At 59.4% G+C, this 113,287-nt stretch carries 108 protein-coding genes and 1 pseudogene (1 of these 109 only partly in view); 76 read left to right on the top strand and 33 right to left on the bottom strand.

Going from position 1 to position 113,287, the window contains the following annotated elements:
• Nucleotides 1-706, top strand: the 3' portion of a protein-coding gene (gene fpr / locus BUE09_RS10110; protein ID WP_073300861.1) for a ferredoxin-NADP reductase. Its footprint begins 71 nt before the window's first position; only the last 706 of its 777 coding nucleotides appear in the window; its start codon lies off the left edge, out of view; it ends in the stop codon at nt 704-706.
• 64 nt (nt 707-770) lie between these two features.
• Here the strand turns inward: fpr and BUE09_RS10105 are convergent, their stop codons facing one another.
• A complete protein-coding gene (locus BUE09_RS10105; RefSeq protein WP_073300860.1) occupies nt 771-1,256 on the bottom strand; it encodes a YchJ family protein in 486 nt (161 codons plus the stop codon).
• Between the two features lie 6 nt (nt 1,257-1,262).
• Nucleotides 1,263-1,760, bottom strand: coding sequence for a DUF6231 family protein (locus tag BUE09_RS10100; RefSeq protein ID WP_073300859.1), 498 nt, complete (start codon nt 1,758-1,760; stop codon nt 1,263-1,265).
• 174 nt (nt 1,761-1,934) lie between these two features.
• On the opposite strand from BUE09_RS10100, the gene BUE09_RS20765 reads away from it, so the two are divergent.
• The gene (locus BUE09_RS20765) at nt 1,935-2,573 is read left to right on the top strand and encodes an OmpA family protein (protein ID WP_073300858.1); all 639 of its coding nucleotides are present in this window, start codon (nt 1,935-1,937) and stop codon (nt 2,571-2,573) included.
• 148 nt (nt 2,574-2,721) lie between these two features.
• Here the strand turns inward: BUE09_RS20765 and BUE09_RS10090 are convergent, their stop codons facing one another.
• On the bottom strand, nt 2,722-3,186 hold the full coding sequence (locus BUE09_RS10090) for a CopD family protein (RefSeq protein ID WP_073300857.1): 465 nt from the start codon (nt 3,184-3,186) through the stop codon (nt 2,722-2,724).
• Between the two features lie 86 nt (nt 3,187-3,272).
• Here BUE09_RS10090 and dinG point away from each other — a divergent pair, with 86 nt between their 5' ends.
• The 4 genes from dinG (at nt 3,273) to pdxH (ending at nt 8,239) form a co-directional block, all read left to right on the top strand.
• Nucleotides 3,273-5,417, top strand: a complete 2,145-nt coding sequence (gene dinG, locus BUE09_RS10085; RefSeq protein ID WP_073300856.1) for an ATP-dependent DNA helicase DinG — start codon at nt 3,273-3,275, stop codon at nt 5,415-5,417.
• Between the two features lie 141 nt (nt 5,418-5,558).
• Nucleotides 5,559-6,707, top strand: coding sequence for a serine hydrolase domain-containing protein (locus tag BUE09_RS10080; protein WP_073300855.1), 1,149 nt, complete (start codon nt 5,559-5,561; stop codon nt 6,705-6,707).
• A 136-nt stretch (nt 6,708-6,843) separates the two neighbouring features.
• Entirely contained in the window at nt 6,844-7,473 is a 630-nt protein-coding gene (locus tag BUE09_RS10075; RefSeq protein WP_073300854.1) for an OmpA family protein, read from the top strand.
• 118 nt (nt 7,474-7,591) lie between these two features.
• The gene (gene pdxH, locus BUE09_RS10070) at nt 7,592-8,239 is read left to right on the top strand and encodes a pyridoxamine 5'-phosphate oxidase (protein WP_073300853.1); all 648 of its coding nucleotides are present in this window, start codon (nt 7,592-7,594) and stop codon (nt 8,237-8,239) included.
• Between the two features lie 43 nt (nt 8,240-8,282).
• Here the strand turns inward: pdxH and BUE09_RS10065 are convergent, their stop codons facing one another.
• Nucleotides 8,283-8,519, bottom strand: coding sequence for a hypothetical protein (locus BUE09_RS10065; protein WP_073300852.1), 237 nt, complete (start codon nt 8,517-8,519; stop codon nt 8,283-8,285).
• Nucleotides 8,520-8,698: 179 nt separating this feature from the next.
• Here BUE09_RS10065 and BUE09_RS10060 point away from each other — a divergent pair, with 179 nt between their 5' ends.
• From BUE09_RS10060 to BUE09_RS10030, 7 genes are all read left to right on the top strand, one after another.
• Nucleotides 8,699-9,160 carry an outer membrane lipoprotein gene (locus tag BUE09_RS10060; RefSeq protein WP_073300851.1) on the top strand — a complete coding sequence of 154 codons (462 nt, stop codon included), beginning with the start codon at nt 8,699-8,701 and terminating at the stop codon, nt 9,158-9,160.
• Nucleotides 9,161-9,474: 314 nt separating this feature from the next.
• Nucleotides 9,475-12,267, top strand: a complete 2,793-nt coding sequence (locus tag BUE09_RS10055; RefSeq protein ID WP_073300850.1) for a monovalent cation/H+ antiporter subunit A — start codon at nt 9,475-9,477, stop codon at nt 12,265-12,267.
• Nucleotides 12,267-12,596 (top strand): Na+/H+ antiporter subunit C, encoded by a 330-nt coding sequence (locus tag BUE09_RS10050; protein ID WP_073300849.1) that lies wholly within the window; start codon nt 12,267-12,269, stop codon nt 12,594-12,596. Before BUE09_RS10055 ends, BUE09_RS10050 begins: the two co-directional genes overlap by 1 nt.
• Entirely contained in the window at nt 12,593-14,095 is a 1,503-nt protein-coding gene (locus BUE09_RS10045) for a monovalent cation/H+ antiporter subunit D (protein WP_073300848.1), read from the top strand. Before BUE09_RS10050 ends, BUE09_RS10045 begins: the two co-directional genes overlap by 4 nt.
• Complete coding sequence (locus BUE09_RS10040) at nt 14,092-14,592, top strand: Na+/H+ antiporter subunit E (RefSeq protein ID WP_073300847.1); 501 nt, start codon at nt 14,092-14,094, stop codon at nt 14,590-14,592. The genes BUE09_RS10045 and BUE09_RS10040 overlap by 4 nt, the downstream gene beginning before the upstream one ends.
• Nucleotides 14,577-14,846: a K+/H+ antiporter subunit F gene (locus BUE09_RS10035; RefSeq protein WP_073300846.1), complete on the top strand. Its 270-nt coding sequence runs from the start codon at nt 14,577-14,579 to the stop codon at nt 14,844-14,846. Before BUE09_RS10040 ends, BUE09_RS10035 begins: the two co-directional genes overlap by 16 nt.
• Nucleotides 14,847-14,855: 9 nt before the next feature.
• Nucleotides 14,856-15,185: a Na+/H+ antiporter subunit G gene (locus BUE09_RS10030; protein WP_073300845.1), complete on the top strand. Its 330-nt coding sequence runs from the start codon at nt 14,856-14,858 to the stop codon at nt 15,183-15,185.
• Nucleotides 15,186-15,243: 58 nt separating this feature from the next.
• On the opposite strand, the gene BUE09_RS10025 is transcribed toward BUE09_RS10030, so the two are convergent.
• The gene (locus BUE09_RS10025) at nt 15,244-17,946 is read right to left on the bottom strand and encodes a [protein-PII] uridylyltransferase (RefSeq protein ID WP_073300844.1); all 2,703 of its coding nucleotides are present in this window, start codon (nt 17,944-17,946) and stop codon (nt 15,244-15,246) included.
• A gap of 31 nt (nt 17,947-17,977) precedes the next feature.
• Nucleotides 17,978-18,760, bottom strand: a complete 783-nt coding sequence (gene map, locus BUE09_RS10020) for a type I methionyl aminopeptidase (RefSeq protein ID WP_073300843.1) — start codon at nt 18,758-18,760, stop codon at nt 17,978-17,980.
• Between the two features lie 303 nt (nt 18,761-19,063).
• Between map and rpsB the strand changes: the two genes are divergently transcribed.
• The 23 genes from rpsB (at nt 19,064) to ispD (ending at nt 45,176) form a co-directional block, all read left to right on the top strand.
• On the top strand, nt 19,064-19,804 hold the full coding sequence (gene rpsB, locus BUE09_RS10015) for a 30S ribosomal protein S2 (RefSeq protein ID WP_073300842.1): 741 nt from the start codon (nt 19,064-19,066) through the stop codon (nt 19,802-19,804).
• A gap of 125 nt (nt 19,805-19,929) precedes the next feature.
• The gene (gene tsf, locus BUE09_RS10010) at nt 19,930-20,799 is read left to right on the top strand and encodes a translation elongation factor Ts (RefSeq protein WP_073300841.1); all 870 of its coding nucleotides are present in this window, start codon (nt 19,930-19,932) and stop codon (nt 20,797-20,799) included.
• A 196-nt stretch (nt 20,800-20,995) separates the two neighbouring features.
• Complete coding sequence (gene pyrH, locus BUE09_RS10005) at nt 20,996-21,739, top strand: UMP kinase (RefSeq protein ID WP_019342381.1); 744 nt, start codon at nt 20,996-20,998, stop codon at nt 21,737-21,739.
• Nucleotides 21,736-22,293, top strand: coding sequence for a ribosome recycling factor (gene frr / locus BUE09_RS10000; protein ID WP_073300840.1), 558 nt, complete (start codon nt 21,736-21,738; stop codon nt 22,291-22,293). Before pyrH ends, frr begins: the two co-directional genes overlap by 4 nt.
• A gap of 158 nt (nt 22,294-22,451) precedes the next feature.
• On the top strand, nt 22,452-23,213 hold the full coding sequence (gene uppS / locus BUE09_RS09995) for a polyprenyl diphosphate synthase (protein ID WP_073300839.1): 762 nt from the start codon (nt 22,452-22,454) through the stop codon (nt 23,211-23,213).
• Complete coding sequence (locus BUE09_RS09990; RefSeq protein WP_073300838.1) at nt 23,207-24,022, top strand: phosphatidate cytidylyltransferase; 816 nt, start codon at nt 23,207-23,209, stop codon at nt 24,020-24,022. The genes uppS and BUE09_RS09990 overlap by 7 nt, the downstream gene beginning before the upstream one ends.
• A complete protein-coding gene (gene ispC, locus BUE09_RS09985; RefSeq protein WP_073300837.1) occupies nt 24,016-25,209 on the top strand; it encodes a 1-deoxy-D-xylulose-5-phosphate reductoisomerase in 1,194 nt (397 codons plus the stop codon). The genes BUE09_RS09990 and ispC overlap by 7 nt, the downstream gene beginning before the upstream one ends.
• An 85-nt stretch (nt 25,210-25,294) precedes the next feature.
• On the top strand, nt 25,295-26,647 hold the full coding sequence (gene rseP / locus BUE09_RS09980) for an RIP metalloprotease RseP (protein WP_073300836.1): 1,353 nt from the start codon (nt 25,295-25,297) through the stop codon (nt 26,645-26,647).
• A 69-nt stretch (nt 26,648-26,716) separates the two neighbouring features.
• Nucleotides 26,717-29,080: an outer membrane protein assembly factor BamA gene (gene bamA, locus BUE09_RS09975; protein ID WP_073300835.1), complete on the top strand. Its 2,364-nt coding sequence runs from the start codon at nt 26,717-26,719 to the stop codon at nt 29,078-29,080.
• Nucleotides 29,081-29,127: 47 nt separating this feature from the next.
• Nucleotides 29,128-29,631, top strand: coding sequence for an OmpH/Skp family outer membrane protein (locus BUE09_RS09970; RefSeq protein ID WP_031310707.1), 504 nt, complete (start codon nt 29,128-29,130; stop codon nt 29,629-29,631).
• The gene (gene lpxD, locus BUE09_RS09965) at nt 29,631-30,689 is read left to right on the top strand and encodes a UDP-3-O-(3-hydroxymyristoyl)glucosamine N-acyltransferase (protein WP_073300834.1); all 1,059 of its coding nucleotides are present in this window, start codon (nt 29,631-29,633) and stop codon (nt 30,687-30,689) included. Before BUE09_RS09970 ends, lpxD begins: the two co-directional genes overlap by 1 nt.
• A gap of 100 nt (nt 30,690-30,789) precedes the next feature.
• Complete coding sequence (fabZ, locus tag BUE09_RS09960; RefSeq protein ID WP_073300833.1) at nt 30,790-31,230, top strand: 3-hydroxyacyl-ACP dehydratase FabZ; 441 nt, start codon at nt 30,790-30,792, stop codon at nt 31,228-31,230.
• Nucleotides 31,227-32,003 carry an acyl-ACP--UDP-N-acetylglucosamine O-acyltransferase gene (gene lpxA / locus BUE09_RS09955; RefSeq protein WP_073300832.1) on the top strand — a complete coding sequence of 259 codons (777 nt, stop codon included), beginning with the start codon at nt 31,227-31,229 and terminating at the stop codon, nt 32,001-32,003. The genes fabZ and lpxA overlap by 4 nt, the downstream gene beginning before the upstream one ends.
• 1 nt (nt 32,004) lies before the next feature.
• Nucleotides 32,005-33,138 carry a lipid-A-disaccharide synthase gene (gene lpxB / locus BUE09_RS09950; RefSeq protein WP_073300831.1) on the top strand — a complete coding sequence of 378 codons (1,134 nt, stop codon included), beginning with the start codon at nt 32,005-32,007 and terminating at the stop codon, nt 33,136-33,138.
• Nucleotides 33,138-33,785 carry a ribonuclease HII gene (rnhB, locus tag BUE09_RS09945; protein ID WP_073300830.1) on the top strand — a complete coding sequence of 216 codons (648 nt, stop codon included), beginning with the start codon at nt 33,138-33,140 and terminating at the stop codon, nt 33,783-33,785. Before lpxB ends, rnhB begins: the two co-directional genes overlap by 1 nt.
• Nucleotides 33,786-33,920: 135 nt before the next feature.
• On the top strand, nt 33,921-37,442 hold the full coding sequence (dnaE, locus tag BUE09_RS09940) for a DNA polymerase III subunit alpha (protein ID WP_073300829.1): 3,522 nt from the start codon (nt 33,921-33,923) through the stop codon (nt 37,440-37,442).
• 186 nt (nt 37,443-37,628) lie between these two features.
• Nucleotides 37,629-38,579, top strand: coding sequence for an acetyl-CoA carboxylase carboxyltransferase subunit alpha (locus BUE09_RS09935; protein ID WP_073300828.1), 951 nt, complete (start codon nt 37,629-37,631; stop codon nt 38,577-38,579).
• Nucleotides 38,580-38,745: 166 nt separating this feature from the next.
• Nucleotides 38,746-40,065 (top strand): tRNA lysidine(34) synthetase TilS, encoded by a 1,320-nt coding sequence (tilS, locus tag BUE09_RS09930; protein ID WP_073300827.1) that lies wholly within the window; start codon nt 38,746-38,748, stop codon nt 40,063-40,065.
• A 140-nt stretch (nt 40,066-40,205) separates the two neighbouring features.
• On the top strand, nt 40,206-41,837 hold the full coding sequence (locus BUE09_RS09925) for a CTP synthase (protein WP_073300826.1): 1,632 nt from the start codon (nt 40,206-40,208) through the stop codon (nt 41,835-41,837).
• The gene (gene kdsA / locus BUE09_RS09920) at nt 41,834-42,679 is read left to right on the top strand and encodes a 3-deoxy-8-phosphooctulonate synthase (protein WP_073300825.1); all 846 of its coding nucleotides are present in this window, start codon (nt 41,834-41,836) and stop codon (nt 42,677-42,679) included. The genes BUE09_RS09925 and kdsA overlap by 4 nt, the downstream gene beginning before the upstream one ends.
• Before the next feature lie 33 nt (nt 42,680-42,712).
• Nucleotides 42,713-44,002: a phosphopyruvate hydratase gene (eno, locus tag BUE09_RS09915; RefSeq protein WP_073300824.1), complete on the top strand. Its 1,290-nt coding sequence runs from the start codon at nt 42,713-42,715 to the stop codon at nt 44,000-44,002.
• Between the two features lie 194 nt (nt 44,003-44,196).
• Nucleotides 44,197-44,475 (top strand): cell division protein FtsB, encoded by a 279-nt coding sequence (ftsB, locus tag BUE09_RS09910; protein ID WP_073301032.1) that lies wholly within the window; start codon nt 44,197-44,199, stop codon nt 44,473-44,475.
• Nucleotides 44,472-45,176 (top strand): 2-C-methyl-D-erythritol 4-phosphate cytidylyltransferase, encoded by a 705-nt coding sequence (gene ispD, locus BUE09_RS09905; RefSeq protein ID WP_073300823.1) that lies wholly within the window; start codon nt 44,472-44,474, stop codon nt 45,174-45,176. The genes ftsB and ispD overlap by 4 nt, the downstream gene beginning before the upstream one ends.
• A 67-nt stretch (nt 45,177-45,243) precedes the next feature.
• Here the strand turns inward: ispD and BUE09_RS09900 are convergent, their stop codons facing one another.
• The 3 genes and pseudogenes from BUE09_RS09900 to BUE09_RS09890 form a co-directional block, all read right to left on the bottom strand.
• Entirely contained in the window at nt 45,244-46,410 is a 1,167-nt protein-coding gene (locus tag BUE09_RS09900; protein ID WP_073300822.1) for a baeRF3 domain-containing protein, read from the bottom strand.
• A 100-nt stretch (nt 46,411-46,510) separates the two neighbouring features.
• Nucleotides 46,511-46,810, bottom strand: a pseudogene (gene hpf / locus BUE09_RS09895) (ribosome hibernation-promoting factor, HPF/YfiA family); the annotation flags it as partial.
• A 131-nt stretch (nt 46,811-46,941) separates the two neighbouring features.
• A complete protein-coding gene (locus BUE09_RS09890) occupies nt 46,942-47,841 on the bottom strand; it encodes a LysR family transcriptional regulator (protein WP_073300820.1) in 900 nt (299 codons plus the stop codon).
• Between the two features lie 129 nt (nt 47,842-47,970).
• Between BUE09_RS09890 and BUE09_RS09885 the strand changes: the two genes are divergently transcribed.
• Nucleotides 47,971-49,086: an S-(hydroxymethyl)glutathione dehydrogenase/class III alcohol dehydrogenase gene (locus BUE09_RS09885; RefSeq protein WP_073300819.1), complete on the top strand. Its 1,116-nt coding sequence runs from the start codon at nt 47,971-47,973 to the stop codon at nt 49,084-49,086.
• Nucleotides 49,087-49,155: 69 nt separating this feature from the next.
• Nucleotides 49,156-50,001 (top strand): S-formylglutathione hydrolase, encoded by an 846-nt coding sequence (gene fghA, locus BUE09_RS09880; RefSeq protein ID WP_073300818.1) that lies wholly within the window; start codon nt 49,156-49,158, stop codon nt 49,999-50,001.
• Nucleotides 50,002-50,303: 302 nt separating this feature from the next.
• On the opposite strand, the gene BUE09_RS09875 is transcribed toward fghA, so the two are convergent.
• Nucleotides 50,304-51,353 (bottom strand): alkene reductase, encoded by a 1,050-nt coding sequence (locus BUE09_RS09875; protein WP_073300817.1) that lies wholly within the window; start codon nt 51,351-51,353, stop codon nt 50,304-50,306.
• A gap of 37 nt (nt 51,354-51,390) precedes the next feature.
• A complete protein-coding gene (locus tag BUE09_RS09870; RefSeq protein ID WP_073300816.1) occupies nt 51,391-51,693 on the bottom strand; it encodes an ArsR/SmtB family transcription factor in 303 nt (100 codons plus the stop codon).
• A 182-nt stretch (nt 51,694-51,875) separates the two neighbouring features.
• On the opposite strand from BUE09_RS09870, the gene ispF reads away from it, so the two are divergent.
• From ispF to BUE09_RS20380, 8 genes are all read left to right on the top strand, one after another.
• A complete protein-coding gene (gene ispF, locus BUE09_RS09865) occupies nt 51,876-52,349 on the top strand; it encodes a 2-C-methyl-D-erythritol 2,4-cyclodiphosphate synthase (RefSeq protein ID WP_073300815.1) in 474 nt (157 codons plus the stop codon).
• Entirely contained in the window at nt 52,346-53,386 is a 1,041-nt protein-coding gene (gene truD, locus BUE09_RS09860; protein WP_073300814.1) for a tRNA pseudouridine(13) synthase TruD, read from the top strand. Before ispF ends, truD begins: the two co-directional genes overlap by 4 nt.
• Nucleotides 53,386-54,135, top strand: coding sequence for a 5'/3'-nucleotidase SurE (gene surE / locus BUE09_RS09855; RefSeq protein ID WP_073300813.1), 750 nt, complete (start codon nt 53,386-53,388; stop codon nt 54,133-54,135). Before truD ends, surE begins: the two co-directional genes overlap by 1 nt.
• A gap of 38 nt (nt 54,136-54,173) precedes the next feature.
• Nucleotides 54,174-54,809: a protein-L-isoaspartate(D-aspartate) O-methyltransferase gene (locus tag BUE09_RS09850; RefSeq protein WP_029404859.1), complete on the top strand. Its 636-nt coding sequence runs from the start codon at nt 54,174-54,176 to the stop codon at nt 54,807-54,809.
• 17 nt (nt 54,810-54,826) lie between these two features.
• Entirely contained in the window at nt 54,827-55,762 is a 936-nt protein-coding gene (locus tag BUE09_RS09845) for a polyprenyl-phosphate transporter (RefSeq protein WP_073300812.1), read from the top strand.
• 29 nt (nt 55,763-55,791) lie between these two features.
• Nucleotides 55,792-56,628: a peptidoglycan DD-metalloendopeptidase family protein gene (locus BUE09_RS09840; RefSeq protein ID WP_303622743.1), complete on the top strand. Its 837-nt coding sequence runs from the start codon at nt 55,792-55,794 to the stop codon at nt 56,626-56,628.
• Between the two features lie 99 nt (nt 56,629-56,727).
• Nucleotides 56,728-57,726 carry an RNA polymerase sigma factor RpoS gene (gene rpoS, locus BUE09_RS09835; protein ID WP_019342417.1) on the top strand — a complete coding sequence of 333 codons (999 nt, stop codon included), beginning with the start codon at nt 56,728-56,730 and terminating at the stop codon, nt 57,724-57,726.
• A 550-nt stretch (nt 57,727-58,276) separates the two neighbouring features.
• A complete protein-coding gene (locus BUE09_RS20380) occupies nt 58,277-58,423 on the top strand; it encodes a hypothetical protein (RefSeq protein ID WP_167369780.1) in 147 nt (48 codons plus the stop codon).
• Nucleotides 58,424-58,444: 21 nt separating this feature from the next.
• Here the strand turns inward: BUE09_RS20380 and BUE09_RS20375 are convergent, their stop codons facing one another.
• Together BUE09_RS20375 and BUE09_RS20370 are read right to left on the bottom strand one after the other, a co-directional pair.
• Nucleotides 58,445-58,858, bottom strand: a complete 414-nt coding sequence (locus tag BUE09_RS20375; protein WP_073300811.1) for an NUDIX hydrolase — start codon at nt 58,856-58,858, stop codon at nt 58,445-58,447.
• Nucleotides 58,858-59,277, bottom strand: coding sequence for a GNAT family N-acetyltransferase (locus BUE09_RS20370; protein WP_073300810.1), 420 nt, complete (start codon nt 59,275-59,277; stop codon nt 58,858-58,860). Before BUE09_RS20370 ends, BUE09_RS20375 begins: the two co-directional genes overlap by 1 nt.
• Before the next feature lie 166 nt (nt 59,278-59,443).
• Here BUE09_RS20370 and BUE09_RS09820 point away from each other — a divergent pair, with 166 nt between their 5' ends.
• Together BUE09_RS09820 and BUE09_RS09815 are read left to right on the top strand one after the other, a co-directional pair.
• Entirely contained in the window at nt 59,444-61,384 is a 1,941-nt protein-coding gene (locus tag BUE09_RS09820; RefSeq protein ID WP_073300809.1) for a sodium:solute symporter family protein, read from the top strand.
• A 228-nt stretch (nt 61,385-61,612) separates the two neighbouring features.
• On the top strand, nt 61,613-62,128 hold the full coding sequence (locus BUE09_RS09815; RefSeq protein WP_073300808.1) for a hypothetical protein: 516 nt from the start codon (nt 61,613-61,615) through the stop codon (nt 62,126-62,128).
• A gap of 80 nt (nt 62,129-62,208) precedes the next feature.
• On the opposite strand, the gene BUE09_RS09810 is transcribed toward BUE09_RS09815, so the two are convergent.
• The 3 genes from BUE09_RS09810 to BUE09_RS09800 all read right to left on the bottom strand — a co-directional run bounded on the left by BUE09_RS09810 (nt 62,209) and on the right by BUE09_RS09800 (nt 64,091).
• Complete coding sequence (locus tag BUE09_RS09810; RefSeq protein WP_073301030.1) at nt 62,209-63,003, bottom strand: SIR2 family protein; 795 nt, start codon at nt 63,001-63,003, stop codon at nt 62,209-62,211.
• 4 nt (nt 63,004-63,007) lie between these two features.
• Nucleotides 63,008-63,556 (bottom strand): non-canonical purine NTP pyrophosphatase, encoded by a 549-nt coding sequence (locus tag BUE09_RS09805; protein WP_019342422.1) that lies wholly within the window; start codon nt 63,554-63,556, stop codon nt 63,008-63,010.
• 91 nt (nt 63,557-63,647) lie between these two features.
• On the bottom strand, nt 63,648-64,091 hold the full coding sequence (locus BUE09_RS09800; RefSeq protein WP_073300807.1) for a group II truncated hemoglobin: 444 nt from the start codon (nt 64,089-64,091) through the stop codon (nt 63,648-63,650).
• Nucleotides 64,092-64,210: 119 nt separating this feature from the next.
• Between BUE09_RS09800 and BUE09_RS09795 the strand changes: the two genes are divergently transcribed.
• On the top strand, nt 64,211-64,642 hold the full coding sequence (locus tag BUE09_RS09795) for a universal stress protein (protein WP_073300806.1): 432 nt from the start codon (nt 64,211-64,213) through the stop codon (nt 64,640-64,642).
• A 22-nt stretch (nt 64,643-64,664) separates the two neighbouring features.
• Here the strand turns inward: BUE09_RS09795 and BUE09_RS09790 are convergent, their stop codons facing one another.
• Both BUE09_RS09790 and BUE09_RS09785 read right to left on the bottom strand, forming a co-directional pair.
• Nucleotides 64,665-65,009 carry a YajD family HNH nuclease gene (locus BUE09_RS09790; RefSeq protein WP_019342425.1) on the bottom strand — a complete coding sequence of 115 codons (345 nt, stop codon included), beginning with the start codon at nt 65,007-65,009 and terminating at the stop codon, nt 64,665-64,667.
• A 34-nt stretch (nt 65,010-65,043) separates the two neighbouring features.
• Entirely contained in the window at nt 65,044-65,748 is a 705-nt protein-coding gene (locus BUE09_RS09785) for a YebC/PmpR family DNA-binding transcriptional regulator (protein ID WP_073300805.1), read from the bottom strand.
• 214 nt (nt 65,749-65,962) lie between these two features.
• Here BUE09_RS09785 and BUE09_RS09780 point away from each other — a divergent pair, with 214 nt between their 5' ends.
• Nucleotides 65,963-66,859: an EamA family transporter gene (locus tag BUE09_RS09780; protein WP_073300804.1), complete on the top strand. Its 897-nt coding sequence runs from the start codon at nt 65,963-65,965 to the stop codon at nt 66,857-66,859.
• Between the two features lie 54 nt (nt 66,860-66,913).
• On the opposite strand, the gene BUE09_RS20760 is transcribed toward BUE09_RS09780, so the two are convergent.
• The 4 genes from BUE09_RS20760 to BUE09_RS09765 form a co-directional block, all read right to left on the bottom strand.
• A complete protein-coding gene (locus tag BUE09_RS20760) occupies nt 66,914-67,045 on the bottom strand; it encodes a hypothetical protein (protein WP_254980187.1) in 132 nt (43 codons plus the stop codon).
• Nucleotides 67,046-67,222: 177 nt separating this feature from the next.
• A complete protein-coding gene (locus tag BUE09_RS09775) occupies nt 67,223-69,145 on the bottom strand; it encodes a HAMP domain-containing methyl-accepting chemotaxis protein (RefSeq protein ID WP_073300803.1) in 1,923 nt (640 codons plus the stop codon).
• 205 nt (nt 69,146-69,350) lie between these two features.
• Nucleotides 69,351-70,028, bottom strand: a complete 678-nt coding sequence (locus tag BUE09_RS09770; protein WP_073300802.1) for an MOSC domain-containing protein — start codon at nt 70,026-70,028, stop codon at nt 69,351-69,353.
• Between the two features lie 39 nt (nt 70,029-70,067).
• Nucleotides 70,068-70,256, bottom strand: coding sequence for a hypothetical protein (locus BUE09_RS09765; protein WP_073300801.1), 189 nt, complete (start codon nt 70,254-70,256; stop codon nt 70,068-70,070).
• A gap of 119 nt (nt 70,257-70,375) precedes the next feature.
• Here BUE09_RS09765 and dgt point away from each other — a divergent pair, with 119 nt between their 5' ends.
• Nucleotides 70,376-71,872, top strand: coding sequence for a dGTPase (gene dgt / locus BUE09_RS09760; protein WP_073300800.1), 1,497 nt, complete (start codon nt 70,376-70,378; stop codon nt 71,870-71,872).
• Nucleotides 71,873-72,091: 219 nt separating this feature from the next.
• On the opposite strand, the gene BUE09_RS09755 is transcribed toward dgt, so the two are convergent.
• Nucleotides 72,092-72,745, bottom strand: a complete 654-nt coding sequence (locus BUE09_RS09755) for a TetR/AcrR family transcriptional regulator (RefSeq protein WP_073300799.1) — start codon at nt 72,743-72,745, stop codon at nt 72,092-72,094.
• A gap of 94 nt (nt 72,746-72,839) precedes the next feature.
• On the opposite strand from BUE09_RS09755, the gene BUE09_RS09750 reads away from it, so the two are divergent.
• Nucleotides 72,840-73,937: an efflux RND transporter periplasmic adaptor subunit gene (locus tag BUE09_RS09750; protein ID WP_073300798.1), complete on the top strand. Its 1,098-nt coding sequence runs from the start codon at nt 72,840-72,842 to the stop codon at nt 73,935-73,937.
• 5 nt (nt 73,938-73,942) lie between these two features.
• On the top strand, nt 73,943-77,017 hold the full coding sequence (locus BUE09_RS09745) for an efflux RND transporter permease subunit (protein ID WP_073300797.1): 3,075 nt from the start codon (nt 73,943-73,945) through the stop codon (nt 77,015-77,017).
• A gap of 20 nt (nt 77,018-77,037) precedes the next feature.
• Here the strand turns inward: BUE09_RS09745 and BUE09_RS09740 are convergent, their stop codons facing one another.
• On the bottom strand, nt 77,038-77,598 hold the full coding sequence (locus BUE09_RS09740; RefSeq protein ID WP_073300796.1) for a TetR/AcrR family transcriptional regulator: 561 nt from the start codon (nt 77,596-77,598) through the stop codon (nt 77,038-77,040).
• A 152-nt stretch (nt 77,599-77,750) separates the two neighbouring features.
• Here BUE09_RS09740 and BUE09_RS09735 point away from each other — a divergent pair, with 152 nt between their 5' ends.
• From BUE09_RS09735 to BUE09_RS09715, 5 genes are all read left to right on the top strand, one after another.
• A complete protein-coding gene (locus tag BUE09_RS09735) occupies nt 77,751-78,350 on the top strand; it encodes a glutathione S-transferase family protein (protein WP_073300795.1) in 600 nt (199 codons plus the stop codon).
• 11 nt (nt 78,351-78,361) lie between these two features.
• On the top strand, nt 78,362-79,291 hold the full coding sequence (locus tag BUE09_RS09730) for a pyridoxamine 5'-phosphate oxidase family protein (protein ID WP_073300794.1): 930 nt from the start codon (nt 78,362-78,364) through the stop codon (nt 79,289-79,291).
• Nucleotides 79,292-79,294: 3 nt separating this feature from the next.
• Nucleotides 79,295-80,044, top strand: coding sequence for an MBL fold metallo-hydrolase (locus BUE09_RS09725; protein ID WP_073300793.1), 750 nt, complete (start codon nt 79,295-79,297; stop codon nt 80,042-80,044).
• Between the two features lie 142 nt (nt 80,045-80,186).
• Nucleotides 80,187-83,312: a transglycosylase domain-containing protein gene (locus BUE09_RS09720; protein WP_083380692.1), complete on the top strand. Its 3,126-nt coding sequence runs from the start codon at nt 80,187-80,189 to the stop codon at nt 83,310-83,312.
• 154 nt (nt 83,313-83,466) lie between these two features.
• Nucleotides 83,467-84,246, top strand: coding sequence for a PhzF family phenazine biosynthesis protein (locus tag BUE09_RS09715; RefSeq protein WP_083380811.1), 780 nt, complete (start codon nt 83,467-83,469; stop codon nt 84,244-84,246).
• 57 nt (nt 84,247-84,303) lie between these two features.
• Here BUE09_RS09715 and mapR read toward each other — a convergent pair whose 3' ends face one another.
• Both mapR and BUE09_RS20620 read right to left on the bottom strand, forming a co-directional pair.
• The gene (mapR, locus tag BUE09_RS09710) at nt 84,304-85,713 is read right to left on the bottom strand and encodes a GntR family transcriptional regulator MpaR (protein WP_073301027.1); all 1,410 of its coding nucleotides are present in this window, start codon (nt 85,711-85,713) and stop codon (nt 84,304-84,306) included.
• A gap of 69 nt (nt 85,714-85,782) precedes the next feature.
• A complete protein-coding gene (locus BUE09_RS20620) occupies nt 85,783-85,917 on the bottom strand; it encodes a hypothetical protein (protein WP_231975575.1) in 135 nt (44 codons plus the stop codon).
• A 229-nt stretch (nt 85,918-86,146) separates the two neighbouring features.
• Here BUE09_RS20620 and BUE09_RS09700 point away from each other — a divergent pair, with 229 nt between their 5' ends.
• The 5 genes from BUE09_RS09700 (at nt 86,147) to wrbA (ending at nt 89,680) form a co-directional block, all read left to right on the top strand.
• Complete coding sequence (locus BUE09_RS09700; RefSeq protein ID WP_073300792.1) at nt 86,147-86,512, top strand: CidA/LrgA family protein; 366 nt, start codon at nt 86,147-86,149, stop codon at nt 86,510-86,512.
• Nucleotides 86,509-87,219, top strand: coding sequence for an LrgB family protein (locus BUE09_RS09695; protein WP_073300791.1), 711 nt, complete (start codon nt 86,509-86,511; stop codon nt 87,217-87,219). Before BUE09_RS09700 ends, BUE09_RS09695 begins: the two co-directional genes overlap by 4 nt.
• Nucleotides 87,220-87,298: 79 nt before the next feature.
• Nucleotides 87,299-88,174, top strand: a complete 876-nt coding sequence (locus tag BUE09_RS09690; RefSeq protein WP_073300790.1) for an alpha/beta fold hydrolase — start codon at nt 87,299-87,301, stop codon at nt 88,172-88,174.
• A 151-nt stretch (nt 88,175-88,325) separates the two neighbouring features.
• Nucleotides 88,326-89,024: a pirin family protein gene (locus BUE09_RS09685; RefSeq protein ID WP_073300789.1), complete on the top strand. Its 699-nt coding sequence runs from the start codon at nt 88,326-88,328 to the stop codon at nt 89,022-89,024.
• Nucleotides 89,025-89,080: 56 nt separating this feature from the next.
• Nucleotides 89,081-89,680, top strand: coding sequence for an NAD(P)H:quinone oxidoreductase (wrbA, locus tag BUE09_RS09680; RefSeq protein WP_073300788.1), 600 nt, complete (start codon nt 89,081-89,083; stop codon nt 89,678-89,680).
• 58 nt (nt 89,681-89,738) lie between these two features.
• Here wrbA and BUE09_RS09675 read toward each other — a convergent pair whose 3' ends face one another.
• From BUE09_RS09675 to mfd, 3 genes are read right to left on the bottom strand one after another with little or no spacing between them, the layout of a single operon-like run.
• Complete coding sequence (locus BUE09_RS09675) at nt 89,739-90,224, bottom strand: GNAT family N-acetyltransferase (protein ID WP_073300787.1); 486 nt, start codon at nt 90,222-90,224, stop codon at nt 89,739-89,741.
• Nucleotides 90,225-90,234: 10 nt separating this feature from the next.
• The gene (locus BUE09_RS09670; RefSeq protein WP_231975576.1) at nt 90,235-93,519 is read right to left on the bottom strand and encodes a DEAD/DEAH box helicase; all 3,285 of its coding nucleotides are present in this window, start codon (nt 93,517-93,519) and stop codon (nt 90,235-90,237) included.
• Between the two features lie 39 nt (nt 93,520-93,558).
• Nucleotides 93,559-97,005, bottom strand: coding sequence for a transcription-repair coupling factor (gene mfd / locus BUE09_RS09665; protein WP_073300786.1), 3,447 nt, complete (start codon nt 97,003-97,005; stop codon nt 93,559-93,561).
• A 159-nt stretch (nt 97,006-97,164) separates the two neighbouring features.
• On the opposite strand from mfd, the gene BUE09_RS09660 reads away from it, so the two are divergent.
• From BUE09_RS09660 to sthA, 10 genes are all read left to right on the top strand, one after another.
• The gene (locus tag BUE09_RS09660) at nt 97,165-98,616 is read left to right on the top strand and encodes a glyceraldehyde-3-phosphate dehydrogenase (RefSeq protein WP_073300785.1); all 1,452 of its coding nucleotides are present in this window, start codon (nt 97,165-97,167) and stop codon (nt 98,614-98,616) included.
• Nucleotides 98,617-98,937: 321 nt separating this feature from the next.
• Nucleotides 98,938-100,275, top strand: a complete 1,338-nt coding sequence (locus BUE09_RS09655) for a Na(+)-translocating NADH-quinone reductase subunit A (RefSeq protein ID WP_073300784.1) — start codon at nt 98,938-98,940, stop codon at nt 100,273-100,275.
• 3 nt (nt 100,276-100,278) lie between these two features.
• Nucleotides 100,279-101,490, top strand: a complete 1,212-nt coding sequence (locus BUE09_RS09650; RefSeq protein ID WP_073300783.1) for an NADH:ubiquinone reductase (Na(+)-transporting) subunit B — start codon at nt 100,279-100,281, stop codon at nt 101,488-101,490.
• Entirely contained in the window at nt 101,483-102,271 is a 789-nt protein-coding gene (locus BUE09_RS09645; RefSeq protein ID WP_073300782.1) for a Na(+)-translocating NADH-quinone reductase subunit C, read from the top strand. Before BUE09_RS09650 ends, BUE09_RS09645 begins: the two co-directional genes overlap by 8 nt.
• Complete coding sequence (locus tag BUE09_RS09640; protein ID WP_172830720.1) at nt 102,268-102,942, top strand: NADH:ubiquinone reductase (Na(+)-transporting) subunit D; 675 nt, start codon at nt 102,268-102,270, stop codon at nt 102,940-102,942. Before BUE09_RS09645 ends, BUE09_RS09640 begins: the two co-directional genes overlap by 4 nt.
• Nucleotides 102,942-103,550 (top strand): NADH:ubiquinone reductase (Na(+)-transporting) subunit E, encoded by a 609-nt coding sequence (nqrE, locus tag BUE09_RS09635; RefSeq protein WP_073300781.1) that lies wholly within the window; start codon nt 102,942-102,944, stop codon nt 103,548-103,550. Before BUE09_RS09640 ends, nqrE begins: the two co-directional genes overlap by 1 nt.
• Nucleotides 103,551-103,562: 12 nt before the next feature.
• Complete coding sequence (nqrF, locus tag BUE09_RS09630; RefSeq protein ID WP_172830741.1) at nt 103,563-104,789, top strand: NADH:ubiquinone reductase (Na(+)-transporting) subunit F; 1,227 nt, start codon at nt 103,563-103,565, stop codon at nt 104,787-104,789.
• Nucleotide 104,790: 1 nt separating this feature from the next.
• Complete coding sequence (locus BUE09_RS09625) at nt 104,791-105,816, top strand: FAD:protein FMN transferase (RefSeq protein ID WP_073300779.1); 1,026 nt, start codon at nt 104,791-104,793, stop codon at nt 105,814-105,816.
• A complete protein-coding gene (nqrM, locus tag BUE09_RS09620) occupies nt 105,813-106,043 on the top strand; it encodes a (Na+)-NQR maturation NqrM (protein ID WP_073300778.1) in 231 nt (76 codons plus the stop codon). Before BUE09_RS09625 ends, nqrM begins: the two co-directional genes overlap by 4 nt.
• Nucleotides 106,044-106,232: 189 nt before the next feature.
• Nucleotides 106,233-107,627, top strand: a complete 1,395-nt coding sequence (gene sthA / locus BUE09_RS09615; RefSeq protein ID WP_073300777.1) for a Si-specific NAD(P)(+) transhydrogenase — start codon at nt 106,233-106,235, stop codon at nt 107,625-107,627.
• 115 nt (nt 107,628-107,742) lie between these two features.
• Here the strand turns inward: sthA and BUE09_RS09610 are convergent, their stop codons facing one another.
• From BUE09_RS09610 to BUE09_RS09600, 3 genes are read right to left on the bottom strand one after another with little or no spacing between them, the layout of a single operon-like run.
• A complete protein-coding gene (locus tag BUE09_RS09610) occupies nt 107,743-108,465 on the bottom strand; it encodes a glycerophosphodiester phosphodiesterase (RefSeq protein ID WP_073300776.1) in 723 nt (240 codons plus the stop codon).
• Nucleotides 108,462-108,767 carry a phosphodiesterase gene (locus BUE09_RS09605; protein ID WP_073300775.1) on the bottom strand — a complete coding sequence of 102 codons (306 nt, stop codon included), beginning with the start codon at nt 108,765-108,767 and terminating at the stop codon, nt 108,462-108,464. The genes BUE09_RS09610 and BUE09_RS09605 overlap by 4 nt, the downstream gene beginning before the upstream one ends.
• A complete protein-coding gene (locus BUE09_RS09600) occupies nt 108,767-109,342 on the bottom strand; it encodes a PilZ domain-containing protein (RefSeq protein ID WP_073300774.1) in 576 nt (191 codons plus the stop codon). The genes BUE09_RS09605 and BUE09_RS09600 overlap by 1 nt, the downstream gene beginning before the upstream one ends.
• A gap of 100 nt (nt 109,343-109,442) precedes the next feature.
• Here BUE09_RS09600 and BUE09_RS09595 point away from each other — a divergent pair, with 100 nt between their 5' ends.
• Genes BUE09_RS09595 through BUE09_RS09585 form a run of 3 tightly spaced genes read left to right on the top strand, consistent with a single transcriptional unit; the run spans nt 109,443 to nt 112,643 of the window.
• On the top strand, nt 109,443-110,690 hold the full coding sequence (locus tag BUE09_RS09595) for a lipoprotein-releasing ABC transporter permease subunit (protein WP_073300773.1): 1,248 nt from the start codon (nt 109,443-109,445) through the stop codon (nt 110,688-110,690).
• Nucleotides 110,683-111,396, top strand: coding sequence for a lipoprotein-releasing ABC transporter ATP-binding protein LolD (lolD, locus tag BUE09_RS09590; RefSeq protein WP_417775796.1), 714 nt, complete (start codon nt 110,683-110,685; stop codon nt 111,394-111,396). Before BUE09_RS09595 ends, lolD begins: the two co-directional genes overlap by 8 nt.
• Entirely contained in the window at nt 111,396-112,643 is a 1,248-nt protein-coding gene (locus BUE09_RS09585) for a lipoprotein-releasing ABC transporter permease subunit (RefSeq protein ID WP_073300772.1), read from the top strand. Before lolD ends, BUE09_RS09585 begins: the two co-directional genes overlap by 1 nt.
• 9 nt (nt 112,644-112,652) lie before the next feature.
• Here the strand turns inward: BUE09_RS09585 and BUE09_RS09580 are convergent, their stop codons facing one another.
• Complete coding sequence (locus BUE09_RS09580; RefSeq protein ID WP_073300771.1) at nt 112,653-113,168, bottom strand: DUF2062 domain-containing protein; 516 nt, start codon at nt 113,166-113,168, stop codon at nt 112,653-112,655.
• Between the last annotated feature and the right edge of the window lie 119 nt (nt 113,169-113,287).

Genomic DNA, 113,287 nt, shown 5'->3' with positions numbered 1-113,287 from the left:
CACCCGCAATCCGGGGCTGCGCTTTGAAAATGGCCAGTTCGTGATGATCGGACTCGAGGTGGAAGGGCGACCCCTGATGCGTGCCTACAGCATCGCAAGCCCGAATTATGAAGAGCACTTGGAGTTCTTCAGCATCAAGGTTCCGGATGGTCCGCTGACGTCTCGCCTGCAGCACCTCAGGGAAGGTGATTCGTTGATGGTCAGTCGCAAGCCGACTGGCACGCTGGTGCTGGACGACTTGTTACCCGCCAAGCATCTGTACCTTTTGAGCACGGGAACCGGTCTGGCGCCTTTCATGAGCGTGATCCAGGATCCCGAGACCTACGAGCGCTTCGAGAAAGTCATCCTGGTACACGGGGTTCGTTACGTGAATGAAGTTGCCTACCGTGAATTCATCACTGAGCACCTGCCGCAGAACGAGTTCTTCGGCGAAGCCTTGAAAGAGAAGCTGATCTACTACCCCACCGTTACGCGCGAACCTTTCGAAAATCAGGGTCGTTTGACTGATCTGATGCGCAGCGGCAGGTTGTTTGCTGATATCGGCCTGCCACCGATCAACCCGGAAGACGACCGCGCGATGATCTGTGGCAGCCCGAGTATGCTGGCTGAAACCAGCGAAGTCCTCGACAGCTTTGGTCTCAAGGCATCGCCGCGGATGGGCGACCCAGGCCACTACCTGATCGAGCGAGCATTCGTAGAGAAATGATTGGTTGTTGACACCCATTGAGCCGGCTGCGCATCGCGTCAGCCGGTTTTTTTTTGCTCGCTGTTTAGAGGTAGATGGCGCAGCACTTCTTGTACTTTTGGCCGCTGCCGCACGGACAGGGGTCGTTGCGACCGGCCTTCAGCGGGACAGTGGGATCGATGAAGTACCAGCGTTCGTCGTGCTGAACGAACGCTGAGCGTTCATGTTGAGCGTGCGCTCCAGCCCCGTCATGCCAGCGGGCGGTGAAGCTGACCAGCGCATGTTCCGGCCGTCCGCCAAGCACCTGGCTTTCCTCGACCTCCAGACCCAACCATGTGCTGTTCGCGCTCCACTCCCTCATGGACTGCAGGTCCAGAGCGTGCTGCTGGGCCGGCAGAGTAGTTGCTTGTAGGTAATCGATGGCCCCGACGACGTAGGCACTGTATCGCGAACGCATCAGCCGTTCCGCGCTGGGTGCGGATAACCCTTGATGATACCGGCCGCAACATTCGGCGTAGGAATTGCCACTGCCACAGGGGCAATTGGCGTCCGTCTTCTGATCGTCAGTCATCTCCGATTACCACCAGTATTTGCCGAACATTTGTGGATTGGCCCAGTACTTGGCGTTGAGCCAGTCTGGAACCTGCTTGTAATCAAGCAGGTCGTAGGTGAAGAGGGTTACCGTTTGGCTGTCTCGTTCGAAACGTGCGCCGACCTGTAATGCCAGGGCGTAGAAGTCAGTTGCCTGCCAGTCTGAAGCATTCAGGTCGACCAAAACCGCCAAGCGGCTGGTATTGAGATTGCGAATGCCGCCGAGTAACTGCAGGCCGTCAGGCTTCGAAAGATGCTCCAGACAGTCTGCGATCACGGCCATATCGTAGCGGCGGGCGGCGAGCGCTGCAGGCAGTGTGCCGGCTGGTGCGCGATCAATCTGGCAGTGCTCATGGCTGCGGCTGAATGCGTCGATTGCCGGCAGTTCGCTCCGGCCGACATGCAGCAATCGGGCTGGACGGTGTTGTTCTAACAGCGCGGCCAGAGCTTGCTGCGGCGTCTGCGATGAACGGGATGCGGTCAAGCCGGGATTCCTCGATATCAGGCGTAGCGGAATGCGGACATTGCAACCCGCAGGGTCTGTAAAAGTATAAAGACTAGCGCGCTGGCGTCTGCCGTCCTAGTCTCGATATAACTGGAGCCGCTTATGCTATAGCGCATAACGCTCTGGCCGATCCCACATTAGGAGGCTTTAACGATGACTAGCTTACGGACAGCAGTACCCGTGATTGTGATGACCACCTTTCTGGCCGGCTGTGCAGGGGTGCAGAAGCAGGATTGGCCCAGTTGTGCGGCCGTCGGCGGCGTAACCGGTGCCGCGCTGGGCGCGATAGAAAGCAGCACCTATACAGGCTACGGCGCATTGATCGGCGGCGGCATGGCCGCAGCCTACTGCTGGGCCAATGGGACCGAGCAGGAGACGGTTGCCGTTGTTGAAACGGTTGAACCTGCGCCGATGGCAGAACCGGAGCCCGAGCCAGTGCTGGAAGCGGTACGGGTTGAGCTGGACGTAAAATTCGACTTTGACAAAGCTACCGTCCGTGAGGACGCCTACGATGATATCGAAGTGCTTGCTGACTTCATGAAGCAGTACGACCAGACCTCGACGACTGTAGAGGGCCACACCGACTCTATTGGTACCGATGCCTATAACCAGCGTCTGTCTACGCAACGTGCCCAGGCCGTTCGCGATGCCTTGGTTAACCGCTACGGTGTCGAAGCCGACCGTCTAGAGGCGGTGGGTTACGGTGAGTCACGTCCGGTCGCTGATAACTCGACTGATCAGGGTCGAGCCATCAACCGTCGTGTTGAGGCTTCGGTCGAAGCGCGTCCGTAACGAAAGCTATGCAAAAGCCGGGTGCGCCTAGGCTGAGCGAACATATCGCGATGAAAAGGTCGGGCTGCGTCGATGCAGCCTGGCCGGCGGTCGTTATGTTCATCCGCCGTTTGATACCCGGTTTTTGTGTGCTCCAACTGAATTGAAATCAGAACAGTGGGCGTGCACTCGCCAGCGCCACCACAGCCAGGCCCAAGAGTAAGTTGATGCCGACCAGCCGGCGGATTCTTCCCAGTACCGCGCCACCTTCCTGCCATTTCTCATCAGCGATTGCGCGCTTGAGCTCTGGTAGCTGCAGCAGCTGGATGCGTAGGAACAGGGCGAGCATGACCAGAAACACACCACTCATGATGTGCACGTAGCGGGGCGCAGCCTCCAGCCCATCGAAGCGCATGTGCCACATCCCGATACCGCTGATCGGCAACACCACTATCGTGACCCAGACCCAGTTGAAGAACTGGCGAAAAACTTCTGCCCAGAGTTTCAGCCGCTCTGGTGCCTGCAGCTGGGAAACAGCGGCAGGGCGCAGCACCATCCAGGCGAAGAACATGCCTCCCACCCAGATCACTGCGGCCAATACATGAAGTGAATAGAGCGCGGCGAATGCGGTCATGGGAAATCTCCGGTGGCGGTTGAGGAAACGCGCGTTATCATAGCCACCCTGCAGAAATACTGAAAATATATACAGCATCCGCGCCCATGCTCAGCACTGAACTCAAGTCCCAGATCCAGGGCGCCTACTCCCAGTTTCTAGAAGCCAAAGCCCTCAAACCCCGTTATGGCCAGCGTTTGATGATTGCCGAAGTGGCGAAAGTACTCGGTGCGATAAAAGCCGACGACGAGGGGCGCAGAGATGGAGAGCCTGCTATCGTCGCGGTCGAGGCCGGCACCGGCACCGGCAAGACGGTCGCCTATAGCCTGGCTGCCATTCCGACGGCCAAAGCGGCGGGCAAGCGCCTGGTAATCGCAACGGCGACGGTCGCGTTGCAGGAGCAGATCGTGCACAAGGATCTGCCGGATCTGATGCGCAACAGCGGGCTGAGCTTTTCCTTTGCCCTGGCCAAGGGGCGCGGTCGTTATTTATGCCTGTCCAAACTCGACGCGCTGCTGCAGGAAGGCCATGCGCAGAGCGCAACCGCCCAGCTGTTTGAAGAAGAGGGCTTTCACATCGATGTGGACGAGCGTAGCGAGAAGCTCTTCGGAAGCATGATCGAGAAGCTGGCAGGCAACCGCTGGGATGGTGATCGTGACACTTGGCCTGAAGAGCTGGCCGACCCCGACTGGGCGCGCCTGACCACCGATCACAGTCAGTGCACCGGCCGTCATTGCCCCAACTTCCAGCAGTGCGCCTTCTACAAAGCGCGCGAAGGCATGACGAAGGTCGACGTCATCGTCACCAACCATGACATGGTGCTTGCTGATCTTGCCCTGGGTGGTGGGGCGGTGCTACCCGACCCACGCGATACGCTTTATGTCTTTGACGAAGGCCATCATCTGCCGGACAAGGCGATCGGACACTTCGCTCATTTTACCCGTCTGCGTTCCACTGCCGAGTGGCTTGCCCAAGTCGAAAAAAACCTGACCAAATTGCTCGCCCAGCATCCGTTGCCGGGCGATCTCGGTCGGTTGATCGAGGCGGTCCCTGAGATTGCACGGGACCTGCGCAGCCAGCAGCAGTTCATGTTCAGCGCTTGTGAGCAGTTGGCTGATTTCCGAGCTGGCGAAGACATGGAGGGCCGCGAACGGCCTCGCCATCGTTTCGTCGGTGGCCTGGTGCCGGAGCATCTGATCGAGCTGGGTATTGAGCTGAAAAAGGGCTTCGCCAAGCTAAATGATCTGTTCACGCGGCTGACCGAGTTGCTCAAAGAAGCGATGGACGGCGAAGCGGGTGTCGGCATCGCCAGCCATCAGGCCGAAGAGTGGTATCCGCTATTCGGCAGTCTGTTGACGCGTGCGCAGGGCAACTGGGAACTGTGGACGGCTTTCACCGCTGATGATCCAGAGGACAGTCCGCCCATGGCGCGCTGGCTGACATTAGCCGAAGGCGGCGCGCTGTTCGATATCGAGGTCAACGCCAGCCCGATACTGGCTGCCGAGACGTTGCGCCGTAATCTGTGGAACGTCTGCTACGGCGCGCTGGTGACTTCGGCTACGCTCACGGCGCTGAACAGTTTTGATCGCTATCGCATGCGCGCCGGGTTGCCGCGTTGTGCTGTTACCGCAGTGGTGCCGAGCCCGTTCCATCACGCGGATGCCGGTGTGCTAAGGGTGCCCGATCTCAAGGCCGATCCGCGTGATGCAGCTGGGCATACAGCCGCGATAGTGCGGGATCTACCAGCGTTGGTGGAGGCTTCGCGCGGCACGCTGGTGCTTTTTTCATCACGCAAGCAGATGCAGGATGTGTTCGACGGGCTGGCGCGTGACTGGCGCCGGCGAGTGCTCATCCAGGGCAATCTGTCCAAGCAGGAAACGCTCAACAAGCACAAGGCACGCGTGGATGATGGTGAAAAGAGCGTGCTCTTCGGGCTTGCCAGTTTTGCGGAAGGTGTCGATCTTCCTGGCGCCTATTGTGAACACGTGGTGATTGCCAAGATTCCGTTTGCAGTGCCCGATGACCCGGTCGAGGCGGCATTGGCCGAGTGGATCGAGGCGCGCGGCGGCAATCCGTTCATGGAAATCGCCGTCCCTGATGCTTCGTTGCGCCTCGTCCAGGCCTGCGGCAGGCTGCTGCGTACCGAGGAGGACCGAGGCACTATCACGCTGCTTGATCGCCGGGTCGTCACGCAGCGCTATGGAAAAGCCATTCTTAATGCGTTGCCGCCGTTCCGTCGTGAGATCGGTTAGCGACATGTCGGCCGTCTCGTGGTCAGCATGAACCGTTATTCAAGTAACTGATTGCCGCTCTGCTGAACTCGAATCTGTTTGCTTGATTCGATGTGACTGGAACAATGCGCTGAACCCATAAGCCTGATAAGGAGCGCAAAGGTGCAGATTCAGGGGTATTTCGATCTTCGTTTCGAGGCTGTCCGGGAAGCATTCAGCGATCTATTCGCGCAAACCCAACAGCGTGGCGCAGCTGTCTGCGTGAAGGTTGGTGGCGAAACTGTCGTCGATCTCTGGGCCGGTGTCGCGGATAACGCCGGTGAGCAGGCCTGGCAAAGCGACACGCTGGTCAATCTATTTTCCTGCACTAAAACGTTCACAGCGGTAGCTGCCTTGCAGCTAGTCGCAGAGGGCAAACTGCAGTTGGATGATCCGGTCGCCCGGGTTTGGCCGGAATTTGGCGCCAACAGCAAACAGGGCATTACGCTACGCCAGCTACTCAGTCATCAAGCTGGGCTGCCGGCTGTTCGCCAGCCACTGCCGCCGGAGGCTTTGTACGATTGGGACACGATGACTGCAGCGCTCGCAGCCGAAACACCTTGGTGGACGCCCGGTGATGGTCATGGTTATGCGGCGATTACCTATGGCTGGCTGCTTGGTGAGTTGATCCGTCGCGCCGATGGGCGTGAGCCGGGCGAAGCGATAGTCGCGCGCACTGCTCGACCCTTGAATCTGGATTTTCATATCGGTTTGGCCGACAGCGAGTTCGACCGGGTCGGCTATCTGACGCGGCAAAAAAACAACTTAGGCGACGCGGCCGCCCAACGGGTCTTAAAAGCCTTGATGAGCGAGCCGCAGTCACTCACCGCTCGTGCCTTCACCAATCCACCGTCGATCATGAACAGTGCGAATAAGCCGGAGTGGCGTCGAATGACCCAGCCCGCCGCCAACGGGCATGGCAATGCACGGTCTCTGGCAGGGTTCTATGATGGCTTGTTGCGAGGGGAACTACTCGATCACGCGCTGCTGGACGAGATGACGCGCGAGCACTGCATCGGTGAAGATCGCACGCTGCTGACCCGCACTCGTTTCGGGCTGGGCTGCTGGCTGGACCAGCCGGATGTGAAGAACGCCACCTTCGGAATGGGGCCGGGGGCCTTCGGCCACCCGGGGGCCGGTGGCTGCATCGGTTTTGCCGATCCCCAGCGCGATGTTGCCTTCGGCTATGTCACCAATACATTAGGCCCATATGTTCTGATGGACCCACGCGCGCAAGCGCTGGCACGTGTCGTCAAGGCATGTGTGGGTTGAACCACTCGTCTGTTTGGCCGGACGAGACTTTGCAGAACAAGGACCTGCGTCCACAATTTGAGACAAATCCTTGCTTAAGCTGCGTACTTCATCCACGCGGTTTATTTTCGCAACCCTCATCCACGGAAATTGGCTCATGAACCTGCTGAAAAGCGCCTCCCTTGTATTGTGTCTGGTCATCGCCGGCTGCAGCTCCAACGACGACAAGCCGGTAGAGGTGGTTGCTGCGCCGAGTCCCGTGATTGATGCTGCCTGGTTGGACGGGTACGAACCGCGCCTCCGCGATGCGTTGAAGGACAGTCATTTCGAGCTTGAGCGACGCGAGGGCGTGTTGGTGGTCACTGCACCAGTCGATGGCTCCTTCAACCCCGATCGCCCGGGCATGCTGTTGCCTGTGACGCTTGGCCCTCTCAGCCGGGTGGCGAAACTGGTGGAAGGCGACGAGAAGACCGCTGTGGTCGTGGTAGGCCATGCTGACAGCACGGGACCGACCGATCTCAATCGCGACATCAGTCGCCAGCGCGCCGGTGCCATTGCGGCGATTTTCCGGCTTAGTGGCTTAAAGCACGACCGGCTGCGCATTCGCGGGCTGGGTTCGGACATGCCGCGCGCCTCAAACGAGAATGAAGAAGGCCGTGCGCTGAACCGGCGCGTCGAGATGGTCCTGGCTCCCCAGCCGACCCTGCTGGCGCTGATTACCCAGTACAGCGAGGCCCCTGCCAAGCCGACGCAGGTCGCTGCGGCAGAAGTAAGCAAAGCCAAATAAGACAGGTGCTCTCGCCATTGGCCGATGAGGTGTTCGGTCAACTTTTGCCTTGAATCAAGCGGGGCAAAGCGCAGAACCGTTAAGCTTTGGCTTCAACTGTTTTCCAGGAAACACAGCGATGACCCAATCCTTGGCCGATATGCGCCGCGATTACACGCGTGACGGACTCAGTGAAGCTAACGCGCCGGCAGAGCCGTTCGAGCTCTTTCGTCAGTGGTTTCAGGATGCGGTGCAGACGGAGCAGCCACCGGTCGAGCCGAATGCCATGACCCTGGCCACAGTAGACGCCGAGGGTCGCCCGCATTGCCGAGTGCTGTTGCTCAAGGCACTGGATGACCGTGGCTTCACCTTTTTCAGCAACTATGACAGCGCCAAAGCCGAGCAGCTGGAGGCATGCCCGTTCGCTGCGATGACGTTCTTCTGGCCAAGCCTGGAGCGCCAGGTACGGATTGAAGGAAGGGTCGAGAAGGTCAGTGTCGCCGAGTCGGATGCCTACTACCAGGTTCGTCCGCTGGGCAGCCGCCTCGGCGCCTGGGCTTCACCGCAAAGCCATGTGATTCGCGATCGCGCCGAGCTGGAACGGCTTCTTGCCGAAACAGAACAGCGCTTTCTGGACCAGGCCCCGCATTGCCCTCCTCATTGGGGCGGGTACCGTTTGCTGCCGGAACGAATGGAATTCTGGCAGGGTCGTCCCAGCCGCCTGCATGACCGGCTGAACTATCGGCGCCTCGCCAGTGACTGGCAGCGCGAACGTCTGGCGCCCTGACTAGCGGGCCCAGAGTGATAAGAGGCCGCCTGCGGCCTCTTTGTTAGATCTGGTTATAGCGCGCCAACTCGCTTTCCAGCCAAGCTTGCAAGTCCTTCCGTTTGACTCGCGCATCTTTCGCCGCTGAAAGGCGCTGCAACACCCACTCTCGCTTCTGCGGATCATCTCCTGCCAACGAAAGCGCCAGATCCCGGTCGGCCCAGCGTCTGAAGCGGATGAACAGCCAGGCATGGAAAACCAGCCCGGCCAGCGTGACGATGGTGATGATGAAGTAGTCCATGGGTAGTCTCTGGCAGCAGCTTGAGCGAGCGCTCTACATGCGGGGCGGGATCGCCTCGGGTAAAGTACGGTCCTAGTTGAATGAATGCTGAGTCAGGTCGAGGCGGTTGCCAAGTGCTTCATCGCCGCATACGACTGACCATGCGGTCGGGACCAATCTCGTTTCCCAGGAGAGTACCAATGCGCAACTCCATTTTTGTTGCATCGTTCACGGTCGTGGCGCTTGCCGTCGGCGGTTGTACTTCCAACCTTACCGGGGATAGCTATTCCCGGGACGAGGCGCGAACCGTCCAGACGGTACGTTATGGGACGATCGAGTCATTGCGCCCGGTCAAGCTCGAAGGCACCAAAACCCCAATCGGTACGGGTGCAGGCGCAGTCGTGGGTGGTATTGCCGGCAGCGGGGTGGGCGGAGGCCGGGGCAGTGCCGTTGCGGCAGTAATCGGTGCGCTGGCCGGCGGGATGCTTGGTTCGGCGGCAGAAGAGGGCATCACGCGTGCCCAAGGCGTTGAGATCACGGTACGCGAGGACGATGGCAACATGCGCGCCTATGTCCAGGAAGTCGAACCCAATCAGGTTTTTCGCGTCGGTCAGCGTGTACGCATCATGACGGTTAATGGCACCAGCCGTATCGCGCCCTGATACCGCTGGATTTGGAAGGATGACAGTGCGGTCTATCCAGAGGCTGTCTATCCAGAGGTTGTCGCGCGACCGGTGAGACGCGTAGGCCGCTACAGGCGTATTTGCCGCGCTGCGTCGGAGACATGGCGCAGCCTGAAATGCCGGCTGGTACGGTGTTCGGGCTGCGCCTTTTGTTTTTCGAAATACTTGAATCCATGACGTTGCTGCGGTCCGTATGGATAATTGGCGCACACCGCCATGCCTCTTCGGGCTGAAAAATGGCCGACCAAGGGATATAACTGCCGTACGCATGCACGGCTCAAGGGGTTTTACACATGGCGCTTGCGCTGATCATCGCGTTGCCATTCCTGGGGATCTGCCTGCCGTTGCTGTTTGAACGGTTCGGCCGGTCTGCCTGTGCATTCGGTGCCGGACTGGCCCCGTTGCTAGCGTTGGCGTTGCTGTTGTCCAAGCGTTCTGCCGTGTTTGGCGGAGAGACGGAAGTCCAGACCTTGTCCTGGCTTCCAGAGTTGGGGTTGAACCTCAGCCTGAGGCTGGATGGTCTGGGCTTTCTCTTCGCATTGCTGATTCTCGGAATCGGCCTGCTCGTTATCCTGTATGCGCGTTATTACCTGTCGAAAAACGAGCCGATGGGGCGCTTTTTCAGCTTTTTTCTGCTGTTTATGGGCGCCATGCTCGGTGTGGTGCTGGCCGAAAACCTCCTGTTGATGCTGATGTTCTGGGAGCTCACTAGCCTTTCGTCATTTCTGCTGATCGGCTTTTGGAATCACCGCTCCGATGCTCGGCAGGGCGCGCGCATGGCGCTTGCCGTCACCGGAGGCGGCGGGTTGGCGCTGCTGGCAGGTATCTTGCTGATTGGGCATATCGTTGGTAGTTACGAGCTAAGCACTGTTCTGGCGTCGGGCGATCTGATTCGTGCCAGTGCTTTGTACCCGCTGACCTTGATTCTGGTTCTGCTGGGTGTGTTTACCAAGTCCGCGCAGTTTCCGTTTCACTTCTGGTTGCCACAGGCGATGGCGGCGCCCACCCCGGTGTCGGCTTTTTTGCACTCCGCGACGATGGTCAAGGCTGGTGTTTTTCTGCTGGCTCGGATGTACCCAGCCCTTTCGGATTCGGAATGGTGGTTCTACATGGTCAGCCTGACGGGACTGGCCACCTTGCTGATCGGCGCGGTAATGGCGCTGTTCCAACATGACCTCAAAGGCCTGTTGGCCTATTCGACCATCAGCCATCTGGGCCTGATCACGCTGCTGTTTGGCCTTGATTCGCGTCTTGGACCGGTCGCGGCAATCTTCCATATCATCAATCACGCAACGTTCAAGGCTTCGTTGTTCATGGCCGCAGGGATCATTGATCACGAGACCGGAACGCGTGATATGCGGCGCATCAACGGCATGCTGAAATTCATGCCGCACACGGCGGCTCTGGCTATGGTGGCGTCGTTGGCGATGGCCGGAGTGCCGCTGCTCAATGGTTTTCTCAGCAAGGAGATGTTCTTTGCCGAGACCCTCGATCAGCACTTGTTGGGCAGTTTCTACTGGACGATACCGGCCCTGGCGACACTGGCGAGTGCCTTTTCGGTCGCCTACTCGCTGCGCTTCGTGCATGACGTGTTTTTCAACGGCGAGCCGATCGACCTGCCCAAATACCCGCCGCATGAGCCGGCACGGTACATGAAGATCCCCGTCGAAATCCTGGTGTTGCTCTGTCTGCTGGTGGGTACGGTGCCTGCCTACACTGTCGCGCCGTTGCTGGCTGCGGCCGTCGCCGGCAGCCTGGGTGGTGACGTCCCTGAATACAGCCTGGCGATATGGCACGGCTTCAATCTGCCCTTGGCGATGAGTTTCGTTGCGCTGGGCGGAGGCCTCCTGATCTACTCGATGCGTAAATGGGCGTTTCGCTGGTATGAAGGGCTGCCGCGTGTTGACTCGCTGCAGGTATTCGCCCAGGTGGTCAGCGGCATTGCTGCAACGGCACTCTGGGTAACCGAGCGCATGGAGAACGGATCGCTGCAACGCTATCTGGCGCTGATGCTGGTCAGCTCGCTGCTGGTAGTTGTCTATGCGTTGACCCCATTACAAGCGCTGCGCGGCGCTGTCCCACTGACGCCGCTGGATGGCATCACCGTCGGCGGGATGCTGCTCCTTGGGCTGGCGTCGGTAATGACGGTGATCTTCCACCGCAGACGTCTCGTGGCGCTGATGGTGCTCAGCGTAGTTGGGTTGTTGGTAGCGCTGGTGTTCGCCCGCTATTCAGCGCCGGATCTTGCCTTGACTCAGATATCGGTCGAGGTGGTGACCATCATTCTGCTGATCCTGGCATTGTTTTTCATGCCTGACCGAACGCCGGTTGAGTCGAGCAGCCTGCGCAGTTTCCGCGATCTGATCATTGCTTCCGCCTTTGGCACCATGGTGGCGTTGCTCGCCTATGCAGTACTGACTCGGCCATATGACAGCATTGCCTCGTTCTTTCTCGAGAACAGTGTGTCCGGCGGCGGCGGAACCAACGTGGTCAACGTGATTCTGGTCGATTTCCGTGGCTTCGACACTCTGGGTGAGATCGCTGTGCTGGCAATCGCAGCGGTCGGGATCTACGGTCTGCTCCATGGGTTGCATCTGCCACACCCGGTCCGGGATTACGGCGGCCGGCTTTGGTCGACCGACAGACACCCGATGGTCCTCGATACGCTGTCGCGCGTGCTGTTGCCGATGGCATTGTTGATATCGGTGTTCATCTTCCTGCGGGGGCATAACCTGCCTGGCGGTGGCTTCATCGCTGGATTGATTACCGCGGTCGCTTTGATTTTGCAGTACGTCTCCCATGGTGTGGTCTGGGCGCAGCAGCGCCAGCCGTTCAGCTATCACGGCGTGGCCGGGCTCGGTGTGCTGATTGCGGGTCTGACCGGCCTCGGCAGCTGGCTGTTCGGTCGGCCTTTCCTGACCTCGGCTTTCGGCCATTTTCACCTTCCGTTGATTGGCGATTTCGAATTGGCAACCGCGATGCTGTTCGACCTAGGTGTTTATCTGGCCGTGGTAGGGGCGACCCTGCTGATTCTTTCCAACCTCGGTCATGTCAGTCAGGACGAGTCGTGCAAGGAGGTGCTTTGATGGAGATCGTGTTCGCGGTCACGCTGGGCGTAATGATGACGAGTGGCGTGTATCTGCTGCTACGCGCACGGATATTTCCGGTGGTCATGGGGCTGACGCTGATTTCATATGCTGTGAATCTGTTCATTTTTGCCATGGGGCGCCTTTCCACCGGAGTACCGGCAATCGTCGGAGCGAGCGCCGAGTACGGCGATCCGCTGCCACAGGCCTTGGTGCTGACTGCGATTGTCATAGGCTTCGCCATGACGGCCTTCGTCGTGGTGCTGGCGCTTCGCGGGCTGGGCGAGTTGCGCACCGATCATGTTGATGGTCGGGAGCAGGGCAAATGAATCATGCGTTGATCATGCCGATCCTGCTGCCGTTGCTGATCGGATGCAGTTTGCTGTTGATTCATCGCCGGGGTGCAACGCTTAAACGCTTACTATCAGTGACCGCCACTTGGTTGCTGGTGCCGCTGGCCTTATGGCTGGTGTGGCAGGCGGATGCTGGCGAGCTGTCCGTGTATCGTCTCGGCGACTGGCAACCGCCGTTCGGCATCATGCTGCTGCTTGATCGATTAAGCGCCTTGATGCTGCTGGTGACCGCGGTGCTTGCGGGTTTCTCCGTGCTTTACGCTGCGCGTGGAGATGACGAGCGCGGGCCTAATTTTCATGCGCTATTTCAGTTCCAGCTGGCGGGCATCAACGGTGCCTTTCTGACCGGCGATCTGTTCAACCTGTTCGTTTTCTTCGAGATCCTCTTGATCTCGTCCTATGCGCTCTTGCTTCATGGCCACGGCGCGAAACGAGTGCAGTCAGGCATTCATTATGTCGTGCTGAACCTGCTGGGTTCGTCGCTGTTCCTGATCGGCGTCAGCATGCTTTATGGCCTGACCGGAACCTTGAACATGGCCGACCTGGCGGGGCGGGTCAGTGCGGCCGATCCGGCCGACGCGCCGCTTCTTGCTGCGGCGGGCTATTTGTTGTTGGTGGTTTTTGCGCTCAAAGGCGCGATCCTGCCGCTGTACTTCTGGCTGCCACGAGCGTACTCCGCGGCGACTGCGCCTGTGGCGGCGCTGTTCGCAATCATGACCAAACTTGGGCTCTACGCCATCGTCCGGGTGTTCACGCTGATTTTCGGCAGCGAAGCGGGAGTATTGAGCAACATGGTGCTCGATTGGTTGTGGCCGCTCTCCATGCTCACTCTGATCGGTGGTGTCTTGGGCGCACTGGCTGCACGCAATCTGCAAGTATTGCTGTCCTATCTGGTGGTGGTTTCGGTGGGTACTTTGCTGGCCGGTATCGCACTGGGCTCCGAGGTGGGCCTCAGCGCTGCCCTTTATTACCTGGTGCACAGCACTCTGGTGTCCGGGGGCTTGTTCCTGCTCGCTGACCTCATTGCTCGCCAGCGTGGCGATATGGCTTCCGAGCTGCTTTCGGCACCTGCGCTCAAGCAGCCATTGATGCTGGGGGCATTGTTTTTTGCCGGTGCGATTTCGATCGCCGGGCTCCCGCCTTTTTCAGGATTCATCGGCAAGGTGATGCTGCTGCAGGCTGTACCTGCTGGAGTCGACGCCCTGCTGCTGTGGCCTGTGGTGCTGGTGGGCGGGTTAGGGATGGTCATCGCGCTAAGCCGAGCCGGCAGTATGGTGTTCTGGCGGCCAAGTGAAGCGGTCAGCGTGGGGCGACCTGCTGATCGAGTGCGCGTGGTGGCCAGCTTTGGATTGCTGTTGGGCAGCGTGTTGTTGGTCGTGGTGGCGCAGCCGATTCAGGCCTATATGCAAGCGACGGCAGCGCAGCTCTTCGATCTGGAGCCTTATATGCAAATCATTCAGGGAGGTGAGGCATGAAGTCCCGCCTGCTTCCCAACCCCGCGCTCACCGTGCTGCTTGCGTTGCTCTGGTTGCTTCTCAGTAACGCACTAAGCGTGGGGCACCTGGTGCTTGGTCTGTTTCTTGGCTGGGCAATTCCCTTGCTGGTGCAGGGGTTCCTGCTCGATCTGCCGAAGGTTCGCCGCCCGCTGAAACTTTGTCTGTTCCTGCTTAAGGTCTTCTACGACATCGTCGTGGCCAACGTCCATGTGGCCAAGCTGGTGCTTGGATCCAGGGACCAATTGCGGCCTGCGTTCGTCGAAGTGCCGATGGCAATCGAACATCCGTTCGTCCTCGCCGTGCTGACCAGCATCATCTCGTTAACCCCGGGAACGGTATCGGCGGCTCTGCGGCCTGGACACAAAACGCTGCTGATTCACGCATTGGATGCGCCTGACGCAGACGCGCTGGTGGCTGAGGTGAAGAGCCGGTACGAAACGCCGCTGTTGGAGATTTTCGAATGCTCACTTACGTAATCCCGCTGTGCATGGCGGTCATTGGAATCGCAGCGATCCTGAATGTGGTGCGGCTGGTTCAGGGGCCGGACATGCCTGATCGGGTGTTGGCGCTCGATACCCTGTACATCAATGCGTTGGCCTTGATTGTCTTGTTTGGCATCTGGCTCGCGTCCGACTTGTTCTTCGAGGCTGCTCTGCTCATCGCGGTGATGGGCTTCGTCAGTACCGTGGCGGTGAGCAAACACCTGTTGCACGGCGAGATCATCGACTGAGGAGGCTGCATGCCATTCTGGATAGAGCTGCTGGTAAGCGCATTTCTGATCGTGGGAAGCGTGTTTGCCCTGGTGGGAGCGATCGGTTTGTATCGCCTTCCTGATTTCTTTACGCGTTTGCATGGGCCAACCAAGGCGACCACGCTTGGAGTCGGTGGGATCGTCATCGCTTCGATGATCTTCTTCAGTAATCAGGGCAATGGCCTCAGCGTCCATGAAGTGCTGATCACCCTGTTTCTGTTTTTGACTGCGCCGGTCAGCGCCCATGTGCTGGCGAAGGCAGCCATGCAGCAGAGGCTGCCCTATACCGCCAAAACCCGCGGCAAACCCTGGGATTGAAGCGGACCTGGGCGGCGTTTGTTGCCGCCTCGTGTCGAAGCGACCATGCAGTTGCCGTTCAGATGATGACGCTACTAGGGGAGGGCTGGTGCTCGTTGTCCTGAGTCAGCTGCTTGATCATCGCCTGCTGCAGCCGCATGCACAGCTGCGGATCGGACAATGGCTGGTTGTCGGCGTTGGTGACGAAGAATACGTCTTCGACGCGCTCACCGAGCGTGGCGATCTTGGCGTTTTGCACTGACAGATCGAAATCCAGGAATAGCTGGCCGATGCGCGCCAGTAGTCCGGGACGGTCGGGGGCGACGACTTCGATGATCGTCTGCGGGCGCTGCATGTCGTTGTGAATGGTCACCTGAGGCGGAAACGCAAAGTGCTTGAGCTGCCGGGGTACACGTTTCTGAATGATCGTCAGGTAGTCGTCCGGGTTGCGCAGTGCATCGATTAGGCCCTGGCGGATTTCTTCTGTACGCTCGGGATCGTTGCCGATGGGGGTGCCATCGGCATCCAGCACGATGTAAGTGTCCAGGGTGAACTGACTGCTCGACGTAATGATACGGGCGTCGTGAATGTTCAGGTTTAGCTGGTCCATGGCTGCCACAGTCACGGCGAAGAAGTCGTGCTGATCCGGCGCGTAGATGAAAATCTGAGTGCCACCTTCAAAGTCGCGTTGGGTGGTTTCCTTGATCAGGACCAGCGGGCCGCCGTCGCTCGGGTGCTCGATGATGGCTTCGGTGTGCCAGGCCACATCGGCCGAACTGTGGCGCATGAAGTAGTCATCACCGAGCTGCGACCATAGCTGCTCAGCGTCGTCCGGATCGGTGCCGTTGCGCACCAGATTGTCGAGCGCGGCGCGCTGGGTCTGACGAATCTGCTCTTCGCGTCCTAGCGGGTTTTCCAAGCCACGTTTGAGTGCTCGTGTGGTTTCGGTGTGCAACTGACGCAGCAGGCTGGCCCGCCAGGAATTCCAGAGGGTCGGGTTGGTGGCGTTGATATCCGCCACTGTTAGCACATAGAGATAATCGAGATGCGTTTCGTCACCGACCAAATGGGCGAAGTCGTTGATCACCTGCGGGTCGGACAGGTCTTTGCGCTGCGCGGTAGTGGACATCACCAGATGATTCTCCACCAGCCAGACCACCAGTCGGGTATCCCACGCGGGTAGCTTGTGGCGGGCGCAGAAGGCCTGCGCATCCACCGCGCCAAGCTCCGAATGATCGCCGCCGCGACCCTTGGCAATATCGTGGTAGAGCCCTGCGATGTAGATCAGCTCCGGCTTGGGGAGCTGTTCCACCAGTTTGCTGGCCAGAGGATATTTCTCCGCAACGCCAGGTTTGCTCAGTTTGCGCAGATACTTGATGACATTGAGCGTATGGGCGTCGACCGTGTAGATATGAAAGAGGTCATGCTGCATCTGTCCGACGATATGGCCGAACTCGGGCAAATACCGCCCAAGAATGCCGTAACGATTCATGCGCCGCAGGTTGCGGTGGATGCCCTCCTTGCACTTGAACAATTCGATGAACAGGCTGGTGTTGCGGATGTCGCTGCGGAACTCGTCGTCGATCAGATGCCGGTGGTCCCTGAGCAGGCGAATGGTCTCCGCTCGTACACCCTGGATGTCGGGGTGTTGTGCCAGCAGTACGAAGATTTCGAGTATCGCGAAGGGCCTGCGCTTGAACACCGAATCATCGGCCACTTCCAGATAGCCGTCGCGCACCAGAAAACGGCTGTTGAGCGGCACCGCATCCCCGCTGTCGCCTTCCCAGAGGATAACCTCGGCAAAGTGCTGTCCGACCAGATCGCTTAGCTCTGAAATGCTCATCACGACGCGGTAGTACTTCTGCATGAAGCGCTCGATCGCCAGCTTGGCGTCGCTGTCTTTATAGCCGAGGAGGGCGGCGAGACTGCGCTGGTGATCGAACAGCAGGCGATCCTCCGCGCGCCCGGCGAGCATGTGCAGTCCGTAACGGACACGCCAAATAAACTCTTGCCCGGCCACCAGCAGTGAGTATTCGCCTTCGGTCAGGAATCCCTGATCGAGGATAGCGCTCAGATTCAGACTGCCGAACTGGCGCCGCGCTATCCACAGGATGGTCTGTATGTCACGCAGCCCGCCAGGCGAGCCTTTAACGTTTGGCTCCAGGTTGTACTCGGTGTTGTTGTATTTGGAATGGCGCGCGGCCTGCTCGTTACGCTTGGCGAGAAAGAACTCCTTGCTCGGCCACATTTCCGAGGAGCTGGTGACCTTCAGCATGTTCTGACGCAGGCGTTCGGGACCGGCGATCGTGCGGCTTTCCATGAGGTTGGTAATCACGGTCAGGTCCGCACGTGCCTCTTCTGCGCACTCCTGCACCGAGCGCACGCTCTGGCCAACTTCGAGCCCGATGTCCCACAGCAGCGTCAGGAATCGCTCGATGGCGTCGCGGAATATTTCTTGATCGTTGTTATCGAGCAGGATTAGCAGGTCGATGTCGGAATAGGGGTGCAGTTCGCCGCGGCCATAGCCGCCCACGGCGACTAGCGCAATCGCTGCCTCGTTGTCCCAGTCGAAGCGGGCCCAGGCGGCGCGCAGGATCTGATCAACGAACCAGGCGCGGCCTTCGATCAGGCTACGGATATCCTGGCCGGCGAGGAAGCGTGCATCGAGCACCTCCCGTGCCTTGCGAATGACTTTCTTGAAGGCGGCGATGGGGCTGGCCTTGAGTGCCAGCTCGGCCTGGAACTGGCTGCGGTCGAACAATTCGGAATCAACCTGAGGCATACCGTCGCCCTCCATCAGAACGTCAAGAAAATCAGGGCGATGTTCGGGCTATCGTGTCATCGCTGCGCAGGGTAAAGATTTCGTAGCCATCTGCAGTGACCACTAGGGTGTGTTCCCACTGGGCAGAAAGCTTGCGGTCCTTGGTGATCGCCGTCCAGCCGTCACCAAGCAGGCGGGTTTCCGACCGGCCCTGGTTGATCATGGGCTCAATGGTGAAGGTCATGCCTTCCTTTAGCTCCAGTCCGGTCCCGGCTCGGCCGTAGTGCAGCACTTGGGGCTCCTCGTGGAAAACCTTGCCGATGCCATGCCCGCAATACTCGCGGACGACGGAGAAGCCGTTCTTCTCGGCATGCTTCTGAATTACTTCCCCAATGTCGCCGAGGCGCGCTCCCGGGCGGACCACCTCGATACCTTTATAAAGGCATTCTTGAGTCACCTTGCAGAGCCGCTCGGCCCACTCTGGTGCTTTGCCGACGGTAAACATACGGCTGGTATCGCCGTGGTAGCCATCCTTGATTACGGTGATGTCGATATTGAGGATGTCGCCGTCTTTGAGGGGTTTGTCGTTGGGGATGCCATGGCAGACGACGTGATTGATCGATGTGCAAATCGATTTTGGGAAGCCCTTGTAGTTGAGGGGGGCGGGTATGGCCTGTTGCACATTGACGATGTGTTCGTGGCAGATGCGGTCCAGTTCTTCGGTAGTGACGCCCGGCTTGATGTGCTCAGCGATCATTTCGAGCACTTCAGCAGCGAGGCGGCCAGCAATGCGCATTTTTTCGATGTCTTCAGGCGTCTTGATGGAAACAGTCATGCAATCCTCTTGGCGCCAAGAGGCGCAGGCAATATAGGTATAAAACGCAAATGATAAACCAAAGAGGGCTCGGCCTGCAGACGGCCCTGGCGTCCAGGTCAGGCAGTGGTAACTGCCGGTACCACAATCAATATCAGCTCCGCGCTAGCCTCTGATGCGTGCGTGTGCTATAAAACGCGCCGCTCCGCGGGACTACCTGCCGAGCCTGACCCCACACACGTGTCGACACGGTATCCTGGGTGCTCGCAAGAGTTGGATATCGGGACGCGTGGAGGCCTAACCCGACTTATCTGAGGAACTCTCATGTCTCAAGTCACTATGCGCGATATGCTGAAGGCCGGTGTGCACTTCGGCCACCAGACCCGTTATTGGAACCCGAAGATGAATAAGTACATCTTTGGCGCGCGTAACAAGATTCATATCATCAACCTTGAGAAAACCCTGCCGATGTTCAACGACGCGCTGCGTTTTGTTGAGAAGTTGGCTGCAGGCAAAAACAAGATTCTGTTCGTTGGCACCAAGCGTTCTGCTGGCAAGATCGTTCGCGAAGAGGCTGCTCGTTGTGGCTCGCCGTACGTCGATCATCGCTGGTTGGGCGGCATGCTGACCAACTACAAGACCATTCGTGCTTCGATCAAGCGTCTGCGTGAGCTGGAAACCCAGGCTCAGGACGGTACCTTCGAGAAGCTGACCAAGAAAGAAGCGCTGATGCGCACCCGTGATCTGGAAAAGCTGGATCGTAGCTTGGGCGGTATCAAGGAGATGGGCGGTCTGCCGGACGCCATGTTCGTTGTTGATGTCGACCACGAGCGCATTGCTATCTCCGAAGCCAACAAGCTGGGTATCCCGGTTATCGGCATCGTTGATACCAACAGCAGCCCGGAAGGCGTCGACTACATTATCCCTGGTAACGATGACGCCATCCGTGCCGTGCAACTCTACCTGGGTTCCATGGCGGATGCTGTACTGCGCGGTCGCCAGAATGGCGCCGGTGGTGCTGATGAGTTCGTCGAAGAAGCCGCCCCTGAGGCAGCTCAAGGCTGAGCGCGACTGTCGCCTAGCTGATACCCGTTGAACAGAAAGGGGGCTATGCCCCCTTTTTGCCAATTCCGAATTGATCGCCCGAGTTGAGGGCATGATCGACAATCGAATCGAGAGGATTTGCGAACATGGCAGAGATCACTGCAGCCCTGGTCAAAGAACTGCGCGAGCGCACTGGCCAAGGCATGATGGATTGCAAAAAGGCGCTCACCGCTGCTGGTGGCGACATCGAGAAAGCCATTGATGATATGCGTGCTGCGGGTGCCATCAAGGCAGCCAAGAAAGCAGGCAACATTGCTGCTGAAGGTGCTATTGCGGTCAAGGTCGCCGATGACAACAAGCGTGCCGTGATTATCGAAGTCAACTCGCAGACCGACTTCCTGGCCCTGCAGGACGACTTCAAGAATTTCGTCAATAGCAGCGTCGAGAAGGCCTTCGCCGAGAAGATGACCGATGCCGCCCCGCTGATCGCCGCTCAGGAATCCAATCGTGAAGCGCTGGTTGCCAAGTGTGGTGAGAACGTCAACATCCGCCGTCTGACCACTGTCGAAGCTGATCTGGTCGGTTCCTATCTGCATGGTCACCGGATCGGTGTCCTGGTTGCACTGAAGGGTGGTAGCGTTGAGCTGGCGAAGGAAATCGCCATGCACGTCGCCGCTAGCAACCCTCAGTTCCTGGATCCATCGCAGGTTTCCGAGGAAGCTGTTGCGAAGGAAAAGGAAATCTTCCTGGCGTTGAACGAAGAAAAGATTAAAGGCAAGCCGGCCGAAATCGTCGAAAAGATGGTTGCAGGCCGTATCAGCAAGTTTCTTGCTGAAGCCAGCCTGGTTGAGCAGGCCTTCGTCAAAGATCCTGACGTCAAGGTTGGTGAGCTGGCGAAGAAGGCTGGTGCCGAAATCGTTTCCTTCGTTCGTTACGAAGTAGGTGAAGGTATCGAGCGCGCCGAGGTCGACTTTGCAGCTGAAGTTGCCGCTCAGGTAGCTGCTACCAAGCAATAAGACGCTTCTGCCGTCCCTCGAAGAGGCTGCCCGCTCACGCGCGCGGCCTCTTTGTCGGATTGGAGGGTCGGAATGTTTTTCGCCGATGCGACGGTCATCGCTTGGCACCAATGTGATACTGCGCTGTCATAGCGCAGACATTTTTTTCGGCTGCAGGCCAGCCTAGTCATACAATGCCGCAGGAGAGACAACGCCAATGGCTCAGCAGATGAGTGCACGCAATCCTCGCTATAAACGCATTCTGCTCAAATTAAGCGGCGAAGCCCTGATGGGTTCGGAGGACTTTGGCATCGATCCCAAGGTGCTCGATCGTATGGCCTTGGAAGTTGGGCAGCTGGTGGGCATAGGCGTAGAGGTTGGTCTCGTCATCGGCGGCGGCAATCTCTTCCGTGGTGCGGCTCTGTCTGCCGCGGGCATGGACCGTGTAACGGGCGACCATATGGGTATGCTCGCTACCGTCATGAATTCCTTGGCCATGCGGGACGCCTTGGAGCGCTCGAATATCCCAGCATTGGTCATGTCGGCGATTTCGATGGTTGGGGTCACTGATCATTACGACCGTCGCAAGGCGATGCGTCACCTGAAGAGTGGCGAAGTGGTGATCTTTTCTGCCGGCACTGGCAATCCGTTCTTTACCACCGACTCTGCTGCCTGCCTGCGCGCCATCGAGATTCACGCCGATGTCGTGCTCAAGGCCACTAAGGTTGACGGTGTCTATACGGCCGATCCGTTCAAGGACCCGAATGCCGAAAAGTTCGAACAGCTCACTTATGACGATGTGCTTGATCGCAAGCTGGGCGTCATGGATTTGACCGCTATCTGCCTGTGTCGCGACCACAACATGCCGCTGCGGGTGTTCAACATGAACAAGCCCGGTGCCCTGCTCAATATCGTGCTTGGCGGCGCTGAAGGAACTCTGATCGAGGAACAGAACCAATGATCAACGAGATCAAGCAAGACGCTCAAGAGCGCATGAAGAAGACCCTGGATTCCCTCGGGCACGCGTTCGCCAAAATTCGTACCGGTCGTGCTCATCCGAGTATTCTCGACAGTGTGATGGTGTCGTACTACGGCAGCGACACTCCGCTGCGCCAGATTGCCAACGTGGTCGCCGAGGACTCGCGCACCCTGGCCCTGACGGTGTTCGACAGAGGCATGATTCAGGCTGTGGAAAAAGCCATCATGACGTCCGATCTGGGATTGAACCCGGCCACCGCGGGAACCACCATCCGTGTGCCGATGCCAGCGCTGACCGAGGAAACCCGCAAGGGGTATACCAAGCAGGCTCGTGCCGAGGCTGAAAACGCGCGGGTTGCTGTGCGTAACATTCGCCGTGATGCGATTGCGCAACTCAAGGATCTGGTCAAAGAGAAGGAAATCAGCGAAGACGAGGAACGACGCGGTCAAGACGACGTTCAAAAGCTGACCGACAAGTACGTTGCGGAAATCGACAAGGCGCTTGAAGGTAAGGAAAACGACCTGATGGCGGTTTGATGTCGCTGTACCGGACTTCGTCCGTACTGCACACGTCGGAGTGCGTCGAGCCTGAGAGGTTCGTGGCGCGAGGGGCTAACCAGTCGTATCCCCGGAAATTGCCGTCGGCGGTTTCTCCCATTGTTCGCAGCGTGATTGAGCGCAGGTAGAGTCGTTTCATGGATAAGGTCAGGCAGATTGCCGGACGGAATGTACCCCGTCATGTCGCAGTCATCATGGATGGTAACAATCGCTGGGCAAAGCGGCGTCTCCTGCCGGGCGTGGCGGGACACAAGGCGGGTGTCGATGCGGTGCGCGCTGTTATTGAGGTGTGCGCCGAAGCGGGCGTCGAGGTGCTGACGCTGTTTGCCTTTTCCAGTGAAAATTGGCAACGGCCGGCCGAGGAGGTCGGAGCTCTAATGGAGCTCTTCCTGACTGCTCTGCGCCGAGAAGCGCGCAAGCTCAATGAAAACGGCATCAGCTTGCGAATCATTGGTGATCGTTCGCGCTTTCATCCGGAGTTGCAGGCTGCGATGCTCGACGCCGAGGAGATGACTGCGGGGTCCGGCCGTTTCGTTCTTCAGGTCGCGGCCAACTATGGTGGTCAGTGGGATATCGTCCAGGCCGCGCAGCGGTTGGCACGCGAAGCGCAGCAGGGCCGTCTCAATCCAGACGAGGTGACTCCCGCGCTCTTTCAGCGCTATCTGGCAACCGGCGACATGCCTCTGCCGGACCTCTGTATCCGCACCGGAGGCGAGCGACGCATCAGCAATTTCCTGCTGTGGCAGTTGGCCTATGCCGAGCTGTATTTCTCCGACCTGTTCTGGCCCGATTTCAAACATGACGCAATGCGTACAGCGTTGGCCGATTTCGCCAAACGCCAACGACGTTTCGGCAAGACCGGTGATCAAGTGGCAATAGAGGTTCGAGCTGAATGCTGAAGCTTCGCATCATCACGGCAGCCATTCTTCTTCCGATCGCACTGATTGGCTTTTTTCTTCTCGACGGTCTCGCTTTCGCCTTATTCATAGGCGTCGTCGTCGTGCTTGGTGGCTGGGAGTGGGCGCGCCTGGCAGGCTTTGCGGCTCAACCAGTCCGGGTGCTTTACGCGATGGCTGTTGGCCTGCTGCTTGCCGGGCTCTATATGTCGCCCTCCCTGGCGCCCTGGTTACTTGCGCTCAGCGTCGTCTGGTGGTTGGCTGCGACGGCTCTGGTGCTGAGTTATCCGCGCAGTCAGCGACATTGGCGGGGGCGTATTGGCAGTCTGCTTATTGGTTTATTGATTCTATTGCCCGCTTGGCAGGGCCTAGTTTTGCTCAAACAGTGGCCGCAGGGTAATTGGTTGATCGTTGCGGTGATGGTCCTGGTCTGGGGGGCTGATATCGGCGCTTATGCGGCCGGCAAGACCTTTGGTCGTCGCAAGCTCGCTCCGCAAGTCAGTCCGGGCAAGAGCTGGGAGGGAATGATCGGCGGCTTGGTTACCAGCCTGCTAATCGCATTGTTTGTTGGGCTTTACCAGTCATGGTCTGCGCGTGAGCTGGTGCTCGCTCTGTTGGGGGCAGCTCTGGTGGTGGTCATTTCTGTCGTAGGTGATCTGACCGAAAGCATGTTCAAGCGCAGCTCGGGTATCAAGGACAGCAGCCAGTTGCTTCCTGGGCACGGTGGCGTGATGGATCGTATCGACAGCTTGACCGCTGCGGTACCCGTGTTCACGGTCCTGTTGTGGCTTGCCGGTTGGGGTGCATGGTGAGCGGCCCCTTGCAGGTAACCATTCTCGGAGCCACCGGCTCCATCGGTCTGAGCACGCTGGATGTCATCGCACGTCATCCCGAGCGTTACCAAGCCTTTGCGCTCACTGCATTCAGCCGCCTTGTCGAATTGCGCGAGCTGTGCCGACTGCACCGGCCCCGCTATGCGGTTGTGGCCGACAGTGCTAGGGCTCGCGTGCTGCAAGATCAACTCGACAGCGACGGCGTCAAGACGCGCGTGCTGATCGGTGAGGGTGGTCTCAGCGAAGTTGCAGCGCATCCCGAGGTCGACGTGGTCATGGCGGCAATTGTGGGAGCGGCCGGCTTGCGCCCGACGCTCTCAGCGGTCCAGGCCGGCAAGCGGGTGCTTTTGGCGAACAAGGAAGCTCTGGTCATGTCCGGCGCGCTGTTCATGCAGGCGCTACATGACAGCGAGGCGGTGCTGCTGCCCATCGATAGCGAGCACAACGCCATATTCCAATGTCTACCGGGCAATTATGCTGAGGGTCTGCGCCGCGTAGGCGTAAGGCGGATTCTGCTTACCGCGTCTGGAGGGCCGTTCCGCCAACTACCTCTCGATCGGCTCGCTGCCGTGACAGCAGAGCAGGCCTGTGCTCATCCCAACTGGTCCATGGGCCGCAAGATTTCGGTCGATTCGGCGAGCATGATGAACAAGGGGCTCGAACTCATCGAAGCGTGCTGGCTGTTTGATGCACGACCGGAGCAGATCGAGGTCGTGATTCACCCGCAAAGCGTCATTCACTCGATGGTCGACTACGTCGACGGCTCGGTCCTGGCGCAACTGGGTAACCCCGACATGCGCACACCGATTGCCCATGCACTGGCCTGGCCGGAACGAATCGACTCCGGTGTATCGGCCCTCGATCTGCTGAAGGTAGCCCGTCTGGATTTCGAGGCTCCCGATCAGCACAGATTTCCGTGTCTTCGGATCGCTCGCCAGGCCGCCCAAGACGGCGGAACAGCGCCTGCGATGCTCAATGCCGCAAATGAGGTGGCTGTGGATGCTTTCCTTAACGGTCGCATTCGCTTCACTGAAATCGCGAGTATTATCGAGGACGTTCTCGATCAGGAAGCTTCGGTTCCGGCTCGTTGCCTTGCAGATGTGCTTGCCGCCGATACGCAGGCCCGCAGGCTTGCTTCGAGCTGGTTGCAAACGCGAGATCGATAGTGATCAAAAGTCCCAACTTGGCTGTGGCGCTCCGGCATCGACCGGATTGACAGGCTTCTAAAAGACCTTTCGAGGCAGAGGAAATATGGGCGCGCTGTACATGATCATCGGCACCCTCGTGGCGCTGGGTGTACTGGTAACCTTCCACGAGTTCGGCCACTTCTGGGTAGCTCGTCGTTGCGGCGTCAAGGTTCTGCGCTTCTCGGTAGGCTTTGGTCGGCCACTGGTGCGTTGGCATGACCGCCAGGGTACCGAGTTCGTTCTCGCGGCTATTCCGCTCGGCGGCTACGTCAAGATGCTCGACGAGCGCGAGGGGGACGTGCCGACTGCTCTGTTGGGGCAATCCTTCAACCGCAAGAGTGTTAAACAGCGCTTCGCCATTGTATCGGCTGGGCCTTTAGCGAACTTCCTGCTTGCCCTGGTGTTCTTCTGGGCGCTGGCAATGCTGGGGACCGAACAGGTGCGTCCGGTGGTTGGCGCTGTGGAGGCTGGCAGCCTTGCTGAACGAGCCGGGCTGATGGCTGGGCAGGAAATCATCGAGATCAACGGCAAGCCAACGGCTGGTTGGGCAGAGGTGAATCTGCAGCTGATCAGGCGGCTTGGTGAAAGCGGCTCGCTAGCGATGGTGGTACGCGACGTTGATGCCGATCAGTCGCAGCAGCTGCAGCTGGAACTGAAGGATTGGCTGAAAGGCGCCGAAGACCCGGATCCGATCGGCTCACTGGGCATTCGTCCCTGGCGTCCGGAAATCACCCCAGTGGTCGCTCAGCTGGATCCCGAAGGGCCCGCACACGCGGCCGGTGTACAGATTGGGGATCGCCTGGTCAGCCTTGATGGCGAGGTGCTGACCGAATGGCAAGACGTAATAGATCGCGTCAAACCGCTGGGTGGGCAGGCTGTTTTGCTGCAGGTCGAGCGTAACGGCGAGCAGATTGAGCTGCCGCTGACGCTGGCCGAGCGTGGCGAAGGGGACACGCGTCGGGGTTATCTCGGTGCGGGTGTTGCGGGCGGGGAATGGCCGCCTGAAATGTTGCGGCAGGTCAGCCACGGCCCTGTCGAAGCGGTCGGGGAAGGGCTTCGCCGCACATGGACAATGAGCGTTCTGACTCTGGATTCGCTTAAGAAAATGCTCTTCGGGGAGCTCTCGGTAAAAAACTTGAGCGGTCCGATAACCATTGCTAAAGTGGCGGGCGCTTCTGCACAGTCCGGCGTGGGCGACTTTCTGAATTTCCTCGCCTACCTGAGCATAAGTCTTGGGGTACTCAATCTATTGCCTATCCCCGTCCTGGATGGAGGGCATCTGCTCTTCTATCTGGTCGAGTGGGTCCGTGGACGTCCCTTGTCGGACAGGGTCCAGGGCTGGGGAGTACAGATCGGTATCAGCCTGGTTGTTGGGGTGATGCTGCTTGCGTTGGTCAACGACCTTGGCCGCCTTTAACCGCCATATACCTTGATGTCGCCGCGCCAAGCGCAGGTTCAATTATCAGGTTTGAAAAGAAAGGACTTCATGAAACGTCTGCTGCTACCTGCGGTGATTTCCGCACTGATGATTGCCGAAGTTCACGCCGAGTCCTTCACTATTTCCGATATACGCGTCAACGGGCTGCAGCGCGTCTCAGCTGGCAGCGTCTTTGGCGCATTGCCGCTGAACGTTGGCCAGGCAACCGACGACAGTCGTCTGGTTGATGCAACTCGTGCCCTGTTTCGCACCGGTTTTTTTGAAGACATCCAGCTCGGCCGTGAGGGCGATGTACTGGTGATCAATGTGGTCGAGCGCCCATCAATCTCAGGCATCGAGATCGATGGCAACAAGGCGATCAAGACTGAAGACCTGCTTTCCGGTCTGCAGCAGTCAGGCCTGGCCGAAGGTGAAATCTTCCAGCGCGCCACGCTCGAAGGTGTGCGCAATGAACTGCAGCGGCAGTATGTTGCTCAGGGTCGTTACTCGGCGACGATCGAGACCGAGGTCGTTCCCCAGCCGCGCAACCGCGTCGCGCTGAAAATCAACATCAATGAAGGCTCCGTCGCGGCGATTAAACACATCAATGTCGTCGGCAATTCTGTGTTTCTTGATGAAGATCTCTCCGACCTGTTCGAGTTGAAGACCAGCAACTGGTTGTCGTTCTTCCGCAACGACGACAAGTACGCACGAGAGAAGCTGTCCGGTGACCTCGAGCGTCTGCGTTCCTATTATCTTGATCGCGGCTACATCAACATGGACATCACCTCCACCCAGGTGTCCATCACGCCCGACAAGAAGGACGTCTATATCACGGTGAACATTGCTGAGGGCGATCTTTATACCGTCAGCGACGTCAAGCTGAGCGGTGATTTGAAAGTGCCGCAGGAAGAGTTGCAATCCTTGCTGTTGGCTAAGGAAGGACAGGTTTTCTCGCGAAAGGTGATGACTACCACCTCGGAGCTGATCACGCGTCGCTTGGGTAATGAGGGTTACACCTTCGCCAACGTCAATGGCGTGCCTGAAACCAACGACGAGAACAACACTGTCTCGATCACCTTTGTGGTCGATCCGGGCAAGCGTGCCTATGTCAATAGAATCAACTTCCGCGGCAATACCAAGACCGAAGACGAAGTGTTGCGCCGCGAGATGCGCCAGATGGAAGGCGGCTGGGCCTCGACTTACCTGATCGACCAGTCGAAGACCCGTCTCGAACGGTTGGGTTTCTTCAAGGAAGTGAACGTCGAAACGCCGCAGGTGCCGGGTACCGACGACCAGATCGATGTAAATTACAGCGTTGAAGAACAGCCGTCTGGCTCGATCATGGCGAGCATCGGTTTTGCACAGAATGCGGGTCTGATTCTTGGCGGGTCGATCAGCCAGAACAACTTTCTCGGCACCGGTAATCGTGTCAGCGTAGGGCTCACCCGCAGCGAATATCAGTCGCGTTATAACTTTGGATTTGTGGATCCCTACTGGACCGAAGACGGCGTTAGCCTTGGTTACAACGCTTTCTATCGAACAACTGACTACGACGAGCTGGACTACGACGTTTCAAGCTACTCGGTCGATAGTCTGGGCGGCGGCGTAAATATCGGCTATCCAATCAGCGAGACATCGCGGCTTTCGTTTGGTCTGTCCGCCCAGCAGGACACCATCGACAGTGGGCGCTACACGGTTGATGAGATTTTCGACTTCATGGAGGAGGAGGGTGATAGCTACCTCAACTTCAAGGCTTCTGTGGGTTGGTCGGAATCGACTCTGAATCGTGGCGTGCTGGCCACGCGCGGTCACTCTCAGAGTCTCTCGCTGGAAACAACGATTCCAGGCAGCGACCTGTCGTTCTACAAGCTTGATTACAACGCTCAGCTGTTCGTGCCGGTTACCAAGACTTACACCATGCGCCTGCATACCCAGTTGGGTTATGGCGATGCCTATGGCTCCACCTCACGGCTTCCGTTCTACGAGCACTACTATGCCGGTGGTTTCAACTCGGTTCGCGGCTTCGAAGACAGCAGTCTTGGCCCGCGAAGCACACCGAGCCGCGGCGAGCCTGTAACCGGGAATGAGGGCACCATTGCCGATCCGGACCAGGATTCGTTGCCCTATGGTGGTAACGTGCTGATCCAGGGCGGGATGGAACTGCTGTTCCCGATGCCGTTCGTGAAGGACCAGCGCTCGTTGCGCACTTCGGTGTTCTGGGATGTGGGTAACGTCTACGATACGAACTGCCCTTCGACCTCTGATAAGTGCAGTGATATTGATATCGGCGACATGGCCAGTTCGGTCGGTGTCGGTCTCACCTGGATCACTGCCATGGGCCCCTTGAGTTTTAGCCTGGCGATGCCAGTAATGAAACCTGACGAAGCAGATACCCAAGTCTTCCAGTTCTCGCTGGGCCAAACCTTTTAATCATCTGGAGCCATGCTCCGGCGCATTTATGAAGAGTGGTATATACCGTGCGTAAGTTGACCCAATTGCTTGTTGTTGCCGCTGCTCTAGTGGCGACCCCCGCATTCGCCGAGATGAAAATAGCGGTAATGAACTACCAGATGGCTTTGCTCGAATCAGACGCAGCCAAGCGCTACTCGGTCGATGCTGAGAAGAAATTCGGCCCGCAGCTGGAGAAGCTCAAGGGGCTTGAAAGCGACGCCAAACGCATTCAGGACCGCCTGGGCAAGGACGGCGACAAGATGCAGCAGGCCGAGCGTGAGCGTCTTGAGCTTGAGTTCAAGCAGAAGGCGCGTGACTTTCAGTTCCTGTCCAAGGAGCTCAACGAGTCCAAGGCTGCCGCTGATCGGGACATGCTCAAGCAGCTCAAGCCCAAGCTGGATAAATCGGTTGAAGAAGTCATCAAGAAAGGCGACTACGATCTGGTTCTCGAGCGCGGCGCGGTGGTTGATGTCAAGCCACAGTACGACATCACCCGCCAGGTCATTGAGCGCATGAATCAGCTGCGCTGATGAGCGAAGTAGCCTATTCACTCGGCGATCTGGTCGAAAGACTAGGGGCCGAGCTGCGCGGCGATGGCTCGCTGCTAGTGTCAGGTTTGTCGACTTTGCAGGATGCCGGCCCTGAACATTTGAGTTTTCTGGCCAACGCGCAGTACCGGAAGTTTCTAGCCACGACGAGGGCGGGAGGCGTGCTGCTTACGGCCAAAGATGCCGAAGGCTACACGGGTACTGCTTTGGTTGTCGCCAATCCGTATCTCGCCTATGCGCGTATCTCGCATTTGTTCGAGAGCCGGCCACGCGCGTCCACCGGTGTTCATCCCTCTGCTGTAATCGATCCCACTGCCGCGGTTGATCCCTCGGCGCGCATCGGCGCACAAGTTGTGATTGAAGCCGGAGCCTGGGTTGGCCCCGATGTGGAGATCGGCGCCCAGTCCGTGGTTGGTGCGCGAAGCCGCATCGGCGCGGGTGGGCGGCTCGCTGCTCGAGTCACCCTTTGCCATGATGTGATTATCGGCGAGCGCGTCGTTATTCAGCCCGGTGCGGTGATCGGTGGTGAAGGGTTCGGTTTTGCCAACGAGCAGGGCAGTTGGGAGAAGATTGCGCAGCTCGGTGGCGTGCGTATTGGTGACGACGTCGAGATTGGCGCCAATACCACCATCGACCGTGGTGCCATATCGGATACGGTTATAGGAAATGGCGTTAAGCTGGATAACCAGATCATGATCGCCCACAACGTTCAGATCGGTGATAACACCGCCATGGCAGGCTGTTCTGGCATATCCGGCAGTACCAAGATCGGTCGCAACTGCATGATCGCTGGCGGTGCCGGGCTCGTTGGGCATATTGAAGTCTGCGATAACGTGTTCATAACCGGTATGACCATGGTTACCCGGTCGATCACCGAGCCGGGAAGCTATTCATCAGGGACGGCTATGCAGCCCGCTGCGGAATGGCGCAAGAGCGCTGCCCGGATTCGTCATCTTGACGACATGGCTCGTCGCCTGCAGCAAGTGGAAAAACGCCTGGCATCCGTGACCCCATGCGGGGATGCGTCTTCTGATGGCTGACCCTACCGTCTGATCGTTCCTGTCAGAGGCGTTCGCCAGCGGTTTGCGCGGCGTATATAGCCGTGTCGACTCCTACATTCCTTACGGGCTTTTTCTTCATATGATGGATATCAACGAGATACGCGAATACCTTCCTCACCGATACCCCTTTCTGCTGGTAGACCGGGTGGTGGAGCTGGATACGGACGCCAAGCGTATTCGCGGCTACAAGAATGTCACCATCAACGAGCCGTTCTTCAATGGTCACTTCCCGCAACATCCGATCATGCCGGGCGTATTGATCATCGAAGCCATGGCGCAAGCGGCGGGACTGCTTGGTTTCAAAATGATGGAAGCGAAGCCGGCTGATGGCACCCTTTACTTCTTCGTCGGCTCGGACAAGCTGCGCTTCCGTCAACCGGTCGTGCCGGGCGATCAATTGACCCTAGAGGCGTCTTTCATCAGCGCCAAGCGTGGAATCTGGAAGTTCGATTGCCGCGCCAGTGTAGATGGCAAGCCGGTATGCTCGGCTGAAATCATTTGTGCGGAACAGAAGATATGAGTTTGGTGGACCCTCGCGCCATCGTCGATCCTGCGGCACGGCTGGCTGATGATGTTCAGGTCGGTCCATGGTCGATCATCGGCCCGGATGTCGAAATAGGCGAGGGAACCGTGATCGCGTCTCACGTGGTCATCAAAGGGCCGACCCGCATTGGCCGGCACAATCGAATCTTCCAGTTTTCCTCGGTGGGTGAAGACACACCTGACCTCAAATACAAGGGCGAGCCCACGCGCCTGGTAATCGGCGACCATAACGTGATTCGGGAAGGGGTGACCATTCACCGCGGAACCGTGCAGGATCGAGGCGAGACCACGCTTGGTAACCACAACCTGATCATGGCCTATGCGCACATCGGTCATGACAGCGTGATCGCCAATCATTGCATCCTGGTCAACAACACGGCGCTGGCCGGCCATGTGCACGTGGGCGACTGGGCGATCCTGTCCGGATACACCCTTGTCCATCAGTATTGCCATATCGGTGCCTACAGCTTTTCCGGCATGGGGACTGCCATTGGCAAGGACGTTCCGGCGTTCGTGACGGTGTTTGGCAACCCGGCTGAAGCGCGCAGTATGAACTTCGAAGGCATGCGTCGCCGTGGCTTCAGCGCTGATGCCATCATGGCGCTGCGCAATGCCTACAAGGTCGTCTATCGCAAGGGGTTCACGGTTGAGGCTGCGCTAACTGCGCTCGAGGCGGATGCGCTGGCATTTCCCGAAGTGGCGCTGTTTAGGGACTCCGTGCAGGCCTCGAATCGCGGCATTACGCGCTGATATGTCCAGCCCTCTGACAGTTGCGTTGGTGGCTGGCGAAGCGTCCGGCGATATCCTCGGCGCAGGCTTGATGCAGGCGCTCAGGGCTCAGCACCCGGACGTCGCATTTGTCGGCGTGGGTGGGCCTCGAATGGAGGCGCAGGGGCTCGTATCCTATTTTCCGCAAGAGCGCCTGGCTGTGATGGGGTTGGTCGAGGTGCTCGGACGTCTACCGGAGCTGCTTGCACGTCGCAAGCGTTTGCTCAAGACATTGCTTGACGTGCGGCCTGACGTGTTCATCGGGATTGACGCACCGGATTTCAATCTGGACTTGGCGCTTAAACTCCGGCGCGCTGGTATCAAGACGGTGCATTACGTAAGCCCGTCGGTATGGGCTTGGCGACAGAAGCGCGTGCTGAAAATCCGGGACGCCTGCGATCTGATGCTGACTCTGTTTCCCTTCGAGGCGAAGTTTTACGACGACCATCAGGTGGCGGTTCGTTTTGTAGGCCACCCGCTGGCCGACACCATCCCGTTGGTATCCGATCGAGCCGCGGCGCGGGATATGCTGAACCTGCCGCAGGAAGGCCTGATCGTGGCGCTGATGCCCGGCAGCCGGGGCGGAGAGGTGGGGCGTCTTGGCGAGCTGTTCCTGGCCGCAGCCGACCGGCTGCGCTCGATGCGTCCGGGGATTCGCTTCGTGGTGCCCTGTGCCAGTCCCGAACGGCGAGCTCAATTGGAGCAGATGCTGATAGGACGGGACCTCCCGCTGACGTTGCTCGACGGTCGTTCCCATGAGGCGTTGGCTGCCTGCAATGCGGTGCTGATTGCCTCCGGCACCGCAACGCTCGAGGCCTTGCTGTACAAGCGGCCCATGGTGGTGGCTTACAGCGTTGCGCCGCTGACGTTTCGGGTCCTCAAGCGCCTGGTTAAGAGCCCCTATGTGGCCTTACCTAATTTGTTGGCCCAGCGGCTCCTTGTTCCGGAGTTGCTTCAGGATGCTGCGACTCCGGACGCAATGGCTCAGCTGTTGTCGCCATTGCTGGATAACGGTGACAGACAGACCGAAGGGTTTGATGCGATTCACCGTACGCTGCGTTGCGATGCCTCGAGCCAGGCGGCCGATGCAGTACTCGAACTGATAGGCGCGCGCTGATGCAAATCGGGCTGGATTTCAATCTGGTTGAAGAGCTGGTCGCTGGCGTCGATGAAGTGGGTCGTGGCCCACTGTGTGGGCCCGTGGTTACCGCAGCGGTGATCCTTGATCCTTTGCGTCCAATCGAAGGTTTGAACGATTCGAAGAAACTCAGCGAGGCGCGCCGCGAGGCGTTATTCGAGGAGATTTGCCAGAAAGCGCTGGCCTGGTGCATCGCCCGCGCCGAGGTGCATGAAATCGACCAGCTGAACATCCTGCACGCCACCATGCTGGCCATGCAGCGGGCGGTTGAAGGACTGAGTGTCCAGCCTCGGCTGGCCTTGATCGACGGTAACCGCTGCCCCCAACTTGCGGTGCCTAGCGCTCCGGTGATTCAGGGAGACGCTCAGGTGCCCGCTATTGCCGCTGCGTCGATTCTGGCCAAGGTCAGCCGAGACCGGGAAATGTGCGCGCTGGACCTGTGCTATCCAGGCTATGGGCTTTCCGCCCATAAAGGCTATCCGACGCCGTACCATCTCGAAGCCTTGCAGCGGCTCGGCCCGACCATTATCCACCGCCGCTCCTTCGCGCCTGTGCGCAACCTGCTGGAGCAGAGCGGCGCAGTGGTTGAGCGCGTGACCATCGAAACGGCCAGCCTGCTGGGCTGATTTGCGCTCCCGGCATTTTCAGCCTGTCGACGCGTACGTTTCCTCTGATCCACGAGCGGTCAATCGTCGCCTTAATCGGCCCTCGCTTTCCGGTACAATTCGCGGCTTGTTGTTTCGCCAGTCCAAGGTTCGTTCATGCCCGTCTCCTTCGTCCATCTCCGTCTACACACTGAATATTCCCTGGTCGACGGACTGGTACGCGTCAAGCCGTTGGTGAAATCGGTAGCCAGCGCGGGCATGCCGGCGGTCGCTGTCACTGACCAGAGCAACATGTGTTCGCTGGTCAAGTTCTACAAGGCGGCTCAAGGCGCCGGGATCAAGCCGATTTGTGGTGCCGATATCTGGCTCGCCAGCCACGACGAGGATGGACCGCTCAGCCGTTTGACCTTGCTGGCGATGAACAGCCACGGATATCGCAACCTGACCGAACTGGTTTCGCGCGGCTGGACGGAAGGTCAACGCAACGATCAGATCATCATCGAGCGAGAGTGGGTCAAAGGCGCGGCAGATGGTTTGATTGCATTGTCCGGCGCCAAGGAAGGTGAGATTGGCCATGCGCTGATTGACGGCGAGGAAGCGTCAGCCGCGGCGTTGCTGGAGGAGTGGAAGCAGATCTTTCCGCAGCGCTTCTACCTCGAAGTACAGCGCACCAGTCGCGTCAACGACGAAGAGCACCTGCATGCTGCCGTGGCGTTGGCGCAGCGCTACAGCGTTCCGCTTGTGGCTACCAATGACGTGCGTTTTCTCAAACAGGAAGACTTTGAAGCCCACGAAACGCGCGTGTGTATCGGCGAAAGCCGCACCCTAGACGATTCGCGGCGGCCGCGTAATTATTCCGACCAGCAGTATCTGAAGACGCCCGAGGAAATGTGGGAGCTGTTCAGCGACCTGCCCGAGGCGTTGGAAAACACGGTGGAGATCGCCCGACGCTGCAACATTGAAGTGCAGTTGGGAACCTACTTCCTGCCTGATTTCCCGGTGCCAGCGGGAATGACCATGGACGAGTACTTCCGCAAGGTCTCGTTCGATGGTCTAGATGAGCGCCTCGAGGTGCTGCTACCGAAGGACACGCCTGACTACGAGGCGAAGAAGCAGGTCTATATCGACCGGCTGAATTTCGAACTCGACATCATCATCCAGATGGGCTTCCCGGGCTACTTCCTGATCGTTATGGACTTCATCCAGTGGGCGAAGAGCAACGGCGTGCCGGTAGGGCCTGGGCGGGGATCGGGTGCAGGATCGCTGGTGGCGTATGTACAGAAGATCACCGATCTCGACCCACTGGCCTATGACCTGCTGTTCGAGCGCTTCCTGAACCCTGAGCGGGTCTCGATGCCGGACTTCGACGTCGACTTCTGCATGGACGGGCGCGACCGGGTCATCGACTACGTGGCGGAGAAATACGGCCGCAATGCAGTCAGCCAGATCATCACCTTCGGTACCATGGCGGCCAAGGCCGTGGTGCGCGACGTGGCGCGGGTGCAGGGCAAGTCCTACGGTCTGGCCGATCGACTGTCGAAGATGATTCCCTTCGAAGTCGGCATGACCCTCGCAAAAGCCTACGAGATGGAGGAGCCGCTCCGGGATTTCCTGGCCGTCGACGAAGACGCCCGGGAAATCTGGGACATGGCGCTCAAACTCGAAGGCATCACGCGCGGCACCGGCAAGCATGCTGGCGGCGTGGTCATCGCGCCGACCAAGCTCACTGACTTCGCACCCATCGCCTGCGATGACGAGGGCGGCAGCCTGGTGACCCAGTTCGACAAGGACGACGTCGAACAGGCCGGTCTGGTCAAGTTCGACTTCCTCGGTCTGCGCACCCTGACCATCATCAAGTGGGCGCTGGAAACCATCAATCGCGAGCAGGCGCGCAAGGGGCTCGATCCCGTCAACATTGATTTCATCCCGTTGGACGACAAGCCGACGTACTCGTTGCTGCAAAAAGCCGAGACGACCGCAGTCTTCCAGCTTGAATCGCGCGGGATGAAGGAGCTGATCAAAAAGCTCAAACCGGACTGCCTGGAAGACCTCATCGCTCTGGTGGCGCTGTTCCGGCCCGGTCCGCTGCAGTCGGGCATGGTTGACGACTTCATCAACCGTAAGCACGGCCGGGCAGAAATTTCCTACCCTCATACGGATTACCAGTATGAAGGCCTCAAGCCGGTGCTGGCGCCTACTTACGGCATCATTCTGTATCAGGAACAGGTGATGCAGATCGCTCAGGTCATGGGCGGCTATACCCTTGGTCAGGCGGACATGCTGCGCCGCGCCATGGGTAAGAAAAAGCCCGAGGAGATGGCCAAACAGCGCGGCGGCTTCATCGAAGGTTGTGCCAATAACGGCATCGACGCCGATCTGGCTGGTAACATCTTCGACCTGGTGGAAAAATTTGCTGGTTACGGCTTCAACAAATCCCACTCGGCTGCCTATGGCCTGGTCTCGTACCAGACCGCCTGGCTCAAGGCGCATCACCCGTCGCCTTTCATGGCCGCGGTGCTCTCGGCGGACATGCACAACACCGACAAGGTGGTCACGCTGATCGAAGAATGCCGCAGCATGAAGCTGCGCATCGACGCGCCTGATGTGAACAACTCCGAGTTTAAGTTCACGGTCAGTGACGATGGCCGGATCATTTACGGGCTTGGCGCGATCAAAGGCGTCGGTGAGGGCCCGGTCGAAGCCATCTGTGAATGCCGCAAGGAAGGCGGGCCGTTCAAGGATCTGTTCGATTTCTGCAGCCGTGTCGATCTCAAACGAATCAACAAGCGCACCCTCGAAGCCCTGATTCGCGGAGGCGCACTGGATCGTCTCGGCCCCTATTTCTCGGACGAGCCGAAGGCCTACCAGGCCAATATCGATCGCAATCGGGCGGTCCTGCTCTCGGCAATGGAAGAGGCTATCCAGGCAGCAGAGCAGACGGCACGCAGCCTCGATAGCGGCCATGCGGACCTGTTCGGCGGATTGTTCGCTGAGCCCGAAGCAGACGTTTATGCCAACCATCGAAAAGCCCGTGAGCTGTCCTTGAAGGAGCGTTTGAAAGGCGAGAAGGACACGTTGGGGCTCTACCTCACTGGCCATCCGATCGATGAATATGAAGGTGAGGTCCGTCGTTTTGCCCGTCAGCGCATCATTGATCTGCGTCCCGCTCGGGGGGAGCAGACCATCGCTGGCCTGATCGTCAATCTTCGAGTAATGAAGAACAAAAAAGGCGACAAGATGGGTTTTATCACCCTTGATGACCGCTCGGGACGGATAGAGGCTTCGCTGTTCGCGGAAGCTTTCAACAGCGCTCAGGCGCTGTTGCAGACCGATGCTCTGGTGGTGGTTGAGGGCGAAGTCAGTAATGACGATTTCTCTGGAGGCCTGCGCCTGCGAGCCAAACGGGTCATGAGTCTGGAAGAAGCTCGAACCGGGCTGGCCGAGAGTCTGCGGGTAAAAGTCGCTGGCGAGGCGCTCAAGGGTGATCGGGTTCGTTGGTTGGCCGATGTCTGTGGTCGTCATCGCGGCGCCTGTCCGATCACGCTGGAATACACCGGCAGCGATGCGAAAGCGCTGCTGCAGTTCGGTGAAAGCTGGCGAATCGATCCGGCTGACAACTTGATTCAGGCATTGCGTGACCAGTTCGGGCGCGACAACGTCTTTCTGCAATACCGATAGCGGGACCAGCCGACTGGTGCACCCTTGCAGGTGCGAGACCCATTCGGCGTCCTGAACCGGCCCGATCCTGGATTGGGCCATGTTTGCGAACATTTTGTTCGACCTGAATGCGTCCGTCCCGTAAGGTAGGGCGCAAAAAACGGAACAGCTCCCGGCCGCCTGGCCGTCGACGCATGACGGATGCCTATGAACCCGAATTTTCTCGATTTCGAACAGCCGATCGCCGACCTGCAAGCCAAGATCGAAGAATTGCGCCTGGTTGGTAACGACAACTCGCTGAACATTGGCGATGAGATTGCCCGCCTGCAGGACAAGAGCGAGTCGCTCACCGAGAGCATCTTCGGCAATCTAACCAGTTGGCAGATCGCTCGTCTGGCCCGCCACCCGCAGCGCCCCTACACGCTGGACTACATCAACCATCTGTTCACCGAATTCGAAGAGCTGCATGGCGATCGCCACTTCTCCGATGACGCCGCGATCGTCGGCGGCACTGCTCGCTTGAATGGCGAGCCGGTGATGATCATCGGGCATCAGAAGGGCCGTGAAGTCCGCGAAAAGGTACGCCGCAACTTCGGCATGCCGCGTCCGGAAGGCTACCGCAAGGCGTGCCGTCTGATGGAAATGGCCGAGCGCTTCAAGATGCCGATTCTGACTTTCATCGATACTCCCGGCGCCTATCCGGGTATCGACGCTGAAGAGCGCAACCAGAGCGAAGCGATTGCCTGGAACCTGCGAGTCATGGCGCGGTTGAAGACACCCATCATCGCCACTGTGATTGGCGAGGGTGGTTCCGGCGGTGCGCTGGCCATTGGCGTCTGCGATCAACTGAACATGTTGCAGTACTCGACCTATGCGGTCATCTCGCCGGAAGGCTGCGCTTCGATTCTCTGGCGCACCGCTGACAAGGCGCCGGAAGCTGCCGAAGCCATGGGTGTCACCGCTGAACGCCTGAAAAACCTCGGTATCGTCGACAAAATCATAGCCGAGCCGTTGGGCGGTGCTCATCGCAATCCGGCGGTGGTTGCCGCGTCGCTGCGTGACGAGCTGACCGCTCAGCTCGACATGCTCAGAGGGCTCGACACCGAAGCGCTGCTAGCGCGGCGTTACGAGCGTCTGATGAGCTACGGAATCGCCTGATAATCAAGCGGTAGGTCAATAAAAACGGCGGGTTTTCCCGCCGTTTTTGTGCCTGCTCAACTGGCTTTTCCAGCGCTGCCTCGGTACCGCAACGATCCAAGCGGCTGGCTAGCATGCGTCCGTTTTCAGCTTATGCTGATATTTGTTTTTTCTGAGTTGCAATCAAATGTCTCTTGAGTCTCGGCTGCTTGATACGTTGCAACCCTGGCGTACAGCGCCGCGCTGGTGTGTGGCATTTTCCGGAGGGCTTGACTCCACTGTGCTACTGCACCTGTTGGTGCGCTTATCGTCTCGCGAAAAACTCCCGCCAATAAATGTGATCCATGTCCACCATGGGTTGCAGCCAGCGGCTGATGGGTGGCCCGCACACTGCCGGTCCATCTGTCAGACACTGGGTATCGAGCTGCAGGTAGTGCGAGTGCAGGTCCAGGCAGGCCCGAGCCTCGAAAGCGCCGCGCGAGCTGCGCGCTATACGGCATTCAGCGACTGCCTAAACACTGCCGAGGTGTTGTTTACTGGCCAGCACCGGGACGACCAGGCAGAGACCCTGGTCTTTCGCCTGCTGCGCGGTGCGGGGGTGCGCGGGCTCGCCGGCATGCCTGTGGTACGCGCGCTGGGTGATGGCTGGTTGGTGCGGCCCTTGCTGGATATCGGGCGGGGCGAGCTGGAAGCCTATGCGCGAGTACAGGGGCTCAACTGGGTCGAGGACCCGAGCAATCAGTGCACAGGGCATGCCCGGAACTTCCTGCGCCATCGTGTCATGCCCGTGCTTCGGCAGCGCTGGCCGCGAGCCGTGGAAAACATGGCGCGCACCGCCACACATCTGGGCGAGGCGCAGCAGTTGCTGAATGAACTGGCAGAGATTGATCTGCGCGAGGCGCGCCAGCAGGGGCGGTATCAATGGTTGCCGATGCCAAAGCTCTCGTTGTCGTCTTTAGCGTTGCTCAGCCCGGCTCGACAGCGCAACGCATTGCGTTACTGGTTGGTAGATTTGACTGCACTTCCCGACAGCGATCACTGGGCTGGGTGGGATGCGCTGCGCGATGCTAATCCGGATGCCGCGCCGGTCTGGCGCTTGGCCGCTGGCGAGCTGCATAAAGGCGATGGGTGCATCTGGTGGCTTTCAGGACCCTGGTTGACCACGGTGGCGGGGTCTGTCGATTGGCCGCAGCCGGACACCGATCTGCATCTGCCAGACAATGGCCTCCTTCGCTTGAGTGGCGACGCTGGGGAGGGCGCGCTGCAGGTGCGCTATCGTCAGGGCGGCGAGTCATTGAGCATTCCCGGCCGTGGCCGTCGTGATCTCAAGCGGCTGCTCAATGAGGCTGGAATGCCAGGGTTCGTACGCTCGCGTCTACCGTTGCTCTTCCTAAACGGTGAGCTCGTTGCGGTAGCCAATCTGCCGCAGTTCGATGCTCAAGCCCTGTCGCTTCATTGGTCGCCGCCGGCCGACGCCAGGTTTGAGCTGATAGGGTCTTTCGAGTAGACTACGCTCCCGTCCCAACACAGCTTCTGCGGCTTTCTTCGAAAACCGTGGCAGTTGAGCTATTGCCGCCCCAGGCGCAGTAGCACCTTCGCTTTCCCCCGGCGGCGCTAGCCGCTTAACGCAGACTTCTAGGGTTTTTCATGACGCGCTACATCTTCGTCACGGGTGGTGTTGTTTCTTCATTGGGGAAAGGCATCGCCTCGGCTTCATTGGCGGCCATCCTGGAGGCGCGGGGCCTGAAGGTCACGATGCTCAAGCTGGACCCTTACATCAACGTGGATCCGGGCACCATGAGCCCGTTCCAGCACGGTGAGGTGTTCGTCACCCATGACGGCGCCGAGACCGACCTCGACCTGGGTCATTACGAGCGGTTCATCCGCACGACAATGACCAAGAGCAACAACTTCACCACCGGTCGCGTCTACGAAGACGTACTACGGCGCGAACGCCGCGGTGATTACCTGGGCGCGACCATTCAGGTCATCCCCCATATCACTGACGAGATCAAGCGCCGCATCATCAAGGGTGCTGGAGATGCTGACGTGGCGCTGGTGGAAGTCGGTGGAACGGTCGGCGATATCGAGTCGCAGCCGTTCCTCGAGGCGATTCGTCAGTTGCGTGTCGAGGTCGGCGCCAAGCGCGCGATGCTCATGCACTTGACCCTGGTGCCTTATATCGCCACGGCTGGTGAGACCAAGACCAAGCCGACTCAGCATTCGGTCAAGGAGCTGCGCTCCATCGGTCTGCAGCCGGACGTACTGGTGTGCCGCTCCGATCACCCGATCGATGTCTCCTCACGGCGCAAGATCGCGTTGTTCACCAACGTCGAAGAGCGAGCGGTGATCAGCCTGGAGGACGTCGATACCATCTATAAGATTCCTGGAGTGCTGCATGCTCAGGGTCTGGACGACTTTGTGGTCGAGCGCTTCGGTCTGGAGTGCGGCGGCGCGGATCTGTCCGAATGGGATCGTGTGGTCGATGCCAAGCTGAACCCCGAGAAGGAAGTCACCATCGCCATGGTCGGTAAGTACATGGAACTTCTGGATGCGTACAAATCTCTGATCGAAGCAATGAGCCACGCTGGCATTCAGAGCCGTACCAAAGTGAACCTTCGCTACATTGACTCCGAAGACATCGAAAACCAGGGCACCGGTCTGCTGGAAGGCATGGATGCGATCCTGGTTCCGGGCGGTTTCGGTCTGCGCGGCGTGGAAGGCAAGATTGCCACTGTCAAATATGCCCGCGAAAACAAAATCCCTTATCTGGGTATCTGTCTCGGCATGCAGGTCGCAGTGATCGAGTTTGCCCGTGACGTACTCGGCTGGACCGATGCCAACTCGACCGAGTTCGACAAGGACAGCGGCCATCCAGTCGTCGGTCTGATCGCTGAGTGGGCGGATGCCACAGGCACCGTGGAAACCCGTACCGATGCGTCCGATTTGGGCGGTACCATGCGCCTGGGTGCGCAGGAATGCGGCCTCGAAGCGGGCTCTAATGTCTTTGCTTGCTATGGCAAGGAACGCATCGTCGAGCGTCACCGCCACCGTTATGAGGTGAATAACAACCTGTTGCCGCAGCTGGAGGCGGCCGGGCTGAAAATCACCGGTCGTTCCGGGGACGGCGCGCTGGTCGAAGTGGTAGAAGCACCGGATCATCCGTGGTTCGTAGCCTGCCAGTTCCACCCCGAATTCACCTCAACGCCGCGCGATGGTCATCCGCTGTTTAGCGGCTTCGTCAAGGCTGCGCTGGATCATAAGGCGGGCAGGGCATGAGCCAGAAGACCATCCGCGTCGGCAATATCGAGATCGGCAACGACAAACCGTTCGTGCTCTTCGGTGGCATGAACGTACTGGAATCTCGCGACCTTGCGCTGCAAATCTGCGAAACCTACGTGAAGGTCACCGAGAAACTCGGTATTTCCTATATCTTCAAGGCCAGTTTCGACAAGGCCAATCGCTCCTCGATCAACTCCTTCCGCGGCCCTGGCCTGGAAGAGGGGATGCGCATCTTTGAAGATGTGAAGAAGACCTTCGGCGTGCCGGTGATTACCGATGTGCATGAGCCGCATCAGGCCCAGCCGGTTGCTGAAGTGTGCGACATCATTCAGCTGCCCGCCTTCCTGTCTCGGCAGACCGATCTGGTGGTTGCGATGGCGAAGACCGGTGCGGTGATCAATATCAAGAAGGCGCAGTTTCTCGCGCCGCAGGAAATGAAGCACATCCTCACCAAGTGTGAAGAAGCCGGTAATGATCAACTGATCCTTTGCGAACGCGGCTCCTCATTTGGCTACAACAACTTGGTCGTCGACATGCTCGGCTTCGACATCATGAAGCGGATGCAATATCCGGTGATCTTCGATGTCACACATGCGCTGCAGATGCCGGGTGGCCGCGCCGACTCGGCTGGTGGTCGTCGTGCACAAGTTACCGATCTGGCCAAGGCCGGCCTCAGCCAGGGCCTGGCCGGGTTGTTCCTTGAAGCGCACCCGGATCCCGAAAATGCCAAGTGCGATGGACCCTGTGCGCTGCGTTTGGACAAGCTCGAACCCTTCCTCACCCAGCTCAAGCAGCTGGATGACCTGATAAAGAATTTTGCGCCAATCGAAACTGCTTGAAGCCTTGAAGCTATCTACGGAGTGTTAATAAAAATGGCAAAGATCGTCGACATCAAAGGGCGTGAGGTTCTCGACTCCCGTGGCAATCCCACTGTTGAAGCGGACGTTATCCTGGATAACGGCATTACCGGTAGCGCCTGCGCGCCGTCCGGTGCTTCCACTGGGTCGCGCGAGGCGCTGGAACTGCGCGATGGCGACAAGAGCCGTTACATGGGCAAAGGTGTGCTGAAAGCCGTCAGCAACATCAATGGCCCTATCCGTGATCTGCTGCTGGGCAAGGATCCGCTGGATCAGAAGGCGCTGGACCGCGCCATGATTGAGCTGGACGGTACCGAAAACAAGGCCTCGCTGGGTGCCAACGCTATCCTCGCCGTGTCGTTGGCTGCTGCCAAAGCCGCTGCGCAGGATCAGGACCTGCCGCTCTACGCGCACATCGCTAACCTCAATGGCACACCGGGTGAGTACTCGATGCCGGTGCCGATGATGAACATCATCAACGGTGGCGAACACGCTGACAACAATGTCGATATCCAGGAGTTCATGGTGCAGCCGGTCGGCGCCAAGTCCTTCGCTGACGCTCTGCGCATGGGCGCCGAAATCTTCCATCATCTGAAAGCCGTGTTGAAGGCCCGTGGCCTGAGCACCTCTGTCGGTGATGAAGGTGGTTTCGCTCCGAATCTGGCATCCAACGAAGATGCGCTGGCTGCTATCGTCGAAGCAGTGGCTAACGCCGGCTACAAGCTCGGGGACGACGTCACTCTGGCACTCGATTGCGCCTCCAGCGAATTCTTCGAGAACGGCAAATACGATCTGGCCGGTGAAGGCAAAGTGTTCGATGCCGCTGGTTTTGCCGACTATCTGGCCGGCCTGTCCGAACGCTACCCGATCATTTCCATCGAAGACGGCATGGACGAGTCGGACTGGGATGGCTGGAAGGTGCTCACTGACAAGATCGGTAGCAAAGTTCAGTTGGTAGGCGACGACCTGTTCGTGACCAACACCAAGATCCTCAAGGAAGGCATCGAGAAGGGCATCGGTAACTCGATCCTGATCAAGTTCAACCAGATCGGCTCGCTGACCGAAACCCTGGAAGCCATCCAGATGGCCAAGGCCGCTGGTTACACGGCGGTGATCTCGCACCGCTCCGGCGAAACCGAAGACAGCACCATCGCCGATCTCGCCGTAGGAACGGCTGCTGGTCAGATCAAGACTGGTTCGCTGTGCCGTTCCGACCGCGTTTCCAAGTACAACCAGCTGCTGCGTATCGAAGAGCAGCTCGGCGGAAAAGCCGCTTACAACGGGCGTGCCGAGTTCCGCGGCTGATCTGGCTATCGCTAGAAAAGCTGGGGCATGCTAGAAAAGGGCGGCGTTAGTCGCCCTTTTTTGTGGATAACCGTCAGCGCTGTTAAGGTCGCCGCACGGCAATGCGCTAGGCAGTAAAGGAAAGCCGGATCATGTCGCTGACCGCCGCTTATACAACGTTCCTGGAAACCAATCGAATTCGATCCATGCCTTCCATGCGCAGTCCCTACTGGTTGTTTGTTGTCCTGATCCTGCTGCTGGGTGGCTTGCAGTATCGCCTGTGGGTCGGCGAGGGCAGCCTCGCTCAAGTCAGCGGACTGAACAAGCAGATCGCCGAGCAGCAGGGCGAGAACCAGCGGTTGCTTGAGCGAAACCGGATTCTCGAAGCCGAAGTCAGGGAGCTCAAGCAGGGTATGGAAACGGTGGAAGAGCGTGCGCGCCATGAGCTGGGCATGGTCAAAGAGGGCGAAACTCTCTTTCAACTCACCGAATGAGCGCACCCCATCTCCCGCCTTACTGGGTCGTGATCCCGGCTGCCGGCATTGGCAGTCGCATGCGGGCCGACCGTCCCAAGCAATATCTGCAGTTGGCTGGAAAGACCATCCTCGAGCACACGCTGGATTGTTTCCTGGATCATCCCCAACTCCTGGGGCTGGTGGTCTGCGTCGCAAACGATGATGCCTATTGGCCTGATCTCGCTTGCTCGGCAGATCCGCGTGTTCATCAGGCCAATGGCGGCAGTGAGCGAGCCGACTCCGTGCTGTGCGGGTTGCAGAAGCTATCCGGCCTCGGCGCCTCGGACAGTGATTGGGTATTGGTGCACGATGCTGCCCGACCCAACCTGGCAGTCACAGATCTAAATCAACTGCTTGAGACGCTTGCCGACGATCCTGTCGGTGGGCTGCTCGCCGTTCCGGCGCGCGATACGCTGAAGCGTGCGGATGCGGACGGCCGCGTCCAGGAAACAGTTGATCGCAGCGTTATCTGGCAGGCGTTTACCCCACAGATGTTCCGGCTTGGGTCGTTGCGCGAGGCTTTGGCGGATGCGCTTGCCAGCGGGGTAGCGGTGACTGATGAAGCGTCCGCGCTTGAATGGGCAGGGCATCACCCGCGTCTGGTCGAAGGGCGGGCTGACAATCTCAAGATCACCCGGCCCGAGGATCTTCAGTGGTTGGAACAGCGCTGGAAATCTTGAGCCCAGCGCTGTTCGGATCGCTATGTAGAGCACTGCGGCCCGCCTGGCGGTGGCGAGGCCGATGTGATCAGTAGCGGTAGATTGCGGCAGCACCACTTTCAGTCGGCATGCGTTCGGTAGGGACCGAGATTACCTCGCCACCTTGTTCCAGCGTCCATATGGTCAGTTCATCGAGCAGATCGGGCGTGGTCGCTGAGTTGTCTTCCACAGCGACTGCTGTGCCTTGCTGCTTGTCCACAACACCTGGGATTTGCCGCTCTGCCTCTACCAGAAGCGTTGCAACACGGCCTTCGAGTGTCGCCTGGCCGATCTGCTCAAGCTGATCGGTCGCAAGTCCCTGACCTCGCGATTCGCCGTACTGGTTGATAAAACCTTCCAGCCGCTTGATGTAGCGCGGCTGCATGACCATCCAGCTCTTCTGGCGGAGTTCGTCATGGCTCAGCAATGACGCATCGTTCTCGATGCCTTCCGGCAGTAGAAATTCGTTATGGCTGAGTTTGCGGAAATGGAACTGATGCTCCGGCAGTGCGGCGAGGATCAGCGGCAGTCGCGACTTGCGGCTGTGATGCTCAAGAATCGCGCGATCCACTTCACGGAAGAAACGCTCACGGTCGCGATCGATTTCGTCCTGGCGCCCGGCACCTCCGCTCTCCACCTGCATCGGATCGCCACGCTCGCTGGCGCGGCTGTAGCCTTGCGGGAATCCGGTCTGTCCTTTTTCGGTCAGCTCGCGGCCCAGCGCCTCCTCAACGGTTTTCGGTACGCCTTCGCCCAGGCGGACTTCGTCAATGCCGTCGCGGTTGCCTTCAAACAGACGAACCGAGTCAAGGGTGATCGCCAATATCTGATAGCGGTCGGCCGACTGCGCGATGCGCAGCAATGGCTTAAGGTGCATACGATCATTGGCGACAGCGAGCTCTGGAACGCTGCGCTGCAGGCGAAATACCTCGAAGTAGTCCGCGGCAGCAAAGACAGCAAGCCCATCGCGATTGGAGTTCCAGAATTCGGGATCGTTGATCAGATCGTGGAACGGCTTCAGCAGCGCTTTGGCCTGGTCGCCACGGCCTTGCTGCTTGAGCGAGTCTTCGAGCTCGCGGACAAGGTGTTTGAAGCGAATCGGGTCCTGCTGACGCTCGGGAAAACTACGGTGGGTGGGCTGATATAGCGAAAGGCAGGGTGCTTCGCGTTTTGCCAGCAGTTGGGACATGGTTTCGCGATCGAGCAATCTGTTCATGTACGGCCTCACTCGTTGTCAGATGATTCAGTTCCTCATGGAGCTCCACCGGCCCGCTTTGGTGGGTCGCATCAAGCGGCATTCAGTGATGGTTGAGTTTCTTGTCTAGCGCATGGGCAAGGGCATGGCTTAGTTTCTCTGCGCAGCCGTCGATGGCAAGATTCAGCGAGTCCGCTTTGTGGCTGGTCGAAATGGGCTCGTGTCCCTTGATCCTCGCTTCCATCTGGCAGCGCTTGTCTTGCGGGCCGCTTTTACCGCTGTTCTCGTCGTTGAGATGAACTTCGACTCGGGTCAGCTGATCGTCGAAGCGCTCCAGTTCGCTCTCGACCGTCGCTTTCACGTGCTCCTCAAGGTTGCTGGTCACGTCGACGCTATGATTGCTGTTCACCAGAATCTGCATGATGTCCTCCTGATTGATTGGCCGGCTCGCTCAAGCAGAGGGCCGGAGGCACCGGCTTCAGAATTTCGACGTGGTGGGTTAAGTCGGGTTCCGCCTGAAATCCCCAGTCGGACGCGCGGCGCAGTCGCAACTCAATCGCGTTCGTTGCGATATTCAGGGCGAGTTGCGAGGCCGTCCTTCAGCGCCTGAATTAACAGGCGGACCTTCGGCAGCGGATAACGCCGTTGTGGATAGACGGCCCACACGGCAGTGTTCGGTGGCTGATGCGTTTCCAGCACGGAAACCAGTTCACCACGGCGCAGCGGCTCCTGGACGTAATAGTCCGGAAGCTGGCATAGCCCGAAGCCCCTTCGCGCAGCGTCCAGCACCGCCTGACCGCTGTTGCACCGCCAATTGCCAGACGGCTTGAATGGCTGCTCGCGGCCATCGATCTGCAGCATCCAGGTGTCGCCGGTGCCTACCAGACAATTGTGCCGCGCCAGTTCGGAAAGCGTGTGAGGCCGGCCGTAGCGTTCGAGGTAGCTCGGCGCCGCGCACAGATACATTGCCCGCGGGGCGATGCGCGTAGCGACCAGCCGCGATTCGCTGAGTCGGCCCAGGCGTATGGCCAGGTCGTAGCCTTCCTGTACCAGGTCGAGTGTGCGATTGGACAGCTCGATGTCGACCCGCAATTGAGGGTGCTGCGCCATGAATTCGTTTACCAGCGGCACGATGAAGCGCTCGCCGTAAGCGACTGCAGCGGTCATGCGCAGTAATCCTGTGGGTGCGGCATGCAGGTCGCTGATGGCGTGAAAGGCTTCGTCGCGTTCTTCGATCAAACGTTGGCAGCGAGAGAGAAAGGTATGGCCGGCTTCGGTCAGCGATACACGCCGGGTGGTGCGATAGAGCAAGCGGGCCTGCAGGCGTTCTTCCAGCCGTGCCACCTGCCGACTTACATGGGATGACGATACGCGCAGATGTTCGGCGGCGCGCATGAAGCTGCCCGCTTCAGCGACTGCCACGAATTCGTCCAGGCCTTCCCACCGGTTCATAAGCCATCCTTTCGGTACGGGGCCTGATTATCCCTAACTGGCAATAATGTTTCCACGATCAGCTTATTAACCCTGTTCGCTGATGAAACTACACTGCGCTTCACCATCCATCTACGAGTAAAGCCAGCCATGACCATCAAGTCCCGTGCCGCAGTCGCGTTTGCCCCCAATCAGCCTCTGCAAATTGTCGAGGTGGACGTCGAACCGCCCAAGGCTGGCGAGGTGCTGGTGCGCATCGTCGCGACGGGCGTCTGCCACACCGACGCGTACACGCTCTCCGGCGAAGACTCTGAAGGTGTCTTCCCATGCATCCTTGGTCACGAAGGTGGCGGCATCGTCGAAGCTGTCGGCGAGGGCGTTACCTCGGTGGCAGTTGGCGATCACGTGATTCCGCTGTACACCGCCGAATGCCGCCAATGCAAATTCTGCAAATCCGGCAAGACCAACCTCTGCAGCTCGGTGCGCGCCACCCAGGGCAAGGGCCTGATGCCGGACAGCACCACGCGGTTCTCCTACAACGGCCAGCCGATTTACCACTACATGGGAACTTCGACGTTCTCCGAGTACACCGTGTTGCCTGAGGTTTCGGTGGCGAAGATTCCCAAGGAAGCGCCGCTGGACAAGGTCTGCCTGCTGGGTTGCGGCGTCACCACCGGAATCGGCGCGGTACTTAACACCGCCAAGGTTGAAGAGGGCGCGACTGTAGCGGTATTCGGCCTGGGCGGCATCGGCCTGGCGGCGATCATCGGGGCGAAGATGGCCAAGGCCAGCCGGATCATCGCGATCGACATCAATCCGTCCAAGTTCGCTATCGCCGAAGAACTGGGCGCGACCGACTTCATCAATCCGAAGGATTACGACAAGCCGATTCAGGAAGTCATCGTCGAGATGACCGATGGTGGCGTTGACTATTCATTCGAGTGTGTCGGCAACGTCCAGCTGATGCGCGCCGCGCTGGAATGTGCGCATAAAGGCTGGGGAGAATCGGTGATCATCGGCGTGGCCGGCGCCGGTCAGGAGATCAGCACTCGTCCGTTCCAGCTGGTGACGGGCCGCGTTTGGCGTGGCAGCGCGTTCGGCGGCGTCAAAGGGCGTACCGAACTGCCGAGCTATGTGGAGAAGGCGCAGACCGGTGAAATCCCGCTGGATACCTTCATCACCCACAATATGGGGCTGGACGAGATCAACCAGGCATTTGATCTGATGCATGAAGGCAAGAGCATTCGGACCGTCATCCACTATTGATTCAGCATGTCGGGCCGTGGCGCTTCGCCTTTTTCAGGCGAACACCACCGGCCCGCTTCAGGAGAGTCCATGAGCCTCGAGAACATTTCCTGCCAGAAGAGCTTCGGTGGCTGGCACAAGCGTTATCGCCACCGCTCTGCCAGTTTGAACTGCGACATGGTGTTTGCCGTATACCTGCCGCCCCAGGCGGAGCAGGGCGAAAAGCTGCCCGTGTTGTACTGGCTGTCCGGCCTGACCTGTACCGATGAAAATTTCATGCAGAAAGCGGGTGCGCATCGGCTTGCCGCCGAACTCGGCCTGATTATCGTCGCGCCAGATACCAGCCCGCGCGGACCCGGCGTTCCGGATGATCCGGACGCCGCCTATGACTTCGGTCTTGGTGCGGGTTTCTACCTGAACGCGACCCAGGAGCCCTGGGCTCAGCACTACCGCATGCACGATTATGTGGTCGATGAATTGCCGGCTCTGATCGAGGCGAACTTTCCGGCATCGGACAAGCGCGGCATCAGCGGGCATTCCATGGGTGGTCACGGTGCGCTGGTGTGCGCGCTGAAGAATCCCGGACGGTATCAGTCGCTATCGGCTTTCGCGCCGATTGGCAACCCAGCCGATTGCCCATGGGGCGAAAAGGCGTTTTCCAATTACCTCGGGGAAGACCGCTCACGCTGGCGTGAATGGGATGCCTGCGCCTTGATAGCCACGGCGCAAGAGAAGTTGCCGATACTGGTCGACCAAGGGGATCGTGATGATTTCATGGCTGATCAGCTCAAGCCCGATGCTCTCGAGGCTGCCGCAAGGGCGGCGCAACATCCACTAACGCTGCGCATCCAGCCGGGCTATGACCATAGCTATTACTTTATTGCCAGCTTTATCGACGATCACCTGCATCATCATGCGCAGGCGTTGAAGGGTTGAAATCTGCTGCGTTGACGGTAGGGCCGACCTCGCTGGTGAACCTGTGCCGCAGCTATCGCGAGCAACTCGCGGCTACAACGGTTCTACGCGGCGCAAGGTTTTAGTGGGGACAGGTACTGTGCGACAGGCGCGGTGACACTAGTGCCGGCCGTGCTCACGTTTCGCGGGAGCGAGCTTGCTCACGAAGCGGCCGCCGCCGGTGTTTCAGATGCCTCCCTAGTGGCTACCAACCGAAAAGGCGCAGTTCGCTGCAAGAAAAAAGGCCCGACCGGTTGCCCGGTCGGGCCTTCCATCGCAAGGAGCTAGAGCGATGGATAATCGATGTAACCTTCGGCGCCCTTCGCATAGAACAATTCAGGCCGAGGCTCGTTGAGTGGAGCGTCCTTGTGTAGGCGCTCGACCAGGTCGGGGTTGGCGATGTAGGGGATGCCGAATGCAACCGCGTCAGCCTTGCCTTCCTCAAGCCAGGCGTTGGCCTGTTCCTTGGTGAAGCGCTCGTTGGCGATGTAAACGCCGCCGAAGATCTCTTTCAGTTGCGGGCCTAGGCTGTCCTCGCCGGCTTTCTCACGGGTGCAGATGAAGGCGATGCCGCGCTTGCCCAGCTCACGTGCGACATAACCGAAGGTTTCTGCACGATTGGAGTCACCCATGTCATGCGAGTCGGCGCGTGGTGCGAGGTGCACGCCAACGCGGCCAGCGCCCCAGACACTGATTGCTGCGTCGGTTACTTCAAGCAGCAACCGGGCACGGTTGTCCAGCGACCCACCGTACGCATCGGTGCGCTTGTTGGTGCCGTCCTGGAGGAACTGATCGAGCAGATAGCCATTGGCGCCGTGAATTTCCACGCCGTCGAACCCGGCTTCTCGAGCGTTTTCGGCGCCCTTGCGGTACGCCTCGACAATGCCAGCGATTTCTTCGGTCTCAAGGGCGCGTGGTGTTTCGTAGTCCTTCATCGGCCGCACCAGGCTTACATGGCCGGCGGGCTTGATGGCGCTGGGCGCCACTGGAAGCTGTCCGTCGAGGTAGATCGGGTCGGAAATCCGGCCAACGTGCCAGAGTTGCAGGACGATCTTGCCGCCCTTGGCGTGGACCGCATCGGTTACCTTTTTCCAACCCTGGACCTGCTCGGCCGACCAGATCCCGGGAGTGTCCGGGTAACCGACGCCCATCGGTGTGACCGAGGTGGCTTCGCTGATGATCAGGCCGGCATCGGCCCGCTGGGCATAGTAGTCGGCGATCAAGTCACCCGGCACCCGGCCAGGCTCGGCGCGACAGCGGGTCAGTGGGGCCATGATGATGCGGTTGGCCAGTTCCAGTTCGCCAATCTTGATCGGGTCGAAAAGTGTAGGCATTGCGATGCTGCTCCTTTAAAGGTGAGGGCTGCGAAGCTCAGAGTTCACGGCCAAGACGGGCTACGAAGGCTTCGATAGCCGGTTCGTTGCGTTTGAAAAAATGCCACTGACCGACCTTGCGGTTGGTGATCAGTCCCGCTCGTTGCAGTGTTGCCAGATGGGCCGAAACCGTGGATTGCGACAGCCCGGCGCGCTGGTCGATCTGCCCGGCGCAGACCCCGTTTTCCAGCGAATGGTGCTGCTCGGAGAAATAGCGCTGCGGTTCTTTCAGCCAGGCCAGAATTTCCCGCCGCAAAGGGTGGGCAATTGCCTTGAGGATGTCGTCCAGTTCGTCGGGCATGCTGTGGTCCGGTTCGGTATATCGCGATGGAGCGAACTATATATCGTTGAAAAACGATATGAGATCGATTTGGTTGATGGTGGTTATCGTCGGCATTGATCTGCAGGCTTCTCACCGCTGCGACTTCAATGGCTGCTGCTGTCCTGTAGAATCGCGGGCTGAACTTTTCGAGGGCTATGACTATGCGAATCGGCCACGGCTATGACGTGCATCGTTTCGGTGAGGGCGATTTCGTCACCCTCGGCGGGGTGCGGATTCCTCACAGGTTCGGTCTGCTCGCGCATTCGGACGGCGATGTGCTGCTGCACGCTCTCAGCGACGCATTGCTCGGTGCGGCGGCGCTTGGCGATATCGGCAAGCACTTCCCTGACACTGACCAGGCGTTCAAAGGCGCCGATAGCCGCGTTTTACTGCGTCACGTGCTCAAGCAGGTGCAGAGCAAGGGCTGGAAGGTCGGCAACGTCGACGCCACGATCGTCGCCCAGGCGCCGAAGATGGCGCCACATATCGAATCAATGCGAACCCTGATCGCCGAAGATCTGCAGGTCGACCTGGGTCAGGTCAACGTCAAGGCCACCACTACCGAGAAGCTTGGTTTTACCGGACGTGAAGAAGGCATTGCCGTGCATGCTGTCGCGCTGCTGGTCGAAGCATGACCGATGACCAGTTGCTCGGCCCAAGGGCGCACGGAGGGGCCTGTGGCTCCGCCGTGCTCAAGGCTGTAGCGGAAGACTTCCAGGTCGACGAGGTCCTCGACATCCCTTTGTCTGGTGCCGGTGAGCATCTGTGGCTCTGGGTGGAGAAGCGCAACCTCAATACCGAGGAGGCTGCGCGACGCCTGGCGCGGGCTGCTGGTGTTCCTGCGCGCAACATCAGCTACGCCGGCTTGAAGGATCGTCAGGCACTGACCCGCCAATGGTTCAGCCTGCATCTACCGGGCAAAGCCGATCCGGAGCTGGCCAAGGCGGAAGACGAAACCCTGAAGATTCTCCAGCGCGGCCGGCATCAGCGAAAACTGCAACGCGGTGCCCATTCGGCCAATGGCTTTACCCTACGCTTGACGGAGCTGAAGGCCGATCACGCCGAACTCGATGCGCGTCTCGAGCGAATCAAGACCGAGGGTGTGCCTAACTATTTTGGCCTGCAGCGCTTCGGTCATGAGGGCGGAAATGTCCACGGCGCCCGCGAGTATGCGAATCGGCAGGAACTTCCCGTACAGCGCAACCTTCGCTCACGTCTGCTATCGGCGGGGCGTAGTTATCTGTTCAATCGCGTGTTAGCTGAGCGAGTTGCGGCGGGTAGTTGGAATCAGGCACGAATCGGTGATCTGCTGGCATTCACCGACAGCCGCAGCTTCTTCCCGGCAGGCGAAGCCGAATGCAGCGACCCGAGGCTGGCCATGCTGGATCTGCATCCGACCGGCCCTCTGTGGGGCGCAGGCGAATCGCCCGCCTCGGGCGATGTTCAAGCGCTGGAGATGCAGGTTGCCGCAACGGAGCCGTCAATCGCCAAGTGGCTCGCAGAAGCCGGAATGAAGCATGAACGGCGCATTCTTCGCCTCCCCATGGGCGGCTTGTCGTGGCATTATCCCGAGCCTGACATTCTGCAACTTGAATTCGTCCTGCCGACCGGGTGCTTTGCCACTGCTGTGGTGCGCGAACTGGTCAGCCTGGCAGGGCAGACGGACATCTGATGCGTATTCTGATCGCCAACGACGACGGGGTGTATGCACCTGGGCTCGCCGCGCTTTATGACGCGCTGGCGGATTATGCCGAGTGCAGGGTAGTTGCCCCAATTCAGGACATGAGCGGCGCCAGCAGTGCGCTGACCCTGGATCGCCCGCTTCATCCCACGACCATGCCGAATGGTTTCATCGGCGTGAACGGCACTCCGACGGATTGCGTCCACCTGGGCATTAACGGCTTGCTTGAAGACGCGCCTGACATGGTGGTTTCCGGTATTAATCTGGGCGCCAATCTCGGGGACGACGTTCTGTACTCCGGCACCGTCGCCGCGGCCATCGAAGGCCGATTCACCGGTAAGCCCGCGTTCGCGTTTTCCCTGGTGTCGCGGTTGACCGATAACTTGCCGACTGCGGCCTATGTCGCGCGCAAGCTGGTTGAACATCAGGCCTCGCTTGAGCTACCGCCGCGTACGGTGTTGAGCGTCAACGTGCCCAATCTGCCGCTGGATCACGTCCGGGGAATTCAATTGACCCGCCTGGGCCATCGCAGCAGGGCCAAGCCGCCAGTGCGGCAGGCTAATCCGCGTGGTAAGGACGGTTACTGGATATCGGTAGCTGGTGATGTCGAAGATGGCGGGCCAGGCACCGATTTTCATGCGGTCATGCAGGGCTACGTTTCGATTACGCCACTGCAGTTGGACCGAACCTTTCATGAAGCCTTTGAAGGCCTCGACAGTTGGCTGGAGGGCGTGTTGTGAACCGCGGATCCGATGACCTGCTGCGCCATGGCACCGGGATGACCTCACAGCGCACCCGTGACCGACTGATCCAGCGGCTTTACGAAGAAGGACTGTCAGACCCTCGCGTGCTCGAGGTGATTCGTCGCACGCCCCGACATCTGTTCGTCGATGAGGCATTGTCTCATCGCGCCTATGAAGACACCGCGCTGCCTATCGGCCACAACCAGACCATCTCGCAACCCTTCATGGTGGCGCGTATGAGTGAATTGCTGCTGGCTGACGGCCCATTGGACAAGGTGCTGGAGATCGGAACGGGATCGGGCTACCAGACAGCGGTATTGGCGCAGCTGGTAGAACGGGTGTTCTCGGTAGAGCGTATCCAGGCGCTGCAAGACCGCGCTAAAGAGCGCCTGGTCGAACTCAAGTTGCGTAACGTGGTCTTTCGCTGGGGTGATGGCTGGGAGGGCTGGCCTGCGTTGGCTCCTTACAACGGCATCATCGTTACCGCGGCGGCAGCCGACGTGCCCCAGGCTCTGCTCGATCAACTGGCCCCCGGCGGGCGGCTGGTGATTCCGGTCGGGGTTGGCGAAGTCCAGCAATTGATGCTGATCATTCGAGAGGAAGACGGTTTTTCCCGCCACCTGCTGGATACCGTGCGCTTCGTGCCGCTGCTCAATGGACCTGTAGTTTGATCACAGCGGATGGAAGCATGAAAAACGCGTTGCTGTTGTACGTCAAAGGCATGGCGATGGGCGCTGCTGATGTGGTGCCTGGCGTATCGGGCGGGACCGTGGCATTCATAACCGGAATCTACGATGAATTGCTGCGCTCCATTGGCGCGGTGCCGAATGCTATCCCGGCTCTGTTGAGGGGGCGCATCGCAGAAGCATGGCGCATCGCTAACGCCACCTTTCTGCTGGTGCTGTTCGCCGGGATTCTGACCAGCGTGCTCAGCTTGGCGAAGTTGATTACCTATCTGCTTGAGCAACACCCGATTCCGGTGTGGTCTTTCTTCTTTGGTTTGATCCTGGTTTCCGTACATTTGATCAGCAAAGAGATCCAGCGTCGCAACCTGTCGCGATTGATCAGCCTGTGTCTGGGCATCGGCTTTGCCTACTGGATTACGGTTGCGGCGCCCGTGCAGTGGAGCGCCAGCAGTGTCAGCCTGTTCTTTGCCGGTGCCATTGCGATTTGCGCCATGATCCTCCCGGGTATATCCGGTAGCTTCATTCTGGTGCTGCTCGGTCTGTATCCCGTGGTACTAGGCGCAGTCAAAGCGCTGGATCTGGGCGTCATGCTGACCTTTGCCGCCGGCTGTCTGGTTGGCTTGTTGAGCTTTGCACGTGTTTTGAGCTGGGTTTTACGTCGCTGGCGCGACCTCACCCTGGCGTTTCTTACCGGGCTGATGCTCGGTTCGCTGAACAAGGTCTGGCCCTGGAAAGAGACGCTGACCTGGCGCACCAACTCGCACGGTGAGCCCGTTCCCTTGCTGGAACAGAACCTGCTCCCGGGTGCCTATGGTGATCTGACTGGGCAGGATCCGCAGCTTTTGCTGGCGATTCTTCTTGCGGTCGCCGGCATCGCTCTGGTGCTTGGGCTGGAGTGGTTTGCCGGCCGTCACCAGCCAGTCGCGCAAAGCGTCTGAACCGACTTGTCGATCATAGGGAGCGGGTATTGAAGCTGACAGCCAGCACGCGGTGGATACGCAGTTCATCAATCCGTGGCGCGCTTATCGCCTTGTTGGCGGGTTCATTATTGGTCGGGTGCACCAGCTCGCCGTCAGGCGGCGTGAGCGTCGTTGATCGCAACAATCGGGACCGTGTCACCAGCGGTCGCTATACCGTTCAACGCGGCGACACGCTCTGGTCAATCGCTTTCCGCTTCGGGTGGGATTGGCGTGATCTGGCGCGGGTAAACAATATCCGCCCGCCGCATGTGATCTATCCGGGGCAGACGATTCGGTTCAGCGGCCAGGTACCCCGTGCCGCTCGTTCGGCACCTCCGCCTCAACCCCCGGTCACCAGCACACCGACCATCGTTACTAATCCGGTGCCAACGCCGCCTCCCTTGACGCGGCCGACCTTGCCGACCGCCAAGCCTCCTGCGCCGAGCATTCCGATCAAGGCAGTAACCCGTTCTGCCAGTGGTTGGGCATGGCCTGCAGGGGGGACGGTGATCGGCCGATTTTCCTCAAACGGAAGTTTGAATAAAGGCATTGATATCGCCGGGGAATTAGGACAGCCTGTTTTAGCTGCTTCTGATGGGGCTGTTGTGTACGCCGGCAGTGGTTTACGGGGTTACGGCGAACTTGTGATCATCAAGCACAGCGATACCTATGTAAGTGCCTACGGCCACAACCGCAGGCTGCTGGTTCAGGAGGGGCAACAAGTCAAAGCTGGGCAGACCATTGCCGAGATGGGATCGACTGGAACCGACCGGGTGAAACTGCACTTTGAGATTCGCCGCCAAGGCAAACCTGTAGATCCGCTGCAATACCTGCCAAAACGATGATTTGATCCAAACCTGTTCCGGCACTAGGAGGGGCTTGAGTGATGCCAGGGAACGCGTGCCGCCCAAGCCTGTTGTCGAACTCAGAACAGGAAAACAATAATGGCTCTCAAAAAAGAAGTGCCGGAGTTTGACGTAGACGATGCTGTTCTACTCATGGAACCGTCCTCGGGCGCAGATCCGATCACCGAGATCTCGCGCGTCGGTTCAGTTGGCACCAAATCCAAGACCGCAACGGTCAAGCAACACAAGTTCATCGATTACACGCGCGCGCTCGACGCCACCCAGCTCTACCTCAACGAAATCGGTTTTTCGCCCCTGCTGACACCCGAACAGGAAGTGCACTTCGCGCGCCTCGCGCAGAAGGGTGATCCGGCGGGGCGCAAGCGCATGATCGAGAGCAACCTGCGGCTGGTCGTGAAAATCGCACGGCGCTACGTCAACCGCGGCCTGTCCTTGCTCGATCTGGTGGAGGAGGGGAATCTCGGGCTCATTCGCGCGGTCGAGAAGTTCGACCCAGAGCGTGGCTTCCGCTTTTCAACCTACGCCACCTGGTGGATCCGGCAGACGATCGAGCGGGCGATCATGAATCAGACCCGGACCATTCGTTTGCCTATTCATGTGGTCAAGGAGCTGAACGTATACCTGCGGGCAGCGCGCGAGCTGACGCAGAAGCTCGATCACGAGCCCAGTCCCGAGGAAATCGCCAATCTGCTTGAAAAGCCGGTTGCCGAGGTCAAGCGGATGCTGGGACTGAATGAGCGGGTGACCTCTGTTGACGTCTCGCTAGGGCCGGACACCGACAAGACTTTGCTCGATACGCTAACTGATGACCGGCCGAGCGATCCGTGTGAACTCTTGCTTGACGACGATCTGTCCGAGAGCATCGATCAGTGGCTATCCGACTTGACTGAGAAACAGCGGGAAGTGGTTATTCGACGCTTTGGTCTGCGAGGCCATGAAAGCTGCACGCTGGAAGAGGTTGGCCAGGAAATTGGCCTGACGCGGGAACGGGTTCGGCAGATTCAGGTTGAAGCACTCAAGCGCCTACGTGAGATTCTGGAGCGTAACGGCCTCTCGAGTGAGTCGCTGTTCCGCTAGGCCTCGGTGCCCCTTACCTGTTGCGGGATAGGGGCACGATTCTGTCTGCGCTATGCGGATGCACTTTACTTGAGTGGCCTTCGCGAGAAGCAGGATTAACTCCTAGTTGTTTTGACTTCTGCGTAGGCGATTCCTCATGTAGGTATTTGCTTACAAGCCTTGTAAGCAAAGGCAGCAAAATCATCCGAGCGGATCGCCATTTTTGAACAATCGCTGATCTAACTATCTGTTTTTGTTGATAAATTAAATCTTATTGAATGATGGCATGTTTGCCACCATGCATTATTCGCAGTTGCCGTTGTCGCTCAATGGCCTAATATCGCAACTGTGCTCAGGGACAAGCACGGCCGGCAAGGAAGTCGGGCAGGATCGACCGCTGGAGGCGGTTTCATCAGGACGATGAGTAGGAAAAAAAGGGAAGTATGGAAGGAGGCGGGCGGGGGTTAACCCCCGCCCCTTTTTTTGTCTGGAGTTTTTCGAGAGACGGGTGCGCGAACGACTGCGCTGGTGAATGGCCTAAGAGCCGTGACCTAACTCAGAGGAATTCACCATGAATGGCAATGGACCTAATCAACCTGCCCAGCCTGGGCAAGATAATAAAGACCCCATCAAACGTGATCCAGATGAGGCTGATGACGACCAGCTGGATGAGGCTCTGGAAGAGACGTTTCCTGCAAGTGATCCCATTTCTCCGTGATTGCTGATTGATGCTCTTCGGTTAGTCTTCAAACAGCCTTTTGCGCAGTGCGGGAAGTACCTGTTCTCGCAGCAGGGGCGCCAGGTGCCCCTGCCGCTCTGCATGTACTTCCAGCCAGTCCAACGCATCGATTTCCGCCTGTGCTTTTATCGAGCTTTTGAGGCGGCCGAAGAAGACATCAGCTTCCACCCAATGGTCCGGCTCGTTGGCCGCTCGCGACTGGAAATGGCCGAGCGACTCTAGCTGCGACGTGTCTACCTTTAGATTCAGTTCCTCGTGCAGTTCCCTCCCGAGCGCCTGCCTTGGCGTTTCCCCCCGTTCGATCTTGCCGCCAGGCAACATGAACACATGGGTGCCGCGCTTGCGTACGACTAGCACGCGTCCTGCCTCATCAAGCAGGCAGGCCGTGGCGATCTTCAAAACGGTCAAAGTCATCAGGCGTTCTCGTTCTCGTGGCATAGCGCCACAAGCATCTTGTGTTGGTTATAGCGCTGCAAGCGGGAGGCGAGCGCCTCTGGCAATGCAGTGGCCTCAGCGAAACCCAGTGGCGTGTAGAACGGCACCATTCTTGGCTCGCAAAACAGCCATACAGGCCCTTCGCAGCCAGCCAGGGCTTGCGCCACCAAGCGCCGCCCCAATCCCTGCTTGCGGCGACTCGGTGCCACCAGCAAACCGGTAAGCCAATTGCCGCCGTCCACGCCTGTGAGACACAGGCCCGCAAGAATATCCGAGTGCCCCGCGACCCAGTAGCGGGCGCCCGCCGGCGCTCGCATATGGCTGCGGTGGGCTCGGTAAAACTTGTTGAGTAAAGGTCGGCTTTCGTCGGGTAGCTGACGCAGCTGAGTGGCTTCCACTAGTTGTTCTCCACCGGTGCTGCCGAATATTAACAGATGCTTGTCAGCCGGCCGCCCGTGAGGCCCGCATAAGGATCTGTTGGTCGCTCCGTTTATCTGGCACTTGCAATTTTCCATTTTGTTCGGGCTCTCAGAAAGATCAGCCCACCCGCGAGGGGAAAGTACGATGCTAGACCTACTGATCGTTATGGCCTTCATTCTCTACGGTCTGGGTTCCGGCCTGCGTGCAAGAGGCAAGGCTTCGCAGAGCCTCGATGAGTATTTTCTTGCAGGCAGGACTATCAAGGGTTGGAAGGCAGGCTTTTCCATGGGCGCGACTCAGTTCGCGGCTGATACGCCGCTGCTGGTGACGGGGTTGGTTGCGACGGCTGGAATCTTTGCTCTATGGCGTCTCTGGATCTACGGCCTTGCGTTTCTGTTGATGGCATTCGTGTTCGCGGTGGGCTGGCGCCGCGCCGGGGTCTTGACCGACGCCGAGTTGACCTGCGTGCGCTATAGCGGCAAGGGCGTTACTCTGCTGCGTTTACTCAAGGCAATCTATTACGGCACGGTCATCAACTGCGTGGTGCTGGCGATGGTTCTGGTAGCAGCCATTCGCATCGCGGAAGTGTTTCTGCCCTGGCATCTGTGGTTACCGGCTGGCTTCTATGATCCCATCGTCGCGTTTATTGCCAGTACCGGCATCCAGCTTGGTGGGAGCATCACCGGACTCGATCCGACGATGATGAGCGCCAATAATCTGATATCGATCCTGCTGATCCTTGCGTTTACCGCGATGTATTCGATTACGGGCGGCTTGCGCGCGGTGGTGCAGACTGACGTTGTGCAGTTCAGCTTGGCGATGATCGGTACGTTGCTCTACGCCTGGTTCGTGGTTCACGCAGCAGGCGGACTGGGTGGGCTGACGGACCGCATCGTCGATCTCTATGGCAGCGAACAGGCGGGCAGGATGTTGTCCTTCGCTCCGCCTGCGGATGCGGGAGAGGCGTTAATGCCGTTTCTGGTGATTGTCAGCTTGCAGTGGTTCTTCCAGATGAATGCTGACGGTACCGGTTACCTTGCGCAGCGAAGCATGGCATGCCCGACCGACCGTGACGCTCGGATTGCCGGCCTGGTGTTCACCTGGCTACAGATATTCCTGCGCAGCCTGTTCTGGATGGCCATCGCCATCGGATTATTGGTGTTGTATCCCTTCACGCCAGCGGAAATGGCCGGTGATGGCTTCACAGCCGCGCGCGAGGCCTTGTTCGTGCAAGGTATCGAAGATCTGTTGCCGCCTGGCGTGAGGGGCCTGATGCTGGTTGGCTTGCTGGCTGCGCTGGCGTCAACCGTCGATACACACCTCAACTGGGGTGCCTCCTATTGGAGCAATGATGTCTATGGCGGCGTGTTCGCGCCGCATGTGCTCAAGCGCAAACCCAAGGATCGCGAGCTGGTCCTGGTTGCGCGGTTGTCCAACGTGCTGATTCTGCTGATTGCGATGATCATCATGGCCAATCTCGGCTCGATCCAGACTGCCTGGTTCATTTCGCTGCTATTCGGCGCGGGAATGGGGTCTGTGCTGGTGCTGCGCTGGCTGTGGGAAAGGATCAACCTCTATTCAGAGTTGGCGGCCATGGCGGTGTCGCTGATAACAGCGCCATTGCTGCTCTACTACTTGGGTACTGATCCTGATCGCGAGTGGGTGCGCCTTGGAATCATGGCGTTGGCGACCACCTCAGCCGCAATCCTGGTGACCTTCATTACTCCCGCTACCGACGATGCCACGCTCAAGCGCTTCTACGGACGTGTACGTCCGTTCGGCTTCTGGCGGCGCGCAGCGCGGCTTAATGGAGTGGCGGGCGCCGTATCGGTCAAAGCGCTTGGCACGCGCCTTTTCGCGGTAGCGGTAACGGCTGTTTCGCTCTTTTCGCTGTTGGTTGGTGTTGGGCGCCTGATGTTTTCGCCAGCGGGCGGTTCTGCAGTAATCAGCTGGATGTGTCTTGCGGTGGGCCTGTTATTGATACCGGTCTGGTTGCGGATCGCCATGGGGCGTGAGTTCGATAGCGACCCCAATGACGAAATGCTGCCGGACGATATAGCGACTCCTGAAAAAACTAATAACTGATCATCGTCCGTGCAGTTTGCCGTTTCGTTAGTTGTACGTTTCGTTTGTTTTCCGTGCTTAAAAACTATCTGAATAAGATGATTTTGAAAATAAAAAAGATTTAAAAACAAGTGCTTGCGCAACATACCTAAAATAAAATGAACAGTTATGGCGGGTGCCTGTCATTAACAATGCGCATCGAATAAGTTGCGCACTCCGCCATAGTTAGTAAGAACAAGAGGTGTTGTCATGAACAGACTTTTCAAAACTTCCCTCCTGGTCGCCGCCATGCTTCCCGCTATTGCAATTGCCGCTCCGGTGGCAGGTGATCGCGAGGTTACACTGGGTGGTGCGGGCAGTAGCGATAAGGACTTCGACGATACAGTGTTCTCCTTACAGGGTAGTTGGGGTACATATCTGGATGAGTCCTCCATGTGGGGCGTTCGGCAAACCGTGAATGCCCGCGACTCGGAAGGGGAAAGCGTGCAGTTCGACGGTTCGACCCGCGTGTTTTACGACTATCACTTCGGCAGTGGCAACACCCGTCCGTTTGTCGGGTTGAGTGTCGGTGGGATCTATGGCGAGGAGGTTGACGAGACCTTTATGGGTGGGCCGGAGGTCGGTATCAAATACTGGGTACAGGATAAAACCTTCATCACAGCCATGGCCGAATATCAATTCCTCTTCAAAAGTGGAAGCGATGCGCGGGATCGTTACGACGATGGAGCGTTTTTCTACAGTGTCGGTATCGGCTACAACTACTGAGGCCAACAAGTGCGATGTTCTACGCATCGCACTTGCTCTATGTGGTGCGCTGAACAGACCGAGTTATGCGCGTCTTCTGTTCAGCCCTCCACCAAGTCCTTTAGAAAGTTCTGCAATGCCAGCCCTGGCTCGTCATCTTCAGAGGTGATCATGCGAATTCCCCACTGACTGAGGATTTCCTCCTGCACGGGGTTGGGTTTATGCGAGAAAACATATGAGATAGGACGGACGCCTAGCGTTTCGTGCTGGTTCCACATTTTCGACAGTTTATAAAACAGCAACCGTATGTTTGTGTCCGAAAGACTGTAGCCAATAAACAGCACGGCCTTGCTCAACGTATCTGCGCGCAGCTTGATATCCAGTGGTGTCTCGAATTGCAGCCTTTCGTAGTAGCTGGTCTCGTCAAGCACGATGGAATCGTCGTCGTCGAAATCGCCGTGAAACTTGACGATTTGCCGCACGCCGTCGCGTGCCTTCACCAAGTCACTGGCATTGGCAATTTTCAGATAGCTGACGCCGTGAGCGTCATGCGCGTTCTCCAGCCAGCGGTCATAGTTGGTGGTGTAAATAGCAGGAAACCGGCCCTGAACGATCAACCGGTGTATTTCCGAGTCGCGAATATCGATGTCCTTGTGCCACTCCCGGTCCATCCAACTGCGCAGCGGCCCGATGTTGCCCTTCTTGATGCGGTAGTACTCGGCAAGCGACAGGAAGTTACCGTAGGTGTCGAAGACCTCGGGGTCGTAATCGAGCTGAGTTGCTATCTCATTGATCAATTCGCGCCATGGCGGCAGCCCGATATTGGCGGACACTCCTGAGCCCACGAAGAGAATCAGCCGATTGTTTCGATACGCCTCCAGCAGCTTCTGCGTCATCACCTCAAACCCTCCGCAAGTAGGTGATGAACGCATCCAGAGCGCGCCTGCGCATCGACAGGTCGTTATGCACACCGCCCAGTTCCGCGAAGGTGCATGAGTAGCCATCTGGCACGAATACGTTGTCCCACTCGAAACCCTGATCACCCGCCGGGGTGCGGGAAATTCTGCCGGTGACCTCCCCTTTGAAGAAGTGCCGTTTGCGGCCGTCGCAATAGCCGATCAGCGTGCGTGCCACCGCAGAGGGGTCGTCGAGACTGCCGATCAGATCGGAGAAACGCACCGCGTGCAGGCGATCCCAGAAGGTCTGGGTAAGGCCGCCAGGAAAACCGTTCAGGCTGTTGATGAACAGGCCGGAATGCTCAACAAACACCGGCTTGCCAATCAACTTGAACGCAGCCAGCAATTTGTCGCTGACCAGTTGGTTCAGGTCTTCGGTCTGAGTCTCAACGATGCGCACCGGGAACCTGATGATCTCAATGCCACTTTTCCCGAGAAATTCTTCCGCATCGCGAATCTTTTGCTCGTTCACCGAGGCAAAGCGGATCTTCATGTGATCACCTGGCTACGTGGTTCAGTGTCGCCGATACAGGTATGACGCAGCGAGGCGGCAGGGGTTCGGCCTCGCGCCTGACCGAGCCGGGCTACAGCGTGGTTGGCTGTATGGGACAAACGCGCTGGCCAGCCTGGAAAATGCGTTCTGCTGGGATTCGCAACTGAGCCAGCAAGTAGCCGGCGAACTCGTCGGAGTATCCCTGCTTGGTAATCGCGAGCGCCATGCAGCTGAGCCAGGCATCACGCTCGGCTTCACCGACGCTCCAGCGCGTGTGAAATTGCGGAATGCTGATGCTGCCGTAGCGTTCCGCGTAACGCCGTGGACCGCCCAACCAGCCGCAAAGAAACGCACCCAGCCGCTTGCGCGATTCGTCAAGGTCGTCTGGGTACAGGCGGCGGACACAGGCTGCATCCTCGCGTTCGTCCATGATCCGGTAGAAATCTTGGACCAGGCGGGTCAGGCCAGATTCGCCCCCCGCTGCCTGAAATGAAGCATCGCCCACACCAAACGGAGCGCTTAAATTTGTACTCATGGTTGGGCCTCGAATGACGGTGATTGTGCAGATTGATCCAGAGCAACAGATGCGTTTGTGGCACCAAGCGTGCCTGGGTGATGGTCTATGCTGTCGTCACATCTGGTTGGAGACTCGCTATGCGCAACATTCTTCTCGCTTATGACGGTTCGGACAATGCCAAACGGGCATTGCAATACATCATCGATTTTGCCGCCGATGTGACTAAGCCGCCGCAGGTGCACGTACTGAACGTACAGCAGGAGCCGGTGCTCTACGGCGAATTCGTTACCGCGGGTACGGTTGATGAGCTGAACAAGAGCTTTATCGACAAATCGAACCGTACCCTTGCGGATGCGGCTACAGCGCTGCAAACGGCAGGGATTTCACACCAGACTCACGCCATTCTGGGCAACGTGGCTGAGGAGGTGAGCGATGCGGTGCAAAGGTTCGGCTGTGACACCGTGGTGATGGGGACCCGAGGTATGGGAAGTTTTACCGGCATGCTGATGGGCTCGGTCGCCAATCGGGTGGTTCATGAGGTCTCGGTGCCGGTCCTTCTGGTGAAGTGACCGACACCTGCCTTTGCCAACGTCAGTCCTGCTTGCCCTTGAGCAGGTCGCCGAGGTTGGCGAAGGCCTTGAATGTCTCCTTCGGCCCCAGATCGCTACCCGGCCGGGCTTCGGCCTGATACTGGTTGTCGGTATAGCGTGAATGCTCATTGTCGTGGCAGTACAGGCAGAGCAATTCCCAGTTCGAACCGTCTTCCGGGTTGTTGTCGTGGTTGTGGTCCTTGTGGTGGACCGTCAACTCGCTCAGGCGCTTGCCCGAGAACTCCCGAGCGCAACGTCCACAGACCCACGGATACATCTTCAGCGCTTTTTCACGATAGCCCTGTTCGCGCTGAGCGTAAGGGGTGTTGGGTTTGTTCGTACTCATCGCTGTGCCTCTAGCTCAACGGTTGTAGTGTGCTTCAGCCGGCCAGTCCTACGTAGACGTTTTGCACGTCGTCGTGGGCATCGATGGCGCTGAGAAAGGCTTCGACCTCTTCGAGTTCGGCCTCGGACAGCGTGGAGACTGGGTTCTTCGGACGATATCCGAGCTGTGCCGACTGGACAGTGAAACCCTGCTCCGGCAGGGCGCGGCAGACTACGTCCATGTCGGTAGCATCGCTGATGAACAGCGTGGCGCCTTCGTCTGCGGCTTCAAAGTCCTGCGCGCCGGCCTCGATGGCGGCCAGTTCTGGGTCCGCATCGGCAGTCGTCGGCGCCGCTTCGATCATGCCGCAGTGGTCGAAGTCCCAGGCGACCGAGCCGGAGGCGCCGAGCTGACCCTTGCGAAACAGCACACGGATCTCGGCCACAGTGCGGTTGACGTTATCGGTCAGGCACTCGACGATCACCGGAACCTGGTGCGGCGCGAAGCCTTCATAGGTGGTGCGCTCGTAGTTGACGCTCTCGCCGAGCAGCCCTGCACCTTTCTTGATGGCGCGTTCCAGGGTTTCACGTGGCATCGAGGCTTTCTTGGCCTGTTCCACCACCAGGCGCAAGCGAGGATTCATGTCCGGGTCGGCGCCGCTACGGGCTGCGATCATGATTTCTTTCGACAGCTTGCCGAAGGTTCGCCCCTTCGCGTTGGCTGCCGCTTCCTTATGTTTCGCTTTCCACTGTGCGCCCATGGTTACTCTCGTGATTGTTGCCAAGTTGATGGGATCGATCGATAGAGGCGATTCTAGCCGTTGGCGCTGTGGCAGGCACGGATCACGCGCATTTGTCTGCTTACGGCGGGACGTGCGGCGCCAGCGGTGACTGTAACGCCTAATTGCCTGATCGCTGTATGAGGACAGAACCCTGGCGGGCGGCTTAACTGCATTTTTGTTTGGGGAACCGCCCATGGCGCCGAAGGACTTGCTGCTGGCCCTGGTTGTGATCGTCGTATGGGGCATGAATTTCGTCGTGATCAAGATCGGTCTGGATGACATTCCGCCGATGCTGTTGGGGGCGCTGCGTTTTTCGCTTGCTGCGTTTCCGGCGATCCTCTTCATTAAACGGCCACAGATGCCGTTGCGCTGGTTGCTGGCCTACGGTGGAACCATATCCCTCGGTCAGTTCGCTTTTCTCTTCTCCGCGATGAAAGTCGGCATGCCGGCTGGTCTGGCCTCGTTGGTGCTGCAATCGCAGGCATTTTTTACGCTGTTCTTCGCCGTCCTGTTTCTGGGCGAACGGTTTCGTGCAAGCAATCTGGTGGGGCTGGTGATCGCCGCTGGCGGTTTGCTGCTGATCGGTATGCAAGGCGATCGCAGCATGACGCTGGCAGGCTTCCTGCTGACTATCTGTGCGGCATCGATGTGGGCACTCGGCAATATCGTTACCCGCAAGGTGGGCAAGGTGAATCTGGTCGGGCTGGTAGTGTGGGGCAGCCTGATTCCACCGATTCCGTTCTTCGCGCTGTCGTGGGTGCTGGAGGGGCCGGAAGCGATCGGGGGGGCATTGCGTGGCTTCGGGATGGATTCAGCGCTGGTGCTGATCTACCTGGCGTTTGGCGCGACCATTCTTGGCTATGGGCTCTGGAGTCGTCTGTTGTCGCGCTATCCGGCCAATACCGTTGCGCCGTTCTCGCTGCTGGTACCCGTCGTTGGGCTGACCTCCGCCGCGGTACTGCTGGACGAGCACCTGGGCCTGCACCAGGCGGTTGGCGCGCTGTTGGTAATGCTGGGTCTGGTGATCAACGTAGGCGGGGAGTGGGTGGTTGGCCGACTGCGCACGGCTTTCGGCAGTTCAGCGGTCTGACAGCAAAACGCCCCGCTACGGTGTCCGAGCGGGGCGCTCTACCAGCGTTGGGATCTAGCGAGCAGCGTGACTGCCTAATAACGGTGCGGGTCCGCTGGCTTTATCCCGTTTGGCCGCGCGCTTTTCCTGCGCGGTCTTGAGGGGTTTCTTTTTCGCATTCTTCTTTGTATCCATACCTTTGCTCATGATGTCGCCTCGCTGATGAGTGGCTTAGTGATGCATCCTTGCGTGGGTCTGCTCTGTGGCCAATGCCCCTTGGCGTGAGCGTGAAGATCGAAAATGGTCTGACAGAGCCTACGCCTGCCATGCAGGAATGGGTAGCGACATCTAGCGGCGTGGTTAACCGACCCTTCTGAGCGAAAATCAGATCTTGAACCGCCCGACCAGTGTCTGCAGTTCGCCGCCCAACTGGGCCAGGCGAGCGGTGGACGAGGCTGTCTCCCGAGCCGCCTCGGCGGATTGCTCGGCGACGTCGCGCACGCTAAGCACGCTGCGATTGATTTCCTCGGCCACCGAACTCTGCTGTTCGGCGGCGGTGGCGATCTGCTGGTTCATCGCCTGAATGACCGAGACAGTTTCGGTAATGGCTTGCAGTTCCGTGCCCGCTTCCCGCGCGAGAGTGACGGTATCGCGAGCCAGGGTGCTGCTGCTGTCCATCATTCCGGACGCCGTGCGGGCGCCTTTCTGAAGGTTGGCGATCAGGGCTTCGATCTGCGCGGTGGATTGCTGCGTGCGTTGGGCAAGCCCCCGTACCTCATCGGCCACCACTGCGAAACCACGACCCGCTTCACCCGCCCGCGCGGCCTCGATGGCAGCGTTCAGGGCAAGCAGGTTGGTCTGCTCGGCGATGCCGTTTATGACGGTGAGCACCGTGCTGATGCCGTCGGTTTCCTGGTTCAACTGGGTCATGGCCTCGGCCGACAACGTGACCTCGTTCGAGAGCCGATCGATTTGCGATAGGGCGCGCTGGACCACGGTATTGCCTTTCACAGCCTGCTGATCGGCGCGTTGGGCTGCGCTCGAAGCCTCTTCGGCATTGCGTGCTACCTCCTGCACCGTTGCGGTCATTTGATGCATGGCCGTCGCGACCTGATCGGTTTCCTGACGCTGGCTACTGACGCCCGCACTGGTCTGCTCAGTCACCGCCGATAACTCCTCCGAGGCTGCGGCCAGCTGTGCAGTGATGCCACCGATATGCCCGATCAGCGATTGCAGGTTGCCGCGCGTCTTGCCTAGCGCCTGGAGCAGTTGGCCGAACTCGTCATGGCGCGGCTCTGGAGCCTGGCCGGTCATGTCCCCAGCGCCGATGCGCTCGGCAATTTGCACTGCCTGATTGAGGGGCTGTGTGATCTGACGGACGATCAGCCAGCCAATCAGGATGCCAAGAGCGATCGCCGCCAAGGTGATGCCGATGACCTGAACCTTCTTGGTTTGAGCATCGTTTGCGCGCTTCTGGGTCTGGCTGGAGATGATGCTCTGGGCATGCTCATAGAGTCTGGCAAAAATGGCCTCCATGTCCTGATGCGCCTGTTGTTGGCTGGCTACGATGGGTGGCAGCTTCTTCACCAGATCAACGTACTCGGTCGCGCTGGCCTTGAGGGTTTTAAGGCTTTCGGCTTGAGGACCAATCAGCTCTTCTTCCAGTGGCGTAATGGCCGCGTTCAGCGCCTCGAATTGTTGGCTCAAGGTCTGTAAGGCGGCTTCGGATTCTTCCATCAGATACCCGCGCACCGTAAAGCGCAGCAGGCGATTCTGCTTGGACAGTTCGGTCGTCAGCAGCGCGATGTTGGCAATGTCACCGGTCGGGTGCAGAACCGGGTTGCCCTGAACGCCATTCCAACGTTGCTCAAGGTTGGCTATCAACTTGTCGGTGGTATTGCCGGCACCGACCCAGTTAGCGCGCGTCTGCTTTTTCAATGCATGCAGTGCCACGAGCTTTTCAAATGCTGTCTGGTAGTCGCGCGCCTGATTGACGATGGCTTGCAGTAACTCACGGTCCTGTGGCTGCGAGAAGCTGGCTTTTTTCTGTTCGACGAGCTGGGCGATCTTCTCCACAGCATCGGTTACCTGAGCGACATATTTCTCATCGCCGCGCTCTTCGAAACGCACCTGCGCATAGCGAATTTGGTTGGCTTCGTTGAGCAGGCTTTCTGCAGTCTGCGCTTTATCGCTCCGGGAGATCAGAGCATCCATGCTGAGCACGCCAATAGCGGCCACGCAGATGGTGAGCAGCAGCATCGCAGCGAAGCCCAGCGCCAGCTTGTGGCTGACTTTGAGATTTTTCATTGTTGTTCCTCAGGTAGCGCGGATGTCGGTGAGTCGTACAACGACATCGGCGAGATCTGCTGATTCTTGAGGGTGTTGTCTGATGACTTTATGAATGGCTTACGCGCAGGGCAGGCGTCTGGCAACTTCTTTCGGTGGTCGCTTCGATGGCGACCTACTGTCTCGGTCAGCGGTGCGGCTGAGAGCACGACGCCGCTTGCTGATATCAGAACAACGTACCCTGGTCCTGTTTTCGACGTCGACTGTCCAGGCGTTGACGAAAACCTGTGCGGTATTCGCTCGCCAGCGGCAGCAGACTCGTCAGCCAGTCGAGTTCGGTATTGCTGAGGTCTTCATTCATGTAGCCGCGCCAGATGCGTAACACGCTTGCGGCGGGACACGGCCGTTCGATCAGCCGCAGCATTGCACCAAGATGAACGGTACCGGGTTCAAGGGTTCGGTACAGCCAGCCGGTTCTGCCACTTTTGGCCAGTTGCCGGGCGAGGCCGCTAGCGTCGTGTCGCCGGTCGAGGTTGCTGCAGGGCGAACGGGGCTGGCTGACTTCGATCAGGGCATCACCCCACCGAAAGCGATCGCCGATGCATACCTGCCGTTCATCCAGGCCCAGCGTCGACATATTTTCGCCAAACGCTCCGGGGCGAATGTCCCGCAAACGCGGAAAATGCCTGTGCCAGTGAGCGTAATGATCGGCCGGATAGTGGCAAAGACTGCGATCCGGCCCGCCATGGAAACGGTTATCGGCGACTCGGTCGCCCTGCAGCCCATTGAAATCGAGCCAGACGTCGCTCATCGCCAGTTGTTTGTCGATGGCTGATGGCTTCTCCGTACCCGGCAGCCGCAGCAGTTGGTTGCGCAGGAACGGACCTTCAGCCGGCCATTGCATGAGCACCCTCTGATCTGGATGAGTGAAAAGGGGCTGGCTTCAAGTTTCGTTGAGACGGACCAGCTCGCGACGCACCATGGCAGCGAATTCTGGCGGTTTCAGCTGATACAGCTCGGTTGCGACCCAGCCTAGCCAGCGGGCGCCGAGCGCCTGTCGTTGTTCGAGTAGTCGTCGCGCTTCGGCGGTCGCACGCTCGGCATGTTGCTGATGAAACTCCGACCGGCTCATGGCTGCTCCTCAAACTGAGCGGGCGATTCTAAACGACCACGGCAGTTGGCGCCTGATCGCTTGGTAAAGCTGCTGTGCCGCGCTAGGCTCGCGATTCTGTCGTTTATCGAGTTCGAATCATGCCGCGGTCTGTGAACTTCAAGGACAAGCTCTCCCGTCAACGGCCTTATGGGCGCCTGGAGTCGGGGCTCAAGGCGTCCGAAGGTGATCTGTCGCTGATTATCGATCAGCTCGAAAGTGATCGCGGCCGCATTATTAATTCCGCTGCCGTGCGCCGATTGCAGCAGAAGACTCAGGTGTTCCCGCTGGAGCGCAATGCGGCGGTGCGCAGCCGCTTGACGCATTCGCTGGAGGTCCAGCAGACCGGGCGCTTCATTGTGCGCACTCTGTACAAACAGCTTGGTTCGCGGGCGGCTCAATATGGCCTGGATGGTCTGGAAGGTGCGCTGGAAAGTCTCGTCGAAATGACCTGCCTGATGCACGACATCGGTAACCCGCCGTTTGGCCACTTTGGCGAGTTCGCCATTGGCGAGTGGTTCAAGCGGCACCTGAACTCCTTGTTCGACACCGCGGTTCCTGACGGGCAGGGCGATAACGAATTGCGCAAGCGCATGCTGGTTGACCTCGAACGGTTCGAAGGCAATGCCCAGGCAATTCGCTTGGTGGTCAGCCTGCTGCGGCTCAACCTGACCTACACACAGACGGCGGGCCTGCTGAAGTACGTGCGCGCCGCTTACGCGCCTAAGCCGGCCAAGGGAGCACCCGGTGCCTATCTGTTGAAGAAGCCTGGCTTCTACCTATCGGAGGAGCCTTTCGTCGCAGATTTGCAGAGTGCGCTGGGTCTGCAGCCAGGCACGCGTCATCCGGTTGCGTACATCATGGAGGCAGCCGATGACATCGCTTATTGTCTCGCCGATATCGAGGACTCGGTCGAGAAGGGCATCTTCAGCATCGAGCAGCTATCACAGCTGCTGATCGACAAATTCGCCGAACACGGCTCGCCCGACGAGCTGATTGCGAGTACCGGCCGCAGCTTTCGCAGCATGGTCGAGTACGCTCAGGCGCGCGCTGCCAAAGAGCCGATCAACAAGGTGGGCGAATTCTTCATCTGGCTGCGGGTGAACATGGTGCATCCGCTGGTGCAGCACGCGGCCCAGCAATTTATCGAGCATATCGAAGCGGTGTACGACGGCACGCTGGACCGTGCCCTGCTGGAGGACGCAAGCCTGCCCAACGCCATCGTGCAGACGTTCAAGGACGTCGCGATGGACCGCGTGTTCTGCCATCGCGAAGTCGAGACCCTGCAGCTGCAGGGCTACCGGATTCTGCAGGGATTGCTGGACGCCTATGCGCCACTGCTGTCCGTTGCACCGACGACCTTCCAGGCATTGACCGAAGGCAGCTGCCGCAGCGAACCGCACCTGCAGATGCTCGCGCGGCGGCTGCCCAGTCAATTGATAAAGGCCTACCACGAGTCGCTCAAAACGCTCCCTGAGAGGCGTGAAGACCAACCGTTGTGGGAGTTCTACTACCGCTGCCGCATGTTGCAAGACTTCGTCAGCGGCATGACTGATCAATTGGCACAGGACGAATACCGCGTTCTCTCTGCTCTGTGACGCGCAGGCCTGCCGTTCTGGCAGGCATTCTCGGGTGCCTTGTCTCGCGCATTTACCGCGGCCCGGGCCAATGGAAAATCAACGATGTGCTCGGCGTTTGGTTTTCGCACGGCCCCCTGCGGCGTGTGAAGCGGGTTGGCTTGCGGAGTTGTTGGGCAGCATGCGCGGGGCGGCCGGTTGTAGCAGGGCTCGTTCCCGCTGCGGAGCCTAGCTGCTGCTTCAGTCGACTGTAAGAGGCTCGCGGGTGTAAGCGCGCATGAACAGATCGACGCAATCCTCGGCATGTCGCTTCATGTCTGCTGCGTCCGGTTGCTCGGCGTAGCCGATCAGCAGACGGAAATGGGCAACGCCTTTGATCAATGAACAGAAATGTTCTGCAGCGCGCATCGGTTCGGGCACGTTCAGCAACTGGCGCTGGTGGGCCTGGTCGAGCATCTGCTCCAAGTCGACCAATAGCTTCTGTGGGCCAGCGTCGAAGAACATCTGCGACAGGGCCGGGTTCTGCGTTGCCATCGCCACCATCACCCGGTGCAGACCGATGGATTCGGGGCTGATGACCAGCTCGTGAAAAGCATGGGCAATGTCTAGCAGGACCGAACGGAACTCACACCCATCCTCCAGCACGAACAGCCGGCGCGGCAGGCGTGTTTCGCAGGTGGTCTTCACCGCCTCGCCGAACAACGCTTCCTTGTCCTTGAAGTGGCTGTACAGCGTGAGCTTCGAGACACCGGCTTCGGCCGCGATGGCGTCCATGCTGCTGCCTTCGTAACCATTGTTGAGAAACAGCACCTGAGCGGCCATCAGGATCGCCTCGCGTTTGGCGGGGTCCTTCGGACGGCCCGGGCCAGAGGGTGCGGGTGGGTTCTTTATCATGTGCGTTTTAATACTAGACTGGTGAGTTCGGTATTTTTACTATACCGCGCAGTATAAGTATTAGAACCCGCTTCGCGACAGAGAGAGATTCGACGTGTTCCGACATGCCTTGCCCTTCCTCGGTGTATTTGGTTTTGCCTTGCTTGCCGGTTGCGGCAATGGCGAGCCTGAGCCGCTCTCGACGCGCCCCGTGATGGTGGCTCAGCCACAGCCCGCCGGTGAGGCCTTTGAAAGCTATCCGGGCGAGGTGCATGCGCGTTACGAACCCGAACTGGCGTTCCGGATCGGCGGGAAGGTAACTGAGCGCATGGTCGAAGCCGGCGAGCGCGTACACAAGGATCAACCGTTGGCCAAGCTCGACCCGCAGGATGTGCAGCTGCAACTCGAGGGGATCCGTGCTCAGGTGGCGGCGGCTGAAGCCAACCTCCGGGTCGCCCGTGCCGAGCATGAGCGCTACAAGACCTTGATGGATCGGCAACTGGTCAGCCGCTCGCAATTCGACTCCTCTGAAAACGCCTATCGCTCGGCGCAGGCGCGGCTGCAGCAAGCTCGCGCAGAATTCGATGTGGCCAACAACCAGGTTGGCTACGCCGTTTTGCGCGCCACTCACGAAGGGGTGATCGCCCAGCGCCAGGTTGAGGTGGGGCAGGTGGTCGCGGCCGGCCAGACGGCTTTCGTCCTGGCTGCCGATGGTGAGCGCGAGGTGGCGATCAACTTGCCGGAACAGGCGCTGGACCGCTATTCGGTTGGTCAGAAGGTTTCAGTGGAAATCTGGTCCCATCCGGGCAAGCAGTATCCCGGCCATATTCGCGAGCTGTCGCCGGCTGCCGATCCTCAGTCGCGCACCTATTCGGCGCGTGTCGCATTCGCCGATTCTGATGTGCCTGCCGAGCTGGGGCAGAGTGCGCTGGTGTCGATCCGCAGCAACGGTGAGGTGCCCTTGGCCGTGCCGCTTTCGGCGGTCACTGCCGAGCAGGGCAAGGCCTACGTTTGGCGAGTAAAGGAGGACGCCACGCTGGAGCGCGTTGCCGTGCAAACCGGTGCCTTTGGCGAAACACAGGTGCCCATCCTCAAAGGCTTGCAAGCGGATGACTGGGTTGTCCTGGCTGGCGTGCAGATGCTCCACGAGAACCAGTCGGTGAGGGCGGTCGATCGTGACAACCGTCCGGTCGAGCTGGCAGCGCAGGAGTAATCAGGATGCGCTTCAATCTTTCCGCCTGGGCGCTGGGCAACCGGCAGATCGTTGTCTATCTGATGCTGCTGATGGCCGTGGTGGGTGCGCTTTCGTACAGCAAGCTGGGTCAGAGCGAAGACCCACCCTTTACCTTCAAGGCGATGGTGATTCAGACCCAGTGGCCCGGTGCGACCGCCGAAGAAGTCTCGCAGCAGGTCACCGAACGCATCGAAAAGACGCTAATGGAGACCGGCGAGTACGAGCGCATCGTGTCCTTCTCGCGGCCGGGCGAATCCAACGTGACCTTCATGGCACGCGATTCGATGCGCTCCGAGAAGATTCCTGATCTCTGGTACCAGATTCGGAAGAAGATCGGCGACATCCGCCACACCTTGCCCTCCGGTGTGCACGGCCCCTTTTTCAATGACGAGTTCGGCACCACGTTCGGCAACATCTATGCATTGACCGGGCAGGGCTTCGATTACGCCGTGCTCAAGGATTACGCCGACCGCATCCAGCTGCAGCTGCAGCGGGTGAAGAACGTAGGCAAGGTCGAGCTGATCGGCCTACAGGACGAAAAGATCTGGATCGAGCTATCGAACGTCAAGTTGGCTAATCTGGGCGTGCCGCTGGAAGCTGTGCAACAGGCACTTGAGGCGCAGAATACGGTGATGTCGGCAGGCTTCGTCGAGACGCCCAGCGATCGTGTGCAGTTGCGCGTCACCGGCAGCTTCGAGACGGTCAAGGAGATTCGCGACTTTCCCATCCGAGTTGCCGGCAGCACCTTCCGTATTGGCGACGTCGCGGATGTCTACCGCGGCTTTAATGATCCGCCTGCGCCACGCATGCGCTTCATGGGCGAACCGGCGATCGGCCTGGCCGTGTCGATGAAGTCCGGCGGTGACATCCTCATGCTGGGGGAGGCGCTGCAGGGCGAATTTGCCCGGCTGCAGCAGGAGCTTCCAGCTGGTATGGAGCTTCGCAAGGTCTCCGATCAACCCGCGGCGGTGAAAACCAGTGTCGGTGAGTTCGTGCGGGTACTGATCGAAGCGCTGGCAATCGTATTGCTGGTGAGTTTCTTCTCGCTCGGTGTGCGCACTGGGCTGGTGGTTGCCTTGTCGATTCCACTGGTCCTGGCGATGACCTTCGCGACCATGCACTACCTCGACATCGGGCTGCACAAGATATCGCTGGGCGCGCTGGTGCTGGCGCTCGGGCTGATGGTGGACGATGCCATCATCGCGGTGGAGATGATGGCGATCAAGATGGAGCAGGGTTTTGATCGGCTCAAGGCCGCCAGCTACGCCTGGACCAGCACGGCCTTTCCGATGCTCACAGGTACGCTCATTACCGCTGCCGGTTTTCTGCCGATCGCCACTGCGCAGTCGAGCACCGGCGAGTACACCCGTTCGATCTTTCAGGTGGTGACCATTGCGCTGGTGGCGTCATGGATCGCGGCGGTCGTGTTCGTTCCTCTCTTGGGCGAGAAGTTGCTGCCGGATCTGGCCAAGCGTCATGCGCTAAAGCACGGCGGCAGCGACCACGGCCACGACCCTTATTCGACGCCGTTCTACCAGCGCGTGCGCCGTGTGATTCGTTGGTGTGTGCACCGGCGCAAGACGGTGATTGTGTTGACGCTGATGCTCTTCGTCGGTGCGATCGGACTGTTCCGTATCGTCCCGCAGCAGTTCTTTCCGGCGTCAGGCCGTCTTGAGCTGATGGTCGACCTGAAGCTGGCCGAAGGCGTGTCGCTCAGGGCCACTGAAACCGAGGTGCACCGCCTCGAAAAAATGCTTGAGGAGCGCGCCGGCATCAACAATTACGTTGCCTATGTCGGCAACGGTTCGCCGCGTTTCTATCTACCGCTGGATCAACAGCTGCCCGCCACCAGCTTCGCCCAGATCGTGGTGCTGGCCAACAGCATCGAGGAGCGCGAAGCCCTGCGCAGCTGGTTGATTGAACGGCTTAGAGAGGACTTCCCAACGTTGCGAGGGCGCGTCAGCCGGCTGGAAAATGGCCCGCCGGTGGGCTATCCGGTGCAGTTCCGCGTGACCGGCGAGCATATCGATGTGGTACGCAATCTGGCGCGTCAGGTGGCGGCCAAGGTGCGTGAGAACCCTTACGTCGCCAACGTACATCTCGACTGGCAGGAGCCGAGCAAGGTGGTCTGGCTGAACGTCGATCAGGATCGCGCACGAGCGCTTGGGGTGAGCACGGTCGAATTGTCCAATTTCCTCAAGCGCACCTTCACTGGCGCCACCGCCGGTAAATTCCGTGAGGACAACGAGCTGATCGAGATCCTGCTGCGCGGCACCGCCCGCGAGCGCGAGATGTTGTCGATGCTGCCAAGCCTGGCAATTCCCACCGCCAGCGGCCGCAGCGTGCCGTTGTCGCAGGTCGCCACCCTGGAGTACGGCTTTGAGGAGGGCGTGATCTGGCATCGTAATCGTCTACCAACCGTGACGGTGCGTGCCGACATCTATGGCGAGCAGCAGCCGGCTTCGCTGGTGCAGCAGATCGAGCCGACGCTGAGCGAAATTCGTGATGCGCTGCCCAGCGGTTATCTGCTGGAAGTCGGTGGCACCGTGGAGGATTCCAGTCGGGGTCAGGCCTCGGTAAATGCCGGCATGCCACTGTTCGTCATCGTCGTGGTCAGCCTGCTGATGTTGCAACTCAAGAGCTTCTCACGTTCGGCCATGGTGTTCCTGACCGCGCCGCTGGGGCTGATTGGCGTTGCGCTGTTCCTGCTGTTGTTCGGCAAGCCGTTCGGCTTTGTCGCGATGCTCGGTACCATCGCGCTATCAGGAATGATCATGCGCAACTCGGTGATTCTGGTGGACCAGATCGAGCAGGACATCGGCGCCGGGCAGGATCGTTTCAACGCCATCATCGACGCCACGGTTCGTCGCTTCCGGCCCATCGTGCTGACTGCCTTGGCTTCGGTGCTGGCGATGATTCCATTGTCGCGGAGTGTGTTCTTCGGACCGATGGCGGTGGCGATCATGGGCGGCCTGATCGTCGCGACAGCATTGACGCTGTTGTTCCTGCCGGCGCTTTATGCGGCCTGGTTCAGGGTCAAGGAAGAACGCGCGGTGTAAGGGCGCATCGCCGGCATCGCTCAGATGCCGGCGGCTTGCAGCAATTTGTCAGCCGCCGCCTTGGCCAGCAGCGCCTGGTCGGCAGGCCCCTCGATGTGCGCCATGCTCAGCGCACCCTCGACCAAAAATTGCAATTGACGTGCAAGCTGCGCTGGCTGCGGTGCATCGAGCGCTTCGAGCAATTCGCGCAGGTGGGTCTGAAACTGTGCCTTGTACGCCGCCGAGCGCTGGTGAATAGGGTGATCGCGGTCGTGATATTCGGCGGCGGCATTGATGAACAGGCAGCCACAGAACGCGCTGGGGCTGTTAATCATCGTGTTCAATCCTTCGAAAACGCCGAGCAGCGCTTTGCGTGGCGGCAGCTTGTCGCATGCTTCGCGTAGGCGCTCGAGCATTGGCTGCTGTCGCGCGTCCAGTACCGCCAGAATCAGCTCTTCCTTGGATCTGAAGTGCTTGTACAGCGTCATCTTGGCCACGCCAGATTCGCTGAGAATCCGATCGATGCCCGTGGCGTGATAACCCTCTGTGTAGAACAGCCGCTCGGCAGTGCTGAGCAACAGATCGCGCTTGTTCGTTGCCATGTAGGTCTCCTCAGATGGCCATTATGTGGGAGCGGCTCTGTTCCCACCAATCGCCATCCAGGCGAAAAAATGTGCTTGAAGTGTACAGACAGGTCTGTCTATTATCCAGTCGTGCTTCACCCGCCCCCCTATCATTGTGAAGGAGCGACACGATGAAACTCTACGATCTGACCCTGTCCGGTAACTGCTACAAGGCGCGCCTGTTCCTTAGCCTGATCGGTCAAGCGGCTGAGGTGGTTCCGGTAAATCTGCTGAAGGGCGAGCACAAGCAACCGCCGTTTCTAGCGATCAATCCGCGCGGGCAGATCCCGGTGCTTGAGGATGGGGATGTGCGGGTGATCGACTCGCAGGCCATTCTTGTCTATCTGGCGCGGCGTTATGCCGATGAGGCCTGGTTTGCGTCAGATGCACAGACGCAGGCGCGCATCGTTGGTTGGCTGAGTTTCGCCGCCAACGAAATGCAGCATGGCCCGGCTACTGCTCGAGTGGCGCGCTTGTTCGGCCGGCCGATCGACGAAGCCTTGACCTCAGAACGTGCGCTGGCGGTCATGCAGTTGCTCGAGCAGCAGCTCGTCGAACACACCTGGCTGGCTGAAACAGCGGTGCCAACCATCGCCGACATCGCCGTATACCCCTACGCGGCATTGGCCCCCGAAGGTGGTATCGATCTGGCGCCTTACCCGGCAGTACGGGCGTGGTGTTCACGCATTCGCGAGCTGCCGGGCTACGTCGGCATGCCGGGCCTGGAATAGGAGCGGCGATCATGAGCAGTCCCTTCCATGCCGGTGAGCAATGGGTGCAGAGCCGTGCCGGCGTGCGTGAAAAAGCCGAGCAGATCGGCAGCCGGATGATCCGCTCGTTCATGCCCGATCAACATTGCGAATTCTTCGCTCAGTTGCCTGCGCTGCTGGTCGCGGCGGTGGACAGGGAAGGGCAGCCTCATGCATCGGTGCTCTGGGGGACGACCGGGTTCGCTTGGTCGCCACATCCTGAACTGCTTTGCGTCGGTGCCAACGCGCAGGCTGACGATCCGATTGCGCCATTGTTACACCCCAGCGCCATGGTCGGTTTGCTGGGGCTGGAGTGGCCGACCCGTCGGCGCAACCGGATGAACGGGCGAATCGTCGTAAGCGATGCCCAGGGCTTCAGTGTTGCGGTGGTGCAGTCGTTCGGCAACTGCCCGAAATACATCCAGGCGCGAGATTGCCGACCAGCCGTCCGTCAGCCAGGGCCAATGCTCCAAGGCGATGGGCTGGACGATGAGCTGTGGGCACTGCTGCAAAAGGCCGACACGCTGTTTATCGCCAGTCATAGCGCGGACCCGCAGGGCGGTGGTGTCGACATATCCCATCGTGGCGGCCCGGCGGGCTTCGTCGAAATCGGTCGGGACGGCCGCCACTGGTTGCCGGATTACAGGGGCAATCGGTTGTTCAACACCTTAGGCAATCTGGTGCGTGAGCCGCGTTGCGGGCTGCTGTTCGTCGATTTCGCCAGCGGCGACCTGCTCCAGATGCAGGCGCTGGCGGACGTGGTCTGGCCCGAGCAGTACGCCGCATTGGGCATTACCGCGCCGCCTGGTGCCGAGCGCATGCTCGCGCTGACGCCGGGTCGTTGGGTTCTGCGGCGTTCACGTCTGCCCCTGGCATTCGCAGCGCCGGACAACTCGCCTTTTCTTCCCGGACTAGGAGTGTGAGCCATGCGCCGCTTGAACATGATTGGATTGTCTCTGGTGCTGTTAGCCGCTGGCGTGGATGCAGCTGAACTGCGCTTCAGCCTGGTCCGTACTGGGCAAACCCTGTCCAGTGGTGAGTTTGCCTGGCGTGATGGCGGCTGGGTCCAACCGCCACCGATCAATCACATCGCTGTGCTGATCGAGCACCAGGGCCGTCGGCTGCTGTTCGGTACGGGCCTGGGGCGGCAGATCGATGCGCAGTTGGACAGCGAAATTCCATGGCGAGAAAAGCGCTACGGCGCCGTGCAGCCGGTTCGTGACCAACTTGATCGCGACGGCCTTGTGATCGACCGGGTCGTATTGGGATGCGCTCGCTGGCAGTACGCTTCCGGGTTGGCTGATTTTGCCGAGGTGACGGTTCTGGCCAGTCCGGAGGGTATTAATTACGCACACAACGCGACGCCTCCTGCAGTCCTTCCGGCGCAGTTCGCCCACGGCGTCAAATGGCACCCGCTGCGCTTCGAACGGCGTTGGTTCTATGGGTTCCAGGAAAGTCTTGACCTGGTCGGCGACGAACGGTTGGTACTGGTAAAACTGCCGGGGCACGGTGCTCTGGGGCTGTTCCTGACCCTTGATGACGGTCGGCGGTTCTTTTTTCGGGGCGATGCCGCGGTCTCTGAAAACGAGCCGAAGCCACTGCCTATCGAGGTCGAGCAGATGCAGGACAGCCAATTGCAGGCGCAACTTGGTTTTTATCCGCACTGGATCGAGTGAATCGGACGCCTGCCGACCCCGATCGTTTGGCTTTCAACCCGCTAGTTTGAGCTGTTCCGTTCGTCTGCTTGCGCACGTTGAACGAAGCGCCTCCAGCTAAGCTTAAGCCTGTGATTTTCCTAGAAAGCCAGGCCGGAAAAAGATGGGCGCAGTATGGCGGACCGATACATCCCGAGCAGGTGGTAGCACGCGCGTGCCTTCCACCAAAAAACCGGGCAAAACACGCTCTCCCGGTAGTCGTGTGGCGCGCCGCATGAGCGTGTTGCTGGGCGTTTCGTTGCTTGCCGGCGGAGGCTATGCCGCCTGGCATGAGATGCACACATCGAAGCTGCAGGCGCTCTGGCTAAGCCGTTATGCCGAGAATCTCGACTATCAGGTCGAATCCGGTGTCAGTAGCAGCATCCAATTTCCAGAGGCCGGGCCCTTCGACCGGCGCCTTGGCTATGCGGCCTTGCCGACATTTCTCGAGCGGCTGAGTGCACGTGGGTTCGATATTCAGCAGCAGGTGCACTTTTCACCGGCCTTGCAGCGGTACGTCAGCCACGGCTTTTTTGTGCCTTATCCGGAAAAGTCCCAGGCCGGGCTGACCATCGACGATTGTCGTGGCGAGCCGCTGTACACCAACAGCTACCCGCACCAGTACTACGAAACCTTCGAAGATGTGCCGCCTGTCATTGCGATGAGCCTGTTGTTCATCGAGGATCGTGGACTGCTAAACGCGGACCGCCCTCGCGCCAACCCGGCGGTGGATTGGCCGCGGTTCACCATGGCGGCGGTGAGTCAGGTGGAAAAGAAGCTGGGCCTGCCGGTCCAGGCAGCCGGAGGTAGCACACTCGCTACCCAAGTAGAGAAATATCGCCACTCCCCGGAAGGACGCACCGGAAGCGCGGAGGAAAAGATTCGGCAGATGATTTCCGCGAGCGTGCGCACCTACCGCGAAGGCCAGCAAACCATGGCGACCCGGCAGCGCATCGTCCGCGACTACCTCAACAGCGTGCCGCTGTCTGCCGCCTACGGTCATGGCGAGGTGCACGGCATCGCCGATGGATTGCGCCTCTGGTACGGCGCTGATTTTGCCGAGGTCAACCGGGTGCTCGATGTTCGGCGTAACGCCGGCGTCAGTGATGAAACGCAGGGGCTCGCGTTGCGTCAGGTGCTCTCGCTGTTGATCGCTCAGCGGCGCCCGTCGTACTACCTCGGCGCAGGGCGCGACGACATGGCGGAGCTCACCGACAGCCATATCCGCCTGCTGGCCAATGGCGGTGTGATCGGCACGCGGCTGCGCAATGCCGCGTTGCAGCAGGAGGTTGTGTTCCGCAACTTGCGTCTCGAGCCGGGGATCCGAGAGGTGCCGTCCAGCAAGGGGATCACGGCGGCACGGATGCGCCTGAGCAGCCTGCTGGGTGTGTCGTTGTATGAGCTCGACCGCCTTGATCTGGCCGCGACCACACCGCTGCATGGTGAGCTTCAGACCCAAGTTACCGAATACTTGCATCGCCTGGCCGATCCGTCGTTCGCCGGTGAAGTGGGCTTGTTTGGCGAGCGCATGTTGTCGCCTGAGCGTACCGGCGATGTGCGTTACAGCTTCACGCTGTTTGAGCGCGGCGAGCAGGGCTTCCGTGTGCGGGTGCAGACCGACAACACCAACCAGCCGTTCGACATCAACGAGGGCAGCAAGCTGGAGTTAGGCTCGACTGCCAAGCTGCGGGTGCTGACGACTTATCTGGAGGTCATCGCCGAGCTGCACGAGCGTTACGCGAAGAGCGACGTCGCCACCTTGCGCAAGGCTGAGGCGGTGGATCCGCTGACCCGCTGGGCGCTGGCTTATCTGATTCAGCATGAGGATCGCAACCTGCCAGCAATGCTTGATGCGGCGCTGGAACGTCGCTACTCGGCCAGTCCGACCGAGCGTTTTTTTACCGGCGCCGGTATGCACCGCTTCGGCAACTTCCGCCGGGAGGACGACGGCCGCCTGCCGACCATGCGCGAAGCGCTGCAGGAATCGATCAACCTCCCGTTCGTTCGGCTGATGCGTGATCTGGTGAGCTACAGCACCTACCAGACATCCAATGGCGCCGAGCTGCTCAGGAGTGATGACAACCCTGAGCGGCGAGAGTACCTGCAGCGTTTTGCTGATCGCGAAGGCTCGGTGTTTCTGCAGCGTTTCTGGCGCAAGTATCGCGACAAGAGCGCCGACGAACGCATCGAGGCACTGTTGGACGGCATGCGCCCGACGCCATCGAGGTTGGCTGCGGTGCATCGCTACTTGATGCCCGAGGCGGATCGCGCGGCCTTCGAGCGCTTTCTCAAGGCGCGTCTGCCGACGGCAGACCTCACCGACAAGGCCGTCGACTCGCTGTACGAACGCTACGCGCCGGGCGCCTACAGCCTGCCCGATCAGGGCTACATCGCTCGCGTCCACCCGCTGGACCTGTGGCTGCTGGGTTACCTGATCAAGCATCCGGAGGCCGGCATTACCGAGGTGATTGCGGCCAGTACCGCCGAGCGCCAGGAGGTGTACGGCTGGCTGTTCCGCAGCCGGCACAAGAGCGCCCGGGACAGCCGTATCCGCATCATGCTCGAGGTTGAAGCCTTTACCGATATCCATCGCCGCTGGCAGCGGCTGGGTTATCCGTTCGACCATCTGGTGCCTTCGCTGGCGACAGCGCTGGGCAGTTCGGGCGACCGCCCGGCGGCGTTGGCCGAGTTGATGGGCATTATCGTCAACGACGGCGTGCGGCTGCCCAGTGTGCGCATCGACAGCCTGCATTTCGCCAGCGAAACCCCGTATGAAACGCGCCTCGGCATCAAACCGGATGTCGGGGTGCGAGTTCTGCCCAGCGAGGTGGCGACGGCGTTGCGCGAAGCGCTTGCCAGTGTGGTCGAAGGCGGCACTGCCCGTCGCATTCGCGGCAGCTTCATGCAGGCAGATGGTGAAGCGTTGCGCATTGGCGGCAAGACCGGGACGGGTGACAACCGGATCCAGACCGTTGGCGCCGGCGGTCGACTGATCAGCTCGCTGGCGCTGAATCGCACCGCAACCTTCGTGTTCTACCTCGGGCCGAATCACTTCGGCACGCTGACAGCCTACGTGCCGGGCCGCGGGGCGGACAGCTTCCGCTTTACCTCTGCGCTGCCGGTACAGGTGCTCAAGGGCATGGCGCCGATACTGCAGCCGTATTTGCAGCCCGGTGCGCAGACGCAATGCCAGCCGGTCGGCGAGCCCTTGAAGCCGACGCTGACAGCGAGTACTGAGAACAAGGACTGACGATGACGGGTCGAGCGGTTGGGCGCACCTGACCGCATCGGCCCGTCATCGTAGATCGCCTTTGCTGATCAGCCTGCGCTCGGCGACACTCTTCCACTTCGCGAACCTAATGAAGGGCTTGCGCAAGGGCGAGGGAGAGATGATGAAACTGCCGATCTATCAGGTCGATGCGTTTACCCAGGAACTGTTCAAAGGCAACTCGGCGGCTGTGGTTCCGTTAGAACAGTGGCTGAGCGACGCACAGATGCAGGCCATCGCCGTGGAGAACAACTTGTCGGAAACGGCCTTCCTGGTGCGTGAGCCCGACGGCGCTTTTCTCATTCGCTGGTTTTCGCCGCTGACTGAAATCGACTTCTGCGGGCACGCCACTCTGGCCAGCGCCTTCGTGTTGTTGGGACAGAAGCTGGCGACGGCTCCGCTGGTCTTCCGTGCGCCTGCAGTAGGTGATATCAGCGTCGCCGAGTTGGACGATGGCTTGCTGGAGATGAGCTTCCCCAACCGTGCTCCGGAGCCTGTCGAGAATCCGCCGGTTGAACTGTTCAACGGTCTTCGGAGCTTGCCGCAGGCGGTGCTGCGAAACCGTCAGGCCTGGTTTGCCGTGTATGAAGATGAGGATCAGGTGCGCCAGTTGGCGCCAGACCTGTCGCTACTGAAAACGTTGGCGCCATTGGATGTCGTGGCAACGGCGCCGGGTCGCCAGCAGGATTTCGTCTCGCGCTATTTCTGGCCGGCCAACGGCGGCGACGAAGACCCGGTCACCGGCTCCATCCATGCAGGCCTTGCGCCTTACTGGAGCGAACGGCTGGGCAAGACGCAGTTGCTTGCGCTGCAGGCCTCAAGCCGGAGTGGTTTGCTGCACTGCCGGGTCGAAGGCGAACGGGTTTTTGTCGCCGGGCATGCGGTCCTGTATTTGCAGGGCACGATTGAGGTGTAGTTCCCGGTGACGGAACAGGGGCGCTCGCGTCACGCAGCGCCGCTATCGAACCGGGCGCTAGAACGACTTCACGATCCGCCCGAGCAGCTCCATTGCTTTTTCGCTGCGCTCGCCCCAGGGATGGCCGTAGTTCAGGCGTGCGCAATTGCGAAAGCGCCGCGTGGCTGAAAAGATCGGGCCCGGAGCGAGGCTGATGCCCTGCGCGAGCGCCAGCTGCAACAATTGCAGCGAATCGACCCGCTCGGGAAATTCGAACCAGAGGAAGTAGCCGCCGCTGGGCCGCGTTACCCGGGTGCTGGCAGGAAAGTGGCGCGCGGCGGAGGCAAGCATTTCGCCCTGTTGACGTTCCAGCGCATGACGCAGTTTACGCAAATGGCGATCGTAGCCACCGTGTTGCAGATAATCGGCGATAGCCGCTTGAGCCGGCACCGAGGGTGAGATCGTCGTCATCAGCTTGAGGCGGCTGATCTGTTCGGCATAGCGTCCGCCCGCTACCCAGCCGATCCGGTAACCCGGCGCCAGGCTTTTGGAAAAAGAGCCGCAGTGCATTACCCATCCGTCACGGTCGTGGCTCTTGACCGGTTTCGGCGGCTCCTGGTTGAAGTACAGCTCGGCGTAAACGTCGTCTTCGATCAGCGGGACCTGATGGCGCTGCAGCAGCGCATAGAGGTTCTCTTTGTTTGCCTCGCACATGCTCGCACCGAGCGGATTCTGCAGGCTGCTCATGAACCAGCAGGCCTTGATCGGCAGGCTGCGCAGGCGGCTTTCCAGGGTACCCAGGTCGATTCCGTCTCGCGGATGCACCGGGATTTCCACAGCTTTGAGTTTGAGCCGCTCCAGCACCTGCAAGGTGGCGTAGAACGCGGGCGCTTCGATGGCGACCAAATCGCCCGGCTCGGTGACCACCTGTAAACAGAGGTTCAACGCTTCCATGGCGCCAGTGGTGATTACCAGTTCGTCCAACGGCAGCATGACGCCGCTGACCATATAGCGCAGCGCGATCTGTCGGTGCAGGTCAGGGTGGCCGGTGGTCATCTCGGCGATCACTTCGCGCCCCGGCATCTCGCGCACGGTCTGTGCCATGGAGCGGGCCAGGCGTCGCAGGGGAAACAGGTCGGGACTGGGGAAGGCGGAACCGAACGGAACGGTGTCCGGATCGCGCAGCGAGGCGAGCACTGAGAACACCAGTTCGCTAACGTCAACATCAGTGGTTTCGCTCAGGCGTGGGCTGATCTCCGGCTCGGGAAGCAGGCGTCTGGCGTGCTCGCGGACAAAATAGCCCGAGCGCGCCCGGGCCTGAATCAAACCGCGATCCTCCAGCAGGTAGTACGCCTGGAACACGGTGGAGGGACTGACGCCGTAGGTGCGACTGGCATGGCGCACGGACGGCAGCTTTTCGCCTGGCGCCAGCACGCCGGAGCGGATCAGTTCGGCAATTTCGTCAGCAAATTTCTCGTAGCGCTTCATCTGGTTCTGCTTCAGCAAGGGGCAATATCGGTCAGCCGCCTGAGCGGGCGCATGCGCGCTGCCACCATCCTACCCAACCCTTGGTGCATTGAAGGTACTCGGGGCGGTTACCTGGCGTGCCGGGTCGCTCGCGTCAGTGACCGAGAAGTGCAGCTTCTCGTGCGCGTCCCCATTGGCGTCAACGAGCGCCACGCTGACCGGCACATCGACGATCTCGCCTGCGGCCAGACTGATCTGGTGCGGGCCCTGTAGCTCGTAAGAGCCTTCGCACAGTAGGAGTCAGCCATCTGATCCGCTTTTTTTCAGCCAATCTGCACCTGTTTCGCTGCAGTGGTCGCGGGCGATAGTCTCCGGCTGTCACGCTGAGGCGTGCTGTCGGCAGCCATTCCCTGCATGATTACTCTTTCGTTCCGCCGTATTAAAAGGACCCCTGATGATTCTCAAAGGCCTGACCTGGCTGGTCGTGCTGCAATTGCTCGGTAGCGTCATCCATCTCTCGCTGCTGCCCGCACTGCCGGGCCCGATCATTGGCATGGTGTTGTTGTTTGCGCTGTTGTTGCTGCGGCGAGGCATTCCCGAATCCATCGAGAAGACTGCTGCGCTGCTGTTGCAGTACCTGCCATTGCTGCTCATCGTGCCGGCGGCGGGAATCATGACCAGCAGCGATGCGTTGCTCGATGACCTGCCTGCCATCGCTGCCGGATTGGTCCTGTCGCTGGTGGTAACCGTGCCGTTTTGCGGTTGGCTGATGCAGACGCTGATCAGGCGAATGGATCGGCAGCGTGAGGATCAGGCATGAGCGGCATCGACTGGCGCAGCGTCTTGACCATGACGCTGGATCACCCGCTGTTCTCAGTGGGGCTTACGCTGATTGCGTTTCAGCTGGCGCTGACGCTCTATCGGCGCAGCGGCTGGCTGGTGCTGCAACCGGTCATGGTCGGTATGCTGCTGGTGGTTGGCACGCTGTACCTGTGTGGCATCGACTATGTGAGCTATCGCGCCGACGCCTCGATGATCGCCGTGCTGGTCGGCCCGGCGACCGTGGCGCTGGCCGTGCCGCTGTACCGCCATATCCGCCGCATCCAGCAGCTGTTCTGGCCGATCCTCATCACGCTGGTGTCCGGTGGTGTACTCGGCGTTGCGCTGACCCTGGCGATCGCCGGCGCGCTGGGCGCGGATCTGCCGGTGCTGATGAGCCTCTCGCCCAAGGCAGCGACCATGCCGATCGCGATGTTGGTGGCTGAACAGCTGGGTGGCCTGGCGTCTCTGGCAGCGGTATTCGTCATGCTCACCGGGGTCATCGGCACCGCGCTTGGGCCGCTGTTGCTGGGCTGGGCCGGGGTCGATCATCCGGCGGCACGAGGCTTGAGCTATGGCATCAACGCGCACGCCATCGGCACGGCGAGGGCGCTGGAGGAGGGCGACGAATGCGGCGCGTTCGCGGCGCTGGGGATGAGTCTGCTGGGCATTCTGATCGCATTGTTCCTGCCGCTGGCCCTGGGCTGAGAGTCTTTGTTGTACCGGCAGATGTTGCGATTGGCCCGGCTACGCCTAGGCTTAGGGCTCTTCCCTCAGGAGCGGTCCCATGTTCGAGCAGTTCCAGCGTAACGAGTGCGAGGTCAACGGCGTTCGGATCAACTATCGCAAGGGCGGCTCCGGTCCGCCTCTGCTCTTGCTGCACGGATACCCGCAGACGCACGTAATCTGGCACAAGGTGGCCGATCAGCTGGCTCAGCGCTTTACAGTCGTGGCGGCCGACCTGCGCGGTTACGGCGATAGCAGCAAGCCCGACGGCGGCGAGGACCACGTCGCCTATAGCAAGCGCGAAATGGCGCGGGATCAGGTCGAACTGATGCGCTCGCTGGGCTTCGAGCACTTCGACATTCTTGCCCACGACCGCGGGGCGCGGGTCAGTCATCGGCTGGCCATGGATCACCCGCAGGCCGTGCGGCGGCTTATCCTCCTGGATATCGCGCCGACCCTGGCGATGTACAGCCAGACCGACGAAACCTTTGCTCGCGCCTATTGGCACTGGTTCTTCCTGATTCGTCCGGCGCCGCTGCCGGAAACGCTGCTCAAGGCTGACCCCGAACTTATCCTGCGCACCGCCGTGGCCACCCGCGCCGACCATGTGCATCCGTTCAGCGAGGTCGCGTTCGCCGAGTACCTGCGATGCATGAAACTGCCCGGCACCATTCATGCGTTTTGCGAGGACTATCGGGCCAGCGCCGGCATTGATCTCGACCATGACCGCCAAGACCGTGCCGCCAAGCGAATGATCGACGCGCCGTTGCTGGTGCTGTGGGGTGCCAAGGGCGTGATCGAGCGTTGTTTCGATCCGCTTGAGGAATGGCGCGCGGTTGCGTCAGACGTTCAGGGCAAGGCCCTGCCAGCGGGGCACTACCTGCCGGAAGAGGTGCCCGAGCTGCTATTGGAAGAAGTGCTGGCGTTTCTCGCCTGAGGTCGGCCATCGCGAGTCGGATATATCGATCATAGCGATAGGTTCGTACAGAAAAATCCAACCATGCACCCGGCGATTCAATAGAAGATCACCTCATTCCGTCACTCGGCGCGCCTGTCGCCGAGTCGGCCACCGTTTAGAGGTCTCTCAAATGATCGACATTCGTCCACGCGCCGAGCTCGGCAGCGCCCAGCATGGTTGGTTGGATACCCGTCATCACTTTTCCTTCGCCGAATACCACGACCCGGCCCGCATGCACTGGGGGCACTTGCGGGTCTGGAATGACGACAGCATCGCACCGCATTCCGGCTTCCCGAGCCATCCGCATCGCGACATGGAAATCATCACCTACGTGCGCAAAGGCGCGATCACCCATGAGGACAGCCTCGGCAACCGCGGCCGGACCGTGGCGGGCGACGTCCAGGTGATGAGCGCCGGCACCGGCATCACCCACAGCGAATACAACCTGGAAGACGAGACCACCGAGATTTTCCAGATATGGATCTACCCGGATCAGTCCGGCTCGCCGCCTGCCTGGGGCACCCGGCCTTTCCCGGCCGGTGAGCGCGCCGGCAGCTTCGTCACTTTGGCCAGCGGGATGGCAGAGGACGGCGATGCCTTGTCCATTCGAGCCGACGCCCGCCTGGTTGCGGCGACACTTTCGGCCGGTCAGGTTGCCGAATACCAGATTGGCCCGGACCGGAAGGTCTATATGGTGCCTGCCAGCGGACGTATCGAGGTCGGGGAGCGAATTGCGGCGGCGGGTGACGGGGTCGCTGTGCAAGATGAGAAGCGGCTGAGCATCAAGGCGTTGGAAGACAGTGAAATCGTGCTGATCGACGTTCGCTGAACGTATCGACTTCCACTACTCAAACCGGAACACAACCCAGGAAGAGGAAACTGAAAATGGCGAAGATTCTCGTGCTGTATCACTCAATGTATGGCCACATCGAAACCATGGCCAATGCCGTGGCTGAAGGTGCGCGTCGTGTCGAAGGCGCTGAAGTGACCATCAAGCGCGTGCCGGAAACCATGCCGCAAGAGGCTTTCAAGAATGCCGGCGGCAAGGTCGACCAGCAGGCGCCAGTTGCCAATCCGGCAGAGCTGGCCGATTACGACGCGATCATCTTTGGTACGCCGACTCGCTTCGGCAACATGTCCGGGCAAATGCGTACCTTCCTCGATCAGACCGGTGGGCTCTGGGCCAAGGGCGCGCTGCACGGCAAGGTTGCCAGCGTATTTACTTCGACCGGCACCGGCGGCGGTCAGGAGATGACCATTACTTCGACCTGGACCACTCTGGCGCACCACGGAATGATTATCGTGCCGACCGGCTACGGTATCGGCGAGTTCTTCGATATCTCCGAAATGAACGGTGGAACGCCTTACGGCGCTTCGACCATCGCTGGCGGCGATGGCTCGCGTCAGCCTTCGAACAAGGAACTGACCATTGCCCGTTACCAGGGTGAACTGGTGGCCCAGACCACGGTGAAGCTGAAAGGCTGATCGACTGCAGAGGTGCCGAGGCGGCTTGGCTCGCCCGGCACCGCGGCCACCCGCACAATCAGTCGCTTCGCAGCAACCCGTACATCAGCTCGTCCACATAGCCGGTGTCGCTGGCACGTTTGTAAGCCGCCCGCTGAGTGCCTTCGTGAACGAAGCCCAAGTGTTCATAAAACGCGATGGCGCGGTGATTATCCGCCTCAACCGTCAGCTCGATGCGGGTAATGCCTGCTCGCCACAGCCGCGCAAGGGCATCCTGCATCATTCCCATGGCGATACCTCGGCCTTGAGCTTCCGGCGCCACGGCCAAGGTTCCAAGGTAGGCGACATGGGCAGTACGACCGACGTGCCGCTGCGCCTTGTAGAAGCCCGTTACTTCGCCATCGACTTCGTATACGTAGAAACAGCCACTCTCGAACAACGGGTCGAACACTTTGCCGAACGCCATGCGCGGCATCGGATCGAAGCCGAGGAAGGGCACCACTGATTCGTGCATGTAGATGTCGTAGACGCGATCGTAATCGGCTGGGACGACCAGTCGGCGCATATCCATCCTCCTAGGGCAGCGGCGCGAACAGTGCCTCGATATCACTCGGCTCCAGTTGCCAGCCGCCTTGATCACCGGCATCCAGCACGCCTGCGGCCAGTTCGGCTTTGCGTTGCTGCAGTTGCTGGATCTTTTCTTCGACGGTAGCGCGAGCGATCAGCTTGTAGACGAATACCGGCTTGCTCTGGCCGATGCGGTGCGCGCGGTCGGTGGCCTGGTTCTCCGCGGCCGGGTTCCACCAGGGGTCGTAATGGATCACGGTGTCGGCAGCCGTCAGGTTCAGGCCGGTGCCGCCAGCCTTGAGGCTGATCAGAAACAGCGGGACTTCCCCATTCTGGAACCGCTTGACGGGAGTGCGCCGATCCTTGGTTTCGCCGGTGATCTGTACATAGTCGATGGTGCGGCTCTGCAGCTCTTCTTCAATCAGCGAGAGCATCGAGGTGAACTGTGAAAACAGCAGGATTCGTCGGCCTTCGGCGAGTAGCTCGGTCAGCATCTCCATCAGGCTGTCGAGTTTGCCAGAGGTGCCGCCCCGGACTGGCCGGGTGACGTCTCCCTTGACCAGGCGGAGATCGCAGCACACCTGACGCAGCTTGAGCAGTGCATCGAGGATGACGATCTGACTACGCGCCAGGCCTTTGCGGTCGATCTCCTCGCGGACTTTGCTGTCCATCGCCAGTCGCACGGTTTCGTACAGGTCGCGCTGAGCCGGGCTGAGCTCGACCCAGTGCAAGATCTCGTTTTTGGGCGGTAACTCCTGCGCGACCTGTTCTTTGCGTCGCCTGAGCAGGAAAGGTTTTATCCGCTTGGTGAGGTGCTCGAGCCGGTCGGCGTCGCCGTGTTTCTCGATAGGCGTGCGGTAATCCCGGGTGAATTGCTTGGTATCGCCGAGCCAACCGGGCATGAGGAAATGAAACAGCGACCAGAGCTCGCCCAGATGATTTTCCAACGGCGTGCCGGTGAGGCAGAGGCGCTGGCGGGCGTCCAGACGTCCGGCAGCTTGCGCCGCCTTGCTGCTGGCGTTCTTGATGTTCTGGGCCTCGTCGAGCAGCAGCACATGCAGCGGGACATCAGCGAGCAGGTCGATGTCTCTGGGCAGCAGCGCGTAGGTGGTGAGCAGCAGATCGTAGTCGGTCAGGTGCTGGTAGAGCTGTCGACGCGTCGTCCCGTGCAGGGTCGCCACTTTCAGCGATGGCGCGAAGCGGGCCGCTTCATCCTGCCAATTGGGGATGAGGGTAGTGGGCATCACCACAAGAGAGGGTCGGTCCAGCTTGCCCGCTTGCTTCTCCAGTAACAGGTGAGCGAGGGTCTGCAAGGTTTTACCCAGGCCCATATCGTCGCCCAGAATGCCGCCGACCTCGAGGGCCCGTAGCGTTTGCATCCAGCGCAGGCCGTCCAGCTGATAGGGGCGCAGTGTTGCATTCAGGTCCCGCGGTGGGCTGATGTCTTGTTTGCGGTAATCGCGCAGTCGGTGGGCGAAATCCCGTAAATGCTCGCCGCCATGCCATTGCAGTGGGAGCGAATCGAGCCCAGCCAGCCGGGCCGCATCGGTTCGCTCAAGTCGCAGGTGTTCGCCGTTTGGCTGTTCCAGCAGATAAAGCTCGGAAAGCGTCGCAAGGATGGGCTTCAAGCGACCAAATGGCAGCAATACCTGTAACGGCTGCTCATCATCGTCACGGCGCCGGTCAAGTTGTACGCGCAGGGTCTCGTCGTCGCTGCGTTGCGCCAGCGCCTGAGCGGAAAGCAGAGCGGGGTTGCGTTTGATCAGGCTGAGCAGGACCGGCAACAGGCTGATCCGCTCGCCCTCGACGATGATGCCGAGTTCCAGGTCGAACCAGCTGTGCTCGGGCGGCTCTTCGACGTCGACGTACCAGGCATCAATCGCCGTCAGATCGTAGGCGAAGCCGGGCTGCATGACGATCTGCCAGCCTTGCTCGCGCAGCGGGGCCAGTTGGGTTTGGGTGAAATTGAGCCAGGCTGCCTCGCTCGGCAGCTCGAACATCTCGGCCGAATCCTTCGGCAACGCCTGACTCTGGCGCAGCGCTGGGCGAAAACCCAGTTGTTGCAACTGCTGACGCAGCGCCTGTTCCGCGTCCGGCCGGCGGGCGATGCTCAACACGCGAGCGCCTTCGGTCTGACGTACGCGTTGGCCGGGCTTGGCTTTGCCGTGGACCTGGGTGTGGCCGTAGAGGAAAGTCAGCCCGGCACGATGCTGGTGCTCGCTCACCATGCGTCCGCTGCTGAGCTGGTAGTTGACAGACTGATGGCTGCCGAGGCTCAGGTGGGGCAGTGGAAGCAGGTCATCGACCTGATGTTCTTCAGGCTTGGCGGGGGCCGGCAGCTGCGGGGCGATTTCATGCAGCGTCAAGCTGAACAGGGCGGCCTGGGCGGATGGAACCGAGGGTGCGTCGAGGAGGTGCCGAGCCAGTGGCATAGGCAGACCGTGATCGACCATGCCCATTTCGTTCCGGGCCCTGTCGATGTAATACAGCGGGTCCACAGCCGTAAGCAGTTCGCCACGGGGCTCGGCCATGTCCAGTCCAGGCTGGAAACCCCCGTCGGTTAGCTCGTTCCAGTTGAAGCGTGCCTGCCGGGGCCGGCCGGGCTGCAGTGCGGGCTGATCCCAGCTGAGAAAGGCGCGACCGCTCTCGAGAATCAAACGCAGGATTTCGCCGCCGTTCTCGCCGTTGGGCTTGAAACCATTGCCTGATGTGCGGCCCAGCGTTACCAGTGCGGCAATGCGCAAATCCAGCGGCTGCATGAAGGTCGGCTTGCGAAAGCTGGCTTCACGCAATCCATAGTAGGGCTGCCGCTCGCCCCAGGTGCCGTCTTTGTGTTGACGCACCTTGTAGACCTCCACGGAGAAGTCAGGGCATAGCAGATAGTGCAGACACCAGCCTTGGCCGGTTTGCAGGTTGTCACCTAGCGCCTGCGGGAGCTGCGATAGCCATTGTTCCAGCCGGTCAGGGAAGCGCTCACCGGACTGCTCGCTCTGCTTGGCGGGCAAGCGCTCGGCTTGCGCTTCGAGGGACGCTATCAGGGCTACGCAATGCTTGCAGTTGAGGCCAACCGGGCAGCTGCAGATGCAGCTGAGCCGGCCGTCGCGGGATAACTCCAGTGACTGACGATAGACGCTGCCAGCTGAACCGCGGCAGGTCGCCTCGACATACCGTAAATCCTCACGGACGATCCTGATGCGGTTCTCCGCTGCGTACTGCTGGCCCCTGGCGATTGCGTTTTCGGAAAACGGTAATCGCCAGGCAGCGGGCAGGTTGGGGAGAAAGTCACCCTGCATCGGTGGATCGGGTGGTGAGTACAGGCGTCTTCGGCATCGTTACGGCTTTTCCGCGGACAAACGTTCGAGCAATGCCTCAAGCGTGTTGAAGCGCTCTTCGGCACGCTCCATCGGCACCTGAAACTTGAACATCGTGGCGCCTTCGAACTTGTAGCGGTTGGGCTGGCTCTGGATCAGTTTGATCAGCACCATCGGGTCGACGCTTGTATCCGCAGCGAACTCGATACGTCCTCCTTGAGGCCCGGCGTCGATCTTGGTGATGCCGAGGCTGGCGGCCTGCAGCTTAAGCAGGGTCAGTCTGACCAAATGCTTGGCAGGTTCAGGCAGCAGACCGAAGCGGTCGATCATCTCCACCTGTAGTTCGCGCAAACCATTCTCGTCGGCGGCGTTGGCGATACGCTTGTAGAGAATCAGGCGAGCGTGCACATCCGGTAGATAGTCTTCTGGGATCAGCGCCGGTACGCGCAGATTGATTTCTGGTCCGCCACCCAGCGGCTGATCGAGGTTCGGTTGCTCACCCTTCTGTATGGATTTGACTGCGCGTTCGAGCATTTCCATATAAAGCGTGAATCCGACCGCCTGAATCTGCCCGCTCTGGCCGTCGCCAAGCAGCTCGCCGGCGCCGCGAATTTCCAGGTCGTGGGTGGCCAGGACGAAGCCCGCTCCCAGGTCCTGTGCGTTGGCGATGGCTTCGAGACGCTTCTCGGCGTCGGGGGTCATGGCCTTGCGCGGCGGGGTCAGCAGATAGGCGTAGGCCTGGTGGTGGCTGCGTCCGACTCGACCGCGCAGCTGGTGCAGCTGAGCGAGGCCGAACTTGTCGGCACGTTCGATGATGATGGTGTTGGCGCTGGGCACGTCGATACCGGTCTCGATGATGGTCGAGGCGATCAGGACGTTGAAACGCTTGTGATAGAAGTCGCCCATCACCTGTTCGAGTTCGCGTTCGCGCATCTGGCCGTGGCCGACGCCGATGCGCGCTTCGGGCACCAGCTCGGCAAGATCAGCCGCACACTTTTCGATGGTCTTGACGTCGTTGTGCAGGTAATAGACCTGACCGCCGCGCAATAGCTCACGCAGCAACGCCTCCTTGATGACCGAGTTTTGTTGCTCCATGACGAAGGTGCGCACCGACAGCCGTCGTGCTGGCGGTGTGGCGATGATGGACAGGTCGCGCATACCGGCGACCGCCATGTTCAGGGTGCGCGGAATCGGTGTGGCGGTGAGGGTGAGAATGTCCACCTCGCTGCGCAGCGCTTTGAGCTGTTCCTTCTGACGCACCCCGAAGCGGTGCTCTTCGTCGATGATGACCAGTCCCAGGTTGGTGAACTTGACGTCGTCCTGCAGCAGTTTGTGCGTGCCGATGAGGATGTCGACCTTGCCTTCGGCCAGTTCCTGCACCGCGCTTTGGATTTCCTTGGTGGACTTGAAACGGCTCATCACTTCGACACGTACCGGCCAATCGGCGAAACGGTCGCGGAAGCTGTTGTAGTGCTGCTGGGCAAGCAAGGTTGTCGGAACCAGTACCGCCACTTGGCGACCGCTGTGAACGGCGATGAACGCCGCGCGCATGGCCACTTCGGTCTTGCCGAAACCGACGTCGCCGCAGATCAGCCGGTCCATCGGCTTGGGTGCGAGCATGTCGTTGCGTACCGCTTCGATCGCGGCTTGCTGGTCGGGCGTTTCTTCGAACGGGAAACCGGCGCTGAAGGTTTCGTAATCGAGTTGTGGGTCTTCGAAGGCGTAGCCTTCCCGTGCGGCGCGGCGGGCGTAGATGTCGAGCAACTCGGCGGCGACATCGCGGACCTGCTCAGCGGCCTTGCGTTTGGCCTTCTGCCAGGTTTCCGAACCCAGCCGGTGCAACGGCGCCAGTGCGTCGTCGCTGCCGGTGTAGCGCGCAATCAGATGCAGGCTGGATACCGGCACGTAGAGCTTGGCTTCCTCGGCGTACTGCAGCATGAGGAATTCAGCGGCCTGGCCTTCGATTTCCAGGGTGACCAGCCCTTGATAGCGACCGACACCATGGTCGATGTGTACCACCGGTGAGCCCTCACGCAGTTCGGTGAGGTTCTTGATGACGTTCTCGCCAGCATCGCGGCCTTTCTCGCGTCGCCGGCGCTGCATGATCCGCTGCCCGAACAGCGGGCTTTCAGCAATCAATGCCAGGGCAGGTTCTTGCAGCAGTAATCCGTCATCCAGCGGGGCGATGGCAATGGCCAGACGCTCGTTGCTTTCGACGAACTGTGACCAGCCAGCGACTTCCTGGGGACGCAACTTTAGCCGCGCCAGCAGTTCCAGCAGCACTTCGCGACGCCCTGCAGATTCGGCGGTGAACAGCACGCGGCCCGGAAATTCCTCGAGGAAGCGGCGCAGCGCACCCAACGGCTCGCTGGCCTTGGCGTCAATGGCCAGTTCGGGGAATCGGCTGGCCGGGAAACGCTCGCGGCCAATGCCGGTTTCCACATCGTCCTGGCTCGCAACAACGCGCGGCCAGGACTTTAGGTGGGCGAAGCAATCTTCTACCGGCATGAACAATTCGACGGGGGGAAGCAGCGGCCGCTCGGGATCGACTCGGCGTTCCTCGTACCGGTTGCGCACGTCTTTCCAGAAGTGCTCGGCCGCTTGCTCAATCCCCGGCAACGAGAACACTTGAGTGTCCTCCGGCAGATAGTCGAATAACGTCGAGGTCTCATCGAAAAAAAGCGGCAGGTAGTACTCGATCCCGGCCGGTGTGATGCCGGTGGACAGATCCTGGTAGACCGGGCAGCGCCGGAAGTCCACATCGAAACGCTCACGGAACCGCGCACGGAAGCCGGTGACCGATTCTTTCTTCAGCGGAAACTCGCGCGCCGGCAACAGGCGAATCGACTCGACCTTATCAATCGAGCGCTGGTTTTCAGGATCGAAAGTGCGCAGTGTTTCGATCTCGTCATCGAACAGATCGATGCGGTAGGGCAGGGGGCTGCCCATCGGGAACAGGTCGATCAGCGCGCCACGAACGGCGAATTCGCCATGTTCGTAGACCGTATCGACGCAGCGGTAGCCAGCCGCTTCGAGGCGCGCCCGCATTTGCTCGACATCGAGCTTCTGGCCGACATCCAGCACCAGACTGGAACCGAGCAAAAACCGCTTCGGGGCCAGTTTGTGTAGCGCTGTGGTAATGGGAACTACCAGAACGCCGTGCGTCAGCTCTGGCAGTTGATAGAGCGCTGCGATCCGCTGGGAGATGATGTCCTGGTGCGGGGAAAACACGTCGTACGGCAGCGTTTCCCAGTCCGGGAAATGCAGAACCGGAAGCTCGGGCGCGAAGAACGCAAGCTCTTCCTGCAGTCGCTCGGCGCTTTGGCTGTCGGCGGTAAGAAGGAGAGTGAATCGATCTGCGTTGCTGGCTGCTTCGGCAATGGCCAGGCTCAGCGCGGCACCAGGAAGGTTGCCCCAGGTTTGCTTGCCGCTGGCGGCAGGCATGGGCGGAAGGCGCAATACGGACACGAGTGGGCGTGGCTCCGGTCGATAAAAATGGACCGCCCGGATTGTAACTATCCGCGCGGGACGCTGTCAGTGTTTCGGCTGCACAGATTGCCGGCGCTAGGGTGCGGCGGCATAATGTAGCCCTTTTTCTCAGCCCCTACATGTTGGAAGGAACTGCCCGTGACTCAGAAGCCCGACCAGTGTCTTGGTGAATGGATTGATCGAGAAGCCCTCGCCGAAGCGATGATTCCGCTGATTGGTCAGCTGTATCGTAACAACAACGTGGTGACTTCCATCTACGGCCGTGGGTTGATCAACCGTTCGGTCATCGCTCTGCTCAAGGCGCATCGTTTCGCTCGTCACCGTCAGGCTGACGAAGCCGAGCTGTCCGTCAACGAAACCCATCAGATCCTCACGACCATGAGCCAGATGGACCTTGGCGCCGCTTCGGTGGATCTGGGTAAAGTCGTGGCGAAGTTCAAGGCCGAGGGCAACGGCCGCAGCCTTGATCAGTTCGTGCGTGACGAACTCGCTGAAGTTGCTGGCAAGCGCAACACCACCGGCGTCCATAAGGGCACCGACGTCGTGCTCTATGGCTTCGGCCGGATTGGTCGCTTGCTCGCCCGCATTTTGATCGAGAAGACGGGCGGCGGTGATGGTCTGCGCCTGCGGGCGATCGTCGTGCGCAAGGGTGCTGAAAACGACCTGGTCAAGCGCGCCAGCCTGCTGCGACGCGACTCGGTTCATGGTCCGTTTGAAGGCACTATTCATATCGATGCAGAAAACAACACCATCACCGCCAACGGCAACCTGATTCAGGTGATCTACTCAAACGACCCGTCTTCTGTGGATTACACCCAGTACGGTATCGAGAACGCCTTGCTGGTCGACAACACCGGTAAGTGGCGTGACGCCGAAGGCCTCAGCCAGCACCTGAAGTGCCCGGGTGTTGCGCGCGTGGTGCTGACAGCGCCAGGCAAAGGTGAGCTGAAGAATATTGTCCATGGCATCAACCATGGCGAGATCACCGATGACGACAAGATCGTTTCGGCTGCTTCATGTACCACCAACGCCATCGTGCCGGTGCTCAAGGCGGTGAACGACCAGTACGGCATCGTCAACGGTCACGTCGAGACGGTGCACTCTTACACTAACGACCAGAACCTGATCGACAACTTCCATAAAGGCAGTCGTCGTGGTCGCAGTGCCGCATTGAACATGGTCATCACCGAAACCGGTGCTGCGACAGCTGCCGCGAAGGCATTGCCGGTGCTCAAGGGCAAGCTGACCGGCAACGCCATCCGCGTTCCGACGCCTAACGTTTCGATGGCCATCCTCAACCTGAACCTGGAAAAGGCCACGAACCGCGAAGAGATCAACGAGTACCTGCGCCAGATGGCCATGCATTCGGATCTGCAGAAGCAGATCGACTACGTCAATTCGCAGGAGGTTGTTTCGAGCGATTTCGTCGGTTCCCGTCACGCCGGCGTGGTGGATGCCGAGGCAACGATCTGCAGCGACAACCGTGTCGTACTGTATGTCTGGTATGACAACGAGTTTGGATACAGCTGCCAGGTGGTGCGCGTGATGGAAGACATGGCTGGGGTTAATCCGCCTGCCTTCCCGCGCTAAACACGTAGGTTTAGCCGCAAATAACGGGAGCTTCGGCTCCCGTTTTCGTTTTTTGGTTCCCCATAAGGCGCTGCGCTCGACAGCCTGTACTCGAACCGTCAATAGTCGGTTACGGATGACCGCTTGTCTTGAGTCAAAAAATTGGAAGACCTTGGGTGGTCAGTCGCGGGTCGTGGCCTCTATAATCGGGCGGATTTCTACCTGGGCCCGTGGCATAGCGTCGCGCCGGTATACGTTTCGGTGTGCGTCGTGCAATTCGACTTTCAGCTAAATCGCTGGGCCCGTAAAAAAGTCTTTTAAAATCAGTGGTTAGGCGAGCCGATGATCAATATAAAACGTGGGCTAGATTTGCCCATTGCAGGTGCGCCGGCGCAGCGTATCGAGGCCGGAAGGCCCGTGCGAAGCGTCGCCGTAGTAGGGTTTGATTACCCTGGCATGAAACCGACCATGGAAGTTCAGGTCGGTGATCGCGTGAAATTGGGGCAGGTACTGTTTTCCGACAAGAAGACACCTGGCGTCCATTTCACCGCGCCTGGGGCTGGTGTGGTCGCTGCGATTCATCGTGGCGAGAAGCGCGTCCTGCAATCGGTCGTCATCGATTTGGAAGGTGCCGAAGAGGTCACTTTCAATCAGTACGGCTCAGCCGAGCTGGAAGGCTTGGGTGACGAGAAGGTTCGTGAGAACCTGCAGCAGGCCGGTCTTTGGGCTGCGTTGCGCACTCGCCCGTATAGCAAGGTTCCGGCTGTCGATGCTGTGCCTAGCTCAATTTTCGTTACTGCCATCGACACTCATCCGTTGGCTGCCGATCCGGCAGTGATCATCGCCGAGCGAGCTGCTGATTTCGAAGCAGGTCTAAAGGTTCTCGGCAATCTGGGTAAGCTGTTTCTGTGCAAAGCCGAAGGCGCTTCGCTGCCCGGCGAGCAGATTGCAAAGGTTCAGACTGAGAGCTTCGCTGGTCCGCATCCTGCCGGTCTGGCCGGTACGCATATTCATTTCCTGGATCCGGTTAGCGCTTCCAAAAGCGTGTGGGCAATTGGTTATCAGGACGTCATCGCGATCGGTGCGCTGTTTCTGACTGGCAAGCTGTCGGTGGAGCGCGTGGTTTCGTTGGCCGGCCCGGTCGTCGAGGCACCGCGTCTGGTGCGCACCCGGCTGGGTGCCAATCTCGATGAATTGACCGCTGGCGAGCTGCAGCCTGGCGCAAACCGTGTCGTCTCTGGATCTGTCCTGGGCGGTCGTACTGCGCATGGCGCTTTCGCCTTTCTCGGTCGTTACCACCAGCAGGTCTCTTGCCTGCGTGAAGGTAAGGAACGGGAGATGTTGCACTACCTGCGCGCCGGTAGTGACAAGCACTCGATCCTCAACATCTATATCTCCAAGCTGATGGGTGGCAAGAAGTTCGCCTTTTCCACGTCCACCAACGGTAGTCCTCGAGCCATGGTTCCAGTCGGTAACTACGAAGAGGTCATGCCACTCGACGTGCTGCCGACTCAATTGCTGCGCTCCTTGATCATTGGAGACACCGAGGTTGCGCAGAAATTGGGCTGCCTCGAGCTGGATGAAGAAGACTTGGCGTTGTGCACTTACGTCTGTGCTGGCAAGTACGAGTACGGCCCGATCCTGCGAGACAATCTGACCCGTATCGAGAAGGAGGGTTAAAGAATGGGCATTCGCGAATTCCTCGACAAGATCGAGCACAACTTCGAAAAGGGCGGCAAGTACGAGAAGTGGTACGCGCTCTACGAAGCGGCGGACACATTCCTCTACCGTCCGGGCAGCGTCACCAAGACCACCGCCCACGTGCGTGATGGTATTGACCTGAAGCGGATGATGATCACCGTCTGGCTCTGCACCTTTCCTGCGATGTTCTTCGGTATGTGGAACACCGGCTACCAGGCCAACCTGATCTATGCACAAAGCCCGGATCTGCTTGCAGCTCAGGACGGCTGGCAGTTTGCAATGATCAGCGCGTTGGCGGGTTTTGACCCATCCAGTGCGTGGGATAACTTCATCCAGGGCGCGGCGTACTTCGTCCCGGTTTATGCGGTCACCTTTATCGTTGGTGGCTTCTGGGAAGTGCTCTTCGCTTCGATCCGCAAGCATGAGGTCAACGAAGGCTTCTTCGTTACCTCTGTTCTGTTCGCGCTCACGCTGCCGCCCAGCATTCCGCTGTGGCAGGTCGCGCTCGGCATCAGCTTCGGTATCGTGATCGGCAAGGAAATCTTCGGCGGCACCGGTAAGAATTTCCTCAACCCCGCGCTGACCGGCCGTGCGTTTCTGTTTTTCGCCTACCCGGCGCAAATGTCCGGCGACGCTGTTTGGACCGCGGTCGACGGCTATGCCAGTGCTACTGCGCTGAGCCTGGGTTTCGCCGGTGGTATAGAAAACGTCGTAGAGAGCGGCATTACCTGGATGGACGCGTTTGTCGGCACCATTCATGGTTCGCTTGGTGAAACCAGTACGCTGGCCATCTTTATCGGCGGCGCGGTACTGCTGGCGACCAAGATCGCATCGATACGTATCGTTGCCGGCACCATGATCGGCATGATTGCATTGAGCTCGCTGTTCAATCTGATCGGTTCGGACAGCAATCCCATGTTCGCCATGCCGTGGTACTGGCACATGGTGGTGGGTGGCTTTGCCTTCGGCTTGATCTATATGGCCACCGACCCGGTTTCGGCATCCATGACCAACACCGGCAAGTGGGTCTTCGGCATCTTCATCGGGGTGATGGTGGTGCTGATCCGTGTAGTCAACCCGGCCTTCCCGGAAGGCATGATGCTGGCGATTCTGTTTGCCAACCTTTGTGCACCGTTGATTGACCACTTTGTCATTCAGGCCAATATCAAGCGGAGGCTGGCGCGTAATGTCTAGTCAAAAAGAATCCACTGTCCGTACGTTGATAGTGGCCCTGCTGGTTTGTCTGGTGTGCTCGGTGTTCGTCGCCGGGGCGGCTGTCGCGCTGCGTCCGACACAGCTGGAGAACCGTCAGCTCGATAAGCAGCGCAGCATTCTGGCGATTGCCGGGCTTGGTGAGGCCGGTATGTCCGGCGCTGAGGTGAAGGCGCTGTATAAAGAACGCATCGTAGCCAAGCTGGTCAATCTCGAGACTGGCAAGTTCAGCGACGAGTTCGATCCAAACACCTTCGATCCACTGGTTGCTGCAAAGGACCCGCAGCTGTCCGATGCACTGCCGTCAGAACAGGACATCGCTTCGATCAAGCGCCGTGAGAAGTACAGCGTCGTGTATATCGTCGAAACCGAAGGTGAGCTCGATACTTTGGTGCTTCCAGTGCGTGGCTACGGTCTCTGGTCGACGCTCTATGGTTTCCTTGCCCTTCAGGAAGATCTGAATACCGTGGCGGGTCTCGGCTTCTACCAGCACGGTGAAACACCAGGCCTGGGTGGCGAAGTCGACAATCCAAAATGGCGCAGCCTCTGGAACGGAAAGAAGCTGTACAAAGAGGATGGTGAGCTGGCGATCCAGGTCGTCAAAGGCGGAGTCGATCCGCAGAGCCCGAAAGCCGACCATCAGGTCGATGCGCTTGCCGGCGCGACGCTGACCAGTAATGGAGTCAACAACCTGCTGCATTTCTGGCTGGGTGAGAACGGCTTCGGTCCTTTTATCGCTAACCTGCGCGCTGGGGAGGCTTGAGTATGTCGCAACCTACTATTAAGGAAGTCCTGTTCAATCCGGTCTTCAACAACAACCCCATCGGCCTGCAGATCCTCGGGATCTGCTCGGCGCTGGCGGTTACCTCCAACCTGAAAACAGCGCTGGTGATGTCCGTCGCGCTGACCTTGGTGGTGGCGTTCTCCAATCTGTTCATCTCAATGATCCGTAGCCAGATTCCAGGCTCTATCCGCATGATTGTGCAGATGGTGATCATTGCGTCGTTGGTGATCGTGGTTGACCAAGTCCTTAAGGCCTACGCCTTCTCGCTGTCCAAACAGCTGTCGGTGTTCGTCGGACTGATCATCACCAACTGCATCGTGATGGGCCGTGCCGAGGCGTTTGCCATGCAGAACCCGCCGGTGCTCTCGTTCTTCGACGGTATCGGAAACGGTCTCGGTTACAGCGCCATGCTGATCGTGCTGGGTATCGTCCGCGAACTGTTCGGCGCGGGTAAGTTGATGGGCTATACGATTCTCCCAGTGGTCAATGACGGCGGCTGGTACCAGCCCAACGGCTTGTTGCTGTTGCCTCCGTCGGCGTTTTTCCTGATCGGCATGATCATCTGGGGCATTCGCACTTGGAAGCGTGAGCAGGTCGAGAAGCCGGCCTTCAAGATGGCACCACAAGTCTCGAACAAGGAGGCTTACTAATGGAGCATTACATCAGCCTGTTCGTCCGCGCCGTGTTCATCGAAAACATGGCACTGGCGTTCTTCCTCGGCATGTGTACCTTCATCGCTATTTCGAAGAAGGTGGAAACGGCCATCGGTCTTGGCATCGCGGTCATCGTGGTGCAAGCCATTACCGTACCGGCCAACAACCTGATCTACGCCTACCTGCTTAAGGCCGGTGCGTTGTCCTGGGCTGGTCTGCCTGAGGTCGATCTGAGCTTCCTCGGTCTGCTCAGCTACATCGGCGTGATCGCGGCCATCGTGCAGATCCTCGAGATGCTGCTCGATAAGTACGTACCCAGCCTCTATAACGCCCTTGGTGTGTTCCTGCCGCTGATTACCGTGAACTGCGCCATCATGGGTGGCACGCTGTTCATGGTCGAACGTGACTACAACCTCGGCGAAAGCGTGGTGTATGGCGTGGGCTCGGGCTTGTCCTGGGCGCTGGCCATTGCGCTGCTGGCTGGTATTCGCGAGAAGCTTAAATACAGCGATGTGCCAGACGGTCTTCAAGGTCTGGGAATCACTTTCATCACCATCGGACTGATGTCGCTGGGCTTCATGTCTTTCTCTGGCGTACAGCTGTAAGGACGGGATGAACTGATGAGTTACGAAATTTTCCTCGCCATCGGCATGTTCACCGCCATCGTGCTTGCATTGGTTGTGATGATCCTCGCGGCGCGCGCCAAGCTGGTATCCAGTGGCGACGTGAGCATCGAGATCAACGGCGAACGCACCATTACGGTTCCGGCTGGCGGCAAGCTCCTGCAGACGTTGGCGGCCAATAACATCTTCCTTTCCTCTGCCTGCGGCGGTGGCGGCACCTGCGCTCAGTGCAAGTGCATCGTCGAGAGCGGTGGTGGTGAGATGCTGCCGACTGAGGAGTCTCATTTTACTCGCCGCGAAGCGGGCGAAGGCTGGCGCTTGTCCTGTCAGACGCCCGTCAAAGCGAACATGCAGATCGAAGTGCCGGAAGAAGTGTTCGGCGTAAAGAAATGGGAATGCACCGTACTGTCCAACCCCAACGTGGCGACCTTTATCAAGGAACTGACGTTGAAGTTGCCTGAGGGTGAGAACGTCGATTTCCGTGCTGGCGGTTATGTGCAGTTGGAATGCCCGCCGCATGAGGTCCGTTACAAAGACTTCGATATTCAGGAGGAGTATCGCGGCGACTGGGACAAGTTCAATCAGTGGAAGTACGTGTCAAAGGTCGAGGAGTCCGTGATTCGTGCCTACTCGATGGCGAACTACCCGGAAGAAGTTGGGCTGGTGAAATTCAATATCCGTATTGCTTCGCCGCCACCCGGTAAAGACGATTTGCCACCTGGCCAGATGTCGTCTTGGGTGTTCAGTTTGAAACCCGGCGACAAGGTGACCGTGTATGGGCCGTTCGGCGAGTTCTTCGCCAAGGACACCGATGCGGAAATGGTCTTCATCGGCGGCGGTGCGGGTATGGCGCCGATGCGCTCCCATATCTTTGATCAACTCAAGCGTTTGAAGTCCAAGCGCAAGATGAGCTTCTGGTACGGCGCTCGCTCTATGCGCGAGGCCTTCTATGTCGAAGAATATGATCAGCTGCAGGCCGAGAACGATAACTTCCAGTGGCATCTGGCTTTGTCCGATCCGCAACCGGAAGACAATTGGGAAGGTCCGACCGGGTTCATTCATAACGTGCTGTACGAGAACTACCTGAAGAGTCATCCGGCGCCTGAAGATTGCGAGTTCTACATGTGCGGACCGCCAATGATGAACGCGTCGGTGATCAAGATGCTGACCGACCTGGGCGTTGAACCGGAGAATATCCTGCTCGACGACTTCGGCGGCTAGCATGCCTAAAGCGTTACTACGGCCCGTCTTCGTTGTCGCCTTGGCGGCAGCCCTGACGGGCTGTCTGTTTCAGGAGAATGTGGATAGCTTCGGCGGGCCGACCATGGGCAGCACCTATTCGGTGAAGTACGTGGCCGGGGACGCCGCGGTTTCCAAAGAGCAGCTGCAAAACGAGACGGATGCGATTCTGGCCGAGATCGACAGCCAGATGTCTACGTACCGTGCTGACTCGGATATCGAGACTTTCAACGCGCTTCCTGCTGGCACCTGCATGGCGATGCCCGAGGGGGTTCTGGAGCTCTTCCGGGCCGGCCAGCAGCTATCGGAGGAAAGCGAGGGCGCTTTCGATCTGACGGTCGAGCCGTTGCTCAATCTCTGGGGCTTTGGCCCAAAGGGTTCCGGTGAGCGCATCCCCTCTGCAGATGAGATTGCTCAGGCGCGTAAAAATATGGGGCATCGGCATCTTCGTATCGAAGGCGCGCAGCTCTGCAAAGATGCTGCCGTACAGATTGATTTCAACAGTATCGCTGCAGGCTATGCAGTGGACCGCGTAACCGCAAATCTCGAGGCTTCCGGTGTCCGCCGTTACCTTGTGGAGATCACCGGCGAGCTCAAGGCCCTCGGTCGTAAACCCGACGGGGTACCCTGGCGTATTGCAATCGAGGCGCCGCATGACAATGAGCGAGTAGCGCAGCGAATTGTCGAGCTTGACGGCCTTGGGGTGTCCACGTCAGGTGACTATCGCAACTATTTCGAGCGAGACGGCAAGCGCTATTCGCATACGCTTGATCCACTGACTGGTGCGCCGATCAATCATCACCTGGCGGCCGTGACGGTTGTCGATCCCTCGACATTGCGGGCAGATGGGTTGTCTACTGTGTTAATGGTGCTTGGGCCTGAGCGCGGCCTGGCATATGCGGCGGAGCGAAACATTGCAGCGTTCTTCGTGATTCGTGAAGGGCAGGAATTTATTAGCAAAAGCACCGGGGCTTTTGATGAGCTGTTCGGTGCGGGAGTAGACGAATGACTTGGTTAATCGTTTTTCTGGCCATGGTGTTAGTGGTATTCGGCATGTCCATTGGCGTGATCATGGGTCGCAAACCGATTGCAGGCTCTTGCGGGGGCATCGCCAATCTTGGCATCGAGAAGGAATGCTCGATCTGCGGCGGGAGCCGTGAGAAGTGTGAAGAAGTGAATGAGCAGGCGGGTCGCGGTGAAAAAGCAGATCTCGCGTATGACGCGACCAGACGCTGACAGCTGACGTGTTCGAAAGCCCGGAGTAGTCAGAGTCCCGGGTGCTGGTCTTTGCATGCAGTGTCGACGCGACCCGAGTGACGGCGCAACGACCCAGGCGGCTGTGCGCCGATGAGCAGCGTCCGCCATCTGCTTTTACCGAATTCGTTAACAGCGGCAGGGCTGCCTGCTGCGTGGTCTGGGGTGAATATGGCTGTCTACAATTACGATGTGGTGGTGTTGGGCTCAGGCCCTGCCGGCGAAGGCGCGGCGATGAATGCCGTCAAGGCTGGCCGTAAGGTTGCCGTGGTTGACAGCAGGCCGCACGTGGGCGGCAACTCGACACACTTGGGTACCATCCCGTCAAAAGCGCTGCGCCACTCGGTGCGGCAGATCATGCAGTACAACACCAACCCACTGTTCCGCCAGATTGGCGAGCCCCGTTGGTTCTCTTTTCCAGACGTTCTGAAAAGCGCTGAGAGCGTGATCGCCAAGCAGGTTACATCTCGCACTGGCTACTACGCTCGTAACCGCATCGATATCTTCTTCGGCACTGCCAGTTTTGCCGATGAGCAGACAGTCGAAGTCGTCAGTGCGAACGGGATGGTCGAAACGCTGGTAGCGAACCAGTTCATCATTGCGACCGGCTCGCGCCCCTACCGCCCGGCTGATGTCGACTTCTCGCATCCTCGTGTCTATGACAGCGACACCATTCTGACCTTGAGCCACACACCGCGGCGTTTGATCATTTATGGGGCTGGCGTGATCGGCTCCGAGTACGCATCGATCTTCAGCGGCCTTGGTGTGCTGGTCGACCTGATCGACAATCGCGACCAGTTGCTCAGCTTCCTTGATGACGAAATTTCCGACGCGCTCAGCTATCACCTGCGCAACAACAACGTGCTCATCCGTCATAACGAGGAGTACGAGCGTGTCGAGGGCGTGGACAATGGCGTAATACTGCACCTCAAATCTGGCAAGAAGATCAAGGCGGATGCCTTCCTCTGGTGTAACGGTCGCACCGGTAATACCGACAAGCTTTCATTGGAAAACATCGGCCTCAAGGTCAATAGCCGCGGTCAGATCAAAGTTGACGAGCATTACCGCACGGAGGTCGGCAATATCTACGCCGCGGGTGATGTAATTGGCTGGCCATCCTTGGCGAGCGCTGCTTACGATCAGGGGCGGTCGGCGGCGGGCAGCATCGTGGAGAACGACAGCTGGCGTTTCGTCGACGACGTGCCGACCGGTATCTACACCATTCCGGAGATCAGTTCGATCGGCAAGAACGAGCGTGAACTGACCGAAGCCAAGGTGCCGTACGAAGTGGGCAAGGCTTTCTTCAAAGGCATGGCGCGGGCGCAGATATCAGCCGAGCCGGTCGGCATGCTGAAAATCCTGTTTCATCGCGAGACGCTGGCGGTACTTGGTGTGCACTGCTTCGGCTATCAGGCCTCGGAAATCGTCCACATTGGCCAGGCGATCATGAACCAGCCGGGCGAGGCGAATACGTTGAAGTATTTCATCAATACCACCTTCAACTACCCGACCATGGCAGAGGCTTACCGCGTTGCGGCCTTTGACGGGCTAAACCGGCTTTTTTGAGCGGCTCTGACCGGTGGCCTGAGCCGGTTGGGGAAGATACCCGAGACTGGCGCTGGCCGAATCGGGAAAGCTTTTAAGGGCAGCAATTCCAGGCCGCCGTGATGGCGGCCTCGCTTTATGCGTGGCGAAGCGTCGTGACGGCAAGGCCGGGATAATCGGTAATCAGGCTGTCCACACCGAAATCTGCAAGCCGACGCATCAGCGCCGGGTCGTTGACAGTCCAGACCGATACATGCAGACCCAGTTGGCGGGCTTTGGCGATTCGTTCGGGCGTGCATAGCGTCCATTTCAAGGCCAACAGCGAGCAGTCGTACTGCTTGGCCACCTTCAGCGGGTCGAGCCAGGCGTACTCGGCGACCAAGCCGCATGAGAGCTCAGGCGTCAGTCGTTTCAAGGCGCGCAGCACATCCCGCGATCCTGATGTAACGGTGACTCGGTCGAGCAGGTTATGACGTTCTGCCAATGCCTTGATCGCCAATACCGAGCGTGCGGCGCGAACGCGCGAGGCGCATTTTACTTCCAGTTGCCAGTGCTCGAAGTCGCATTGCTCGAACAACTCAGCTAAACGCGGTATGGGGCATGGCTGTTTCCAGCTGGGACCTCCCTGGCGCGCGTCGTATTGGATCAGCTCTTGTGCGTCATGCTCGACGACCTTGCCGCGTCGCCCTGTGGTGCGCTTGAGTGTCGGGTCATGGATCACCATCAGCTCACCGTCTTTGGATAGGTGCAAATCGAGTTCGCAGCGGCGCACGCCGTGTGCGAGGCACTGCTTGAACCCGGCCAGGGTATTTTCAGGCGCCTCACCCTTTGCGCCGCGGTGGCCATAGATAAGCGTCACGGTTGTCTCTCTGGTTGCAATGATGGGGAATGTTGGTGATGAACAACGCTGTCGATCACCCGGTTGCCTTCGAAATAGACAGAAAAATCGCGATAATCCCAGCGAGTGATAGGCGGCTGGCCGATCGCAGGATGTTCCTCATCGGCTAGACCAAAACGATCAAGTACATCGATCGTCGCATCTCCGCGGCTGGGGAGCGGGACGTTGGCCAGGCCTTGCTGGCCGACCGGGATTTTGATGTCGTCAGCGTGTGCAGATGTGTTCAGACTGGAGATCAGCAGAATGAGTAGAAGGGGGCGCATCAATCAGGTCCTTGCGAGCTTTCACGAGCCAGGCGTCGTTCCGCCGCCTGTTTCTGCAGGATATGCCGCGCAAGCAATTGTCGTTGTGCATCAGTCAACGCTTCGAAAGAGGTACCGATTGCAAATTTCCCGCTCTCGAGCGCTTGGCAGCTCGCTATGCGTGCAGTCAGCAGCATGCCCAGACCCTGCGGCATCAATGCCAGCTTAAGTAACCATGTCGAGCCCACATCAAGCGCTTGGTCGTTTACGAAATTGATGCCGCCTTCTGACAGCACGGTCGCACGTGGCGGGCCGAGGTCCCGCAGTAAATCCTGAGCGAGCGCCTGACCAATCAGCTCGATACGCTTATTCTGCACCTTCAGGTAGTTGGCCAGCGTGCGGTTACCCTCGGCTATCTGACGCAGCAGATGCTGTGCCTCGAAGTCGAGTTGGTGGAGTTCGCCGAGCAGTTCGAACCGTTGCGTCGATCCGTGACCTGAGACTGTTTCGGCGTGTTCCGGCGGCAGGATTTCCAGTGCGATCATGTCCTCGATACGATAGTATTCGCGGCGATCATCAGTGTCTTCTATGGGCATGTCGATCCCTGAGCTGCAGTGATGGCTTGAGTGTATCAGGCCGCTTGGCGTCGTCATTCAGCTTGTTATTTCCCGCCAGCGAAAGCGAACCCAACGATTTATGTTCAGACCGCTGTCCGTGTATATCGGGGCGCGCTACACACGCGCCAAACGTCGCAGCCTCTTCGTCTCCTTCATCTCTTTCACCTCCATGATCGGATTGGCGCTCGGTGTGCTCGTCATGATCGTTGTGCTGTCGGTGATGAATGGTTTTGATCATGAGATGCGCAGCCGTGTGTTAGGCATGGTGCCTCACGCCACTATCGAAAGCGCGACCCCTATCGACGACTGGCAAACTGTGGCTGAGCGGCTGGCGCAGCATCCTCAGGTCGCTGCCGTTGCGCCGTTCATACAAATGCAAGGTTTGCTGACCCATCGTGGGCAGGTGACCAAAATATTGATTAACGCTGTGGACCCGGTTATCGAGCCGGAAGTATCCATCGTGGGCCAGTTTTTTCGTGAGGGCGGACTTGCAGAACTGGCGCCTGGCGAATTCGGCATTGTTATCGGTGATAAGGCGGCCAGCACCTTGGGTGTAGCTGTCGGCGACAAGGTCACCTTCGTGGCTCCTGAGGTCACCGTCACGCCGGCTGGTGTTTTCCCGCGCATGAAGCGTTTCACAGTGCGCGGTATTTTTCATGTGGGTGCGGGGGAGATCGATGGCTATGTGGCTATGGCAAATATCTCCGATCTGGCGCGATTGCATCGCTGGCAGGCTGATCAGGTGCAGGGGCTGCGTCTGCGGTTCGTCGATCTGTTTCAGGCCCCGCGTATTGCCTGGGAGCTGGCGGGCAAATTGGGGGATGAGTTCTATTCCCGGGATTGGACCCGCACCCACGGTAACCTTTACCAGGCAATCCGTATGGAAAAGGCCATGATCGGCCTGTTGCTATTACTGATCGTCGCGGTGGCAGCCTTCAACATTATTTCCACGCTGGTCATGGTTGTGACCGATAAGCGTGGGGACATCGCGATTTTGCGAACGCTTGGCGCGACGCCGCGGCAGATCATGGCGATCTTCATGGTACAGGGCACTGTGATAGGCGTTGTCGGTACCCTGGTGGGCGCGCTGCTGGGCATCTTCGCAGCGCTCAATGTAAGCAGTTGGATCGCTGCGCTAGAGCGCTTGATCGGGCACAAATTTCTTAGTGCAGACGTATATTTCATTGACTATCTGCCGTCCCGGCTGATGACGGCCGATGTGATTCAGGTCTGCGCCGCAGCACTGATTCTCAGCTTTTTCGCCACCCTGTATCCGGCTTGGCGTGCGGCCCGGACGCAACCGGCCGAGGCGTTACGATATGAGTGAGTTGTTTATGAATGGACGGTCTGCGAACGAGGCTGCGGTGCTGAGCTGCCGCAACCTGGGCAAACGCTACGAACAGGGGCCGGAGTCGGTCAGTGTGCTTTGCGGTCTTGAGCTGGAGCTGTTCCCGGGCCAGCGGGTCGCCATCGTTGGCACTTCCGGCTCAGGCAAGAGCACACTGCTCAATCTGCTTGGCGGGCTGGATACCCCTAGCGAGGGGAGCGTCTGGCTGGCTGGAGAAGAACTCTCTGCGCTCAGCGAAAAGGACCGCGGCCTGCTGCGTAATCGAGCGCTGGGCTTCGTCTATCAGTTCCATCATCTGCTGCCTGAATTCAGCGCCCTTGAAAACGTCTGCATGCCGCTGCTAATCGGCAATACACCGATACCGGAAGCGCGAATGCGCGCAACCGAACTGTTGCAGCGTGTAGGGCTTGGCCACCGACTCGCCCATAAGCCTTCAGAACTGTCCGGGGGAGAGCGTCAGCGCGTAGCGATCGCGCGTGCCTTGGCGAACCGTCCGGCGCTGGTGCTGCTCGATGAGCCTACCGGTAACCTTGATCACCATACGGCTCAGGGGATTCAAGACCTGATGCTGGAGCTGAGCAGCTCGTTGCGTACGGCCTTTCTTGTCGTCACGCACGATCCGCAACTGGCGGGGCAGATGGATCACATACTGCGTCTGGAAGATGGCCGGTTGGTGGCAGGCTAATGTTCAGGCCGCTCAGCATCTTCATTGGCAGCCGCTACACGCGGGCCAAGCGCCGCAATCATTTCATTTCATTCATTTCCCTGACATCCATGATCGGCTTGTCGCTGGGCGTGCTGGCGATGATTATTGTGCTGTCCGTCATGAATGGATTCCAGCGCGAGATGAGCAACCGCATCCTCGGCATGGTGCCGCACGCCGTGATTGCTGGTGATGGACGGCCAGTGGGTGACTGGCAATCGCTGGCCGAGCAACTACAGGCGCACCCGGGGGTGATCGGCGCTGCACCGATTACCCAGCTTGAGGGCATGCTTTCCTACCGAGGCTCGATGCAGCCAATTGAAATCAAGGGCATCGATCCGGATGCTGAAAGTGAAGTGTCGATCCTTGGCACCAAGATGGTCGCTGGCAGTCTCGACGATCTTGAGGCTGGGGAGTCAGGCGTTATCGTCGGGCAGATGACCGCGCGCCGGTTTGGTCTGAAGTTGGGCGATAAGCTCACGCTCATCGTGCCTGAGCTAAGCGATGCGCCTGGCGGTATCACGCCGCGTATGCAGCGTCTGAACGTCGTTGGGGTGTTCAAGGTTGGCGCTGAGCTGGATGGCAGTCTGGCGATGATTCACCGGGCCGATGCCGCTCAGATTCTTCGTTGGCAACCGGGGCAAGTCGAAGGCGTTAGGGTTAAGCTGGCTGATCTCTATCTGGCGCCGCAGATCGCAACCGAGCTCGTCGCCGGGTTAGGCAAGGGTTACCGTGGCGAGGACTGGTCGCTTACCCAGGGCAGTCTGTTCAGCGCGATGAAGATGGAAAAAACCATGATTGGTCTGCTGCTTCTGCTGATCGTGGCGGTCGCAGCGTTCAATATCATTGCTACCTTGATCATGGTGGTCGCGGACAAGCGAGCGGATATCGCGATTCTGCGTACTCTGGGCGCAACGCCCCGCCAAATCATGGCGATCTTCATGGTGCAGGGCAGCATCATCGGTCTGACCGGGACCCTGATAGGGACCGTGTTGGGGGTGCTTGGCGCTATGAACGTGAGCGCTCTCGTATCCTGGCTGGAAAAGGTATCGGGACAGCATATCTTTAGTTCGGATGTGTATTTCATCAGCACTCTGCCGTCTGAACTGCGGCTGCATGATGTCTTGCTTGTCACCTTGGCGGCACTGCTTCTCAGTTTTCTAGCGACGGTCTATCCCGCTTGGCGGGCCGCGCAGACACAGCCAGCCGAAGCGCTGCGCTACGAGTAGGTGACAAGGTCAGCGGCGGTCCATCTGCCGCTTGCGCCAACTGCGACCGACCCACCAGCGCCAGTAGCTCTGAGTCGCAACGTAACCCAATACGGCTACCACGATGCCGACGACGAACGAGCCTAGAAAAAGCGGCTGCCAGTGGCTGTTCAGCATCTGGCGCACCCAGGCAAGGCTAAGTTCCATGGGCATCGGGGAAACCGGCGTGTCCAGCAGCCAGGCGCCAACCTTGTAGTTGCAGTAGAAGACTGGCGGCATCGTCAGCGGATTAGTCAGCCAGACCAGGCCAACGGCAATCGGCAGGTTGGCTCTGGCCAACACTGCACAAAGCGCGGCAGCAAGCATCTGCAGGGGCATAGGGATCATGGCCCAGAACAGGCCGATAGCCATCGCCCGGGAAACCGAATGCCGATTGAGATGCAGCAGGTTGGGGTCATGCGTCAGTGTGCCGAGAAACCGCAAAGACTTGTGCGTCTTTAAGCGATCAGGGTGCGGCATGTAGCGTTTGAAAAAACGACGCGGCATGAAGATTCTCTGGCGGGGTGAAGCGCGCCCGATTATGCCTGAAACGAGACCCGGCGCTGAGAGGAGTTGTGACCTAAATTCTACACTGTGAACGCCGACAGGATGTCGGCCAAGCTATA

Origin of the sequence: Stutzerimonas xanthomarina DSM 18231, from assembly GCF_900129835.1 — a bacterium.
Lineage (GTDB): Bacteria > Pseudomonadota > Gammaproteobacteria > Pseudomonadales > Pseudomonadaceae > Stutzerimonas > Stutzerimonas xanthomarina.
This window is presented reverse-complemented; position numbering and strand designations above follow the sequence as displayed.

Coding starts and splice junctions, on each gene's coding strand:
- BUE09_RS10105 (WP_073300860.1), bottom strand. CDS start 1,256: ATGACTGACGATCAGAAGACGGACGCCAATTGCCCCTGTGGCAGTGGC.
- BUE09_RS20765 (WP_073300858.1), top strand. CDS start 1,935: ATGACTAGCTTACGGACAGCAGTACCCGTGATTGTGATGACCACCTTT.
- BUE09_RS10090 (WP_073300857.1), bottom strand. CDS start 3,186: ATGACCGCATTCGCCGCGCTCTATTCACTTCATGTATTGGCCGCAGTG.
- dinG (WP_073300856.1), top strand. CDS start 3,273: ATGCTCAGCACTGAACTCAAGTCCCAGATCCAGGGCGCCTACTCCCAG.
- BUE09_RS10075 (WP_073300854.1), top strand. CDS start 6,844: ATGAACCTGCTGAAAAGCGCCTCCCTTGTATTGTGTCTGGTCATCGCC.
- pdxH (WP_073300853.1), top strand. CDS start 7,592: ATGACCCAATCCTTGGCCGATATGCGCCGCGATTACACGCGTGACGGA.
- BUE09_RS10065 (WP_073300852.1), bottom strand. CDS start 8,519: ATGGACTACTTCATCATCACCATCGTCACGCTGGCCGGGCTGGTTTTC.
- BUE09_RS10060 (WP_073300851.1), top strand. CDS start 8,699: ATGCGCAACTCCATTTTTGTTGCATCGTTCACGGTCGTGGCGCTTGCC.
- BUE09_RS10055 (WP_073300850.1), top strand. CDS start 9,475: ATGGCGCTTGCGCTGATCATCGCGTTGCCATTCCTGGGGATCTGCCTG.
- BUE09_RS10050 (WP_073300849.1), top strand. CDS start 12,267: ATGGAGATCGTGTTCGCGGTCACGCTGGGCGTAATGATGACGAGTGGC.
- BUE09_RS10045 (WP_073300848.1), top strand. CDS start 12,593: ATGAATCATGCGTTGATCATGCCGATCCTGCTGCCGTTGCTGATCGGA.
- BUE09_RS10040 (WP_073300847.1), top strand. CDS start 14,092: ATGAAGTCCCGCCTGCTTCCCAACCCCGCGCTCACCGTGCTGCTTGCG.
- BUE09_RS10035 (WP_073300846.1), top strand. CDS start 14,577: ATGCTCACTTACGTAATCCCGCTGTGCATGGCGGTCATTGGAATCGCA.
- BUE09_RS10030 (WP_073300845.1), top strand. CDS start 14,856: ATGCCATTCTGGATAGAGCTGCTGGTAAGCGCATTTCTGATCGTGGGA.
- BUE09_RS10025 (WP_073300844.1), bottom strand. CDS start 17,946: ATGCCTCAGGTTGATTCCGAATTGTTCGACCGCAGCCAGTTCCAGGCC.
- map (WP_073300843.1), bottom strand. CDS start 18,760: ATGACTGTTTCCATCAAGACGCCTGAAGACATCGAAAAAATGCGCATT.
- rpsB (WP_073300842.1), top strand. CDS start 19,064: ATGTCTCAAGTCACTATGCGCGATATGCTGAAGGCCGGTGTGCACTTC.
- tsf (WP_073300841.1), top strand. CDS start 19,930: ATGGCAGAGATCACTGCAGCCCTGGTCAAAGAACTGCGCGAGCGCACT.
- pyrH (WP_019342381.1), top strand. CDS start 20,996: ATGGCTCAGCAGATGAGTGCACGCAATCCTCGCTATAAACGCATTCTG.
- frr (WP_073300840.1), top strand. CDS start 21,736: ATGATCAACGAGATCAAGCAAGACGCTCAAGAGCGCATGAAGAAGACC.
- uppS (WP_073300839.1), top strand. CDS start 22,452: ATGGATAAGGTCAGGCAGATTGCCGGACGGAATGTACCCCGTCATGTC.
- BUE09_RS09990 (WP_073300838.1), top strand. CDS start 23,207: ATGCTGAAGCTTCGCATCATCACGGCAGCCATTCTTCTTCCGATCGCA.
- ispC (WP_073300837.1), top strand. CDS start 24,016: ATGGTGAGCGGCCCCTTGCAGGTAACCATTCTCGGAGCCACCGGCTCC.
- rseP (WP_073300836.1), top strand. CDS start 25,295: ATGGGCGCGCTGTACATGATCATCGGCACCCTCGTGGCGCTGGGTGTA.
- bamA (WP_073300835.1), top strand. CDS start 26,717: ATGAAACGTCTGCTGCTACCTGCGGTGATTTCCGCACTGATGATTGCC.
- lpxD (WP_073300834.1), top strand. CDS start 29,631: ATGAGCGAAGTAGCCTATTCACTCGGCGATCTGGTCGAAAGACTAGGG.
- fabZ (WP_073300833.1), top strand. CDS start 30,790: ATGATGGATATCAACGAGATACGCGAATACCTTCCTCACCGATACCCC.
- lpxA (WP_073300832.1), top strand. CDS start 31,227: ATGAGTTTGGTGGACCCTCGCGCCATCGTCGATCCTGCGGCACGGCTG.
- lpxB (WP_073300831.1), top strand. CDS start 32,005: ATGTCCAGCCCTCTGACAGTTGCGTTGGTGGCTGGCGAAGCGTCCGGC.
- rnhB (WP_073300830.1), top strand. CDS start 33,138: ATGCAAATCGGGCTGGATTTCAATCTGGTTGAAGAGCTGGTCGCTGGC.
- dnaE (WP_073300829.1), top strand. CDS start 33,921: ATGCCCGTCTCCTTCGTCCATCTCCGTCTACACACTGAATATTCCCTG.
- BUE09_RS09935 (WP_073300828.1), top strand. CDS start 37,629: ATGAACCCGAATTTTCTCGATTTCGAACAGCCGATCGCCGACCTGCAA.
- tilS (WP_073300827.1), top strand. CDS start 38,746: ATGTCTCTTGAGTCTCGGCTGCTTGATACGTTGCAACCCTGGCGTACA.
- BUE09_RS09925 (WP_073300826.1), top strand. CDS start 40,206: ATGACGCGCTACATCTTCGTCACGGGTGGTGTTGTTTCTTCATTGGGG.
- kdsA (WP_073300825.1), top strand. CDS start 41,834: ATGAGCCAGAAGACCATCCGCGTCGGCAATATCGAGATCGGCAACGAC.
- eno (WP_073300824.1), top strand. CDS start 42,713: ATGGCAAAGATCGTCGACATCAAAGGGCGTGAGGTTCTCGACTCCCGT.
- ftsB (WP_073301032.1), top strand. CDS start 44,197: ATGCGCAGTCCCTACTGGTTGTTTGTTGTCCTGATCCTGCTGCTGGGT.
- ispD (WP_073300823.1), top strand. CDS start 44,472: ATGAGCGCACCCCATCTCCCGCCTTACTGGGTCGTGATCCCGGCTGCC.
- BUE09_RS09900 (WP_073300822.1), bottom strand. CDS start 46,410: ATGAACAGATTGCTCGATCGCGAAACCATGTCCCAACTGCTGGCAAAA.
- BUE09_RS09890 (WP_073300820.1), bottom strand. CDS start 47,841: ATGAACCGGTGGGAAGGCCTGGACGAATTCGTGGCAGTCGCTGAAGCG.
- BUE09_RS09885 (WP_073300819.1), top strand. CDS start 47,971: ATGACCATCAAGTCCCGTGCCGCAGTCGCGTTTGCCCCCAATCAGCCT.
- fghA (WP_073300818.1), top strand. CDS start 49,156: ATGAGCCTCGAGAACATTTCCTGCCAGAAGAGCTTCGGTGGCTGGCAC.
- BUE09_RS09875 (WP_073300817.1), bottom strand. CDS start 51,353: ATGCCTACACTTTTCGACCCGATCAAGATTGGCGAACTGGAACTGGCC.
- BUE09_RS09870 (WP_073300816.1), bottom strand. CDS start 51,693: ATGCCCGACGAACTGGACGACATCCTCAAGGCAATTGCCCACCCTTTG.
- ispF (WP_073300815.1), top strand. CDS start 51,876: ATGCGAATCGGCCACGGCTATGACGTGCATCGTTTCGGTGAGGGCGAT.
- truD (WP_073300814.1), top strand. CDS start 52,346: ATGACCGATGACCAGTTGCTCGGCCCAAGGGCGCACGGAGGGGCCTGT.
- surE (WP_073300813.1), top strand. CDS start 53,386: ATGCGTATTCTGATCGCCAACGACGACGGGGTGTATGCACCTGGGCTC.
- BUE09_RS09850 (WP_029404859.1), top strand. CDS start 54,174: ATGACCTCACAGCGCACCCGTGACCGACTGATCCAGCGGCTTTACGAA.
- BUE09_RS09845 (WP_073300812.1), top strand. CDS start 54,827: ATGAAAAACGCGTTGCTGTTGTACGTCAAAGGCATGGCGATGGGCGCT.
- rpoS (WP_019342417.1), top strand. CDS start 56,728: ATGGCTCTCAAAAAAGAAGTGCCGGAGTTTGACGTAGACGATGCTGTT.
- BUE09_RS20380 (WP_167369780.1), top strand. CDS start 58,277: ATGAATGGCAATGGACCTAATCAACCTGCCCAGCCTGGGCAAGATAAT.
- BUE09_RS20375 (WP_073300811.1), bottom strand. CDS start 58,858: ATGACTTTGACCGTTTTGAAGATCGCCACGGCCTGCCTGCTTGATGAG.
- BUE09_RS09820 (WP_073300809.1), top strand. CDS start 59,444: ATGCTAGACCTACTGATCGTTATGGCCTTCATTCTCTACGGTCTGGGT.
- BUE09_RS09815 (WP_073300808.1), top strand. CDS start 61,613: ATGAACAGACTTTTCAAAACTTCCCTCCTGGTCGCCGCCATGCTTCCC.
- BUE09_RS09810 (WP_073301030.1), bottom strand. CDS start 63,003: ATGACGCAGAAGCTGCTGGAGGCGTATCGAAACAATCGGCTGATTCTC.
- BUE09_RS09805 (WP_019342422.1), bottom strand. CDS start 63,556: ATGAAGATCCGCTTTGCCTCGGTGAACGAGCAAAAGATTCGCGATGCG.
- BUE09_RS09800 (WP_073300807.1), bottom strand. CDS start 64,091: ATGAGTACAAATTTAAGCGCTCCGTTTGGTGTGGGCGATGCTTCATTT.
- BUE09_RS09795 (WP_073300806.1), top strand. CDS start 64,211: ATGCGCAACATTCTTCTCGCTTATGACGGTTCGGACAATGCCAAACGG.
- BUE09_RS09790 (WP_019342425.1), bottom strand. CDS start 65,009: ATGAGTACGAACAAACCCAACACCCCTTACGCTCAGCGCGAACAGGGC.
- BUE09_RS09785 (WP_073300805.1), bottom strand. CDS start 65,748: ATGGGCGCACAGTGGAAAGCGAAACATAAGGAAGCGGCAGCCAACGCG.
- BUE09_RS09780 (WP_073300804.1), top strand. CDS start 65,963: ATGGCGCCGAAGGACTTGCTGCTGGCCCTGGTTGTGATCGTCGTATGG.
- BUE09_RS20760 (WP_254980187.1), bottom strand. CDS start 67,045: ATGAGCAAAGGTATGGATACAAAGAAGAATGCGAAAAAGAAACCCCTC.
- BUE09_RS09775 (WP_073300803.1), bottom strand. CDS start 69,145: ATGAAAAATCTCAAAGTCAGCCACAAGCTGGCGCTGGGCTTCGCTGCG.
- BUE09_RS09770 (WP_073300802.1), bottom strand. CDS start 70,028: ATGCAATGGCCGGCTGAAGGTCCGTTCCTGCGCAACCAACTGCTGCGG.
- BUE09_RS09765 (WP_073300801.1), bottom strand. CDS start 70,256: ATGAGCCGGTCGGAGTTTCATCAGCAACATGCCGAGCGTGCGACCGCC.
- dgt (WP_073300800.1), top strand. CDS start 70,376: ATGCCGCGGTCTGTGAACTTCAAGGACAAGCTCTCCCGTCAACGGCCT.
- BUE09_RS09755 (WP_073300799.1), bottom strand. CDS start 72,745: ATGATAAAGAACCCACCCGCACCCTCTGGCCCGGGCCGTCCGAAGGAC.
- BUE09_RS09745 (WP_073300797.1), top strand. CDS start 73,943: ATGCGCTTCAATCTTTCCGCCTGGGCGCTGGGCAACCGGCAGATCGTT.
- BUE09_RS09740 (WP_073300796.1), bottom strand. CDS start 77,598: ATGGCAACGAACAAGCGCGATCTGTTGCTCAGCACTGCCGAGCGGCTG.
- BUE09_RS09735 (WP_073300795.1), top strand. CDS start 77,751: ATGAAACTCTACGATCTGACCCTGTCCGGTAACTGCTACAAGGCGCGC.
- BUE09_RS09730 (WP_073300794.1), top strand. CDS start 78,362: ATGAGCAGTCCCTTCCATGCCGGTGAGCAATGGGTGCAGAGCCGTGCC.
- BUE09_RS09725 (WP_073300793.1), top strand. CDS start 79,295: ATGCGCCGCTTGAACATGATTGGATTGTCTCTGGTGCTGTTAGCCGCT.
- BUE09_RS09720 (WP_083380692.1), top strand. CDS start 80,187: ATGGGCGCAGTATGGCGGACCGATACATCCCGAGCAGGTGGTAGCACG.
- mapR (WP_073301027.1), bottom strand. CDS start 85,713: ATGAAGCGCTACGAGAAATTTGCTGACGAAATTGCCGAACTGATCCGC.
- BUE09_RS09700 (WP_073300792.1), top strand. CDS start 86,147: ATGATTCTCAAAGGCCTGACCTGGCTGGTCGTGCTGCAATTGCTCGGT.
- BUE09_RS09695 (WP_073300791.1), top strand. CDS start 86,509: ATGAGCGGCATCGACTGGCGCAGCGTCTTGACCATGACGCTGGATCAC.
- BUE09_RS09690 (WP_073300790.1), top strand. CDS start 87,299: ATGTTCGAGCAGTTCCAGCGTAACGAGTGCGAGGTCAACGGCGTTCGG.
- BUE09_RS09685 (WP_073300789.1), top strand. CDS start 88,326: ATGATCGACATTCGTCCACGCGCCGAGCTCGGCAGCGCCCAGCATGGT.
- wrbA (WP_073300788.1), top strand. CDS start 89,081: ATGGCGAAGATTCTCGTGCTGTATCACTCAATGTATGGCCACATCGAA.
- BUE09_RS09675 (WP_073300787.1), bottom strand. CDS start 90,224: ATGCGCCGACTGGTCGTCCCAGCCGATTACGATCGCGTCTACGACATC.
- BUE09_RS09670 (WP_231975576.1), bottom strand. CDS start 93,519: ATGCAGGGTGACTTTCTCCCCAACCTGCCCGCTGCCTGGCGATTACCG.
- BUE09_RS09655 (WP_073300784.1), top strand. CDS start 98,938: ATGATCAATATAAAACGTGGGCTAGATTTGCCCATTGCAGGTGCGCCG.
- BUE09_RS09650 (WP_073300783.1), top strand. CDS start 100,279: ATGGGCATTCGCGAATTCCTCGACAAGATCGAGCACAACTTCGAAAAG.
- BUE09_RS09645 (WP_073300782.1), top strand. CDS start 101,483: ATGTCTAGTCAAAAAGAATCCACTGTCCGTACGTTGATAGTGGCCCTG.
- nqrE (WP_073300781.1), top strand. CDS start 102,942: ATGGAGCATTACATCAGCCTGTTCGTCCGCGCCGTGTTCATCGAAAAC.
- BUE09_RS09625 (WP_073300779.1), top strand. CDS start 104,791: ATGCCTAAAGCGTTACTACGGCCCGTCTTCGTTGTCGCCTTGGCGGCA.
- nqrM (WP_073300778.1), top strand. CDS start 105,813: ATGACTTGGTTAATCGTTTTTCTGGCCATGGTGTTAGTGGTATTCGGC.
- sthA (WP_073300777.1), top strand. CDS start 106,233: ATGGCTGTCTACAATTACGATGTGGTGGTGTTGGGCTCAGGCCCTGCC.
- BUE09_RS09605 (WP_073300775.1), bottom strand. CDS start 108,767: ATGCGCCCCCTTCTACTCATTCTGCTGATCTCCAGTCTGAACACATCT.
- BUE09_RS09600 (WP_073300774.1), bottom strand. CDS start 109,342: ATGCCCATAGAAGACACTGATGATCGCCGCGAATACTATCGTATCGAG.
- BUE09_RS09595 (WP_073300773.1), top strand. CDS start 109,443: ATGTTCAGACCGCTGTCCGTGTATATCGGGGCGCGCTACACACGCGCC.
- lolD (WP_417775796.1), top strand. CDS start 110,683: ATGAGTGAGTTGTTTATGAATGGACGGTCTGCGAACGAGGCTGCGGTG.
- BUE09_RS09585 (WP_073300772.1), top strand. CDS start 111,396: ATGTTCAGGCCGCTCAGCATCTTCATTGGCAGCCGCTACACGCGGGCC.
- BUE09_RS09580 (WP_073300771.1), bottom strand. CDS start 113,168: ATGCCGCGTCGTTTTTTCAAACGCTACATGCCGCACCCTGATCGCTTA.